This window comes from Actinoallomurus acanthiterrae (genome assembly GCF_054775715.1).
On the sequence record NZ_BAAHCO010000001.1, the window covers coordinates 10,933,454 to 11,047,584 of the forward strand.

108 protein-coding genes and 1 tRNA gene (2 of these 109 running past the window's edge) are annotated in these 114,131 nt (G+C 69.7%); 40 read left to right on the forward strand and 69 right to left on the reverse strand.

Going from position 1 to position 114,131, the window contains the following annotated elements; all coding sequences use genetic code 11:
• On the reverse strand, window positions 1–371 hold the 5' end (the start) of the coding sequence (gene mfd / locus ACYVF7_RS51525; RefSeq protein ID WP_460354398.1) for a transcription-repair coupling factor. The gene continues 3,214 nt to the left of window position 1, outside the view; only the first 371 of its 3,585 coding nucleotides appear in the window; it begins with the start codon at window positions 369–371; the stop codon falls past the left edge of the window.
• A 294-nt stretch (window positions 372–665) separates the two neighbouring features.
• Between mfd and ACYVF7_RS51530 the strand changes: the two genes are divergently transcribed.
• The 5 genes from ACYVF7_RS51530 to ACYVF7_RS51550 all read left to right on the forward strand — a co-directional run bounded on the left by ACYVF7_RS51530 (window position 666) and on the right by ACYVF7_RS51550 (window position 6,362).
• Window positions 666–1,370, forward strand: a complete 705-nt coding sequence (locus ACYVF7_RS51530) for a class I SAM-dependent methyltransferase (protein WP_460354400.1) — start codon at window positions 666–668, stop codon at window positions 1,368–1,370.
• Window positions 1,371–1,431: 61 nt separating this feature from the next.
• Window positions 1,432–2,979, forward strand: a complete 1,548-nt coding sequence (cysC, locus tag ACYVF7_RS51535; RefSeq protein WP_460354402.1) for an adenylyl-sulfate kinase — start codon at window positions 1,432–1,434, stop codon at window positions 2,977–2,979.
• Window positions 2,980–3,084: 105 nt separating this feature from the next.
• On the forward strand, window positions 3,085–4,107 hold the full coding sequence (locus ACYVF7_RS51540; protein ID WP_460354406.1) for a sulfite exporter TauE/SafE family protein: 1,023 nt from the start codon (window positions 3,085–3,087) through the stop codon (window positions 4,105–4,107).
• Between the two features lie 178 nt (window positions 4,108–4,285).
• Window positions 4,286–5,605 (forward strand): sensor histidine kinase, encoded by a 1,320-nt coding sequence (locus ACYVF7_RS51545; protein WP_460354409.1) that lies wholly within the window; start codon window positions 4,286–4,288, stop codon window positions 5,603–5,605.
• Window positions 5,606–5,678: 73 nt separating this feature from the next.
• Window positions 5,679–6,362 carry a response regulator transcription factor gene (locus tag ACYVF7_RS51550; protein ID WP_460354412.1) on the forward strand — a complete coding sequence of 228 codons (684 nt, stop codon included), beginning with the start codon at window positions 5,679–5,681 and terminating at the stop codon, window positions 6,360–6,362.
• Between the two features lie 392 nt (window positions 6,363–6,754).
• On the opposite strand, the gene ACYVF7_RS51555 is transcribed toward ACYVF7_RS51550, so the two are convergent.
• Window positions 6,755–7,618: a beta-1,6-N-acetylglucosaminyltransferase gene (locus tag ACYVF7_RS51555; protein WP_460354415.1), complete on the reverse strand. Its 864-nt coding sequence runs from the start codon at window positions 7,616–7,618 to the stop codon at window positions 6,755–6,757.
• A gap of 175 nt (window positions 7,619–7,793) precedes the next feature.
• Here ACYVF7_RS51555 and ACYVF7_RS51560 point away from each other — a divergent pair, with 175 nt between their 5' ends.
• The 3 genes from ACYVF7_RS51560 to ACYVF7_RS51570 are packed head-to-tail and all read left to right on the forward strand — an operon-like array spanning window position 7,794 to window position 10,176.
• Window positions 7,794–9,197: a hypothetical protein gene (locus tag ACYVF7_RS51560; protein ID WP_460354417.1), complete on the forward strand. Its 1,404-nt coding sequence runs from the start codon at window positions 7,794–7,796 to the stop codon at window positions 9,195–9,197.
• Window positions 9,194–9,643 (forward strand): PssD/Cps14F family polysaccharide biosynthesis glycosyltransferase, encoded by a 450-nt coding sequence (gene pssD / locus ACYVF7_RS51565; RefSeq protein WP_460354419.1) that lies wholly within the window; start codon window positions 9,194–9,196, stop codon window positions 9,641–9,643. The genes ACYVF7_RS51560 and pssD overlap by 4 nt, the downstream gene beginning before the upstream one ends.
• Window positions 9,640–10,176: a glycosyltransferase gene (locus tag ACYVF7_RS51570; protein ID WP_460354422.1), complete on the forward strand. Its 537-nt coding sequence runs from the start codon at window positions 9,640–9,642 to the stop codon at window positions 10,174–10,176. Before pssD ends, ACYVF7_RS51570 begins: the two co-directional genes overlap by 4 nt.
• A 2-nt stretch (window positions 10,177–10,178) precedes the next feature.
• Here ACYVF7_RS51570 and ACYVF7_RS51575 read toward each other — a convergent pair whose 3' ends face one another.
• From ACYVF7_RS51575 to ACYVF7_RS51590, 4 genes are all read right to left on the reverse strand, one after another.
• Complete coding sequence (locus ACYVF7_RS51575; protein ID WP_460354424.1) at window positions 10,179–11,270, reverse strand: glycoside hydrolase family 26 protein; 1,092 nt, start codon at window positions 11,268–11,270, stop codon at window positions 10,179–10,181.
• A 112-nt stretch (window positions 11,271–11,382) separates the two neighbouring features.
• The gene (locus ACYVF7_RS51580) at window positions 11,383–13,437 is read right to left on the reverse strand and encodes a fibrinogen-like YCDxxxxGGGW domain-containing protein (RefSeq protein WP_460354427.1); all 2,055 of its coding nucleotides are present in this window, start codon (window positions 13,435–13,437) and stop codon (window positions 11,383–11,385) included.
• A gap of 224 nt (window positions 13,438–13,661) precedes the next feature.
• Window positions 13,662–14,561, reverse strand: coding sequence for a sulfotransferase domain-containing protein (locus ACYVF7_RS51585; RefSeq protein ID WP_460354429.1), 900 nt, complete (start codon window positions 14,559–14,561; stop codon window positions 13,662–13,664).
• A gap of 1 nt (window position 14,562) precedes the next feature.
• Window positions 14,563–17,703, reverse strand: coding sequence for an O-antigen ligase family protein (locus ACYVF7_RS51590; RefSeq protein WP_460354432.1), 3,141 nt, complete (start codon window positions 17,701–17,703; stop codon window positions 14,563–14,565).
• A 172-nt stretch (window positions 17,704–17,875) separates the two neighbouring features.
• On the opposite strand from ACYVF7_RS51590, the gene ACYVF7_RS51595 reads away from it, so the two are divergent.
• On the forward strand, window positions 17,876–18,937 hold the full coding sequence (locus ACYVF7_RS51595; RefSeq protein ID WP_460354434.1) for a hypothetical protein: 1,062 nt from the start codon (window positions 17,876–17,878) through the stop codon (window positions 18,935–18,937).
• A 237-nt stretch (window positions 18,938–19,174) separates the two neighbouring features.
• Window positions 19,175–21,082, forward strand: coding sequence for a Wzz/FepE/Etk N-terminal domain-containing protein (locus tag ACYVF7_RS51600; protein WP_460354436.1), 1,908 nt, complete (start codon window positions 19,175–19,177; stop codon window positions 21,080–21,082).
• A 215-nt stretch (window positions 21,083–21,297) separates the two neighbouring features.
• Here ACYVF7_RS51600 and ACYVF7_RS51605 read toward each other — a convergent pair whose 3' ends face one another.
• A complete protein-coding gene (locus ACYVF7_RS51605) occupies window positions 21,298–22,194 on the reverse strand; it encodes a glycosyltransferase family 2 protein (protein WP_460354438.1) in 897 nt (298 codons plus the stop codon).
• Window positions 22,195–22,256: 62 nt separating this feature from the next.
• Between ACYVF7_RS51605 and ACYVF7_RS51610 the strand changes: the two genes are divergently transcribed.
• Complete coding sequence (locus ACYVF7_RS51610) at window positions 22,257–22,721, forward strand: PPOX class F420-dependent oxidoreductase (protein WP_460354440.1); 465 nt, start codon at window positions 22,257–22,259, stop codon at window positions 22,719–22,721.
• Between the two features lie 141 nt (window positions 22,722–22,862).
• On the opposite strand, the gene cysN is transcribed toward ACYVF7_RS51610, so the two are convergent.
• The 8 genes from cysN to glmU form a co-directional block, all read right to left on the reverse strand.
• Window positions 22,863–24,125, reverse strand: a complete 1,263-nt coding sequence (gene cysN, locus ACYVF7_RS51615; protein WP_460354442.1) for a sulfate adenylyltransferase subunit CysN — start codon at window positions 24,123–24,125, stop codon at window positions 22,863–22,865.
• The gene (gene cysD, locus ACYVF7_RS51620) at window positions 24,125–25,054 is read right to left on the reverse strand and encodes a sulfate adenylyltransferase subunit CysD (RefSeq protein ID WP_460354445.1); all 930 of its coding nucleotides are present in this window, start codon (window positions 25,052–25,054) and stop codon (window positions 24,125–24,127) included. Before cysD ends, cysN begins: the two co-directional genes overlap by 1 nt.
• Window positions 25,055–25,076: 22 nt before the next feature.
• Window positions 25,077–25,847 carry a 3'(2'),5'-bisphosphate nucleotidase CysQ gene (locus ACYVF7_RS51625; protein WP_460354448.1) on the reverse strand — a complete coding sequence of 257 codons (771 nt, stop codon included), beginning with the start codon at window positions 25,845–25,847 and terminating at the stop codon, window positions 25,077–25,079.
• 17 nt (window positions 25,848–25,864) lie between these two features.
• Window positions 25,865–27,343 carry a sugar transferase gene (locus ACYVF7_RS51630; protein WP_460354450.1) on the reverse strand — a complete coding sequence of 493 codons (1,479 nt, stop codon included), beginning with the start codon at window positions 27,341–27,343 and terminating at the stop codon, window positions 25,865–25,867.
• A gap of 263 nt (window positions 27,344–27,606) precedes the next feature.
• Entirely contained in the window at window positions 27,607–28,188 is a 582-nt protein-coding gene (gene pth / locus ACYVF7_RS51635) for an aminoacyl-tRNA hydrolase (protein ID WP_460354451.1), read from the reverse strand.
• Window positions 28,189–28,777: 589 nt separating this feature from the next.
• Window positions 28,778–29,413 carry a 50S ribosomal protein L25/general stress protein Ctc gene (locus ACYVF7_RS51640; protein WP_460354453.1) on the reverse strand — a complete coding sequence of 212 codons (636 nt, stop codon included), beginning with the start codon at window positions 29,411–29,413 and terminating at the stop codon, window positions 28,778–28,780.
• A 239-nt stretch (window positions 29,414–29,652) separates the two neighbouring features.
• Window positions 29,653–30,633, reverse strand: a complete 981-nt coding sequence (locus ACYVF7_RS51645) for a ribose-phosphate diphosphokinase (RefSeq protein ID WP_460354454.1) — start codon at window positions 30,631–30,633, stop codon at window positions 29,653–29,655.
• Window positions 30,634–30,646: 13 nt separating this feature from the next.
• A complete protein-coding gene (gene glmU / locus ACYVF7_RS51650) occupies window positions 30,647–32,095 on the reverse strand; it encodes a bifunctional UDP-N-acetylglucosamine diphosphorylase/glucosamine-1-phosphate N-acetyltransferase GlmU (RefSeq protein ID WP_460354457.1) in 1,449 nt (482 codons plus the stop codon).
• A gap of 657 nt (window positions 32,096–32,752) precedes the next feature.
• Between glmU and ACYVF7_RS51655 the strand changes: the two genes are divergently transcribed.
• Together ACYVF7_RS51655 and ACYVF7_RS51660 are read left to right on the forward strand one after the other, a co-directional pair.
• Window positions 32,753–33,694 carry an acyl-CoA desaturase gene (locus ACYVF7_RS51655; protein WP_460354460.1) on the forward strand — a complete coding sequence of 314 codons (942 nt, stop codon included), beginning with the start codon at window positions 32,753–32,755 and terminating at the stop codon, window positions 33,692–33,694.
• A 115-nt stretch (window positions 33,695–33,809) separates the two neighbouring features.
• Window positions 33,810–34,565 (forward strand): TetR/AcrR family transcriptional regulator, encoded by a 756-nt coding sequence (locus tag ACYVF7_RS51660; protein ID WP_460354461.1) that lies wholly within the window; start codon window positions 33,810–33,812, stop codon window positions 34,563–34,565.
• A 499-nt stretch (window positions 34,566–35,064) separates the two neighbouring features.
• Here the strand turns inward: ACYVF7_RS51660 and ACYVF7_RS51665 are convergent, their stop codons facing one another.
• Window positions 35,065–35,445 (reverse strand): VOC family protein, encoded by a 381-nt coding sequence (locus tag ACYVF7_RS51665; protein ID WP_460354464.1) that lies wholly within the window; start codon window positions 35,443–35,445, stop codon window positions 35,065–35,067.
• A gap of 140 nt (window positions 35,446–35,585) precedes the next feature.
• On the opposite strand from ACYVF7_RS51665, the gene ACYVF7_RS51670 reads away from it, so the two are divergent.
• A complete protein-coding gene (locus ACYVF7_RS51670) occupies window positions 35,586–36,086 on the forward strand; it encodes a MarR family winged helix-turn-helix transcriptional regulator (RefSeq protein ID WP_460354466.1) in 501 nt (166 codons plus the stop codon).
• A 91-nt stretch (window positions 36,087–36,177) separates the two neighbouring features.
• Complete coding sequence (locus ACYVF7_RS51675; RefSeq protein WP_460354468.1) at window positions 36,178–36,687, forward strand: hypothetical protein; 510 nt, start codon at window positions 36,178–36,180, stop codon at window positions 36,685–36,687.
• A 258-nt stretch (window positions 36,688–36,945) separates the two neighbouring features.
• Here ACYVF7_RS51675 and ACYVF7_RS51680 read toward each other — a convergent pair whose 3' ends face one another.
• From ACYVF7_RS51680 to ACYVF7_RS51725, 10 genes are all read right to left on the reverse strand, one after another.
• Complete coding sequence (locus ACYVF7_RS51680) at window positions 36,946–37,476, reverse strand: DUF488 domain-containing protein (protein ID WP_460354469.1); 531 nt, start codon at window positions 37,474–37,476, stop codon at window positions 36,946–36,948.
• Window positions 37,473–38,594: an amidase gene (locus tag ACYVF7_RS51685; RefSeq protein WP_460354471.1), complete on the reverse strand. Its 1,122-nt coding sequence runs from the start codon at window positions 38,592–38,594 to the stop codon at window positions 37,473–37,475. Before ACYVF7_RS51685 ends, ACYVF7_RS51680 begins: the two co-directional genes overlap by 4 nt.
• Before the next feature lie 184 nt (window positions 38,595–38,778).
• A complete protein-coding gene (locus ACYVF7_RS51690; protein WP_460354474.1) occupies window positions 38,779–39,891 on the reverse strand; it encodes an amidase in 1,113 nt (370 codons plus the stop codon).
• Between the two features lie 56 nt (window positions 39,892–39,947).
• On the reverse strand, window positions 39,948–41,681 hold the full coding sequence (locus tag ACYVF7_RS51695) for an ABC-F family ATP-binding cassette domain-containing protein (RefSeq protein WP_460354476.1): 1,734 nt from the start codon (window positions 41,679–41,681) through the stop codon (window positions 39,948–39,950).
• A gap of 121 nt (window positions 41,682–41,802) precedes the next feature.
• On the reverse strand, window positions 41,803–42,339 hold the full coding sequence (locus ACYVF7_RS51700; RefSeq protein WP_460354478.1) for a GNAT family N-acetyltransferase: 537 nt from the start codon (window positions 42,337–42,339) through the stop codon (window positions 41,803–41,805).
• Window positions 42,340–42,769: 430 nt separating this feature from the next.
• Window positions 42,770–43,315 (reverse strand): hypothetical protein, encoded by a 546-nt coding sequence (locus tag ACYVF7_RS51705; RefSeq protein ID WP_460354480.1) that lies wholly within the window; start codon window positions 43,313–43,315, stop codon window positions 42,770–42,772.
• A 484-nt stretch (window positions 43,316–43,799) separates the two neighbouring features.
• Window positions 43,800–45,098, reverse strand: a complete 1,299-nt coding sequence (locus ACYVF7_RS51710; protein ID WP_460354483.1) for a hypothetical protein — start codon at window positions 45,096–45,098, stop codon at window positions 43,800–43,802.
• Window positions 45,099–45,116: 18 nt separating this feature from the next.
• Window positions 45,117–45,296: a hypothetical protein gene (locus ACYVF7_RS51715; protein ID WP_460354484.1), complete on the reverse strand. Its 180-nt coding sequence runs from the start codon at window positions 45,294–45,296 to the stop codon at window positions 45,117–45,119.
• 120 nt (window positions 45,297–45,416) lie between these two features.
• The gene (locus ACYVF7_RS51720) at window positions 45,417–45,911 is read right to left on the reverse strand and encodes a hypothetical protein (protein WP_460354486.1); all 495 of its coding nucleotides are present in this window, start codon (window positions 45,909–45,911) and stop codon (window positions 45,417–45,419) included.
• A gap of 136 nt (window positions 45,912–46,047) precedes the next feature.
• Window positions 46,048–46,377, reverse strand: a complete 330-nt coding sequence (locus ACYVF7_RS51725) for a hypothetical protein (RefSeq protein ID WP_460354488.1) — start codon at window positions 46,375–46,377, stop codon at window positions 46,048–46,050.
• A gap of 365 nt (window positions 46,378–46,742) precedes the next feature.
• Between ACYVF7_RS51725 and ACYVF7_RS51730 the strand changes: the two genes are divergently transcribed.
• Genes ACYVF7_RS51730 through ACYVF7_RS51740 form a run of 3 tightly spaced genes read left to right on the forward strand, consistent with a single transcriptional unit; the run spans window position 46,743 to window position 47,377 of the window.
• On the forward strand, window positions 46,743–46,874 hold the full coding sequence (locus tag ACYVF7_RS51730; RefSeq protein ID WP_460354490.1) for a hypothetical protein: 132 nt from the start codon (window positions 46,743–46,745) through the stop codon (window positions 46,872–46,874).
• A gap of 19 nt (window positions 46,875–46,893) precedes the next feature.
• Window positions 46,894–47,190 carry a DUF5753 domain-containing protein gene (locus ACYVF7_RS51735; protein WP_460354492.1) on the forward strand — a complete coding sequence of 99 codons (297 nt, stop codon included), beginning with the start codon at window positions 46,894–46,896 and terminating at the stop codon, window positions 47,188–47,190.
• A 25-nt stretch (window positions 47,191–47,215) separates the two neighbouring features.
• Entirely contained in the window at window positions 47,216–47,377 is a 162-nt protein-coding gene (locus tag ACYVF7_RS51740) for a DUF397 domain-containing protein (protein WP_460354496.1), read from the forward strand.
• 81 nt (window positions 47,378–47,458) lie between these two features.
• Here ACYVF7_RS51740 and ACYVF7_RS51745 read toward each other — a convergent pair whose 3' ends face one another.
• From ACYVF7_RS51745 to ACYVF7_RS51765, 5 genes are all read right to left on the reverse strand, one after another.
• Window positions 47,459–47,965: a WD40 repeat domain-containing protein gene (locus tag ACYVF7_RS51745; RefSeq protein WP_460354498.1), complete on the reverse strand. Its 507-nt coding sequence runs from the start codon at window positions 47,963–47,965 to the stop codon at window positions 47,459–47,461.
• 1,404 nt (window positions 47,966–49,369) lie between these two features.
• A complete protein-coding gene (locus ACYVF7_RS51750) occupies window positions 49,370–49,696 on the reverse strand; it encodes a DUF6317 family protein (protein WP_460354500.1) in 327 nt (108 codons plus the stop codon).
• Window positions 49,697–50,005: 309 nt separating this feature from the next.
• On the reverse strand, window positions 50,006–50,425 hold the full coding sequence (locus ACYVF7_RS51755; RefSeq protein WP_460354503.1) for a hypothetical protein: 420 nt from the start codon (window positions 50,423–50,425) through the stop codon (window positions 50,006–50,008).
• 19 nt (window positions 50,426–50,444) lie between these two features.
• Entirely contained in the window at window positions 50,445–51,686 is a 1,242-nt protein-coding gene (locus ACYVF7_RS51760; protein WP_460354505.1) for a S8 family serine peptidase, read from the reverse strand.
• A complete protein-coding gene (locus ACYVF7_RS51765; RefSeq protein WP_460354508.1) occupies window positions 51,683–52,069 on the reverse strand; it encodes a hypothetical protein in 387 nt (128 codons plus the stop codon). The genes ACYVF7_RS51760 and ACYVF7_RS51765 overlap by 4 nt, the downstream gene beginning before the upstream one ends.
• Before the next feature lie 478 nt (window positions 52,070–52,547).
• Between ACYVF7_RS51765 and ACYVF7_RS51770 the strand changes: the two genes are divergently transcribed.
• The gene (locus tag ACYVF7_RS51770) at window positions 52,548–52,682 is read left to right on the forward strand and encodes a hypothetical protein (RefSeq protein ID WP_460354510.1); all 135 of its coding nucleotides are present in this window, start codon (window positions 52,548–52,550) and stop codon (window positions 52,680–52,682) included.
• A gap of 324 nt (window positions 52,683–53,006) precedes the next feature.
• On the opposite strand, the gene ACYVF7_RS51775 is transcribed toward ACYVF7_RS51770, so the two are convergent.
• From ACYVF7_RS51775 to ACYVF7_RS51820, 10 genes are all read right to left on the reverse strand, one after another.
• Window positions 53,007–53,486 (reverse strand): WXG100 family type VII secretion target, encoded by a 480-nt coding sequence (locus ACYVF7_RS51775; protein WP_460354512.1) that lies wholly within the window; start codon window positions 53,484–53,486, stop codon window positions 53,007–53,009.
• A 243-nt stretch (window positions 53,487–53,729) separates the two neighbouring features.
• Complete coding sequence (locus tag ACYVF7_RS51780; RefSeq protein ID WP_460358558.1) at window positions 53,730–54,617, reverse strand: 4-(cytidine 5'-diphospho)-2-C-methyl-D-erythritol kinase; 888 nt, start codon at window positions 54,615–54,617, stop codon at window positions 53,730–53,732.
• Between the two features lie 11 nt (window positions 54,618–54,628).
• Window positions 54,629–55,492, reverse strand: a complete 864-nt coding sequence (gene rsmA / locus ACYVF7_RS51785; protein WP_460354514.1) for a 16S rRNA (adenine(1518)-N(6)/adenine(1519)-N(6))-dimethyltransferase RsmA — start codon at window positions 55,490–55,492, stop codon at window positions 54,629–54,631.
• Window positions 55,493–55,547: 55 nt separating this feature from the next.
• A complete protein-coding gene (locus ACYVF7_RS51790; protein ID WP_460354516.1) occupies window positions 55,548–55,868 on the reverse strand; it encodes a plasmid mobilization protein in 321 nt (106 codons plus the stop codon).
• Between the two features lie 331 nt (window positions 55,869–56,199).
• Window positions 56,200–57,021, reverse strand: coding sequence for a TatD family hydrolase (locus tag ACYVF7_RS51795; protein ID WP_460354518.1), 822 nt, complete (start codon window positions 57,019–57,021; stop codon window positions 56,200–56,202).
• A gap of 55 nt (window positions 57,022–57,076) precedes the next feature.
• The gene (gene metG, locus ACYVF7_RS51800) at window positions 57,077–58,867 is read right to left on the reverse strand and encodes a methionine--tRNA ligase (protein ID WP_460354521.1); all 1,791 of its coding nucleotides are present in this window, start codon (window positions 58,865–58,867) and stop codon (window positions 57,077–57,079) included.
• A gap of 117 nt (window positions 58,868–58,984) precedes the next feature.
• Entirely contained in the window at window positions 58,985–60,169 is a 1,185-nt protein-coding gene (locus tag ACYVF7_RS51805) for a CU044_5270 family protein (RefSeq protein ID WP_460354523.1), read from the reverse strand.
• Window positions 60,166–60,720: an RNA polymerase sigma factor gene (locus tag ACYVF7_RS51810; RefSeq protein WP_460354526.1), complete on the reverse strand. Its 555-nt coding sequence runs from the start codon at window positions 60,718–60,720 to the stop codon at window positions 60,166–60,168. The genes ACYVF7_RS51805 and ACYVF7_RS51810 overlap by 4 nt, the downstream gene beginning before the upstream one ends.
• 82 nt (window positions 60,721–60,802) lie before the next feature.
• On the reverse strand, window positions 60,803–62,224 hold the full coding sequence (locus tag ACYVF7_RS51815; protein WP_460354528.1) for a hypothetical protein: 1,422 nt from the start codon (window positions 62,222–62,224) through the stop codon (window positions 60,803–60,805).
• Window positions 62,225–62,375: 151 nt separating this feature from the next.
• Window positions 62,376–63,743: a glycosyltransferase family 2 protein gene (locus tag ACYVF7_RS51820; protein ID WP_460354530.1), complete on the reverse strand. Its 1,368-nt coding sequence runs from the start codon at window positions 63,741–63,743 to the stop codon at window positions 62,376–62,378.
• Between the two features lie 304 nt (window positions 63,744–64,047).
• On the opposite strand from ACYVF7_RS51820, the gene ACYVF7_RS51825 reads away from it, so the two are divergent.
• Window positions 64,048–65,565, forward strand: a complete 1,518-nt coding sequence (locus ACYVF7_RS51825) for a hypothetical protein (protein ID WP_460354533.1) — start codon at window positions 64,048–64,050, stop codon at window positions 65,563–65,565.
• Between the two features lie 125 nt (window positions 65,566–65,690).
• Here the strand turns inward: ACYVF7_RS51825 and ACYVF7_RS51830 are convergent, their stop codons facing one another.
• Together ACYVF7_RS51830 and rsmI are read right to left on the reverse strand one after the other, a co-directional pair.
• A complete protein-coding gene (locus tag ACYVF7_RS51830; RefSeq protein WP_460354535.1) occupies window positions 65,691–65,990 on the reverse strand; it encodes a hypothetical protein in 300 nt (99 codons plus the stop codon).
• Window positions 65,991–66,106: 116 nt separating this feature from the next.
• Complete coding sequence (gene rsmI, locus ACYVF7_RS51835; protein ID WP_460354538.1) at window positions 66,107–66,955, reverse strand: 16S rRNA (cytidine(1402)-2'-O)-methyltransferase; 849 nt, start codon at window positions 66,953–66,955, stop codon at window positions 66,107–66,109.
• Between the two features lie 119 nt (window positions 66,956–67,074).
• Between rsmI and ACYVF7_RS51840 the strand changes: the two genes are divergently transcribed.
• Together ACYVF7_RS51840 and ACYVF7_RS51845 are read left to right on the forward strand one after the other, a co-directional pair.
• On the forward strand, window positions 67,075–68,634 hold the full coding sequence (locus ACYVF7_RS51840; RefSeq protein ID WP_460354540.1) for a dolichyl-phosphate-mannose--protein mannosyltransferase: 1,560 nt from the start codon (window positions 67,075–67,077) through the stop codon (window positions 68,632–68,634).
• The gene (locus tag ACYVF7_RS51845; RefSeq protein ID WP_460354543.1) at window positions 68,625–69,605 is read left to right on the forward strand and encodes a magnesium transporter CorA family protein; all 981 of its coding nucleotides are present in this window, start codon (window positions 68,625–68,627) and stop codon (window positions 69,603–69,605) included. Before ACYVF7_RS51840 ends, ACYVF7_RS51845 begins: the two co-directional genes overlap by 10 nt.
• 34 nt (window positions 69,606–69,639) lie before the next feature.
• On the opposite strand, the gene ACYVF7_RS51850 is transcribed toward ACYVF7_RS51845, so the two are convergent.
• On the reverse strand, window positions 69,640–70,098 hold the full coding sequence (locus tag ACYVF7_RS51850) for a DUF6069 family protein (RefSeq protein WP_460354546.1): 459 nt from the start codon (window positions 70,096–70,098) through the stop codon (window positions 69,640–69,642).
• A 210-nt stretch (window positions 70,099–70,308) separates the two neighbouring features.
• Between ACYVF7_RS51850 and ACYVF7_RS51855 the strand changes: the two genes are divergently transcribed.
• Both ACYVF7_RS51855 and ACYVF7_RS51860 read left to right on the forward strand, forming a co-directional pair.
• Window positions 70,309–70,671, forward strand: a complete 363-nt coding sequence (locus ACYVF7_RS51855) for a YciI family protein (RefSeq protein ID WP_460354548.1) — start codon at window positions 70,309–70,311, stop codon at window positions 70,669–70,671.
• Between the two features lie 16 nt (window positions 70,672–70,687).
• A complete protein-coding gene (locus ACYVF7_RS51860) occupies window positions 70,688–71,971 on the forward strand; it encodes an RNA polymerase sigma factor (protein WP_460354551.1) in 1,284 nt (427 codons plus the stop codon).
• 115 nt (window positions 71,972–72,086) lie between these two features.
• Here ACYVF7_RS51860 and ACYVF7_RS51865 read toward each other — a convergent pair whose 3' ends face one another.
• Together ACYVF7_RS51865 and ACYVF7_RS51870 are read right to left on the reverse strand one after the other, a co-directional pair.
• Window positions 72,087–72,668 carry a Uma2 family endonuclease gene (locus ACYVF7_RS51865; protein WP_460358559.1) on the reverse strand — a complete coding sequence of 194 codons (582 nt, stop codon included), beginning with the start codon at window positions 72,666–72,668 and terminating at the stop codon, window positions 72,087–72,089.
• An 18-nt stretch (window positions 72,669–72,686) separates the two neighbouring features.
• Window positions 72,687–73,628: a threonine/serine dehydratase gene (locus ACYVF7_RS51870; protein WP_460354553.1), complete on the reverse strand. Its 942-nt coding sequence runs from the start codon at window positions 73,626–73,628 to the stop codon at window positions 72,687–72,689.
• A 213-nt stretch (window positions 73,629–73,841) separates the two neighbouring features.
• Between ACYVF7_RS51870 and ACYVF7_RS51875 the strand changes: the two genes are divergently transcribed.
• Window positions 73,842–74,381: a luciferase domain-containing protein gene (locus ACYVF7_RS51875; protein ID WP_460354555.1), complete on the forward strand. Its 540-nt coding sequence runs from the start codon at window positions 73,842–73,844 to the stop codon at window positions 74,379–74,381.
• Here the strand turns inward: ACYVF7_RS51875 and ACYVF7_RS51880 are convergent.
• A complete protein-coding gene (locus tag ACYVF7_RS51880; RefSeq protein WP_460354558.1) occupies window positions 74,372–75,508 on the reverse strand; it encodes a glycosyltransferase in 1,137 nt (378 codons plus the stop codon). The genes ACYVF7_RS51875 and ACYVF7_RS51880 overlap by 10 nt on opposite strands.
• A complete protein-coding gene (locus tag ACYVF7_RS51885) occupies window positions 75,501–78,308 on the reverse strand; it encodes a bifunctional glycosyltransferase/CDP-glycerol:glycerophosphate glycerophosphotransferase (protein WP_460354560.1) in 2,808 nt (935 codons plus the stop codon). Before ACYVF7_RS51885 ends, ACYVF7_RS51880 begins: the two co-directional genes overlap by 8 nt.
• A gap of 91 nt (window positions 78,309–78,399) precedes the next feature.
• On the opposite strand from ACYVF7_RS51885, the gene ACYVF7_RS51890 reads away from it, so the two are divergent.
• Complete coding sequence (locus ACYVF7_RS51890) at window positions 78,400–79,089, forward strand: response regulator transcription factor (protein WP_460354562.1); 690 nt, start codon at window positions 78,400–78,402, stop codon at window positions 79,087–79,089.
• Between the two features lie 17 nt (window positions 79,090–79,106).
• On the opposite strand, the gene ACYVF7_RS51895 is transcribed toward ACYVF7_RS51890, so the two are convergent.
• The 9 genes from ACYVF7_RS51895 to ACYVF7_RS51935 all read right to left on the reverse strand — a co-directional run bounded on the left by ACYVF7_RS51895 (window position 79,107) and on the right by ACYVF7_RS51935 (window position 90,181).
• The gene (locus tag ACYVF7_RS51895) at window positions 79,107–80,378 is read right to left on the reverse strand and encodes a sensor histidine kinase (RefSeq protein ID WP_460354564.1); all 1,272 of its coding nucleotides are present in this window, start codon (window positions 80,376–80,378) and stop codon (window positions 79,107–79,109) included.
• A gap of 75 nt (window positions 80,379–80,453) precedes the next feature.
• A complete protein-coding gene (locus ACYVF7_RS51900; RefSeq protein WP_460354565.1) occupies window positions 80,454–81,986 on the reverse strand; it encodes an LCP family protein in 1,533 nt (510 codons plus the stop codon).
• A 117-nt stretch (window positions 81,987–82,103) separates the two neighbouring features.
• Complete coding sequence (locus tag ACYVF7_RS51905; protein WP_460354568.1) at window positions 82,104–83,621, reverse strand: LCP family protein; 1,518 nt, start codon at window positions 83,619–83,621, stop codon at window positions 82,104–82,106.
• A 255-nt stretch (window positions 83,622–83,876) separates the two neighbouring features.
• Window positions 83,877–86,213: an LCP family protein gene (locus ACYVF7_RS51910; RefSeq protein ID WP_460354569.1), complete on the reverse strand. Its 2,337-nt coding sequence runs from the start codon at window positions 86,211–86,213 to the stop codon at window positions 83,877–83,879.
• Between the two features lie 531 nt (window positions 86,214–86,744).
• Window positions 86,745–87,104 (reverse strand): hypothetical protein, encoded by a 360-nt coding sequence (locus ACYVF7_RS51915; RefSeq protein ID WP_460354571.1) that lies wholly within the window; start codon window positions 87,102–87,104, stop codon window positions 86,745–86,747.
• Window positions 87,105–87,262: 158 nt separating this feature from the next.
• The gene (locus ACYVF7_RS51920) at window positions 87,263–87,469 is read right to left on the reverse strand and encodes an EF-hand domain-containing protein (RefSeq protein WP_460354574.1); all 207 of its coding nucleotides are present in this window, start codon (window positions 87,467–87,469) and stop codon (window positions 87,263–87,265) included.
• 223 nt (window positions 87,470–87,692) lie between these two features.
• The gene (locus tag ACYVF7_RS51925) at window positions 87,693–88,514 is read right to left on the reverse strand and encodes a carbohydrate ABC transporter permease (RefSeq protein WP_460354577.1); all 822 of its coding nucleotides are present in this window, start codon (window positions 88,512–88,514) and stop codon (window positions 87,693–87,695) included.
• Complete coding sequence (locus ACYVF7_RS51930; protein ID WP_460354580.1) at window positions 88,511–89,341, reverse strand: carbohydrate ABC transporter permease; 831 nt, start codon at window positions 89,339–89,341, stop codon at window positions 88,511–88,513. Before ACYVF7_RS51930 ends, ACYVF7_RS51925 begins: the two co-directional genes overlap by 4 nt.
• Window positions 89,342–89,449: 108 nt before the next feature.
• The gene (locus ACYVF7_RS51935; protein ID WP_460354582.1) at window positions 89,450–90,181 is read right to left on the reverse strand and encodes an extracellular solute-binding protein; all 732 of its coding nucleotides are present in this window, start codon (window positions 90,179–90,181) and stop codon (window positions 89,450–89,452) included.
• A gap of 41 nt (window positions 90,182–90,222) precedes the next feature.
• Between ACYVF7_RS51935 and ACYVF7_RS51940 the strand changes: the two genes are divergently transcribed.
• Window positions 90,223–91,104: a BadF/BadG/BcrA/BcrD ATPase family protein gene (locus ACYVF7_RS51940; protein ID WP_460358562.1), complete on the forward strand. Its 882-nt coding sequence runs from the start codon at window positions 90,223–90,225 to the stop codon at window positions 91,102–91,104.
• Between the two features lie 27 nt (window positions 91,105–91,131).
• Window positions 91,132–93,216 carry an ATP-binding protein gene (locus tag ACYVF7_RS51945; protein ID WP_460354583.1) on the forward strand — a complete coding sequence of 695 codons (2,085 nt, stop codon included), beginning with the start codon at window positions 91,132–91,134 and terminating at the stop codon, window positions 93,214–93,216.
• A 286-nt stretch (window positions 93,217–93,502) separates the two neighbouring features.
• Here the strand turns inward: ACYVF7_RS51945 and ACYVF7_RS51950 are convergent.
• The 7 genes from ACYVF7_RS51950 to galU form a co-directional block, all read right to left on the reverse strand.
• Window positions 93,503–93,576: transfer RNA gene (locus tag ACYVF7_RS51950), tRNA-Ala, on the reverse strand.
• A gap of 74 nt (window positions 93,577–93,650) precedes the next feature.
• The gene (sepX, locus tag ACYVF7_RS51955) at window positions 93,651–94,259 is read right to left on the reverse strand and encodes a divisome protein SepX/GlpR (protein WP_460354586.1); all 609 of its coding nucleotides are present in this window, start codon (window positions 94,257–94,259) and stop codon (window positions 93,651–93,653) included.
• Window positions 94,260–94,523: 264 nt separating this feature from the next.
• Entirely contained in the window at window positions 94,524–95,138 is a 615-nt protein-coding gene (locus tag ACYVF7_RS51960; protein WP_460358565.1) for a GNAT family N-acetyltransferase, read from the reverse strand.
• 51 nt (window positions 95,139–95,189) lie between these two features.
• Window positions 95,190–95,678: a MogA/MoaB family molybdenum cofactor biosynthesis protein gene (locus ACYVF7_RS51965; RefSeq protein WP_460354587.1), complete on the reverse strand. Its 489-nt coding sequence runs from the start codon at window positions 95,676–95,678 to the stop codon at window positions 95,190–95,192.
• 49 nt (window positions 95,679–95,727) lie between these two features.
• Window positions 95,728–96,198: a cyclic pyranopterin monophosphate synthase MoaC gene (gene moaC, locus ACYVF7_RS51970; protein ID WP_460354590.1), complete on the reverse strand. Its 471-nt coding sequence runs from the start codon at window positions 96,196–96,198 to the stop codon at window positions 95,728–95,730.
• Entirely contained in the window at window positions 96,195–97,406 is a 1,212-nt protein-coding gene (gene glp / locus ACYVF7_RS51975) for a molybdotransferase-like divisome protein Glp (protein ID WP_460354593.1), read from the reverse strand. Before glp ends, moaC begins: the two co-directional genes overlap by 4 nt.
• Window positions 97,390–98,304, reverse strand: a complete 915-nt coding sequence (gene galU / locus ACYVF7_RS51980) for a UTP--glucose-1-phosphate uridylyltransferase GalU (RefSeq protein ID WP_460354595.1) — start codon at window positions 98,302–98,304, stop codon at window positions 97,390–97,392. Before galU ends, glp begins: the two co-directional genes overlap by 17 nt.
• A gap of 103 nt (window positions 98,305–98,407) precedes the next feature.
• Here galU and ACYVF7_RS51985 point away from each other — a divergent pair, with 103 nt between their 5' ends.
• The 4 genes from ACYVF7_RS51985 (at window position 98,408) to ACYVF7_RS52000 (ending at window position 102,088) form a co-directional block, all read left to right on the forward strand.
• Window positions 98,408–99,010, forward strand: a complete 603-nt coding sequence (locus ACYVF7_RS51985; protein WP_460354597.1) for a 5-formyltetrahydrofolate cyclo-ligase — start codon at window positions 98,408–98,410, stop codon at window positions 99,008–99,010.
• Window positions 99,007–99,984, forward strand: a complete 978-nt coding sequence (locus ACYVF7_RS51990; protein WP_460354599.1) for an NAD(P)-dependent oxidoreductase — start codon at window positions 99,007–99,009, stop codon at window positions 99,982–99,984. The genes ACYVF7_RS51985 and ACYVF7_RS51990 overlap by 4 nt, the downstream gene beginning before the upstream one ends.
• Window positions 99,985–100,162: 178 nt before the next feature.
• Window positions 100,163–101,644, forward strand: coding sequence for a potassium/proton antiporter (locus ACYVF7_RS51995; RefSeq protein ID WP_460354602.1), 1,482 nt, complete (start codon window positions 100,163–100,165; stop codon window positions 101,642–101,644).
• Between the two features lie 96 nt (window positions 101,645–101,740).
• Window positions 101,741–102,088 carry an FmdB family zinc ribbon protein gene (locus tag ACYVF7_RS52000; protein WP_460354605.1) on the forward strand — a complete coding sequence of 116 codons (348 nt, stop codon included), beginning with the start codon at window positions 101,741–101,743 and terminating at the stop codon, window positions 102,086–102,088.
• A 106-nt stretch (window positions 102,089–102,194) separates the two neighbouring features.
• On the opposite strand, the gene ACYVF7_RS52005 is transcribed toward ACYVF7_RS52000, so the two are convergent.
• Entirely contained in the window at window positions 102,195–104,288 is a 2,094-nt protein-coding gene (locus tag ACYVF7_RS52005) for an MMPL family transporter (RefSeq protein WP_460354608.1), read from the reverse strand.
• Window positions 104,289–104,474: 186 nt separating this feature from the next.
• Between ACYVF7_RS52005 and ACYVF7_RS52010 the strand changes: the two genes are divergently transcribed.
• The gene (locus ACYVF7_RS52010) at window positions 104,475–105,272 is read left to right on the forward strand and encodes an S-methyl-5'-thioadenosine phosphorylase (RefSeq protein ID WP_460354610.1); all 798 of its coding nucleotides are present in this window, start codon (window positions 104,475–104,477) and stop codon (window positions 105,270–105,272) included.
• 109 nt (window positions 105,273–105,381) lie between these two features.
• Window positions 105,382–105,963, forward strand: a complete 582-nt coding sequence (locus ACYVF7_RS52015; RefSeq protein WP_460354613.1) for an SAF domain-containing protein — start codon at window positions 105,382–105,384, stop codon at window positions 105,961–105,963.
• A 346-nt stretch (window positions 105,964–106,309) separates the two neighbouring features.
• Here the strand turns inward: ACYVF7_RS52015 and ACYVF7_RS52020 are convergent, their stop codons facing one another.
• The gene (locus ACYVF7_RS52020; protein ID WP_460354615.1) at window positions 106,310–107,368 is read right to left on the reverse strand and encodes a D-alanyl-D-alanine carboxypeptidase family protein; all 1,059 of its coding nucleotides are present in this window, start codon (window positions 107,366–107,368) and stop codon (window positions 106,310–106,312) included.
• Window positions 107,369–107,453: 85 nt separating this feature from the next.
• A complete protein-coding gene (locus tag ACYVF7_RS52025) occupies window positions 107,454–107,915 on the reverse strand; it encodes a hypothetical protein (protein WP_460354618.1) in 462 nt (153 codons plus the stop codon).
• A gap of 108 nt (window positions 107,916–108,023) precedes the next feature.
• Between ACYVF7_RS52025 and ACYVF7_RS52030 the strand changes: the two genes are divergently transcribed.
• The 3 genes from ACYVF7_RS52030 (at window position 108,024) to ACYVF7_RS52040 (ending at window position 111,639) form a co-directional block, all read left to right on the forward strand.
• Window positions 108,024–109,172: an ADP-ribosylglycohydrolase family protein gene (locus ACYVF7_RS52030; RefSeq protein WP_460354621.1), complete on the forward strand. Its 1,149-nt coding sequence runs from the start codon at window positions 108,024–108,026 to the stop codon at window positions 109,170–109,172.
• A gap of 599 nt (window positions 109,173–109,771) precedes the next feature.
• Window positions 109,772–110,845, forward strand: coding sequence for a Dyp-type peroxidase (locus ACYVF7_RS52035; RefSeq protein WP_460354623.1), 1,074 nt, complete (start codon window positions 109,772–109,774; stop codon window positions 110,843–110,845).
• Window positions 110,842–111,639 carry a family 1 encapsulin nanocompartment shell protein gene (locus tag ACYVF7_RS52040; RefSeq protein WP_460354624.1) on the forward strand — a complete coding sequence of 266 codons (798 nt, stop codon included), beginning with the start codon at window positions 110,842–110,844 and terminating at the stop codon, window positions 111,637–111,639. Before ACYVF7_RS52035 ends, ACYVF7_RS52040 begins: the two co-directional genes overlap by 4 nt.
• A gap of 64 nt (window positions 111,640–111,703) precedes the next feature.
• Here ACYVF7_RS52040 and ACYVF7_RS52045 read toward each other — a convergent pair whose 3' ends face one another.
• Complete coding sequence (locus ACYVF7_RS52045) at window positions 111,704–112,105, reverse strand: hypothetical protein (protein WP_460354627.1); 402 nt, start codon at window positions 112,103–112,105, stop codon at window positions 111,704–111,706.
• Window positions 112,106–112,287: 182 nt separating this feature from the next.
• Between ACYVF7_RS52045 and ACYVF7_RS52050 the strand changes: the two genes are divergently transcribed.
• Genes ACYVF7_RS52050 through ACYVF7_RS52060 form a run of 3 tightly spaced genes read left to right on the forward strand, consistent with a single transcriptional unit; the run spans window position 112,288 to window position 113,865 of the window.
• On the forward strand, window positions 112,288–112,887 hold the full coding sequence (locus ACYVF7_RS52050; protein ID WP_460354629.1) for a sulfite oxidase-like oxidoreductase: 600 nt from the start codon (window positions 112,288–112,290) through the stop codon (window positions 112,885–112,887).
• On the forward strand, window positions 112,857–113,600 hold the full coding sequence (locus ACYVF7_RS52055) for a ferredoxin reductase (protein ID WP_460354631.1): 744 nt from the start codon (window positions 112,857–112,859) through the stop codon (window positions 113,598–113,600). Before ACYVF7_RS52050 ends, ACYVF7_RS52055 begins: the two co-directional genes overlap by 31 nt.
• 1 nt (window position 113,601) lies before the next feature.
• On the forward strand, window positions 113,602–113,865 hold the full coding sequence (locus tag ACYVF7_RS52060; RefSeq protein ID WP_460354633.1) for a DUF6510 family protein: 264 nt from the start codon (window positions 113,602–113,604) through the stop codon (window positions 113,863–113,865).
• Between the two features lie 13 nt (window positions 113,866–113,878).
• On the opposite strand, the gene ACYVF7_RS52065 is transcribed toward ACYVF7_RS52060, so the two are convergent.
• Window positions 113,879–114,131: the 3' portion of a cytochrome P450 gene (locus ACYVF7_RS52065; protein ID WP_460354635.1), read on the reverse strand. 1,022 nt of this gene lie beyond the right edge of the window; the window shows 253 of its 1,275 coding nt (coding positions 1,023–1,275); the start codon falls outside the window, past its right edge; the stop codon is at window positions 113,879–113,881.

Sequence of the window (114,131 nt, forward strand, 5' to 3'; positions counted from 1 at the left end):
ACGACCTGCAGCGGACCGGCCGCCGGGTCCTCCGGGTCGCCGTGGGCGAGCCGCCGCAGCACGGCGAGCCGCTGGCCGACCGTGTCCGAACGCGGCGACAGGCGCTCGTGCGGCAGCGTCTCCCAGGCCGGGAACTGCGCGACGGCGACGGGGTCGAGCAGGCTCGTCAGGGCCGCGGTGAGATCCTCGGCCTCCCGGCCGGTCGCGGTGACCATCAGGACGGTGCGTCCACGCTCCCGGGCGAGCGCGGCGCCCAGGACCGGGCGCAGCGCGGGCGGCGCGACGAGGTCCAAGTGGGCGTCGGCGCTCCCCAGGGCACGGGCGAGTGCGGGATCGGCGGCGGCGACGTCGAGCAGTCCGGAAAGCGTCATGGGCTCATCAAGGGTGAGGCAGCGTGAAGGCCCGGAGAGTGATCTCACCCCGGGGTCCCCAGCCTACGCGCCACGCGTACCACACGCCGCCCGCGCCCCGTCCGAGCGGGTGTGAGCGGCGCGCGTCGTCTGGACTGAGGAGCGCCGGGAGCGCAGCGACCAGACGAGGGAGGACGGCGCGTGGGGCGCCGCGAACCGCGCTCGCGGAGCGAGTGCCATCGCGCGCCATCGGACACGACACGCACAATGCCGAATGTGGGCACGGAGAGCGAGCGGAGAGCTACGCTCCGGGGCGTGACCGAGCTGCGCACGCCGCCGACCTTCGACGGTGACCTCTTCCACGAACGCGTTCGCGAGTACGCCGAGGAGAGGCCCTTCGAGCGCCTGCACGTCCTCGACGCCGGGTGCGGACGGAAGGCCCCGCCCGAGCTGGGCGCCGTCGAGTGCCACGTCACCGGCGTCGACGTCGACCTGCCGGGCGTCCGCGCACGGGTGCGGGTCCGCCGTGACCTCGACGCCTGGCATCTGGGCGATCTGCGGACGGTGCCCATGCCGCCGCGCGTGTACGACGTCGTGCACGCCTCGTACCTGATCGAGCGGATCCCGCACGCCGAGCTGGTCCTCGACCGGATCGTCGCGGCGCTGAAGCCGGGCGGGCTGCTGCTCGTGCGGTTCCACGACCGCGACACCGCGTTCGGGCGGCTGGACCGGGTCGCGCCGCGGTGGCTGCGGTCCGTGCTCTGGCAGCGCGAGACCCCGCCGCAGGCGGTGTACGAACGGGTCGCGTCGCTGTCCGGGATGCGGGCGTACTGCCTCATGCGAGGCCTGATCATCACCGAAGAGCACACGTCCGCCGAGACGGTGACCAGGTCGGGGCTGGTCGCGACCATGCTGTGCCGGGCCCTGGCCGCCTTGTCCCGGAATCGCGTGACTTCGGCGTACAGCCAGGCGACGATGGTGATCCGCAAGCCGGAGAATCGCTACGCCCGCATCATCTGAGGTGACGCGGGCAGAGCGTAGAGTTCAATGGTCATCGGTCGAGAGACGATCGGAGCCTGCGTTGACGACGGAAGCCGGCGACCTACGCGACATGCCGAGCCTCACGCCCGGCCCGGCCGAGCTGGCCGACCTCGAACTGCTGCTGAACGGCGCGTTCCATCCGCTGACCGGTTTCCTCGGGGCGGTGGACGCGGCGACCGTGGCCGCCGCCGGGCGGCTGGCCGACGGCACGCCGTGGCCGGCGCCGGTCACGCTCGCGATCCCGGAGGACCTCGCCAAGGAGGAGCGGCTGGTCCTGGCCGACCCTGAGGGGGTGCCGGTGGCGGTCCTCCACGTGACGGAGACATGGAAGGACGCCGCCTCTCCGCCCGGGTTCCCGGAGGGTGATCCGCTCCGGACGTCGGCGACGACGTCGTGGCGGGCCGCCGGCCGGGTCGAGGCGCTGGGCGCTTCGGAGCACGGGCCGTTCCGCCGGCTGCGCCGGTCTCCGCACGAGGTGCGCGCCGAGCTGGCGGGAGCGACGACGCTGGCGATCGCGGCCCGCACGCCGCTGCACCGGCGGCACCTGGGCCAGTTGCGGCAGCTCGCCGAGAAGCTCGACGCGCGGCTGCTGCTGCTCCCGTTGATCGGCGAGGGGCACGACGACGCCCTCGTCCGTGCCGTGCTGGCCGTACGCCGGGAGCTGCCGGCCGACTCGCTCGTCGTCCCGGTGCCGTTGATCGAGCGGCCGGGCCGTGATCTGGCCCTCGCCGCTCACGTCGCCGCCGCGTACGGCGCCACGCACTTCTTCACGGCCGACTCCGAGGAGGCCGCCCCCGCCGGTGGCGCCGCGCTCGTGGTGGCGACCGGGGACCTGCCGATCGAGCTCGTCACGCCGGAGCCGTGGGCGTACGACGAGAGCGTCGAGGTGTGGCGGCCGCTGTCCAAGATCGAGGCCGACCACGCCCGGTCCGAGCCGACCGAGGCGGAGCTGGCCGCGCTGCTGGATCGCGGCGAGAAGATCCCCGAGTGGTTCACGCCGCCGGCGGTGGCGGAGGAGCTGCGCCGCGCGCACCCGCCGCGGCACGGGCGGGGCATCACCGTGTTCTTCACCGGGCTGTCCGGCTCGGGCAAGTCGACGATCGCGCGCGGGCTGGCGGACGCCCTCGTCGAGCGGGGCGGCCGCACGGTCACCCTCCTCGACGGCGACGTCGTGCGCCGGCTGCTGTCGGCCGGGCTGACGTTCTCCAAGGACGACCGCGACCTCAACATCCGCCGCATCGGGTACGTCGCCGCCGAGATCACCCGGCACGGCGGGGTCGCGATCTGCGCGCCGATCGCCCCGTACGCCGCGACGCGGGCGGAGGTGCGCCGCATGGTGAACGCCACGGGCGACTTCGTCCTCGTGCACGTGGCGACGCCCCTGGAGGAGTGCGAGCGCCGCGACCGCAAGGGCCTGTACGCGAAGGCGCGGGCCGGTCTCATCCCGGAGTTCACCGGGATCTCCGATCCGTACGAAGTGCCGGATGACGCCGAGCTCACTCTGGACACCACGGAGCTGACTCCGGAAGCGGCGGTGGAGCGGGTGCTCGACCTGCTGGTCGCCGGCGGCTGGGTGCGCTCAGAGTAAGAAACTAGTCACCGAGCGCACACCTCGCCCTTGCCTGGCGCGCGCTTGCCGTCACCGCATACTCTGAATGTCCGACTTTCCCGATTAAACGGGTAGGGCATACGGATGCACTTCGATTACCAGATGGCGCTCGGATCGTTCCTGGTGGCGATCGTCGTCGGGCTGACCGGCATGGGCGGCGGCGCCCTCATGACGCCGATGCTCACGGTCTTCTTCGGCGTGCCGCCCCTGACCGCAGTCTCCAGCGACCTCGTCGCCGCCGCCGTGATGAAGCCGGTAGGCAGCCTCGTCCACCTCCGCAAGGGCACGATCAACCTGCGTCTCGTCGCCTGGCTGTGCGCGGGCTCCGTGCCGACCGCGTTCTGCGGCGTGCTCCTCGCCCGGGCCCTCGGCCGCGGCAACAACGTCGAGAACGTCATCGAGATCGCGCTCGGGGTGGCCCTGCTCATCGCCGCCGCCGGCCTGACCATTCGCAGCTACCTGACGATGGCCGACCGCGGCCCCCGGCGCGCGGCGCGTCGCGCGGCGCCCGAGGAGGCCTCCGAGGCGGCCCCCTCGTCGATTTCCGTACGCCCGATCCCGACCATGCTGGTCGGAGCAGTGGGTGGCCTCGTGGTCGGCATGACCTCGGTCGGCTCCGGCTCGCTGATCATCGTGGCGCTGCTCGCCCTCTATCCCAAGCTCAGCGCGAACCGTCTCGTCGGCACCGACCTCCTCCAGGCCGTGCCCCTGGTCTGGGCGGCGGCCCTCGGCCACATCCTGTTCGGCGATTTCAAGCTGGCGGTCACCCTCGCGCTGCTGGTCGGCTCGATCCCCGGCGTCTTCCTCGGGTCCCTGGCGTCGTCCCGGGCACCGGGCGGCATCATCCGATGGGTGCTGGCGTTCGTCCTGCTGGCGTCGGCGCTGAAGATGTTCAACGTCGGCACCACCCCGATGGCGTGGGCGCTGGTCGCCGCGGTCGTCGGCGGTATCGCGGTCTGGTCGCTGCTGCGCACCTGGAACGGCCTGCGGCCGCTGCCGTTCCCGCGCGACGGCGCGGCGTCCGGCCGGGCGGTCCGGGCGGACCGCGAACCGGCACGTCCGTCCTCGGCCACCGACCTGTCCTCGGGCCGGTTGCGGTCCGGGTGACCGGATCCGGTCAGAGACGCCTCGCGAGGCGACACTCGAACCAGGGCGGCGCGGACGCATCCGCGCCGCCCTGACGCATCTCAGCGACGACGGCGGCACCGTGGACGGGCCCATCGGGGCCCTTTCATGCGCGCTCCGGTGCGCCGCGCCCCGGGGTGATCGTCCGTACGGTGGGGGCGTGGACCTGACGCGGGCACGCCATCGGATCACGGCGGTCCCGCCGTGGGCGAGGGAGCCGGCCCTGTGCGCGGTCGTCGCGGCGGCGACCGCCTACCGCATCGGCACGGCGACGCCGGACCCGGGCGGCCGCACCCCGGACACGGCGGCGTACGGCATCGGGCTGGCGATGGCGCTGACCCTGCTCCTGCGCGGCCGCCGGCCGGCCCTGACGATCGGCGTCGTCTCCCTACTCTGGTTGATCTACCACGTGGCGGACTATCCGGGCGGAGCGCCGGCCGTCCCGGTGTGGGTCGCCCTCTATTCGGCCGCCGCCGCCCCTCGCCGTTGGGCGGCCCTCTCCCTCGCGGGCTGGACGATCGTGTCCGACGCCCTCGCCCGGACCAAGCACAGCGGCGTCGGCCTGTTCGACGCCGCGCTGGACGGGTCGACGGTGGTGTTCGTCGCCGCGCTCCTGCTGGGCGACGCCGTGCGCAGCCGCCGTGCCCGGCGGGCCGAGTTCGAGGCGCGGCTGGCGCTCCTCGCCGCGCACCGGGACCAGGCCGCCGCCCAGCGCCTCGCCGAGGAGCGGATCCGCATCGCCCGCGAACTCCACGACGTGTCCGCCCACACCATCGCCGTCATCAACGTGCAGGCGAGCGTGGCCGCGGAACTGCTGACCGAGGCGCCCGCCCAGGCGCGGGAGGCGATCGAGGCGGTACGGCGCGCCGGCGGTGAGGCGCTGGCCGAGCTGCGGGCGACCGTCGGGGTCCTGCGGCAGCCCGGTGAGGACGACGTGGAGCCCCCCGCCCCCGGAATCGACCGGCTCGAGGACCTGGCGCGGGCGGTCGGCGCCGGCGGCCCCCGCGTCGAGGTGCGGGTCGAGGGCGAGCGCCGCCCGCTGTCGCGCCTGGTGGAGTTCACGGCCTACCGGATCGCGCAGGAGGCGCTCACGAACGCGCTGCGCCACGCCGACGCCGACCTGGTGGAGATCCTGGTCCGGTACGACGACGGGGGCCTCGCCCTCGAAGTGCGCGACGACGGCGGCCACGACGACCGCGCGACCGGAAGCACCCGGCCAGACCACGGCGACCGCACGGCCGGACTCGTCCCGCCAGGCCACGAAGACCGCGCGACCGGGCACGCCGAGCCTGGCGAACCCGCGACGCGGTGTGCCGGGCGAGACCACGAATGGCACGCCGAGCCGGGCCACGGCCTGCGCGGCATGGCCGAGCGGGCGGCCGGTCTGGGCGGCCGGTTCACCGCCGGCCCATTCCAGTGGCCCGACGGAAGAGGGGGCTTCCAGGTACGCGCCTGGCTACCGGACGAGGAGACGACGTGACCGCCCAGGTCCGTTCCGCCGGGGACGACATGACCGTTCAGGCGTCCGCCTGGCCGCCGGACGAGGAGACGACGTGACGATCCGGGTGCTGCTGGCCGATGACCAGACGCTGGTCCGGGCGGGCTTTCGCATCCTCCTGGAGCGAGCGGACGACATCGAGGTGGTCGCGGAGGCAGCCGACGGGGAGGAGGCGGTCGCACTGACCCACGCCCACCGCCCCGACGTGGTCCTCATGGACGTGCGGATGCCCGGCACCGACGGGCTGGCGGCGACCCGGAGGATCCTGGCCGACGAGCGCGCGCCGGACGTGAAGGTGATCGTCCTGACGACCTTCGACCTGGACCGATACGTCTTCAGCGCGCTGCACGCGGGCGCGAGCGGGTTCCTCCTCAAGGACATCGAACCGGAGACTCTGCGGCAGGCGGTGCGCACCGTGTTCGCCGGTGACGCGCTCCTCGCGCCCCAGGTCACCCGCCGATTGATCGCGTCGTTCGCGGGACGGGCGGGAGGGCCGGCGTTCGACCCGGACCTGTGGACCGCCCTCACCGACCGGGAACGCCAGGTCGTGTCGCTCGTGGCCGAGGGACTGACCAACCAGGAGATCGGGGTGCGGCTGACGATGAGCCCGGCGACCGCCAAGACCCACGTCAACCGGGCGATGGCGAAGCTGGGAGCACGGGATCGCGCCCAGCTCGTGGTGTTCGCCTACCGGGCGGGAATGGCGGGCTGGTTCCCGGGCGTACCACCCCAGAACTAGCCCTTCTACCGCGACCGCGATATCGGGGCGCGACGCCGAGCGGATGCCTGATTCGCCGGTGAGCCGGCGCCAGTGAACGAGTAATGATTCAGCCGCCGATGCTGATGGGCGGGGGCTCGACCGCCCGGTCGCCGCCGGCGACGAGCGGGGACCGGCGGGGTCGTTCGAATGTCCGGCCAACTTCTTCCCGGGACTCTTCCAGTCCGGCAAACCGGGGTTAATCATCCGTACCGGGAACGCCGTGCACCGTCGTCCGCCGACGGCCACCGGGTAGAGACGCGACGGATGCCCTGGGGCGTGGAGCGTCTCCGCGGTGGCACTGCCGGATCCGCCAGCGGGCCGTCAACATCTGGCACTGAGACGCCGAGCCGCCGAGACGGGGCCGGACGGCGTCAGGACGACGTGCGCTCGGCGGCGATCTGGTCGAGCAGGTCGGGGATCTCCGGATGCGCGGAGACGTCCACCTTGCGGGCGAAGAAGGCGTCGCTGGCCCGGATCTCGTCGAGGTGGTCCGCGGTGATCAGGTCGGGATGACTGGCGTCCGGACCCCAGCGGATGAACCGCTTGCTGTCGTCGGCGACGGACAGCGCCGGCCTCGCGTTGAGCGCCATGGAGCAGATGAACGTCTCGTCGGGGATCGGCGCGTACCGCAGGTAGCGCAGCAGGCGGTCGGCCAGGGGGTCGGCGAGCATGCCGTGCACGGCCGCCGCGGACAGGTTGAACCACATGTCGCCGACGTACAGCCCGACGCCGTCCCGATAGGGATGACGCCGCGCGAACGGCAGCGGCGCCGACCGGTGGGTGCGGGGCAGGCGTCGCTTGCGCAGGTAGCGTCTCCGGGTCACCGCCTGCCAGGGGTCGGTGTCCTCCGCCGGATCGGACGTCACGGCGAAGTGCCGCAGGTACGCGTCGTACGGCGAGGCGGCGAGCTCCTTCTCGATCGCGGTCATGGACCGGATCGGATGGTCCTGACCGGAGACGAGCAGCGCCCAGGAGAACTCCGGGATGTTGTCCGCCACCCAGCGCAGCGAGCGCCACTGCGCCTCGACGAGGGAGAGCCGCCCCCATCGGCAGGGCCGGGCGTCGGGGATGAGGGCGACGTCGGAGGAGGGACGGAGCGTCAGCGGCTCGCCGCTCGGGTCATGGTGGACGACCGCGACCGTGTCGGTGCCGGTGCGGATCCGGTCGACCAGCCGGGTGACCTGCGCCGGGTGCCGATGGGACAGCACGATCACGACCAGCGGTCCGCCGCCCATGCCCATCCCGCGCCCTTCACTGTGAATTCCGCTGCCGTTCCGTGACCGAGGGTACTGCCGTTCCGGAATTGCGGTGATGAGGCCGCTGATGAAACTACGATTACGGTAAAGTGCCGGGAAAGTTGAAGCAGGACACCGGGCACTTCCTGGTTGATCAAGCGCATCAGGGGGCGCTGTGCTCCGCGCACTTGTCGAACGGCTGTGGCTGCCCGAGCCGGAGTCCTCCGGGTGGCCGGTCCGTGTCACGTCGGGTGACGTCCCGGCAGGCCACCGCGTGGTCGAGCGGTACGCCGTGGTCCCCTCTCCGGAGCGGCCGCGGTTCCTCGTGCCGCTTGATGGCCGCGCGGTCGCGGCCGGGAGCCTCACCCACTACAACGGGCTGCGCTGGGCCCGCCTCCGCGTTCCGCGGACCATCCTCGGCGCCAGCTTCCGTACGGGGCTCGGGCCGCTCCTGCTGCGGCACCGGCTGCTCGTGTGCGTGCCCGAGGAGCTGCCCGCCGCCGAGTTGGGCGACTACCTCCTGAGCGCGCACCTCCAGCAGGTGCTCGGCGTGCCACGGCTCGCGCTGGGCGTGGGCGTCCGGCCGCTCGATCCCAACCTCAAGCCGACCCTTCAGCTCTTCGGCGCCGACGGCGCGCCCGTCGGGTACGCCAAGGTCGGCTGGAACCCCGCCACCCGGGAGATGACGCGGCGCGAGGCGGCCGCCATCGCCGCCGTCACCGACGAGGCCGGAGCTGCGGCGGGCGGCGTCCGGGTGCCGCGGCTGCTGCACCACGGTCGCTGGCGCGACTACGACCTCACCGTCACGGCGCCGCTGCCGCTCCGGATCCGCCGCTACCGGGCCGAGGATCAGCCGCCCGCCCTGCCGTACGAGGACGCCTTTCCCGACCGACCGATCCCGACCGGCCTCCCGGCCTCTCCCGACCAACCGGCCCCGACCGACCTCCCGGGCTCTCTCGACCGGCCGGCCCCGACCGGCCTCCCGGGTCCCTTCGCCGCCCGTACGGCGAAGCTGGCCGACGCGGGATTCTGGCGGGCGCTGCGGGCGGAGGCGGCCGTGCTGGCGGCGGACGCCGAGGAGCCGCGGCTCGCGGCGCTGATCGGCGCCCACTGCGACGAGCTCGAACGCGAGCACGGCGGCACTCCCCTGCTCGTCGGCCGCTGGCACGGCGACTGGGTGCCGTGGAACATGGGCCGCCACGCCGGGGACCTCTACGTCTTCGACTGGGAGCACAGCGCCGAGGAGGCCCCGGTCGGCTTCGACCTCCTGCACTGGAGGTTCCAGGTGGCGCTGGTGCTGCACGGCCGGACGCTGGCCGAGGCCGTCGCCGTCGTACGGGCGGCCGCCGCCGACGAGCTCTCCACGATCCCTCCCGACCAACCGACCCCGACCGACCTCCCGGTCCCCCCCGACCAACCGACCCCGACCGACCTCCCGGTCCCTCCCGACCATCGCCGGCTGCTCGCACGGCTCTATCTGCTGGAGATGTTCATGCGGACGTACCACCTCAAGCGGCTGGGCGGCGGGTGGAACCCCGCTCTCTACCCCGCGATGCTCGAGGTCCTGGAGGAGCGGTGAGAGTCCTCCTGGTGTGCTCGACCGGCGGGCACCTGACCCAGCTGTACCGTCTCCGACCCTGGTGGTCCGAGCACGAGCGGATGTGGGTGACGTTCGAGAAGGCCGACGCCAGTTCCCTCCTCGCGGACGAGCAGGTGACGTGGGCCCACCATCCGACGACCCGGAACATCCCCAACCTGTTGCGGAACCTGTGGCTCGCGATCCGGCTGCTCCCGCGCTACAAACCCGACGTGATCGTGAGCTCGGGTGCGGGCGTCGCCGTGCCGTTCTTCGTCCTGGGCCGGCTCATGCGCAGGCGCACCGTCTATCTCGAGGTTTACGACCGCATCGACTCGGGCACGCTCACCGGCCGCCTCTGCTATCCGATCGCCGACCTGTTCCTCCTGCAGTGGGAGGAGCAGCGGGCACGTTATCCGAAGGGGACCGTCGTGGGGCAGCTGCTGTGAACGGGACGGACAAGCCGCTGGTGTTCGTGACGGTCGGCACCGACCATCACCGGTTCGACCGGTTGATGGTCTGGATGGAGCAGTGGCTCGCCGCCAACGGTCACGCCCGGTGCGTCGTGCAGCACGGCCCAGCCGATCCCCCGGTGGGCGCGGAGTGCCACGAGTTCCTGCCGCACGCCGACATGCAGGCGCTGTTCCGGGAGGCGTCCGTCGTCGTCTGCCAGGGCGGCCCCGGCTCGATCACGGAGAGCCGGCAGGCGGGCAACCTGCCGATCGTGGTGCCGCGGATCGCGCGGCTGGACGAGGTCGTCGACGACCACCAGGTGCGGTTCTCCCGGCACGTCGCCGCGTTCGGCAAGGTCGCCCTCGCCGAGACCGCCGAGGATCTGCACGCCCACCTGGACCGCGCTCTCGCCGAGCCCGGGACGTACGCCGTGTCCGACGCGGCCGACGAGACCGCGCCCGCCGTCGCGCGCTTCGGCCGTCTGGTGGACGAGCTCGTCGCCGCACCCCGGAGCCGCCGCCGGCGTTAGCGTTACCCGCTGGAGGTGTTGAGGTACGGGTCGCGGCCGGTCTCGGCGTAGGAGTTCAGCATGCCCGGGCCGTTGTCGACCTTCAGGTTGCAGCCGGGCCCCGCGTCGAAGCGGACCAGACCGGCGATGTTGGGGTACTTCCGCTTCAGCACGCCGGGGATCTCGCGGTACCACTGCAGCGAGCGCTTCGGATCCGCCGGGTCGAACTGGGTGCCGTACTCGGGCAGGATGAACGGCTTCTTGCCCAGCCCGTTCTTCTGGAAGAACCGGTACGTCTGCCCGATCTTCTCGTCGAACGTCCGCCACTGCCCGCCGTGGCACTTGTAGAAGTTGTACGGGTCCCAGCCCACCCAGTCGGCGTACGCGTCGCCCGGGTAGGAGTGGAGGATCCGCTGGGCGTTGTCCCCGCTGAGCGCCCCGGTCACGACCCAGACCCAGACGACGTTCGTGACACCGGCCTTGGCGAAGACGTCGTGGACGTGCCGGGCCGCGGCGACGTACTCCGCCTCGTTGCCCTTCAGCTCGCCCTTGGTCATGTGCCGGTCCATCTCCGGGTCGAAGGACATGAAGACCTTCCGCCCGTACGCCTTCACCCGCTTGGCGACGGGCTGGATGACGGACCGGTCGTAGGTGCCGGCGGCGATGTCGCGCCACTTGTAGCTCTGCTGCTTCCCGTAGAGCTTGCTCTCCCAGGCGAAGAACAGCAGCCGGGAGCGGCCGAGCTCACGTTCGGAGTCGTCGGGGAAGACGCCCGGTCCCGGCTTGTTCGAGAAGTCATGGAAGCGCAGGACGATGTCGAACCGCCGGCCTGCCTTCCCCTCGATGTCGGTGACGGCCGAGGTGAGCGACGCGCCCTGAACCGAGTAGATGCCCCAGTACGCCCCGCACTTCGGCATCAGCTTGGCGTCGGCTCCACAGGATCCGCCGTTGACCCCGGCCCTGCCCTCCGCGAGGGTGAGGCCTCTCCCGCGAGACTTCGATCCGCCCTTGTCGTTGCCGCTGGCGGAGCCGCAGGCGGACAGGACGGCGCCCGCCCCGATCAGTGCCACCGCCGACAGCGCGACGCCGCGCCCGCGTCCTCTGGCGATTCTCATACGTCCAAGACCTCCCGTTCCGGCCGCCCCTAAGCGTGATCAGGGAATCACCCGGCGGGGTGATTCCCTGATCACGACGCGGAAGCGACCGAGCCCGGCCCGAATGATCGGGTCAGGGGCAGAATCGGCCGAATCCGCCGAGCCACTGGTAGGCGGAGCCGGTCCACGAACCGCTCTTCAGGTCACCACCGGCCCACATGCATCCATTGTTGTCCTTCACGAGCGCCCAGACGCCGTTTCCGGCCCGCGACGCGAAGATGGGGTTCCAGTTGGGCAGGTATTTGCCGGTCTGGGCGTTCCAGGCGCCGACCATGTTGAGGCGGTGCACGTTGGAGTAGCCGCCGACCTTCGGGTCCGGGTACGTCCAGCCGTCGGTGTAGTCGAAGTCGAAGCCGTGCGACCCGGCGTACAGGACACCGTTGATCTCGACGGTCGACTGGAAGTCACCGCCCGAGCGGGCGAGGTTCCCGCCGATCTTGTTGTTGAAGTCCCGGTCGTAGACCTGGATGTCGTGCTCTGACCCGCCCATCCAGACGCGGTCCCCGACCTCGAGGATCGTGTTGCGGTAGGGCTTGGTCGGGTCGGAGATGCTGGGGATCCACTTCGTGTCGCCGAGCCCGGAGATGTGGCCGCCGGGCGCCGCCGTGCTGACGATCGCGAAGTCGTTGATCGCGACGTCCTTCTGCTTGCCCATGTGCTTCATGCGGCCGCCGAAGTAGACGCGGTCGCCCTTCGAGCTGGCGTCGAGGGAGTACACGCCCGCGTCGAAGAACGGGTTCCAGGTGGTGTCCGGGGTGCCGTCCGTCACCTTGACGCGTGCCGCGCCGCCGACCCAGAACGGCGACTTGGCGATGGTCGTGCCGCCCTTGATGTGGTCGAACGTGCCGCCGATGTAGAGCCAGCCGTCCTGGATGTCCATGGCGCGGCCCCGCGGGGTGCCGCTGCTGCGGATCAGGCTGGCCTTCCACGTGGACACGGGGGCGCCGGTTTTGAGGTCGAGCGCGGCGACGCCGCCGGTGTTGGCGACGCCGTTCACGCTGGTGAAGTCGCCGGAGACGAACAGCTTGTCGCCGGCCCCCTTGACCGCCCAGACCATGCCGTTGAGCTTGGGCCGGAAGTCGGACTTCCACTCGCCGGTGCTGGTGTCGAAGGCCGCGAGGTAGGACTGCTCGACCTTCTGGCCGGCGGCCGGGCTGGCGCCCTTCTGGACGTACTGGAACTTGCCGCCGACGTAGAGCGTGCTGCCGACGACGCCGAGGGCGTGAACCTCGATGTTCTCCTCACCGGTGCCGCCGCCGACGACGCCCGTGACGCCCCAGGGGCTGGACGAGGTCTTGCCGCTGACCAGCTTCGGCGCGGCCGGGGCCGGTCCACCGGTCGCGGCCGTGATCTTCGGCCGGATGAAGACCTGGGTGAAGGGGATGGCCTGGCCCTTGGAAGAGGCCCGGTACAGGTAGCTGCTCGCGCTGGTCGACCCGCCGTCGAGGCTGCCGTACGCGAAGCCCTTCTTCCACGCGTTGTTGGTGTCCTTGACGGTGGACAGGTAGTTGTACGGGCGCAGCGAGCTGGTACTGCCGGTCTTGTCGGTGTATCCGCCGCTGTAGCTCGTGCCGTCGAAGGAGGCGGACTCCAGCGGCAGGCCGCCGTCGAAGGTCCAGGACCAGTCCGCCAGGTTCTTGTACTGCAGGTCGACGTCCTGCCAGGCGGTGCCGCTGGTGTTCTTCGCGCGGTGCAGCCGGACCTCGTCGATCGAGCCGCCGTTGAACAGCCCGTTGATGGTGTCGCCGGGGACGGTGGCGGGCGAGAAGGCGGCGGTGCCGGTGGGGGTGTTGCGCACGTTCGACGCGCTGCTCTGGCCGGCGTAGTGGAAGTTCCAGCTCTCCCGGCCGCGGCCGACGAGGACCCAGCCTCCGCCGTCGGTGGTCATGTCGCAGTAGAACTGCTGGGCGCTGGTCATCCGGGGTGTCTTCAGCCAGTACAGGCCGGTGGTGCTCTTCGGGTAGTCCTGCTTGATCGCCCAGCAGGACAGCGCGGCGGCGCTGGAGGACTTGCCGTCCGGCGCGCCCGCGCTGGCGAACTCGGGGACGAATACGACGCCGGCGGCCGCTACCAGCGCGGCCGCGCCGACGGCGAGGGACGCCTTGCGCGGTGGCAGACGAAATGCCATGAACTCTCCCGCGGTGTATGTGCGGCGAGCAGAGGGGCTCGGGGGGATTAGTAATTCTGCAGCACAGAGGGAGCTGGCGCAGGAACGTGGCAAAATTAGTGCAAGACGCACTCGCTGTCAACGAGTGTAACCATTCCGCTATTGCCGGTAATTAGCCGCAGAAATTTTGTCGGGCCGGTAAACCGGAAGCGACGGACGGACGTCGTCACGTCATCTCGCCCGCGTCACGCGGGCCAGGAATACTCCACGCCTAGGAGATCATAGAGCGCCCGGTTGTGCGGGCGGTAGAACTCCGTGAGCTCTTCCTTGGTGTCCGGGTTCATGGGCGGCGCCGGCAGGTGGTTGTGCCGTTCGGCGATCTTCAGCGGATGTGCAGGAAGTCCGAGGAATTCGGTCACCCGGTCGACCGCCGCCTGCTCGTTCCCGTAGAGATCCTCCGCCGGCATGATGAGGAACTGCTCGCGGGGAAAGACCGAGAACCAGTTCTCCAGCTGCGGCCGGTAGATCCCGCGGTCGCGGTAGGTGTAGAAGTCGTGCGCCCGGCTGTAGTATCTCGGGTCGGCGGCCATCTTCTCGCGCTCGCCGCACAGCCGCTCCGGCTCGGCTGCCAGGGCGTCCTCGAAGCTCAGGTCCTCGACGCCGTCGCCGACCCGCTCCCAGTAGTGCGAGTAGGCGCGCTTCACCGGGTCACGCAACGTAACAATGATCTTCACGTCCGGGGTGCGGGCGCGCACCCGCTCGGGGACCGGCGAGTAGTACATGTAGTACGGGCAGGCCTCCCCGGTGACGGGCCGGGTGCCCAGGCGTTCCTCGACCCGGTCGAGTTCCCGCTCGGTGGCGAAGTGCGAGCGGTACCAGGCGTCGCCCCTGCCGTAGTTGACGTAGTAGTAGCCGGGGCTCTTCACCCCGCGCGAGGCCGGATACATCGGCATGACCAGCGGGTGCTGGATGAGGTAGTTCCACAGTGAGGTGGTGCCGCCGCGCTTGGTGCCGATGATGAGGAAGTCCGGCAGGTGGCGCTGGTCGGCGGTCCGCACGGCGTACGCCCGCGTCATCGCGTTGGCCGTGTCCTTCATCCAGCGTGGCGAGCGGTCCTTCGCCCGCCCGACGAACCCGGTCGGCACGTCAGCCCTCCTCGTTCTCGTCGGCCCGTCCGCCGCGTCCGCGCGACCGCAGGGCCCCGACCATCACCTCGGCGTGCAGCACGTGCCGCAGCCGCCACAGCACGGCCCCGTACCCGCAGCCGGCCAGGACGACGTACGCCGCGAACACGGGCAGGCCGGTCCCGAAGAGCGCCCGCAGCGCGACGCCGAGACCGCCGAACCAGACCAGCGCCCAGAGCCCGACGGGGGCGAGCGTCCTCGTACGGAGCCGCAGGCCCATGAGGTAGCGCACCTGCACGACGGCCAGCCCGTTGTCCACGAGCATCGACAACCCCCACGCGACAGCGGCGCCGACGATCCCGAACGGCGGCACCAGCAGCAGGTGGAGCACCACCATCACGACCACGACGACGGCCTTGTCAAGGAGGTTCCACGAGCTCTTACCGCCCATGAGCAGGACGGTCTGCACGTTGCCCGTCGCCAGCACCAGCGCCATCGCGCAGGCGAGGATCGCCATCGCCGCGGCGCCGCCGCGGAAGTCCTGGCCGAAGAGCGTGAGCACGAACGGACCGAAGACCGCCAGGGCGAGGTAGAGCGGCCAGGAGGCGGCGACGACCCAGCCGGTGGCGACCGCGTTGAGGTCCTCGGCCTGCCGGGTCTCCCCCCGGGCGAGCAGACCGGCGATCTGCGGCGCCACGGCGAGCCGCGTGGCCGCCAGCACAAGGGTCCCCGTGGTGATGAACCGGCCCGCGGTGGCGTAGATGCCGGCGTCGTGGCTGGACACCATCGCGCTGACCAGCGGCACGCCGAGCCAGACGACGACGATCTCGAGCATGGCCGCGACGCCGCGCAGGCCCGAGAAGGTCCAGAACTCCCGTACGGCCGACGGGTCCTCGGGGCCGGGCGGAGCGTCCTCCGCCGGCGCGGCCGGAGGTGCCGCCTCGGCCCGCCGGACCAGCCGCCAGAGGATCATCACCGCCGCCACGAAGGTCAGCCCGATCGGCAGGGACCAGGCGACCATGACCGCGCCCGCGCCGTAGCCGAGGGCGGCGACGGCGATGACCAGCACCGGCCGGCTGAGCGGCGTGATGACGTTCGCCTGGACGGTGAACGCGGTGAGGCTGCCCAGGCCGCGGGTGCCCGACAGCGCGACGTTGCGGGCGGCCGACACGGACAGGACGGGTCCGCAGACCCGCAGCAGGAAGACGGCGTCGTCGTGGTGCGCGGCGTCGACGAGGAGCCCGGCCAGCCAGGGCGCGAGCGCGAACACCGCCAGCCCGGTGACGGCCCCGACGGCCAGGACGGGCACGAGCGCGGCGACGACCACACGGCGCAGGTCGCCGGCCCGGCCGAGGGCGCGCAGCCGCGCGGTGCTGCGCACCAGGCCGGTGTCGGCGCCCAGCTCGGTCACCTCGGTGAGGATCATGAAGAGGGCGACCACCGTGAAGAACACGCCGGTCTGCGCGGGGCCGAGCGCCCGGGCGACGACGACGGTCAGGACGAAGCCGCCGAGGGCCGCCACGCCCGAGCCGACCAGCCCGATGATCCCGCCGCGCGCGAACTCGCGGAAGTGCGAGCGCCGGGCACGTTCGGCGTGCTCGGCCGTCTCGGCCTGCGTGGTCACTCGTCGCTCTCCTCGCCCCGGCTCCGCCTCTCGGCCGCCTCGGCCCGCGTGGTCACTCGTCGCCGGCTCCGCCTCTCGGCCGCCCCGGTCCGCGTGGTCACTCGTCCTCCTCTTCGCCCTGGCTCCAGGTCGGCCCCGGCGTGTACCGGACCCAGCCGGACAGGCCACGGGGCTCGGGCGGCCCGGCGCGGACGCGAGCCGGGCGAGGCCGGTCACGCGCGACGGGACGGGCGTGGGATCCGGGCCGGCCGCCCGCTCCCGGAGCACGAGCGCCGCGGCGACGAAGATGACCACGAGCTGGGAGCCGTCCAGCCCGTAGTAAAAGACCATGAATGAGGCCATGACGGTGACGACGTGCAGCCAGATCAGCGCGCCCGGCGCGGCCCGCGTGCGCAGTGGCAGCGACCACAGCCAGGCGCAGAAGAGGATCAGCGCCACGAAGCCGAACGAGAACATGATGTTCCAGACCTGGCCCTGCGTGCCGACCGAGATGTTGAGGGTTTTGGAGGGTCGCGGCGCGCCGTACCCGATGAACGGCGACTGCAGAGTGCGCTCGAACGCCTCGCGGTAGATCGTCGTCCGCCCGGCGTTCGTGGAGCTGTACTGGGTGCGGCTGCCGACGCTCTGCCCCACCCCGAGGGCCGAGGCCGTCGCCAGGCCGATCCCCAGCAGGACCAGCACCGCCGCCAGCCACTTGACCTGGCCGCGGAAGCCGAACCGGACGGCCGCGTACACGACGCCGACACCGACCGCGAGGAACATGCCGCGGTTCAGGGTGCTGAAGGCGGGCACCAGCGAGGCGATCAGCAGGACCGTGACGGCGTTGCGACGCCACTGGACCGCCGCCGTCCGCATGTAGAGGATCGCGAACGGCACCAGCAGCGCGAAGTGGCTGCCCCAGGTGTTGGTGTACGCGAAGGGGGCGCTCGGCCGGTTGTACGCCTTCGGCGCTCCCCATGGCCGCTGGACCTCGGCGAACTTCGGGTGGACCAGCTGGCTCACGTAGTCGTTGCCCACGATCGACCCGGGCAGCAGGCTCTGCATGGGCGTGCTGATCGAGCCGTTCGGCAGCACGACGCCCAGGTAGCCGCCGGCCACGACCCAGATCCAGAACAGGACCATGAGGCCGACGAGCCGGGTGAGCGGCAGCGTGCGGCGCGCGGAGTTGTAGACGTACAGGAAGAAAAGTGTGGCCGCCGCGTAGTTCATGTACCGGAAGACGAATCCGATCATGCGTCCGGCGGAGTCGAGCTGGGTGGCCGAGAACGTCATCCAGAGGAGGAAGAGCAGCCACAGCCCGAAGCTCGGGGGCACTCGGATGCCGCGCCGCAGCAGGAGGATGCCGAGCATCGGCAGGGCCGCCAGGCTGGCGGCGAAGCCGCCGAGGCCCAGGACCCACCACACCGGGTAGCCGGCGAAGAAGACGACGAGCGGCCAGGTGGGAAGCTCCTGCCCCCATGAGGGCTTTTCGGGTGAGGAGGACGTCTCGGAGCCGGGCCGGGACGCCGGCCGCGTGCTCACGGTGCTGACGGCGACCACGAGAGGATCAGACCCGCCGAGGCGCGCCGACGACGTGCGTGATCGCCGGAACCGCCCCTTCGTACCCGTTCGACACCGACAGCTCCTTAGACTCGCAGGCGGCAGGAGTTTACCGGGGGCAGCCCCGAGCCTTACCTTCTCAGAGACTTAGTGGGGAGATCCGGGGATCAGCATGCCCATCCGCCTTCATCGCGTGCCGTCGGCGTTCCTGGCCGCGCTCTTCGCCTTCTGGCCGACCGCCGTCGGGGCGGCGCCGGGGCCCATCGACGCCCAGGTCGTCGAGGTCGTCACCGACCCGCGCATCACCCAGGCGAGCGGGCTGGCGACGAGCGAGAACGGCCGCGTCCTGTACTCCCACGAGGACTCGGGCCGCACCACGGACGTGTTCGGGCTCGGAGCCAAGGGCAAGGTGCAGTTCACGGTCCGCCTGCCCGCCGGTTCCAACCAGGACTGGGAGGACATGAACGCGGTCCGGCTCCGGAACGGCAAGCGGGCCATCTTCATGGGCGACATCGGGGACGCGCTGCTCAGCCGGCAGAAAGACCACAAGTCCGGCCGGCGTGACTACGAGGTGATCAGGTTCGCCGAGCCGTCGCCGGACACGACCGGCCAGGTCACGGCGACCGGCGTGGAGACCTACCGCCTGCGGTACGCCGACGGCGTTACGGGGCGCAACGCCGAGACGCTGCTGGTCCAGCCGGGCACCGGCCATATCTTCGTGGTGAACAAGACCGAGAACGCCCAGCAGCGCGCCGCGCTGTGGGCCGCGCCGGCGAGCCCGGACCCGCAGGGCGTCAACCTCCTGCGCGCGGTCATCCCGAACCTCCCGATCACCGGGGCGTCCGGCGGTGCCTTCTCCCCCACCGGCGACCGCGTGGTCATCCGCAACGACGACACCGCGTACCTCTGGTGGATCACCGGCGGTGACGTCGCCAAGTCCCTGACCGGGGACCCGATCGAGATCCTGCTGCCGCGGCAGAAGCAGGGCGAGGGCGTGACCTTCACGCCCGACGGCCACTCGTTGCTGGTCAACTCCGAGGGCGCCGGGCAGCCGATCTGGCGTGTGCCGCTGCCCAATTCGGCCGATGCCGCGCACGCCACCGCCCCGGCCGGGCAGGGCGCCGACACCAACGGCGGCGGGCAGAACGTCACGATGATCGCTTTGGTCATCGGCGGGGTGGCGGCGCTCACCGGAATCGGGCTCATCGTCTTCCACGTGCGCCGGCGTTCTTAGGACCCGGCAACTGACACGCCACGGAACTAGGCGATTACACCAAGTACCTATACAAAACCGATTTCGACCTGCGAGACCGCGCCGCGAAATGCCCCAGATCGGCGATCACCGACGTCGATTACCTGAACAATCATTCTGGACACGGAACGAGCCCTTACGAGCAGAGGTTTCCGTGATGTTCGGCAAGGTATCTTATGGCGGTCTCATAGACCTTCGGCGAAGGGGCCACGCAGTCAGATGGACGCCACGGCCACGGGGGGCTCACGCGAGCTCGCTGAGTATCTCGCAATGCTCAAACGCCGCTGGTGGGTCGTTGCCGCGGCCGCCGCGCTCGGCGTCGCACTGGCGGCGATGCTCGTCGTCGTCATGCCCAAGACCTACTCCGCCTTCACGGTCGTCAACGCCACCCCGACCACGCTGGACAGCGGCAGCCAGTCCGGTCGCCAGCAGGACATCAACCTGCAGACCGAGGCGCAGCGCGTGCGGTCGTACTCCGTTGCCGAGCGGGTGGCCAGGAGCCTCGGCTCGAAGGCCACCCCGAGCGAGCTGAGCGCGTCGGTGTCGGTGAACGTCCCGAACAACTCCACGGTCCTGTACATCACGGTGGAGGCGGCGACCGCGGACGGGGCCCGTAGCCGCGCCCACGCGTTCGCGCAGGCCTACCTGGACGACCGGCGGGACAGCGCCACCAACATCCTGATGAGCCAGATGTCCGCGCTGGAACGGCAGATCAACTCCCTTTCCAAGCAGCTTCGGACGATGTCCGACAAGGTGCAGAAGAACCTGGTCGTCGCCCAGATGCAGGCCATGAACAACAAGGCGTCCGACCTGCGGGTGCTCGCCGCCAACGTCAGCCCGGGCCAGATCATCACCGACGCCCGGCTGCCGTCGGCCCCCTCCGACCCCACTCTGGCGAAGTACCTGCCCAGCGGCCTGGTGGGCGGCCTGCTGCTGGGCGTGGTCCTGGCCATCCTGCTGGACCGCACGGACAAGCGGGTCCGTACGGCGCAGGACATCGAGCGGATCCTCGACCTGCCGGTCCTCGTGGACGTCCCGGCCAAGCGCGGCCGGGAGGGGCTGGGGCTGCTGCCGGCGCGCAGCCGGACCGGCCAGAGCTTCCACGAGCTGTCCCACGTCCTCACCGCCACGCTCGGCCACGGCAACCACGTGCTCCTCGTCACCGGGGCGGCCCCGGGCCGCGGCGGCAGCATCGTCGCCGCCAACCTCGCCGCCGCGCTCGCGCGCACCGGCTCCGACGTGCTGCTGATCTGCGCGGACCTGAATTCCTCGGTGGCCGGCGAGCTCCTCGGCCTCCCGGAGGGCCCAGGGCTGTCGGAGGTGCTGCTCGGCTGGGCCGAGGCCCGCGAGGTGATCCGCAAGAACCACGGCGCGCCCACCCTCAGCGCCATCACGGTCGGCGCGAACGGCGAACTGGCCGCCGAGCTCCTGCAGCGGGAGCAGATGACCAAGCTGGTCGGGTCGCTGCGGGACAAGTACCGGTTCACGGTCATCGAGGCCCCGTCCACCGAACTGGGCGCGGACGCCCAGGCGCTCGCGGACCTGGCCGACGCCGCGCTCATGGTGGTCGAGATCCCCCTCGCCCGCTACGCCCAGGTCCGCGACGGCGTGCGCCGCATCGACCGGATGGGCGCCGCGGTGATGGGCGCGGTCGTCCTCCCGGCCCAGGACGACAAGATGCCGACCGCGCCGCCGCGGCCATCGCTGCCGGCGCGGACCGCGCCGCCGTTGCGCGAGCGGCCGTCCGCTCCGCCGGCGGCGCCGAGCAAGTACCAGGCCATCGAGGAGCCGCCGACGGTCATGGACATGGTGGCCGTGTCCGACGAGGACAGCCCCCCGCGGAAGGGCCGGCGTCATCGCCCCGCGCCGCTGCCGCCCGCGTCCACCGAGGACTCCGTACGGACCAACGAGACCCCCCTTCCGCCCAGCCAGGACCGGCCCGTCGCGTCGGACCGATCCGCGGGTCAGGGCCGGTCGTCCGGCCGGTCACGGCCCGCCGGGCACGCGCGGTCCGCGGAGGCCGCCCCGCGCACCGACGGCGCCCGCCCCGCCGACTCGACGCGGCAGGCACCGGCGGACAACAGCGCGGACGAGACCGCGGCGCACCCCAAGGTCACCTGGACCTGATCACCTCTAGGGCCTATCTCGAAGGACAGCGGGACTTCGAGACAGACTCTGGCCCGGCCGGCGCGGGATCGCCCGGCCGGGTGACGCGAGCGTGGGCACCGTACGATGTGCCCCCGGCCGGCCGACGGCCACGACACACCGGAGCCCGGCGACGCGCCCACCCGGCGCGGACAGCGGCGCACGGGCCGTGCGGGTACGGGGACGGCTGCGGTCGGTCAGATGCCGCGGCCGCGGGCGTGCAGGGTCAGCAGGACCCGCTTTCCCGAGACCACGCCGGAGGCGACGGCGAGCGCGAACGGCACCCGGCGTTCCTTCCAGTTGGCGCGTACCGCCCGGCCGGCCCAGCGGACCGCCTCCCTGCGCCGGCCGATCGTGGCGCAGCCGAACGCGATCTGCCCGTACACCCGCCCGGCGGCGGCCGGGGAGCCGCCGATCTCCGGATACCGGTCGAGGAACCACCGCAGGGCCTCGACCTTCGTCTCCCAGGCCTGCGCGTAGTACGAGGTCTGGCCGAACAGCACGCGGACGTACGGACGGTCGACGTTGACGATCGGATGCCGCCGGGCAGCGCGCAAGGCCAGGTCCCAGTCCTCGCCCTGGCCGCCGGGGATCGTCTCGTCGACCATGCCGATGTCGATCAGCGCCTCGCGCCGCGCCACGTACGTCGAGGAGTGCACGCTCATCACCCGGTCGCCGACGAGGTCGTCGAAGCCGACGTGCTCGGCGCCGGCGAGCCGGGGCATCTCCCGGCCGTCGAACTCGACGAGGATGCCGCAGCTGCAGAGCACCGCCTCGGGCTCGGCCTGAAGGGCGGCGACCTGGGCCGCGAGCTTGCCGGGCAGCCACACGTCATCGTCGTCGCAGGAGGCCACGAGGTCGGTGTCGAGCGCGAGGATGCCGGTGTTGCGGCTGCCGGGGAGCCCCGGCGTACGGGTGTTGGCGAGCACCTCGACCCGGTCCCCCGCCAGGCTCTGGTCGGGCGTCGCCCGGTCGTACACGACGACGACGCGCACCGGTCCGTCGTACTCCTGGGCGAGCACCGACTCCACCGCGCGGCGCAGCAACTCGGGACGGTTGTGAGTGGGGATCACCACTCCGACGGAGGGCAGCACCCGGAAAGGGTACAGATTTAGTCTGTCGCGCAGTAACCGTTCCATCCGGAAAGGCGATTTCTGTGGCTCCGAGAATCGCGACCGCCGAGCGTGTCGACCGGGACGCCCTGCTGGAGTTCCTGCGCCCGCGGCATCACGGGCTGCTGGCGACCGTACGGTCGAGCGGCCGTCCCCAGATGTCCCCCGTCGCCTGTGGCGTCGACGGCGAGGGACGAATAGTGATCTCCACCTATCCCGAGCGGGTCAAGGCGCGGAACCTGCGCCGGGACGAGCGGGTGTCGATCTGTGTGCTGTCCGACGACTGGGACGGCCCGTACGTCCAGTTCGACGGGCGTGCCGAGGTGCTGGACATGCCCGAGGCGCTGGAGGGGCTCGTCGAGTACTACCGCTGCATCGCCGGTGAGCACCCCGACTGGGAGGAGTACCGGGAGGCGATGCGGCGACAGGGCAAGTCGCTCATCCGCATCCACATCGAGGAGTGGGGACCGATCGCGACCGGCGGCTTCCCACCCGGCCACCAGGCCTGAGGTGAGCCGATCGGCGGATTCCCGGTCGGCTCACTCACCGGGCCTGAGGTGAGCTCATCGCCGACGGCGGATTCCCGGCTGCTCATCCACCGGGCATGAGCGTACGGGCCCGGCTCCCCGCGGAGCCGGGCCCACCGCGTGCTAGCGGTTCTCCATGATCATGCCGGCGGCGACCGTGGCGTTGGTGGCCTCGTCGATGAGGATGAACCCGCCGGTGGCGCGGTTGCGGGCGTAGTCGTCGGCGAACAATGGCTGGGTGACGCGCAGGCTGATCCGGCCGATCTCGTTCAGCTGCAGCCGCTCGGCGTCCTCGTGGCGGTGCAGCGTGTTGACGTCGAGCCGGTAGTGCAGGTCCTTGACCATCGCCCTGGCCGTACGGGTGGTGTGCTTGATGACCAGCTTGCCGCGCGGCACGAGCGGTCGCTCGTCGGACATCCAGCAGACCATCGCGTCGACGTCCTGGGTGACCTGCGGCCGGTTGTGCGGCCGGCAGATCATGTCGCCCCGGGAGATGTCGATGTCGTCCTCCAGCAGGAGCGTCACCGACATCGGCGGGAACGCCTCCTCCACCGGCCCGGTGGCGGTGTCGATGCGCTTGATCCGCGTGGTCAGCCCGGACGGCAGGTGCATGACCTCGTCGCCCGGCTTGAGCACGCCGCCCGAGACCTGGCCCGCGTAGCCGCGGTAGTCGTGCAGCTCCGGGTCGGTGGACTTGTGCGGGCGGATGACGTACTGCACGGGGAACCGCACGTCGATGAGGTTGCGGTCGGAGGCGATGTGGACGTTCTCCAAGTGGTGCAGCAGCGACGGGCCGTCGTACCACGGCATGTTCGCCGACCGCTCGACGACGTTGTCACCGTGCAGAGCCGAGATCGGGATGAACGTCAGGTCGCCGACGGACAGCTTGGCCGCGAACGACGTGAACTCGTCCTTGATCCGCTCGAACGTCGCCTGGTCGTAGTCGACGAGGTCCATCTTGTTGACCGCCAGCACGAGGTGCGGCACCCGCAGCAGCGTGGCCAGGAACGCGTGCCGGCGCGACTGTTCGAGGATGCCCTTGCGCGCGTCGATCAGGACGATCGCCAGGTCGGCGGTCGAGGCGCCGGTCACCATGTTCCGGGTGTACTGGATGTGGCCCGGGGTGTCGGCGATGATGAACTTCCGCCGAGGAGTCGCGAAGTAGCGGTAGGCGACGTCGATCGTGATGCCCTGCTCGCGCTCGGCGCGCAGGCCGTCGGTCAGCAGGGCGAGGTTGGTGTAGTCCTCGCCCCGGTCCCGGCTGGTCCGCTCGACGGCCTCGAGCTGGTCCTCGAAGATCGACTTGGAGTCGAACAGCAGGCGTCCGATGAGAGTGGACTTGCCGTCGTCGACCGAACCGGCGGTGGCGAACCGCAGGATGTCCATTAGAAGTAGCCCTCCCGCTTGCGATCCTCCATGGCGGCCTCGCTGGTGCGGTCGTCGGCGCGGGTCTGGCCGCGCTCGGTGATCCGCGTGGCCGCGATCTCACCCATGACCTCGTCCAGGGTGACCGCCGTCGACTCGACGGCGCCCGTGCAGCTCATGTCGCCGACCGTGCGGTAGCGGACCATGGCCTCGAAGGCCGGCTCGTCGTCGCCCCGGTTGGAATAGGGGCTGTCGGCCAGCAGCATGCCGTCGCGTTCGAAGACGGTGCGGGTGTGCGCGAAGTAGATCGGCGGGATCTCCAGGCCCTCGACCCGGATGTAGTCCCAGATGTCCAGCTCGGTCCAGTTCGACAGCGGGAACACCCGGACGTGCTCACCCTGGCGGATCCGGGTGTTGTACAGACTCCACAGCTCGGGCCGCTGGTTCTTGGGATCCCATTGACCGAAGTCGTCACGGAAGGAGACGACGCGCTCCTTCGCACGGGCCTTCTCCTCGTCGCGGCGGGCGCCGCCGAAGGCCGCGTCGAAACGGTGCTCTTCGATGGCGTCCAGCAGCGTCGTGGTCTGCAGACGGTTCCGGCTGGCCCGCCGGCCCGTCTCCTCCACGACACGCCCCTTGTCGATGGACTCCTGCACGGAGGCGACCACCAGACGGACGCCGAGCTCGGCGACACGACGGTCCCGGTACTCGAGCACCTCCGGGAAGTTGTGCCCCGTGTCGACGTGCATGACGGGGAAGGGCACCGGCGCCGGCCAGAAGGCCTTCTCGGCGAGACGCAGCATGACGATGCTGTCCTTGCCGCCGGAGAAGAGCAGGACGGGCCGTTCGAACTCGGCCGCGACCTCCCGGATGATGTGGATCGATTCGGATTCCAGGACGTCCAGCTGAGACGTCCGGTAGTCACGGGCGTCAGCGGTAGTGCGCTGCATGTGGGGCCGCTCCCGAGTTCGCTTACAAGACCGCCCGGATGCCGGCGAGCAGCGTCGACGCCAGGTCCGGGTGACAGACCAGGATATCCGGGAGGAGAGTGTCCTCATTGTTATACGTCAGCGATGATCCGTCGATACGGGAGGCGTGCGCGCTCGCGGCGTGGGCGACCGCGACCGGCGCCGCGGAGTCCCATTCGTACTGCCCGCCGGCGTGTACGTAGGCGTCGACGTCGCCGAGGATCATCGCGGCGACCTTCGCACCGGCCGATCCGATGGTGACCAATTCCACTTCCGCGTCGAGTGCCTCGATCAGCTCGTCGAGGAACGCCGGCGGGCGGCTGCGGCTGGCGGTGAGCCGGATATGTGACGGATCGCTCAGCGGGCGCGACGGCGGCGGCTCCGCGGTGGAGAGGGTCCGTCCCTGGGCGGGCAGTGCCACGGCGCCGGCCGTGAGCCGCCCGGTCCCGTCCGCGCCCCGCTCCCAGAGGGCGACGTGGACGGCCCAGTCGGCCCGCCCCTCCTCGCCGTACTCACGGGTCCCGTCGAGCGGATCGACGATCCAGACGCGGTCGGCGTCGAGGCGGACGAGGTCGTCCTTGCCCTCTTCGCTGAGGATCGCGTCACCGGGGCGCTGCCGGGCGAGCGCCTCCGTCAGGTAGATGTGCGACTCCCGGTCACCGGTGTCGCGGAGGTTCTTGATGTCGGCGAAGCCGGACTCGGCGCGCAGGCGAAGCAGGAGCGCTCCCGCCTCGGTGGCCAGGTCCCGTGCGAGGGCGTGGTCGTCGTGGGTCACGTACTTCTCTCTACACGTCAGTAGGCCCCCGAGCCGTGCAACACGGCGGCCCAGGTCTTCCACAGGATCTGCAGATCGAGTGTCAAGGACCAATTCTCCACGTAACGCAGATCGAGGCGTACGGATTCCTCCCACGTCAGATCCGACCGGCCGCTCACCTGCCACAGACCTGTCAGACCCGGCCGTACGACGAGGCGGCGGCGTACGTCGTCGCCGTACTGGGCGACTTCCTCGGGGAGCGGCGGACGGGGGCCGACCAGCGACATGTCGCCCCAGATCACGTTGAACAGCTGCGGCAGCTCGTCGAGGGAGTAGCGGCGCAGCCAGGCCCCGATCCGGGTGATCCGCGGATCATTCTTGATCTTGAACAGGACCCCGTCGTGGTCGTTGAGCTTCAGCAGCTCGGCCTTGCGCCGCTCGGCGTCGACGACCATCGTGCGGAACTTAAGCACCGTGAACTCGCGGCCGTCCCGGCCGACCCTGGTCTGGCGGAAGAACGCCGGGCCGTGGCTCTCCAGCCGGATGGCGATCGCGATCGCGGCCAGCAGTGGCCACAGGACGATCAACGCCCCGCAGGCGACGGTGCGGTCGAACGCGCTCTTGGCGAGCCGGCGGACGCCGGTCAGCTCGGGGTGTTCGACATGCAGGAGCGGCAGCCCGGCGACCGGGCGGATGGAGGTACGCGGGCCGGCGACCTCCATGAGCGCGGGCGCGACGACGAGGTCGACGTCGTCCTTCTCCAGCTGCCAGGCGAGGCGGCGCAGGACCACGCCGTCCAGTTCCGGACAGGCCAGGACGGCGACGGTGTCCGCCTGCGCGGTCTCGACGACGCCGGCGATCCCGGCGAAGTCTCCGGCGACCCGGACGCCCTCGATCTCGTGGACGGCGTCGTCGCCGGAGGTGAGCATCGGGGGGAGACAGGCGGCGACGATCTCCATGCCGTGGTGGGTCTCGCGGCGCAGCTGCTTGACCAGGTCGGCCACTGCCGCCCGGTGGCCGGCGGCCACGACGCGGCGCATGCACTCGCCGGCCTTCCGCCGGTGGTGCAGCCGCTTGCGCAGCTGGTACCGCCCGGCCAGTCCGAGCATCGTCGAGAGCGGCAGCGCCACGATGACGTATCCGCGGGCGACGTCGATCTTGGTGGCGTACGCGCCGATCGCGACCGTCGCGGTCAGCGAGAATCCGGCCTGGATGATCCGGCGGAACTCCTCGGAGCCGACGCCGAACAGCCGCTGCTCGTACGCGCGTCCCACGCCGAGCACGCCCGTCCACAGGAAGGGCAGGACGAGACTCAGCCCGATGTACGGCGTACTCCAGGGGTCACCGAACGTGGGATAGCGGAATCGGGCGACGAACGCGATCAGGCCGGCGAACAGGGCAGCGAAGAAGTCGACGCAGAACGCCTGCCGTGCGTACCCGAACGCCCATGAGTCGGCCTGCGAACGACTGTTGTGGGCAGGCTGGGCCTCCGGCCACGCCTTTCCGACGACCGCCATCTCACCCCTCACCCGAATACCCCAGGACTCTGCTGGATCAGGACGCGTCGTGGACACCAAAGGTTCACACGTTTCGCCGTTTAACGCCCTCCGCGTCCTATCAGTGACGGTGAGTACCGAATTGCGGCCTTTCAGCCATCGGACGACTGAACGGCGCTGTATTCCGGATGCCCACCCTTGGCACGATAGAGACCCAGAGTGCACAGAGTGATGGAAACCACGCTTTGCGCGGCAGTCGACTACGCAGCGGTGCGAAAGACGTTCTATGCGGTGTGATAGACGTTCTGCGCGCGTTCGAGACCGTCGGTGAACAGCGCTTCCGCGGCGTCGGCGGCGCGTTCGGCGTTCAGGTCGAGTTCCTTGCGCTCGGTCGCGGAGAAGTCACGCAACACGAAAGCCGCGGCGTCCATGCGCCCCGGCGGGCGGCCGATGCCGAACCTCACCCGGAGATAGTCGGGGCCCCCGAGCGCCTTGGTGATCGAGCGCAGTCCGTTATGGCCATTGTCGCCACCACCGCGCTTCAGGCGCAGCGTGCCGTACGGAATGTCGAGTTCGTCGTGGACGACGACGACGCGCTCGAGCGGCACCTTGTAGAAGTCGCGCAGCGCCTTGACCGGGCCCCCGGACTCGTTCATGTACGACCGGGGCTTCGCGAGCACCACCCGGACGCCCACGAGGCGGCCCTCGACGACCTCGGCGCGCGCCTTGTGCGCCTTGAATCGCCCGCCCATCCGCGCCGCCAGCAGGTCGAGGACCATGAAGCCGACGTTGTGCCGGTTACCGGCGTACTGCGGTCCGGGGTTGCCGAGCCCGACGACGAGCCAGGGCTCGTTCCCACCGCTCATGGTCGCGCTCCCCTACTCACTCGCTTCGCGGGCGACTCGTTCCTCGCCGCCCACTCCGCTCGCTCGGCGGCTCGCCACCCGCTCATGGTCGCGCTCCCCTACTCACTCGCTTCGCGGGCGGCTCGTTCCTCGCCGCCCACTCCGCTCGCTCGGCGGCTCGCCACCCGCTCATGGTCGCGCTCCCCTACTCACTCGCTTCGCGGGCGGCTCGTTCCTCGCCGCCCACTCCGCTCGCTCGGCGGCTCGCCGCTCCGGTCCGCCATCACCGGCATACGTCAAAGCCCGCGCGCAACGGGCCGCCGGGCCTGTCCGACGCCCATTCCACACGGGCTCTGGGCGCCCCGGGAAGGGGCGCTCGCACACTCGTGAACGACGGCGCGGCGCAGGCCGCCGGGAACGGCCGCGAAGCCGTCCCATCGGCCCAGGCGGTGGCGCGGGCGCGCCCTACCGTGGGCGGACGCCCTCCGCCCGGACACGCCCGGTGCCTGGACGGACCTCCGGCACCCGAACACGTCGGGCGCCTGGAGAGACATCCGGCACCTGAGCGTGCTGGGCGCCTGGACGGGCGTCCGGCGCCTGGAGGGCGCTGTTACTCCTCGCCGCCCTGCTCGGCGGGCTCGGCCGGGGCGGCCTCGGCCACGGGGGCCTCGACCTCGCCGGTGGTCGCCGCCTCGATCTGCTCGGCCGTCGGCGCCGCCACCACGTGCAGCACCAGGGCCTCCTCGTCGGCGCCCAGGGTCGAGCCGGCCGGCAGCTTGAGGTCCTTGGCGAGGATCTGAGTGCCGATCTCCAGGCCCTCGACGTCGACCTCGACCGCACCGGGGAGGTGGGTCGCCTCGGCCTCGAGGGCGATCTGCACGAGCTGCTGGTCGAGCATGCCGCCCGGCGCGATCTCGCCGGTCACCTGCACCGGCACCTCAACGGTGACCTTCTCGCCGCGCTTCACGACGAGCAGGTCGACGTGCTCGAGGAAGCCCTTGAGCGGGTCGCGCTGGACGTCCTTCGGGAGCGCGAGCTCGACGCCGTCCCCGAGGCCCTCCACGCGCAGCAGCACGTTGGGGGTCTTGAGGGCGAGCATCAGCTCGTGGCCGGGCAGCGTGATGTGCTTCGGGTCGGTGCCGTGGCCGTACAGAACGGCGGGCACCTTGCCGGCCCTGCGAGCGCGCCGGGCGGGGCCCTTACCGAATTCGGTGCGGGGCTCGGCGGCAATGCGTACCTCGGACACGGCGAAAACTCCTCGCTGAAATGAAGCTTGTCAGTACAAAGTCGGCGCGCGTGGCGTCGAAGATCGTCGGTGCTCCTCACGGCCGGGCTCAAGGCGGGCGAGCCCTTCAACGCAGCGTCGGACGCACACGGTCTCCCAAGTTTAGCCGATCGGCGTTCCGGTTCGTGCCGAGGGTCGGATTCTCAGCCGTGCCCGCCGAAGAGGCCGGTCACCGAGCCGTCGCCGAACACCTCGGATCCTCAGCTGTGCCCGCCGAAGAGGCTGGTCACCGAGCCGTCGCTGAACACCTCGCTGATCGCCCGGGCCAGCAGCGGCGCGATCGACAGCACGGTCAGCTTGTCGAACCGCTTGTTGTCCGGGATCGGCAGGGTGTTGGTGAGAACGACCTCGGAGATCCGGGAGTTCTTGAGCCGGTCGACGGCGGGCCCGGACAGCACGCCGTGCGTGGCGGCCACCACGACGCGCTCGGCGCCCTCCTCGAACAGCGCGTCGGCCGCCTTCACGATCGTGCCGCCCGTGTCGATCATGTCGTCGACGACGACACAGGTGCGGCCGGCGACCTCACCGACGACGTCGAAGACCTTCACCTCGTTCGCGACCTCCGGGTCGCGCCGCTTGTGAATGATCGCCATCGGGCAGCCGCCTAGCTCGTCGCTCCAGCGCTCCGCGACGCGCACCCGCCCGGCGTCCGGGGCGACCACCGTCACCTGCGTGGCGTCGAGCTTGGACTTGATGTAGCTCGTGAGGATCGGCAGGGCGAACAGGTGGTCCACCGGGCCGTCGAAGAAGCCCTGGATCTGCGCGGTGTGCAGGTCGACGGCCATGAGCCGGTCCGCGCCGGCGGTCTTGAACAGGTCCGCCATCAGGCGCGCGGAGATCGGCTCGCGGCCGCGGTGCTTCTTGTCCTGCCGCGCGTAGCCGAAGAACGGCGCGACGACCGTGATCCGTTTGGCCGACGCCCGTTTGAGCGCGTCGACCATGATCAGCTGCTCCATGATCCACTGATTGATCGGGGCTGTGTGGCTCTGCAGCACGAACGCGTCGGAACCGCGCACCGACTCGTTGAACCGCACGAACGTCTCACCGTTGGCGAAGTCGTACGCCGACGTGGGCGTCGGCTCCACGCCGAGGGCCTCTGCCACCTCTTCGGCCAGTTCGGGGTATGCCCGGCCGGAGAAGAGCATCAGCTTCTTCTCGCCCGTCGCCTTCATCCCTGTCACCCGTACCGTCCCCTTACTCGCTGTCCTGGCCGTCCTGCTCGCCGGCGCGGCGCGCCGCTTCGGCCGAAGGGGTGCCGGCGCGCTTGCGCTCGACCCACCCCTCGACGTTGCGCTGGCGCGCCCGGGCGATCGCCATCGCACCCGGCGGCACGTCGTTCGTGATCACCGAACCGGCAGCGGTGTACGCGCCGTCGCCGATCGTCACCGGAGCGACGATCATGTTGTCGCTGCCGACCTTGACGTGGTCGCCGACGACGCTGCGGCTCTTGGTGACGCCGTCGTAGTTCACGAAGACGCAGGCGGCGCCGATGTTGGAGCCCTCGCCGATCTCCGCGTCGCCGACGTAGGTCAGGTGCGGGACCTTGCTGCCCTCGCCGACCACGGCGTTCTTGGTCTCGACGTACGTGCCGATCTTGACCTTGCGGGCCAGCCTGGTGCCCGGCCGCAGGTAGGCGAAGGGACCGACGCTCACCTCCGGGCCGATCTCGGCGGAGACGCACACGGCGTTGACCACCACGGCGTCCTCCCCGATCGAGGTGTCGGTGATCGTGGTGTTCGGGCCGATCCGCGCGCCCGCCGCCACGTGGGTGGCGCCGCGCAGCTGGGTGCCCGGCTCGATGAGCACGTCGGGCTCGAGCGTCGCCTGGACGTCGATCCACGTGGACATCGGGTCGACGATCGTCACGCCGGCGCGCATGTGCGCCTCGAGGATCCGGTCGTTCAGCTGGCGTCGCGCCTGGGCGAGCTGGACCCGGTCGTTGACGCCCTGGGTCTCGACCCAGTCGGCCGCCTTGTACGCGCCGGCCCGGTGGCCGTCCCCGCGGAGGATCCCGACGACGTCGGTGAGGTACTCCTCGCCGCTGGCGTTGTCGGTGGTGACCCGGCCCAGCGCGTCCGCCAGGAGCTTTCCGTCGAAGGCATACATGCCGACGTTGATCTCGTTGATGGCCCGCTGGTCGGGGCCCGCGTCCTTGTGCTCCACGATCGCGGTGACCTCGCCGCCGGGCCCCCGGACGATCCGGCCGTACCCCGTCGGGTCGGGGATGTCGGTGCTCAGCACCGTGACGGCGTTGCCCTCGGTCTCATGGGCCCGTACGAGCTCGGCCAGGGTCTCCCCGCGCAGCAGCGGGTGGTCGCCGTTGGTGACGACGACCGTGCCGGTCAGCGCGCCGACCGCCTCGAGGACGACCCGCACCGCGTGGCCGGTGCCGTTCTGCTGTTCCTGGGTCACGGCGACCGCGTCGGGGGCGATCTCCGCGAGGTGCTCGACGACCTTGTCCCGGCCGTGCCCGACGACGACCACGACCCGCTCGGGCCGCAGATCGCGGGCCGCGGCGAGGACGTGCCCGACCAGGCTGCGTCCGCCCAGTTCGTGCAGGACCTTCGGGGTCGTGCGGGACTTCATCCGGGTGCCCTCGCCCGCGGCGAGGACGATGACGGCTGCGGGGCGGCTCATGCTCACGCGCCCACCTCACCGGACGGCTCGGTGGTGCTGATGTGACATGGCATCGCCCGGTGGCTCGCTCCGCTCACTGGAGGAGGCTCCTCGGCGTCGCTGACAGGTTTCGAGTCGGGCCACGGACGCCTGGGGAGACCTCCGGTGAGGTGGCGGCCTGCGAACAGGCGGGGTCGCAGGGCCGTTACCCGGCCGACACCCGAAGGATACCGCCCGCGTCGGCGGCCCGCGCGCCCCGGTCCGGGCGGCGGGCGGGCGAACCCCAGGTCAGCGCGATGGCACGAGCCGGGGAGTGTGCTCCGGCGTCTGGACTCGAACCAGAAATAAAGGGACCAAAACCCTCCGTGATGCCGATTTCACCACGCCGGATCGCCGTGGCGGCATTCCTGCCGCCGCGCATGCCTAACGATAGCGGTTGCCCCGTCGGACGGCGCATCGGTTTCGATCACGAAGAGTCGCCGCGCTCGCACCCGGACCATCCCGGCGGATTCCCCACGTGAAAGATGTCCCCATGAGGAGCTAAACGGTGACTTGCCGACCGGCAACCCACGTGTGACTCGCGCGACATGTTTGCGGGAATACTGTCGGGTATCTACCTAACTTACGCCGCCGTAGGTTACGGTTGCGTAGCCGTAAGTTCCCCGATGGGCAGGAGGAAGCCGCATGACCGTAGCCCCGTCCGCGCCACCTCGATCGCAGGTCCGACCCGACCTCGAAGCGAAGCCCAAAGGCGTTTTCGAACGCGTCCTGCTGGCCGTCTTCATCGTCGTTCCGCTCCTCGCCGTCGTGGCGGCCGTGCCGTTCGCCTGGGGCTGGGGTCTCGGCTGGAGCGATGTGGCGATCACCGCCGTCATGTACACGATCTCCGGCATGGGGGTCACGGTCGGTTACCACCGCCTCTTCACCCACAAGTCGTTCAAGGCCAAGCGCGGCCTGCGCATCGTGCTGGCCCTCGCCGGCAGCCTCTCGATCGAGATGAGCGTGATCGACTGGGTGGCCACGCACCGCCGTCACCACAAGTACTCCGACAAGGAGGGCGACCCGCACTCGCCGTGGCGCTTCGGCGGCGACTGGAAGGCGCTCAGCAAGGGCCTGGTCTGGGCGCACATGGGCTGGCTGTTCGACGCCGGCCGCACCTCCCCGGCGAAGTTCTGCCCCGACCTGGTGGCCGACAAGGACATCCGCCGCATCAGCAAGGCGTTCCCCGGCTTCGTCGCCGCCACCATGCTGATCCCGGCGCTGCTCGGCGGGCTCATCACCATGTCCTGGTGGGGCGCGCTGACCGCCTTCTTCTGGGGCTCGCTGGTCCGCGTCGCCCTGCTGCACCACGTCACCTGGTCCATCAACTCGATCTGCCACGTGATGGGCGACGAGGCGTTCGACTCACGGGACAAGGCCCGTAACGTCTGGTGGCTGGCGATCCCGTCCTTCGGCGAGTCCTGGCACAACCTGCACCACGCGGACCCGACCTGCGCCCGGCACGGCGTGCTCAAAGGCCAGATCGACATCAGCGCCCGGACCATCTGGATCTTCGAAAAGTTCGGCTGGGTATCCGACGTTCGTTGGCCGAACGCCGAACGGCTCGCCGCAAAGCGGATATCGTAAGCGAAACTAATCAGTCTCACACGGCGCCGCCTGCGGTCGGGAGTCCAGGGCCGCCAGGGAAGAGCAGGCAGTGAGCGTAGCCAACGATTCGGCCGCTACCGCAACAATTGAGGACGTGAGCGAACCCCCACGGTCGCGCCGGAAGCGTATGACCGGAAAAGAACGACGGGAGCAACTGCTCGACATCGGCCGGACACTCTTCGCCGAACGCGGATTCGACGGCACCTCCATAGAGGAGATCGCCAGCGTGGCGGGAGTGTCCAAGCCGGTGGTCTACGAGCACTTCGGCGGCAAGGAGGGGCTCTACGCAGTCGTCGTCGACCGCGAGATGGAGCGCCTGCTCGACCTGATCACCAAGGCGCTGGTCGGCGGGCACCCCCGACAGAAGATCGAACGCGCCGCGCTCGCCCTCCTCGAGTACATCGAGGACAGCAGCAAGGGCTTCCGCATCCTCGTCCGCGACTCGCACGCCGCCTCGGCCACGGGGACGTTCGCCAGCCTGCTCAGCGACATCGCCAACCAGGTCGAGCACATCCTCGGGGACGAGTTCAAGGAGAAGGGCTTCGACCCGAAGGCGGCCCCGCTGTACGCCCAGGCCCTCATCGGGATGGTCGCCATGACCGGCACCTACTGGCTGGACGTGCGCAAGCCCAAGCGCGAGGAGGTCGCCGCCCACCTGGTGAACCTCGCGTGGAACGGGCTGTCCGGCCTCGAGCCGAAGCCGTACCTGACGACGGACCACAAGGCCCGCCAGAAGGACCTGAAGGCCCGGGCCAAGGAAGCGGCCAAGGAGGCCAAGGAGGCGGCCAAGGAGGCGAAGGAACACGCCCGGGCCGCCCGCCGGAACGGCGTGGAGCCCGGGACACTCTGACCGGGCGCCGCCCTCTCACTTCATGTAGTCGTTCTGTCACACCCGATCCCTATGGTCGTACCCGACCAAGCGACGATGACGGGCTCGCGCCCGTGCCGCGGATCCGTGCCCTCACCGGGCGGTGATCCGCCGTCGGCGGATCCAGGAGGTGGGCAGTGCGATATCGATCCGGTGGTTCCGATCGAGGCCGCGCCGGGCGAGGGCGCGCCGGCGGCGAGACCGGGCGCGCGGCGGCGGTCCGGCGAGCACGCGCCGCGGCCGACGCACAGGGCGACATCGGCGCGATGCGGCTCACCGAGAGCCTGGCGGGCGCCGTGCTGGCGCTCGACACCCAGCCGGCTTCGAAGACGCGGTGCGCAAGGCGGACCACGTGGAGGAGCTGCGGCGGATCCTCGGCATCCTGCTCGACGTCCTCGCCGACTGGGAGATGCTCGCCGACCGCGAGGCGCGCGGCCCGTGACACCGGCGCGGCGCCCAGAGGACCAGGCCCCCGGTTCGGTCAGACCGCCTCTTCGGGCTCGAGGAATTCCAGGCGGTTGCCGACGGGATCCTCGACGTAGAAGCGCCGGTATCCGGGCAGCAGGCCGTCGCGGACGACGCTGTGGCCCGCGGCTCGGAGCCGGGCGGCCAGGGCCTCCAGGTCGCGGACGAGGATCCCGGGATGGGCCTTTCGCGCGGGCCGGAAGCCGGCCTCGGCCCCGATGTGGATCTCGATGCCCGGCGCCCGGAACCACGCTCCTCCCCGCGCGGCCAGTTCCACCGGTTTGGGCACCTCGGTCAGCCCGAGCGTTCCGGCGTAGAACTCCCGCATCCGCCCTTCCGTGCCCGAAGGCGCCGCGAGCTGCACGTGGTGAACTCCGATCAGGAGGCTCAACGTCATCTCCCTCCCACCCGTGGCCCCTGGGGCGTGTCCGGCGGATCTCTGCCACCAGGAGGACACCGGTGAGGCTGGTCTCTTGATGTCAAGACGGATGATCTGACGTGGATATCTCGACGTCAAGACAGGTAAGGTGATCCGTTGTGGAGGACGAGGTAGACCGGCTGATCGAGGCCTGGCACGCGGAGCGCCCGGACCTCGACGTCGAGCCGCTGCACGTCCTCAGCCGGGTCTCCCGGCTCGCCCGGCACCTCGACCGCGCCCGCCGGGCGGTCTTCGCCGCGCACGGCATGGAGTCGTGGGAGTTCGACGTGCTGACCGCGCTACGCCGCGCCGGCGCGCCGTACGAACTGAGTCCCGGCCGGCTGCTCCGCGCCACCCTGGTCACCTCCGGCACGATGACCAACCGGATCGACCGGCTGGAGTCCGCGGGCCTCGTCCGCCGCAGCCCCGACCCACAGGACAAGCGCGGCGTCCTCGTCCGGCTGACGGACGCCGGCCGCACGCGGGTCGACGCCGCGTTCGCCGACCTCGTGGACCGCGAACGCGAGCTCCTGGGCTCCCTCAGCCCCGGCGACCGCAACACGCTCGCGAGCCTCCTGCGCTCGCTCCTGGTCCCCTTCGACACCGACCCGGCCGCCTGACCCGGTCTCCGGTCGATCTCCGCACCGCCTTTGTTCGCCCAAGGCGTGGATTGGCCCGATCCGGCCACGGCCTCCAGCAATCGAACTCCAGTTGATCTTGAGTCGTCACACCCGGACGTCCATCAAGATCAACAAGGAGAAGATGATGCGACGCTTCATCGCTGTGGCGATCACCGCCGCGGCCGTGGCCGTTCCCGTCGCCGCCGTCGGCGGCAGCGCGGAGGCGGCCACCCGTCACCACATGAAGATCGTCGGGCCGAACGCCTCCAGCGCGTCACCCAAGTGGCACTTCGCCGACGGCGACGGCGGGTCGGGGACCTACCTGGTCATCAAGGCCGGCGCCTACACCACCGTCAAGGACAAGCTGAAGGCCGTCAAGGGCGAGGTCCTGTGCCTGCAGCACAAGGCCACCAAGAAGGGCAAGCCCGCCCAGCGGCACTGGAAGCAGCTCACGTGCCAGAAGGTCGGGAAGAACGGCAACGTGACGTTCAAGCTGAAGTTCCCGCCGGACCGGGACTGGTACTACCGCGTCCACCACGCCGCGTCGAAGCACTACACCGCCGTGAACAGCAAGACGATCTACCCGGACTACAAGGGATAGCCGGAGTCGGTCGCCGTACGCGACCGACTCCCGACCCTGACCGGGGATGATCGGTCAACGGGGCCGGTTGCCGTTTCGGCGACCGGCCCTCGTCTTCGGTGCCTTCGTCGTTCGGTGCCTTCGTCGTTCGGCGCCTTCGACGTTCGATCCCCTCGTCGCTCGGTCCCCGCGACGTTCGATCCCCGCGACGTTCGATCCCCGCGACGTTCGATCCCCTCGTCGCTCGGTGCTCGGTGCTCGGTGCTCGGTGCGTTCGACTCAGATGAGCGGCTCCTGGCCGCCGTCGTAGACGAGGAGCCCGTCGTCGCGGATCCGGGCGCCCGGTGCCGGAGTGTGCGGGACGAGCCGACCGTCGTGCATGAGGTGATCGACCGGCACGCCCCTGACCATCACGAGGTGGTCGGCGATCAACCGCCGATGGCAGCGCCACCAGACGCTCTCACTGCACATCACGGCCTGCCGCCGGTCCTCCCGCAGCAGTTCGTCGATCGCCGCGCCGAACTCCGCGCCGCGCATGTGGGCGGCGTACCCGCGGAACATCTCCTCCCGCCAGAAGACGTCGGGAGAGTCGGCGGGCGACCGCCGGAAGCCGCCGAGTCGCTTGTCCCACCGGTAGTCGATCCCGTGCTCCGGCAGCCATCGCTCCAGCTCGTGCCGCGCCACGTGCGGGTTGCGCCGGCTCCCGGGCGCCGTACGCACGTCGACGAGCAACGCGACGCCCGCGTCCGTCAGGAGCTCGGCGATCCGGTCCTGCGACGCGGTGCCGTGCCCGAACGTGAGCAACGTCATCGGCGCAGGGCCGCCTCGATCACCGCTCCGATGGCCGGCAGCCGCTCCTCTCCCCCCACCGGTCCGATGAGCTGCAGCGAGGCGGGCAGCTCCCCATCCCCGGCCACCGGCACGGGAAGCGTCAGTACGGGATGACCGGACAGGCTGAACGGCAGCGTGAGCTCGGTCAGGTCCACCTCGCGCTCGGCACCGATCAGAGGTGGTCGCTGCGAGATCGTCGGCAGGGCGAGCACCGCGTAGCGTTCGAGGAGCTTGTCGAAGAGGTCCCGCGTCGCCGCCCGGGTGGTGTACGCCTCGTCGAGCATTCCGTCGGTGATCCGTTCGCCGCGCTCGATGCGCTTCCGGATGCGGACACTCATGCGGTCCGGGTAGGCCAGCAGGCCCCGGTGCGCACGATGACCTTCGCCCAGGATCAGCGCGTTGCCGGCCGACAGGGCGTCGGCCCAGGCGTCCATGGGCTCGTCGGTGAACGCCAGGTCCGCCGCGCGCAGCGCCGCGTCGACCGCGGCGTCGATCGCCGGATCGACCGCGACGCCGTCCGGACGCAACCGCCCGACGACGGCTCCGGCCTCGTACGGCCTCGGTGTGAAACCCGGCTCGATCAGCCCCATGCCGAGCGCGACCGCCGCGACGTCACGGCCTAGAGGCCCGACCGTGTCGAGCGACGGTGCGAGCGAGAACACCCCCTCCAGCGAAACCCGGCCGTGCGTCGTCTTCAAGCCGGTGACTCCGCAGCAGGCCGCCGGGACCCGGACGGACCCGGCCGTGTCGGTGCCGAGCGCGACATCGGCCTCGCCGATCGCGACCGCCACCGCCGAGCCACTGGACGAGCCGCCCGGCACCCGTCGCGGATCGAGCGGGTTCACCGGAGTGCCCGTCCAGGGGTTGATGCCGTCGATGGCCCGGCACAGCTCGGTGAGATTCGTCTTGCCGACGATCCGGGCGCCCTGCCCGCGGGCGGCGGCAACGCACACGGCGTCCGCTCCGGCCGGCGCGGCACGGTCCGCGATGACGGGACAGGCCGCGGTCGTCGGCAGCCCCGCGACGTCGATCGCGTCCTTGACGGCGAGCCGGGGACCGTCTCCGGGCGCCTCCGTCCGGAGCAGCCACGTCGTCATGGTCGGCCTCGTGTGCTCGCCATTACCAAGGTCACGGAATCATCTTGCCCTTCCCACCACCGAACCGACAGTCCTCCCGCGCCCCGGCCCTCTCAATCGAGCGACCAGGTCCCCGCGTCCACGGCCGGGCGTCCCTGCAGCCGGGCCAACGACCGGACGGGCCAACGACCGGACGGGCTAACGGTCAGCCGAGTGCGGCCTCCAGAGCGGCGGCCGCGCCGCACAGCAGTTCCTCGCCTCCCGCCGGTCCGACGAGTTGCACGGCGGCCGGCAGATGGGACCCGGGCAGTGGCACCGGGAGCGCGAACACCGGCAGCCCGGCGACGTTGAACGGTGCGGTCAGCAGGCACAACAGGAGATCGTCGTCTCCGGCCGGGGGCGGCGGCGCCACGGTCGGCAGGACCGGCAACGCGAGGACCGCGTGCCGCTCGAACAGGACGTCGAGCTCCGCCCGGATCGCCGTGCGGGTCGCCTCGGCCCACTCCCGTTTGCCCTCCGCGTCGGCACCCAGACCGTTCAGCCTCCGGTACATCCGTTCGCTGAGCCGGCTCGCGTCCTCCAGAAGGTGACCGTTCTGGCGATAGGCCTCCTCACCGACGAACACGCCGTTGGCCAGGACGGCGTCCGCGAAGTGCGCACAGGTCTCGTCCACCACCGTGAACGCCTGACGCAGCGCCGCGTCCACCGCCGCGTCGATCGCCGGTTCGGCCACCCCGGGAATCCGCAGCCGGCCGACGGTCATGCCCGGGTCGTACGGGGTCGGGGCGAAGCCGGGTTCGATCAGCCCCATGCCCAGCGTGACCCCGGCGACGTCCCTGGCCATCGGGCCGACCGTGTCGAGGGAGGGCGAGAGCGGATAGACGCCGTCGAGGGACACTCGGCCGTACGTCGTCTTCAGCGACGCGATGCCACAGCAGGCGGCGGGGATCCGCACCGACCCGGCGGTGTCCGTGCCGAACGCGACGTCCGCCTCTCCGGTGGCGACGGCCACGGCCGAGCCGCTGGACGATCCGCCGGGGACACGGGCCGGGTCGAGGGGGTTGACCGGGGTTCCGAACCACGGGTTCACGCCGTCCGCGCCGAGGCAGAACTCGGTGAGGTTCGCCTTGCCGACGATCCGCGCGCCCTGGGCGCGTGCGGTCGCCACGACCCTGGCGTCGGCCGCCGCCGGCTCGGCGCGGTCGGCGACGGCGCGGCTGCCCGCGGTCGTCGGCGATCCCTCGACGTCGATGGCGTCCTTGACCGCCAGCCGCGGCCCGTCACCCGTACCGTCCAAGCGCGTGATCCATGTCGACATGGAAAAGGATCATCGCCGCATCGGCCGGTGCTGAACAACCCCCGTACGGTCCCGGCCTACGTCTCGTCGGCGAGGACGAGCCACTGCTCCTCGTTCTCCTCGCGCTCGGCGCGAACGCTCTTCAGCTCCGCGTCGAGTTCGAGCAGTTTCTCGTGGTCGGTGGCGTGGGTGGCCATCAGCTCGTGCAGCTCCGCCTCACGGGCACCGAGCTTCTCGATCCGGCGTTCGAGCCGGTCGAGCTCCTTCTTCGCCTGCCAGGAGTTCTTGGCCGGCTTCGGCTCGGCGTCCCGTACGGGCGGGGGCTCCGGCGCCGAACGGCTGCGCCGGTCGAGGTACTCGTCGACCCCACCGGGCAGCAGCGCCAGCCGGCCGTCGCCCAGCAGCGCGAGGACGTGGTCACTGACCCGCTCCAGGAAGTACCGGTCGTGGCTGACCAGCATCAACGATCCCGGCCATCCGTCGAGCAGGTCCTCCAGCTCGGTCAGCGTCTCGATGTCCAGGTCGTTGGTGGGCTCGTCCAGCAGGAGGACGTTCGGCTCGGCCATGAGCAGCCGCAGCAACTGCAGGCGCCGCCGCTCCCCACCGGACAGGTCACCCACCGGCGTCCACTGCGCGTCGCCGCGGAACCCGAAGCGCTCCAGCATCTGACCGGCGGAGAACTCCTTCTTCCCCAGCGTGATCCGGCGCTTGATCTCCTCGACCGTCTCCAGGACACGGCGGCCCGGGTCGAGCTCGCCCAGCTCCTGCGACAGGTGCGCGAGCTGCACGGTCTTCCCCCGGATGACCCGCCCGGCGACCGGCGCGACCGTGCCCTCCAGCAGCCGCAGCAGCGTGGTCTTCCCACTGCCGTTGACGCCGACGATCCCGACCCGGTCCCCCGGGCCGAGCTGCCACGTCAGGTGCTCGAAGATCGCCCGATCGCCGACGCGCACGGTCACGTCCTCGACGTCGTACACGGTCTTGCCGAGCCGCGCCGTCGCGAACCGCACGAGCTCCACGGTGTCACGGGCCGGCGGCTCGTTCGCGATCAGCGCGTTCGCCGCGTCGACGCGGAACTTCGGCTTCGACGTACGGGCCTGCGGCCCCCGGCGAAGCCAGGCCAGCTCCTTGCGGAGGAGGTTCTGCCGCTTCTCCTCGGTCGACGCGGCGATGCGGGCCCGCTCGGCCTTCGCCAGAACGTACGCGGAGTAGCCGCCCTCGTACCGGTGTACCTGCCCGTCGGCCACCTCCCACGTACGCTCGGTCACCGCGTCCAGGAACCACCGGTCGTGGGTGACGACGATCAGCGTACGATCCTTCAGGTGCCCGGCGAGCCAGGCGATCGCCTCGATGTCGAGGTGGTTGGTGGGCTCGTCCAGGATCAGCAGGTCGGTCTCGGGGACGAGCAGCCGGGCCAGCGCCACCCGCCGGCGTTCCCCACCGGACATGGGCGCGATCGGGGCGTCCAGCGAGACCCCTGGCAGCAACCCGGCCAAGATGTCGCGCGCACGGGCGTCGCCCGCCCACTCGTGCTCAGCCTGATCGCCGAACACCACCGAGCGAACGGTCGCCCCGTCGGGAAACTCATCGCGCTGGGTCAGGAACCCCAGCCGCAGCCCCCGAGTATGCGTGACCCGCCCGCTGTCGGGCTCGATGCGGCCGGCCAGCAGAGAGACGAGCGTGCTCTTGCCGTCGCCGTTACGGCCGACGACGCCGATCCGGTCACCGGCGGCCACGCCGAGGGAGACATCGTCGAGCAGGGGGGACGGCCCGTACGCCTTGCTCAGGCCTTCAACATTGATCAGATTCACGACGTCCTCAAGCGTAGTGGCATCCGCCACCGACCGCCCCGCTCGCGAAACGCTCACGTACGAGATGAGACGCGGAGTGTGATCGACGCGTCGTCAGGGGAAGCGGCCATGGGCCGGCTCGTCACGAAACCTCATCCAGCGACTTCACCAGGAAGCGGGTCGGATCGGCGGCCTGCCGGATGCCCCCGTCCGTCTCGACGTAGTCGTACCGGTCGAGGTAGAGGCAGCCGGTCTCCTGATATCCCAGCCGCAGGTACAACGCAGCCGCGGCATGGTTGTCGTCGTTCACGCCGAGCCCGATCATGCGGTGACCGCGTTCGCGAACGCGGACCTCGGCCGCGCGTATCAACGCCGTCCCGATCCCTCGTGATCGCAGCTCGGGAGGCCACACACCAAGCCCGCCGAGCTCCGGACAGTCCGGATACCGTCGCCGGACCTCGGCCGCTCCACAGCCGTCCCACAGAATCGCTCCCGACCCGACCGGCACGTCGTCCAACCAGGCCACCAGGTAGGTGCTCCAGCCCTGCTCCTGACGGACGAACCGCCGTGCATGGAACCGATTCCGCCCCGGCGAGGGCATGTACCGTTCGAGCAGCTCGACATCCCGCTCCCGGCAGACAGCGATCACCACCGGCCCGATCGAAGCCCCGTCGGCCATCCGTTTCACCTCTGATTCGCGCTCTCCGCCCGCAGTCTGCCTTGCGACACATGGCACCCGTTGATCGTTGGCGTCTGCCGAGTCGTGAGGCACACCGATCGCCACGCGACCACCGAGGCTCAACCAGCGCACACAAACCGGTTCCCGATCTCCACCCACCTGCGAGAACGCGCCTGCTAGGCAGGCGTTTGCGTGCTTACGCGTTCGTCTGCGATAAGCGAGCAGCCGATGGTTTGAAGAGGACGAATTCGGCGAGGCCGGTCGTGGTGGGGTGGATGGTGACGCGGGCGAGTCCTTCGGCGATCCAGAAGTGGCCGGAGAGCCCAGGGCGCCAGCATCGCGGCCGATCGTGAGGGCGTTACGCGGGGTCGAGCGCAGCTACTCCGGAACTTTGAATGCTTGCTTTACAGAACGATAGTTCAGTCACGATTCAATAAAGACGCTCTTTAATGGCCCGGATAAGCTTCATAGAGTATCGGCGAGTCTCAGCTTCCCCGAGATCATTCCCCTTTACCTCGTTCCCTTTAACAACTCCAGATGAATAATCCGCCCCTTCAAAGAATATCGAAACTAGGATGTTGCGGAAGCGAGCGCAGACATAACTGCCGCCAATATCATACGTCCTGCCCGAGAGATCTCGATCGGGATGTACGGCAGCCCACTCCTTCACAGAGAGAGTATAAGCTTCGTCACCCACACCGGCGAGTGTTTTTGCTGCACCATCTTCGACAACATGCGACTCCGCTACAGTGCGCTTGCTTGCCACATTGCTTCGCCAGACCAAGAGATTAGCGTGCGCAACAGTCGGGTCCGGACTACGACGCACCGTGAGGCGCAAGTAGCGGCCGAAATTAGGGTTGAAAGACACCCAAATAAATGTTTGCCCGTCTCCCGGGTTCCTGTCGGTATCGTCTCCAGTAAAGACCTCTCCCGAGCGAATGTCGTTAGTGATGATTGAGGCAATCGCCCTAGGCACATTCGGTAGCGTGCGAACCAGACCCGATGCGTCGAGGACAGCCTTGTCCGACAGCTTGTCGACAGGTGCCGCCCACAGCGACCGTGTCGGTTGCGGTCGGGGATGAGACGAGTCTTTCCCGACGGAGACCCAGACTGCTGCACCCACGACAACCGCGCCGACCACAAGCGTGGACGCAGACCGATTGAACCACCGGACTGTCTTTTGGTCGGGCTGGCCATCCTGAAAACTCTCACCCACTGGCCCCGAATGCTCTCGGTCGTCGCACGGTGGCTCGAAATCAGGTACCCCACTACGCGAAGCATTAATTTTTGGGCTCCATCTCGATCAGCTAAAACCATTGCTAGAGAAGTTCGCGTCCGTTCACTACCAGGCCCATATCTCAGACTGTTGTTCCTATTGAAGAATTAGCAACGAAGACCACGCTGCTGACCGGGACCGCCGCGTACGGGCCGGGAGGTTCCCGGAAGTGGCTGATTCCTTGTCAGGATTGTTTCCAACGGCTCGAGTCGTCGTACGGTGCCGCGCCAGCCTCGCTCGGGAACGACTGCGGCCGGTGCGTGCCATCTCCGAGGTTGGGGGCCGTGTCGCTCGCCTTCTGGTCGATCTTCAGGATCTCGCCGGCGTCCGCGTTCGCCTGCTGCCATTTCGCGAAGAAGGCGTTCGCCATCGCGGTCAGCGCGTCGACGAGAGCCGCGAGCGGCTCTTGGGTCGAGCCCTTGGTGAAACCGGCGGCGGCGTCCTTGTAGGCCCTGAGCGCCGTGATGAGGTTGCCGACCTTCGCGTTACCGGCCTGGGCGTAGGCGTTCTGCAGACTGTTGACCGCGTTGGCCGCCTTGATACCCTCGCTACCCACCCACGCCGCCTGCTCCTTCAGCGTGTCGAAGTACTTGATGCATCGGTCAGCGTGGAAGCCGTACGCCTCGGCACCCGGCCCCTGCCAGCAGCTCTTCAACCCGTTCGTTTGAGTTGTCATCTCTGCGCTGAGTTCCCCGTACTCGTTACTGAGCGCGTTGAACAGCTCCGCGCGGTTTTGGATGGCGCCGGGGAGGGCGAAGCGTACATCCTGGATGAAGTCGTCCAGCGGCATCTTACTCGTCGCGGCGCCATTGGACCTGACAATGTTTTGGGCGTCCCGGATGTAGTGCTCGTTGGCATCCAGGAATGTTTCAAGGGCCGCCCGTCCCGGCGTATTACCGAGCACCATCAACGCCCGGTCCGCCAGCACAATGTGTCCCTGTTCCTTGGTGAATGGATGATCGAAGTCGTGGTCCGCGCTGGCGAACATGATGCGACTTTTTGGATCGTTGGGGTCCACGTTCGAACCTGGGTCGCCTGAGGGTACCACATAGGGCAGATCAGGAGCGTTTGTGTAATTCGGTCCATGTGAGATGTGTCCGGGTGCTGTCGATATGGACCCTTGACCTTTCTCGGCCGCCTGGATCCACGGGAGAAGGAAGCTATTCTCCTTGGACAGCAGCCTCTCAGCGGAAAGCGCGGTGCTGATTTCCGTATGAGAATAGTTCGCCGCCACCTTGGACAGTTTCGATCCCGATTCGCTCTGGAGGTCGCGCGCCGTCTGAGCTTCCCGTACACGTGCGGACGTGGCGCTTTCCCAGTCCTGTGCCCACCGCCGAGACCACTGCATCTGTCCCCAAGTGGAATCCGGAACGTCCGCGGCGAACCTGGCGAAGCGCCGTATTCCGTCGCAGATCAGGCTGTCGTCATAACGATACGACGCATGGCTGACGAGAGCCTGTACCTGGACCGAAAGCGTTACCACGTTGGAGTCCCTCCGCGCCTACACGCTGCTGGCATTCTGAATGTCGTCATAGTCAGGACCGAAGATCTGTTCGCGGAGTTTCCGTCCCTGGGCTCGGTAAGCGCGATACGCCCCGTTCAAAACGGCCTGGAGTTCCGCTGTGAGTTGCTGCTCGTCGAGCTGGCGCAGCGTGTCGCGCTGCAATTCCACAGTGACCACGCCGGTGCGACTCCGGCGCAGCGTCGCCCATCGCCCTGGCGACCTGACAGTGAGCGAAAGTTCGTCAAGGGCCCACTCATACCTGTCACGCATTGAATCCATATTTCATCCCTCCGCCGATCAGGACATGCGGGCGACCGCGTCCACGACCGCCTGCGCGGCGCTTTCGAGCAGTCGGCGCTCCTGCCCGGCATCCCTATCCGCCGACCGCTCCCCACTGACCCCCACGACGATCGCCAGGCCGCCCTGTACGACCGCCCGGCCGGCGAGCGGCATGGTCGGGTCGTAGCAGCTTGCGGCAACCGGAGGATCACCTCGGACGTCCACCCGATCGCCGAGGCATATGTTGTTGTAAAACTTGCTCTTAATAAGATTTCCGAGGTATTTCGCCTGCGGCGTTCCGTCGAGTGAGGGCACGGTCATGCGAGTGAGCAGGACTTCCGCGGTTCCGTTGCCGCCATCCGGAAGATGGCCGAACGCGGTGGGACAGTTGAGGTCGAAGCGAGGTTGACGGTCGGACGCACCGGATGGCTGCTCCGTCGAGTACCTCTTGATGTCCTGTACGGTGAAGGCAGTGTGCGGAATATGCTGGACGACGTCGACACATGTCGGCAATGCGGCCCGCTGACTTGTCTTTGGAGAGGGCTTTGGGCGGTCTGGCGAGCCGGATCCGCGGCATCCGACCAACCCGGCCCCCAGCAGCGCGATACCAGCAACTAGCCGCAGAGCGCGAATCACCATATCGCGACGCCTATTCCTCGATGAACAGGCGTCGGCGTTCACCCGCGTCGCCGCCCCGGCGCGGACGCTCCACCAATGATCCGGCCGCCGACTCCGGTTCGGGAACCTTGGCCGCCTTGCGCCAGGCCTTCATCGCCACCTGTTGGTAGCCGACCATTGCCACCCTGATGGCGGCATTCACCTGCTGCTCGAAGGAACGTTCGCTGTGCCGGGCATGTGCGCCGGGAGCGATTTCCACCTTGATATTGGCGGGCATTCCGGACACGATGATGGCGAGTGACTTGTCCGGCGACGACGCGCGAATCTTTGTTCGGCGCATGATGTCCAGCATCTCACCCACGTGAGCCCCCATGCCCATAAAGAGAACGTCGCATGTGAACGACGTAACGACCCGGACGTGAGCCTCCGGCCGAATGTGTCCGTAACTTCCCCTGAACGCTCGCGAACTTAACAAGCTCGATACACAAAGTCAAGAGATGTGACGATAGATGCATACCGGCATGAATGGGTCCGGAGCCCAAAAACCCGCCATACCACGCAGGCTTACAACGCACGGGGCTGAACGACACTCATGAAGGCGACGCGCCAACCGCTTATCGCGCTGTCGCTGCGGCTTGATGAAACGAGTGTCTTCCCAGTCGAAATTTCACGAACTGAACCCGGTGCCGGAAAGGCCGACGATCGGACCGATCAGCCGACGGAAGGTTGGTCGAAGAGGACGAATTCGGCGCGTACGGTCTTGCCGGTCGTGGTCGGGTGGATGGTGACTCGGGCGAGTTCTTCGGCGATCCAGAGGCCGAAGTGACCGACCTCGCCAGGGAGGTCTCGGACGAGTAAGGTCGGCGGACCAGAGACGATGCGCAACCAGCTTGAACATCTCTGCGAGCTGAGCAGGCTGCCGAACGTCAAGATCCAAGTGCTGCCGTACGCGGCAGGTGCCCATCCCGCCCTCACCGGCGACTTCGTCCTGCTCGTGTTCCGGGCAAGCGACGACCTCGGCATGGTGTATCTGGGGGCAGCAACAACTGGCCTCGTGCTCCAAAGGGAACACGAGGTCCGCCGGTACAGTCGGACATACGGGACGTTGCAGGCGATGGCGCTGTCTCCAGCTGAATCAGCGGCTCTGATCGCCTCGGCGGCGAAGGACCTATAGCTGGGATCCCCCAAGGAGGCGCTGGATGAGCCTGCAAGCCGACTCCCCCGCCTGGCGGAAGAGCTCCCACAGCGACGCCAACGGAAATTGCGTGGAGCTAAAAGTAGAATGGAACGAGTTCAGCCGCAGTCAGCCGCAAGGTAGCGAGCATGTCCCAGACCATGCGCCTCCACCGTCCCCACACTAGGTTGCCGGGCAGACCTGTGTTCTTCTGAGAGGTCCGTACCTGCTCGCCTCAGCGCCGTCGGCGCAGCCGATACAGCAGAACTTACGGACCGCTCGAGACGGCTACCAGGGTGCCGCCCTGCGAAAAGGCGACCTGCCAGCCGCTTGTATAGCCGTCACCGCGCCTCGATGTGGCGAACACCGCTCCGGTCGACATGTCTACGAACTGGATGCCGCCCCAGGAGGCTGCCACGATCGTATGGCCGTCAGGACTGACGCCGGCCGTGCTCAGCCCGGACATGCCCGCGATCCGTAGGCTCGTGACGCGTTCGCCGACGGCGATGTCCCAAACCTCGTCGCGTTCGTCGATGGCCAGCGGGCGGCTAGCAGGGTCAAAATTCAGCGCCACGACCCGGTTACCGCTGTCTCCCTGCCGAGAGCGGATGGCGTAGGTCCTTTTCCGGGTGCGGGTCGCAACATCCCAGAGTTGCATGGTGAAGTAGTTCGGCTCGCCTCCGCCGCAGGCCAGAGTCTTGCCGTCGGGACTGAACGCGGCAAGGTCGGTGCGCTCGGCGATGTGCAGCGTTGCGAGTTTGTAACGCTCAGGCATGTTTTACAGCCAGAGCCGATTCCCGCCGCTGGTGACGGCCAAGAGGCGCCCGTCGGGGCCAGAGTCTTAGCTGTCGCCCGCACCCAAAGCCAGGGCGAAAAGCGACACCTCTGCCGCGCTAATCCGCACCACCGCTTACAGGGACGGTCGCATCGCGACGAGAATTTCACAGCGCTTATCAGCCAACTGGGCCATCCATCTCATTTTTGCGTAGACCGACACTCCTATTAATGCGACCCTGAACAAAAATCAACGGGCCAGAAAATAGCCCCAGCACGAATACGAATGGCCACCACAGCACGGAAATAACCAGCACCAACGATACGGCAGACAGCAAGAGTCCCATAACGCGGCGATAGCCGACCGGCGCACTTGACGATCCGACGAGTTTAGGCCATCGCCTCACGTTCGTCAGCATCAGACACCCACCGATCCCAGTGATGAGTGCACCCAAAACGTAGATTACGTCAAGAACGATTCGCATGACACCAATATCCGTTCACTACCATAGCCATCCCACAACACCACCGACTACCGTACCCACCCCTTGGCCGATTCCTGCACCAGCGGCCGCACCAGCAGGAACGGTCACCTCAGCGAATGGTCCACCAAGCAGGCCTACGGTACCCCCGATCAACAAGCCAGTTCCGGTCCCGATAGTCCCACCTATACCCCCGCCGGCAACCGCGTTTTTTGCCGAATGCGATTTCGAGTGTGCATGCAACGCGCCGTCTGCTGCACGATAGTCAGATTGCAGCCCTCCAATGTCAGAGTTTAGTTTCGCCACCTGATCCGACGTCAGCAGGCCATTTGGGTCCTGAGACATGGGTTTTGAGTATTTTGTTATTCCGGCGATAAGGGCCTTATAATGTGGAGCTAGTTGGGCGGCCGCGGACTTTCGGGCTGCTCTAGCCTGGTTTCTTCCCCTATCTACACTCTTCACGAAGTCCCGGAAAAACTTTGACATCGCCGAGGTGTTGGTATTAGGCCCGGTAATCGGTGTAATTCGACCTGTATTATCAATCTTGATATAGCCTGCCTGCACCCCTTGGGAAGCCTGTCGTTCGAGGATCGACTGAATAGTTGCCAGCCGTACGGCTAGTTGATCCACTACACCGGCCACCGCGACCGCTACTCCCGAGTGCCATCTGGCATCACTCGCGTCCAGCCCAAAACTCGCCTTGAAAGAATTCGCAGCCTGCCCAGCCCACACCTCTCCAGTTAGCCTGTTGACTGTTCCGTCCAGACGGCTTACCACTTGCCCACTTTTGGATGGATATTCATACAAGGTGCACGCGAGATTGGACAAGCCGTTAATGTCGCCACCGATCCAGTTGTAGGAGATACTCGGCAGCTGAGATGGACCGGACACGACGACCCCTATCGATGATGCGCGAGAATGCACTAATTGACAGGTGCTTGAGAATTCACCAGGTCCGTCATTATTCCAAGCTCGGTAGTCGTCTTCGCTTCGACTTCTAGATACTTGTCGTGAACGTTCTGCAACTTCCATGAATGGGAACTCATCGCCTCGGCTAGGACAGTGTGCATCTCCCCTAGCGCCTGAAGAGTGACCCCGAGCATTTTATCGATGACGTTATCGCCTCCCTGAGGGCATGCGGGCCCCGCTTCAGGCATCAGCGCCTTATATGCACGCCCCTGTGCAGCGAACTCTTTAGAAGCTGTGACCAGGTCTGCATAGAAGACCTTATATCCTTTAGGCTCACTCATGGTGCTCCTTCTGCCACGCTTCGACATCGACTACCGTCAACTGCGCTACACCGTCTTGAAGAATCGGATTTGTTGTGACATCTATTTTGGATGACGCCACTTGGATCAACAAATGCGCTTACGGCCCGAGCGAGGACTGTATGCATCTCATATAGCGCCTACATGTCACATTTAGCATCTTATTGATCACACCGTCGCCACCCTGTTGGCAAACCGGCTTGTACGGCATAAGGTTAGCGTAATCGTCATCTTGTCTAGAGAATTCTGCAGAAGCCTTCGCTAGGTCTTCGAAGACGAGTTCGTATCCTCTCATTGATTATCCCTCCGCCATGCATCCAGCCGATTAGCAGTCCATCGCTCCGCGTCTTCTTGCACCACTGGATTGACTATGACGCGAACCTGAGCTGCCGATACTTGAATCAAAAGCTCTAGCACTGGAATCTTTTCATAAGGCTGGAATTCTCCAAGCTGAGCGACCAGCAAGTCCGGATCAGTAAAGACAGGTAGTGCACCAGTATCGTCGGCAAGTTGGCGCAGCTCAAATTCAACCTGGCGCGGTCCATCCCCTTGAACACGGACACTCGGCGTAGTGGGCACGTACACCCAAGCAACGCCCTCGGTTAGCTTCTTCCGCGCTTCATAGGCTGCACGCTCCGAGAGGTCGCCCACCTGTGGGCCAGTCGAGGTTCCAGAGGAGACCGCAGGAGAGTCATGTCCTGAAACGCTCATTCGCATCCTTCATCGGTTGTCACTCACGAGAATCATTACCCGGACCCCATGGCGTGGTGCTTGATCTGCTTAGAATGCGACGTGGACGTCTCCGGATCGCGACGATCCCGCCTACTAGCAAAACAACGACAATAGTTCCAGCGATTGCAATCGCGGTTACTCCGATTCGATCGCCTTTGTGCGACGAACGGCCTGACCTTGCCGTGGAAGGCCCCTCAGCGGCCGACCGAGATGCCTGCCACTTCTCGAGCGCCTCGTACACAGGGTTTGGTGCGTTGGATGGAACAGGATAGCGATCGGGGTTCATCGCGGCGGTGATCTGGATGGCGCCGTACCCCGTTTGGTCGTTCCATTTTGAAGACCCCAGCGGGTGGGCCGTCGTGATCAGTCTCTGAACTACGGTCCGCGCCGGCATTTCTGGGTTACGCGATCGGATGAGGGCGATGGCGCCCGACGTCAGCGCCGTGGCCATGCTTGTTCCCCAGCTCTTAGCGAAGTATCGCCCGTCCTTGCCGATGGTTCCCCCGACTCCCGGAGCGGCTACAGCGACATACGACTGCCTCTCCGTATTGGCCCACGGCTGCAGAGTCTTGTCGATCGCCCCTACGGCCAGGACTCCTGCGCATGAAGCAGGAAGGTTCGGATAGTTTGTCCCATCCCCGTTGTTGCCTGCAGATGCAACGACGACGACGTCGTGTTGGATCGCGTAGGAGACAGCGTCCTGGAGATCTGGATCACAGTGGCCGGCTAGATTTGCCGAGTTTGCCCCCTGAGAAATGCTTATTACTTTAGCACCGCGATCCACACCATATCTGATGCCATTCGCATAGTCTTCGTACTGATTTACCTGATCACCAGCCTGTAGTGCGACGTGAACGGGTAGTATTTTGGCCCCTGGTGCAATACCCGCATAATTCGCGACCCCTCCACCACGAGCAGCAATGAGCGCCGCCATGGCAGTGCCGTGCCCATAGTCCTCTTCATCGAGGTCTTGCCGGCCATCGGTTTTGTGTCCTGTTGTGTCACTACCCGGAAGAACCGCTCCAGCCAACTCTGGGAGCTTAGCGTTCACGCCGGTGTCAAGAACAGCGACGGTGACGCCGGCGCCGGTCGTCACCGGCCACACGTCGCTCTGGATACCCCACGCGGAGAACCACCATTCTTCATGGCGTGGTTGAGGTAGCGCACTGGCCGCCGCAGTCGGCATTACCGCCGAAGCGACGGCGATGAGACCTGCGGCGAAACGCCAAACAATCTTCACGCATCTTCCTCGAAAGGCCAGCGGGGTTCCTGAGTACTGGTCCCCGTTCCGCTCTGATCAAGGCTCGCCTCTTGCTCCAGTCGCTCAATCTTTGCGCGAAGCCTGGCGATCTCCTCCTGCGGATCTTCGCCGCTATCCTCGAGATCTAGCTCCTTGAGAAGCTCTGCGAGATCATCGCTATCACTGGATAGATCGAGCTGAACATCTTCTGCCGACGCGTCACTCTCGCTTGAGGAATCGTTTTTGGTGGCTCCGTCACCGATGAGCTGGGGACCTGCCTCGATGCCGTCGTTCCACACATCCTCGTCTTCCACAAGCCATGTCGCGCGTTCGCGTTCGCGCTCACCGCGATCGGCTCCCGCACCGACCGCAGGACCCATCATCCCGGCTCGGCTGGCAGCGCTCGCCTCTGCGGCTTGAGCCTCTTGGGTCGCAGCCGCCGCAGCACCGCCTGCGCCCCAGCGGCTAGTCAATGGGTTAATGCTTCCAACACCACCTGGTGGCATTGCGCCGCCCAGGCCTGACGTAGGCGATCCGCCACCTACTCCGGGAATACCGGGGTCATTCAGTAGAGGACCTGCTCCACCGCCGGATCCTCCGATCCCTGGGCTAGATGGTGTCGGCGTCCAGCCCGCGAGGTTCGTATTCGAGCCACCGGTCCCTGGCAACTGGCCACCACCGCCAGGGACATGTCCAGAGGAACCAGTTCCGCCACCACCGAATCCTGGCACGTGGCCACCGCTACCCGATGCTCCACCCGCACCAGGACCTCCTGCCGGGTCTCCTCCGGGGCCTCCACCTGTTGGTCCGGCCCCAGCGTCCGGAGAATAGCCGCCGTGAGATCCTCCGGGCGGGAGGGTAGTGCTGACCTCAGAGGGCATCGCTGTCCATGCCTGGGCGATGCGCTCGTTCGCGCCGGCCATCCAGCTCCGGGCTTCGGCCAGGTTCTTGGACGGCGACGCGTACGACCTCTTCTGGTACCAGTCGAGGTTCTGACCGTGGTTCTTGAGCGCCGTTCCGAATTCATTGGCGGCCTGGTCGAGGGCCGCTGAGGAAGCCCAGATCTCCCGCAGCGCCGACTGCGCGGCGGCGGCGTCTTCTCCTCCCCAAGCTTCATGAAGGATGTCGCGGACAGTGACCATGTCACCAGCGAACTTCCCGTGCGCCGAAGCGAACGTCTGGTAATCCTTTCCAGCCTTCTTGATGTAGCCGGGAGCTGTCTGCCTCAGAAGCTTGTCGATGTCTGCTGGATCGTTGTATCCGCCAGGCGTTCCGGAAGGAGCGCCGGCGCGCATGGGCAACGACTCGGAGTCGGCCACGTCAGTTTCTCCCGTCCGGGTTCAACGAATTGGGCACCGTCGGCTCCTGCTTGGACGGCGCCGAGGACGGGTCGTGGCCGCCCAGGTCGGCCGAGGGCTGCACGCTCAGATGCTTGTCCACCGCGGCAATCCGCCGCTCGAGGTCCACCTCGTTGGCGTCGTACACGTTCGCCGCACGATGCAGCTTCTTGATCGTGCTCATCAGGGCGTGCAGGACCCGGCTGTGCTGCTCGGCGAGGGACTGGTGGCCAGCCGCGACACTCGGCTGGAACGACAGGGCGGCATCCCACTGGCCGAACGCCACCGGCTCGGGGGGTTTCAGCTGCTCAGTCGCCGCGAGAAGATCTTCAAGGTGACCCTCAAGTCGCTTGGCGGCCACCCTGATCTGACCGGTGTTCACCCTCAGCTTGCCCGGGTCGTCGATGCCCGGCCAACTGTTGTACATCTGGAACGGAACGGAATTCGCGTTCACCGGTGGCAACAGCCATCGCCTCCTCGTGCGAGCACCCCCGTGCGCCGCACTATCTCAGCAGGGACACCGACGCTCGTAATGATGCGTCATCGCGTCGGCCCCTGCACACCCCGTCAGATCGCAAAAACGTCCTAAACTTTACGGATTCTGACAGGTGACGTCCAGGCTACTTGCCGTGTGCTTTGCCAAGCCGTGACCCCGCCAGCGGGGGACTGACCGTTTCGCGACTTGTGCCCCCGCCGATACGCCGATTCAGAGCAAAGTGACACCCGGGACCGGGCCGACGGCCGGGCGTACGGCGGCGAACCGGCCCGACTCGTTCAGGGCTGCGGCCAGTTCTGCCGAGTGGTCCAGAGAGGCGGCGAGGAAGGCGCACGTAGGGCCGGAACCTGACACGAGGGAGCCCACAGCGCCCGCGTCACGGCCGGCCGCCAGCGCCTCGCCCAACGACGGGCGCAGGCTCAGCGCCGCCGGCTGCAGGTCGTTGTGCAGGGCACGGCCGAGTGCTGCAGCGTCGCCGGTCTTCAGGGCGGCCATCAGGTCATCCGACACCCGCGGCCACACGCTCTCCTGCTCCCCCGCCGCGCGCAGCCGATCGCACTCGCCGTACACCGCGGGCGTGGACAGGCCGCCGTCGGCGTACCCGAACACCCAGTGGAACTCCCCCAACACCTCCACAGGCGTCAACCGCTCTCCCCGGCCGAGCCCGACAGCGGTGCCGCCCAGCAACGCGAACGGGACGTCGCTGCCGAGCCGAGCGCCGAGTTCGAGCAGCGTCTCCCGGTCCAGCCGAGCCTGCCACAACACGTCGCAGGCCAGCAGGGCCGCCGCCGCGTCGGCGCTGCCGCCGGCCATGCCGCCGGCGACGGGGATGTCCTTGCGGATGTGCAGGGCGACGTCCGGGCGCCGGCCGAGGTGCTCGGCGAGTAGGGTCGCGGCGCGGGCGGCGAGGTTGTCGGGGCCGGTGGGTACCCCTGCCGGGCCCTCGACGGTGACACTGAGCGCGTCGGCCGGGGAAACGGTCACCTCGTCGAACAGTGAGACGGCGTGGAAGACGTTGACTAGGTCGTGGTAGCCGTCGTCGCGGACGGGGCCGACGCTCAACTGGAGGTTCACCTTGGCGGGCACGCGCACGGTCACAGTGGTCACGGTCAACCGATCGTAGGCGACGGGGGCCGGTGTTCGGCGATGCGGGTGAAGGCCTCGACGTCGAGGGCCTCGCCGCGGGCGCCCGGGTCGACGCCGGCGGCGCGCAGGGCGGCCTCCGCCGCGGCGGCCGAACCGGCCCAGCCGGCCAGGGCCGCGCGGAGGGTCTTGCGGCGCTGCGCGAACGCGGCGTCGATCGCGGCGAAGACCTCCTTGCGTGAGGCCGAGGTGGACGGCGGCTCGCGGCGGGTGAAGGCGACGAGTCCGGAGTCGACGTTCGGTGCCGGCCAGAAGACCGCGCGGCCGACGTTCCCGGCGCGGCGGGCGTGCGCGTACCAGGCCATCTTCACCGACGGCACGCCGTACACCTTGCCGCCCGGTCCCGCGGTGAGCCGGTCGGCGACCTCGGCCTGCACCATGACGAGCCCGTGCCGGATCGACGGGAACGCCCCGAGCAGGTGCAGGACGACGGGCACCGCGACGTTGTACGGGAGGTTGGCGACGAGCGCGGTGGGCGGCGGGCCGGGCAGTTCGGCGACTCGCAGGGCGTCGGCGGGGACGACGTCGAGGCGGTCGGTGAGGTCGGGGGCGCGTTCGGCGACGGTCGCGGGCAGTCGCTGGGCCAGCGCCGGGTCGACCTCGACGGCCACGACGCGGCTCGCGGCCGGCAGCAGCGCCAGGGTCAGGGAGCCGAGGCCCGGCCCGACCTCCAGGACCACGTCCTCCGGCGCGACCTCGGCGTCGCGGACGATGCGGCGCACGGTGTTCGCGTCGATCACGAAGTTCTGGCCGAGGGTCTTTGTCGGGCGCAGCCCAAGCCCGCTCGCCAGTTCGCGTACGTCGGTCGGCCCGAGAAGTCGTTCACCCACACGCACAGTCTCCCGTACGTTCAAGAGTCCGAGTGCTCGGGCCGTCCCCGCGGGGTTACGCGTGCAGCGCCTTCAGCGCATCGAGCACGAATCGACGCGCTTGGGCCATGTCCTTGCGCGCTCGATCGATGTCGAGCACTTCAGCCCCTGGTGCCGTCAGCGCGGCGCGACGGATGAACGACGAGAGACTCAGGCCCGCCGCGTCGGCCGCCTGCTGGATCCGCTCGATCTCCGTGGAGTTGAAGCGGACTGAGACGACGCTGTCCAGCTTCCGGGAGATCTTGGCATCCACCTGCTCGCCCCACATTTCCGGGTCGTCTCGGTGCTCGTAGTAGAAATCGGCCGCCTCAGCGTCCGACATCTCCCGTTCGCTCACTGTCATACCTCCCAAGCCGTCACCGGCCGCGCGGACTGACGGTTGGAGTCGTACACGAAGGGCACAGCCAGCTTCCGGCCCCCGTCAGTGACTCCAACGGCGACATAATCCGCCGCGCGGCCACGCCTGTTCCGCCGGATCACCGGCATGTTCGCGAACACCTACTCGACCTCAACTCTGGTAGCACGCCTCAGCGCGTGGTCGAGATTTCCGTGGTCCCACTCGATCGCCTCGATGACGAGCACGGCTCGCACCCTTCATGTCATACATCTTAGGCGCCGAATGTATGACCGTCGAGCGTGATCGTTCAGCTACTTTAGGTATTTGCCCCTCACCAGGGGCCGAAGACGCGTTCGCCGTTGGTGGCGATGGCGGTGCACAGCTCGGCGAGGTCGACGTTCTTGACCTCGGCGAGGCAGCGGACGGTGAGCGGGACGAGGTACGGGGCGTTCGGCTTGCCCCGGTGCGGGACCGGTGTGAGGTACGGCGCGTCGGTCTCCACGAGGAGCAGGTCCAGCGGTGCCACGGCCGCCGCCTCGCGCAGGTCGGCGGCGTTCTTGAACGTGATGTTGCCGGCGAAGCTCATGTGGTAGCCGTGGTCGGCGCAGACCTTGGCCATCTCCCGGTCGCCGGAGAAGCAGTGGAAGACGACCTTCTCCGGCGGGCCCTCCTCCGCCAGGATGCGCAGGACGTCGTCGTGCGCGTCGCGGTCGTGGATGACGAGGGCCTTGCCGCTGCGCTTGGCGATGTCGATGTGGGCGCGGAAGGACCGCTGCTGGTCCTCGACCGCGGCCCAGTCGCGGTAGTAGTCGAGCCCGGTCTCGCCGACGGCGCGGACGTAGGGCAGGGCGGCGAGCTTGGCGATGTCGGCGAGGACGTCGGCGGTGGCGTCACCCGCGTCGTTCGGGTGGATCGCCACCGCCGCGTACACGTCGTCGTACGTCGCGGCCGCGTCGGCGGCGTGCTGCGACGAGGCCAGGTCGTAGCCCACGGTCACGGCCCGCCGGATGCCGACCGAGTGGGCGGCGGCGAGCACCTCCGTGATCGGCACCTCGAGGATGTCGAGGTGACAGTGGCTGTCGAACACCTCGACCGGCAACGGCTCGGGCAGCGGCGGGAAGGCCGCTCCCCGGAACCCGTTGGACGTCTCCATCTCCGCCCCCATAGTGAGCACCCTGCCCAGTGACGCGACGTCTATGAACGATGTGTCAGGACTGCTCGAGCCGCGCGAGCTCCTCGTCCACGACCGAGGAGTCCAGCTTCGCGAACAGCGGCTTGGGCGGCGCCAGCGGCGTGCCGGCCGTGATCGGGCGCGACTCCCAGCGGGCCTCGGTGTCGTACGACCCGGTCAGGACCGGGTAGTCCGGGCCGCCCTCCTCGGAGACCTCGCGGATCTCCGGGGCGCCGCTCCACTCGCCCTGCCCGCCGAGCATCCGGTGGACCTTCTCCGAGGACGCCGGCAGGAACGGCGTGAGCAGCGACTTGGCGTCGTCGACGAGCTGCAGCGCGACGTGCAGGATCGTCTTCATCCGCTCCGGGTCGTCGTTCTTCAGCTTCCACGGCGCCTGCTCGGACAGGTACTTGTTCGCCTCCGCGACGGTGCGCATCGTCTCGTTCGCGGCGTTCTTGAACCGCGAACGCGCCAGCTCCGCGCCGACCGCGTCGAACGCCTTGCGCGACCTCTCCAGGAGGTCCCGGTCGAGGTCGGTGAGCTCGCCGGCCGCCGGAATCTCGCCGATGTTCTTGGCCGCGAACGAGAGCGATCGGTTTACCAGGTTGCCCCAGGTGGCGACCAGCTCGTCGTTGTTGCGGCGGACGAACTCCGACCAGGTGAAGTCGGTGTCCTGGTTCTCCGGGCCGGCGACCGCGATGTAGTAGCGCAGCGCGTCGACGTCGTACCGCTCCAGGAAGTCACGGACGTAGATCACGACCTGGCGCGAGGAGGAGAACTTCTTGCCCTCCATGGTCAGGAACTCCGAGGAGACCACCTCGGTGGGCAGGTTGAGCTTGCCGAGGGAGCCGGGCGTGCCGCCCTTGTCGCCTTCTCCGTTGTAGCCGAGCAGCATGGCCGGCCAGATCTCGGAGTGGAAGACGATGTTGTCCTTGCCCATGAAGTAGTACGCCTCGGCGTCCGGGCTCTGCCACCAGGCGCGCCAGGCGTCCGGGTCGCCGCTGCGCCGGGCCCACTCCACGGACGCCGACAGGTAGCCGATGACCGCGTCGAACCAGACGTACAGCCGCTTGTCGGGCCGGTCGACCCAGCCCGGCAGCGGCACGGGCACGCCCCAGTCGAGGTCCCGGCTGATCGGCCGGGGCTGCATGTCGTCGAGGAGGTTGCGGGTGAACTTGTAGACGTTCGGCCGCCAGAGCCCCTCTTTGCCCTGCAGCCACGAGCCCAGCGTCTCGGAGAACGCCGGCAGGTCGAGGAAGAAGTGCTCGGTCTCGACGAACTTCGGCGTCTCGCCGTTGATGCGGCTCCGCGGGTTGATCAGGTCGATCGGGTCGAGCTGGTTGCCGCAGTTGTCACACTGGTCGCCGCGCGCCCCGTCGTACCCGCAGATCGGGCAGGTGCCCTCGATGTAGCGGTCGGGCAGGGTGCGGCCCGTGGACGGGGAGATCGCGCCCATCGTCTTCTTCTTGAAGACGTAGCCGTTGTCGTAGAGGCCCTTGAAGATCTCCTGGGCGACGGCGTAGTGGTTGCGCGTCGTCGTCCGGGTGAACAGGTCGTACGACATGCCGAGGCCGTGGAGATCCTGGGCGATCACCCGGTTGTAGCGGTCGGCCAGCTCACGGGCTGACACGCCCTCCTTGTCGGCCTGCACCTGGATCGGCGTGCCGTGCTCGTCGGTGCCGCTGACCATCAGGACCTTGTTGCCCGCCATCCGCTGGTAGCGGCTGAACATGTCGGCGGGCAGCGCGAAGCCGGAGACGTGCCCGATGTGGCGGGGCCCGTTGGCGTACGGCCAGGCGGGCGCGGTCAGGATGTGACGGCTGGACATGTGCTAAGCCTACGGGGCACTCGCCGATGACTCATTCCGATATGGACTTTCTCGCCTGCGGGCCGAGGGCGTGCGACGCCGGCCCTCGACCGGCGCCGCACGCCCCTCCTCCGCGTGTCAGCCGCGGGCCGGCGTGCCGAGCTGGTTCGTCCACCCGGACGCGGTCAGCAGCGTGATGCTCGAGGGGGTGTGCTCGACGGCGCCCCCGACGATGTCGTACCTCTCCGACCCCAGGATCTCCGCCGTCTTCTGATCGATGATCACGTGGACCTCGACCTGCCGAGGCTTTTTGTACGGGTACAAGATCACGCGCCGCTCGGCCAGGGCGACCCCGGGGCGGCCCAGCCGGTCGCGGATCTTGCCGACCATGCGGATGCCCGGCTGGGCGGCGAACAGCTTGTACGCGGCCGCGCGGGTGGCGGGCGTGACCGGGGCGTTGATGATGTTCTCCGCCATCTCACAGATGTAGGCGGACAGCTCGGTCCGCTGGGTCTTCGGCTGCCTGTTCCAGTCCTTCTGGATCAGCGCCTTGAGCCCGTCGGGCGTGGTCGGCAGCTTCGGCAGGTCCGCCGCCGACGTACCCTTCGGTCCCCCGAGTTCCAGGAACGGGTCCTCCCTGAGATGGTTGTCGGACGAGTACGGCTTCATGTCCGTGAGCGAGGGCGAGCCGGCCCGCTTCCACGCCGCCCTGTCGGCAGGCGAGGCGAAGCTGGTCGTGATGTCCTTGTCCACCCCGCGGGTGGTGTCGCCCTGCCGGTACGGAACCCAGTTCTCCCACGTGATGCTCACATAGGCCTGGAACGGGTAGTAGGGACCCGACCTCAGCATTCCGTTCGCGCTGACGCCCTTCGGCTTCGGCCCGTTGCCGGGCTGCCTGGCCCGGTCGAGCGTCTGGATCCGGGTGTACCAGAAGCGGCCGTGGGTCACCGCCGGTTCCTTGGCGACGGTCTCGGCGGCGGTCAGCAGCACGGTCTTCGCATCGAACGTCTCGGGCGAGGACCCGCCGTGCCCCGGCTTCGCCGCGTGACCGGACATCACGCCCGGTACGACCGCGGCGCCGAGCGCCACGACCGCGGCGGCCGCGCCGGCGAGGAGGAGCACCGGCCGCCGGTTCCGCGCGGGGAGGGCGTGGCGGTCGCTCCGCACCGACTGCCGGGCGGTGGCCATGACGCGGCTCAGGTCGATGTCCCGGCGCCGCCGGTAACCGTCCTCGGCCATGGCGTCCACGTGGGAGCGAAGGGTGTCGATCGGGTCGGCGGTGCGGTTCATGGCGGCTCCTGCGGTCTCGCGCGAACGTCTCATCGGGCTTCCTCGTTGATCAGCGCCATCCGGCCGGGGGCGGCCGGGCGGCCTCGGGAGGACGCGGCGGAGGCCGCCTTGGCCAGCCGCTTGCGCGCGCGGTGCAGCCGCACCGTGAACGTCGCGGCCGTGCAGCCGAGGACCCGGGCGGCCTGGCGGGGCGTGAGGCCGTACCAGGACGCCAGCACGAGGGCCTCGACGTCCTTCTCGCCCAGCTCGGTCAGCAGCGCCTTCGCGGCGTCGCGCTCCACGACCTGCTCGGCCACGTCCAGGCCGGTCAGGTCCTGGTCGCCGGCCGCCTCCGCGAGCCGGTCGGTGAGCACCTGCCGCCGGCGTACGACGTCGTACTGCTTGAAGAGCAGGTTCCGCGCCACTCCGAGCAGCCAGGGCAGCGGTGACTCGGGCAGGTCGTCGAGCCGCCGCCACGCGATCAGGAACACCTCGCTGACGACGTCCTCGGCCGCGCCATGTTCGGCGCGCAGCAGTACGTAGCCCAGTACGTTCCGGTAGTACCGGTCGTACAGGGCGGTGAATCTCTCGGCGGGGTCGTTCACTCCTGCCGTCCTTCGCGTCGGTTCAGGTCGGTCGCGAAGTAGTCCCGTACGGCGGGCGGCGGATTACAGGCCGGTGAGCCGATCAGTGGGATCGCACGCCGATGACAGCGCGCTTTGGCAGGCCCCGGCGGTGGTATCCCGTCCGCAGGTCCGCCGCGGCGAGCGCGGCCGCCATGCAGGCGACCGGAACCACCGGCAGGACGTACCGGTGATCGAAGTCGAGGACCGCGACCGGGAGCACCAGCAGGGCCGTCGCGACGGTCCAGGGCAGCAGCGCGCGCCGCCGCGCTCCGAGCGCGCCAAGGGCCAGGATCGCTGCGAGGACGGGACCGCGGAGGTAGGCGGGGTACTGGTACGCGCGGAGGAAGCCGGCGTAGGGCTCCACCGACCGGTAGTCGCCGACGTCGGCGTCGTAGGAGGCGAGAGCCTTCCTGGCGTCCGGAAGGTCCGGCAGCGGCCACCGGCCCCTCGCGAAGCCGAAAGCGGGGGTGACCCGTTTCGGATGCCGGGCCGGGGTCCAGTGGAACGCCAGCGACACGTCCCCTGCGACGTCGGCCGCGTAGTCGAGCGGCTGTGCGGCGATCGCCCGCAGCGCGAAGGAGCGCGCGAGGTTGTTCGCCGCCGCCGGCCCGCCGGGGAAGTGGTTGATGGGCGAGTCGGCGGCCCAGACGTACTCTCCTGCCGCGTCCTGGCGGGCGCCGGCCGGGCAGAGCCGGGCCTCTTCGGCGGGCGGGCGGATCTGGCGGCAGTTCGCGAACGTCATGGTCCGGGCCCACAGCGCGACGCCGTCGCCGCCCGCCAGCGTGAACCGGCCGTAGACGGAGGCGTACCAGCTCGCGTACAGGGCGATGGGCAGGGCGCCGGCGGCCGCCGTCGCCAGGACGGGCCGCCATCCGATCCGGCGGACGGCGAGGTGGGCCAGGACCAGCAGGAACAGGGGCAGCGCGATCGTCCGGGTCAGCGTGGCCAGCGCGAGCAGGGCACCCGCCGCGACGCCGGCGCGGGTGGTCGGTCCTGGCGACCACATCAGGACCGTGATCGCGGCGACGACGAGGAAGATGAACAGCGCGTCGGACAGTACCGCGTGTTCGAGCTGCAGGAACGACGCGTCGAACAGCTGCGGGACGGCGGCCCCGGCCGCGGCCCCGGCGGGGAGCCCGTGGCGCCGCAGCACCGCGTACACCAGCATGCCGGTGGCCAGGCCGAGGGCGTGCTGTACGCCCACGACGAGGGTGACGCTGTGGAACGGCCGCAGCAGCATGAGGAAGAACGGGTAGCCGCTGGGCTGGAATCCCGAGGAGGGCTTGGGATGCGCGGCCAGGGCCAGGTACGCGTAGGAGTCCCCGTAGTAGACGCGCGCCGGACGGTAGCCGAGCATCGTGGTGATCCGCAGGCCGGCTGCGAGGGTGAGCAGCGCCGCGAAGAATTCGTGTCCGCTGAGCGGCCGCCGAGGTGCCGGCGGGTCGTACCGCCGCGGCGGCGCGGGGGTGCGCAGGTTCGTCACGGAAGGATGTCCCTAGATGATCAACGAGATTGATCATTAGAGACGCTGAACATTCCCAAAAGGTTGAGTGAACGCCGAATCTCGCGCGAGTATCCATTTTCACCGCGAAAAAGGCCCCGGCGGATCGCCGGGGCCTTCTTTTGGACGTGGGTCAGGCGGGCTTGTCGGCCTTGTCCTCGCCGCTCGCGCCGGCCTCGGCGGTCACGGTCTCGGCGTCGTCTGCGGCCTCCGGGGCGCCCGCCTCGTCGGCGATGGCGCTCGCGTCGTCCCGCTGCTCCGTCGCGGGCTCGGCGTCCTGGCTCTCGCTCCGGACCTTGTGCGCCGCGGCGTCGACCACGTCGGCGGCCTCGTCCGCCGGGTCGGTCACCGGCGGGTGCGACCGGCGGCGGATGTCGAGGATGCTGACGAACAGCGACGCGAAGATCATCTGGAAGCTCATGATGAGCGCGGTGGCGGCGGGCACGACGATGCGCAGCGAGTGCCGGGGATCGAGCTGCCCGAAGCTGTGCACCTGCCAGTGGAACAGCGAGGCGATCAGCCCGACGAGACCGGCGAGCGCGAGCAGCCCACCGACGACGAGGCCGCGTTCGAGGCTCCAGGAGTCGATGATGCGCTGCACCCGTTTGTCATGGGGAAGGAAGCCTTCCTCCATGGCATAGACCTTGGTCAGCAGCGCGAAGATCACCGCTTGGAAGCCGATCACCAGCGCCGCCGAGGCGCCGACGAGGGTGTCGACGTCGAAGGCGACCTCGCCGAACCGGATCGGCCCGGCGGACAGGGCGACCCCCGCCACGAGACCGAGCACCATCATGATCAGGCCGGGGATCAGGAACAGCCAGCGCGGGCTGTAGAGCGCCAGGAAGCGCAGGTGGCGCCAGCCGTCGCGCCAGGTGCTGAGGTGCGGCGGCCGCGACCGGCCGTCGGGCGACAGCGTGGTCGGGACCTCGCGGATGTCGTACTTGGCGAGGGTGGAGCGGACCACCATCTCGCTGGCGAACTCCATGCCACCGGTCTGCAGCTCCAGCCGCAGGATCGAGTCGCGCCGGAAACCCCGCAGCCCGCAGTGGAAGTCACCGATCTTGCTGCGGAAGAACAGCCGGCCGATGAAGCTCAGCACCGGGTTGCCCAGGTACTTGTGCAGCGGGGGCATGGCGCCGGGGGCGATGCCGCCCTTGAACCGGTTGCCCATGACGAGGTCCGCGCCGTCCCGCAGCTGCTCCAGGAACGGCATGAGGCCGGTGAAGTCGTAGGAGTCGTCGGCGTCGCCCATCACGACATAGGTGCCGCGCGCGGCACGGATGCCGCCCATCAGGGCGTTGCCGTACCCCTTGCTGGAAACGGGCACGACACGGGCGCCCGCGTCGCGGGCGAGTTGCCGGCTGCCATCAGTACTGCCGTTGTCGGCGATGATGACCTCGCCGTCGACACCATGCTCTTCGAAGAAGCCGAGGGCCTTACGAACACAGGTCTCGACCGTCTCCGCCTCGTTCAAGCACGGCATCACTACGGAGAGTTCCACGTCGTGTCCTCCATCACCCCGCAGCACTGGCTTGGGGGTTTTTCGACTAACCTCGTCGTGTTCCGACAAGTGGCGCGTGTTATCCATGATGCCTGCAGACGAGCGACCTCGTGTTGCAAAGTCGCAACCTTTAACTCCACATGGAGAGCTGGTGCGACGGCAGGCTGGGGATATCAGGATAGGGGCTGTGGGGTCCAGGAAGGTCGGTCCGGACTTGACGAACGCCGGAGAGCGGGGCGGGGCTTCCGTGGTGACCGGTGGGCGATCCGACGAGGAATCGCAGGTCACAACGGTTGATGAGCAGGTGACAGAAGAGGCGCCGGTCGTTCGCGGATCGGGGCTGTGGGCGCTCATGCGCCGGCACAAGATTTTTACAGCGGTGCTCGCGATGGGCGCGCTGCTCCGGTTGATCGCCACGCTGGGATACCGGCCGGCGTCCTGGTTCAACGACTCTTTCGATTATCTTCATGTTGCGATCAGCCCGTATCCACATGCGATCCGGCCGGACGGCTACTCCGGCATGCTGTGGATCATGAAGCCGTTCCACAGCTTCATGCTCGTCGCGACGGTCCAGCACCTCATGGGTCTGGCCTCCGCGGTGATGATCTACGCGGTGCTGCGCAAAAGGTTCGGGCTGCCGGGGTGGGGGGCGAGCCTGGCGACGGCGCCGTTGCTGTTCGACGGCTACCAGATCCAGCTCGAGCACCTGATCCTGTCCGACACGCTGTTCGGCTTCCTGCTCGTGTCGATCGTCACACTGCTGCTGTGGCACGGCCGGGACCTGACGTGGAAGGTCGGCGCCCTCGCGGGGCTGCTGCTGGGGCTGGCCACGCTGACGCGTACGGTCGGCACGCCCGTGCTGGCCGCCGTGGTGGTCTACTTCCTGGTCCGGCGGGTCAAGTGGCGGGTGATCGCGGCCACCGTCGCGGTCTGCGCGCTGCCGCTGGCCGCCTACGCCGGATGGTTCTGGTCGTACTACGGCAAGCCGGGCATGACCATGAGCAGCGGCGTGTTCCTCTACGCACGGGTCTCGGCGTTCGCGGACTGCAACAAGATCAAACCGCCGGTGACCGAGTACGCCCTGTGCAAGAACAACAAGACCTCGCACACGCCGCTGGTCTTCTCCCAAGATGCCATCTGGGACCGTAACTCGCCGTTCCACCGCATTCCGGCGGCGCGGTTCACCGATTATCAGAACCAGCTCGCCAGCGACTTCGCCAAGCGCGCGATCATGGCGCAGCCTCTCGACTATCTGAAAGTCGTCGGAAAGGACTTTCTTTTCACGTTCCGCTGGAAGCGGACCGTCTTCCCGGACCGCGCGACGTACGAGATGTATCAGTTCGGTACTAAATCCGCCGCCCTGCCGACGTGGCGGATGAGCAGGGACCGCACGGCCGCCTCGGAGGCGCGTACCTACGAGCAGGGCGACGCCCGCACCGACATCGTCGACCCGTACGCCAGGATCATCCGGACCTACCAGCGGCACGTCCACCTGCCCGGCACGCTGGTGGGCGGCATCCTCATCGTCGGCCTGGCCGGGCTGATCCCGATGTGGCGGCGGTGGGGCGGCGCCGCGTTCCTGCCCTGGATCACAGCGACCGGCCTGCTGCTCGTGCCGCCGGCCACCGCCGAGTTCGACTACCGGTACGTCCTGCCGACCGTGCCGCTGGCCTGCATCGCCGCGGCGATCACCTTCTCCGCCGAGCCCCGCCGGAAGCTGGCCCGGATCGTCCCCCGCCGCGGCGGCTCGTCGGACGGGGCCGAGACTCCCGACACGCCGGACACGGACTCCCCCTCATCCGGCGAGGTTGTACCGGCGTAGGGCCCGCCTCAGAGCCTTGAGACAGGCGCTGAGGCGTGTCCCGCGCCCTGCCGCGTACCCGGCGGCGGGGTGACGGCGGCGGCACAGGGCCGCCGCGCGCCAGGACGGGACACGCCCCCGGTCGATCAGTAGGCGTGGAGCCGGCGGAGCTTGAAGATCATCTCCAGCTCTCCGTGGCGCTGGGGCGGGACGGCCTGGCTCCGCGGCCGGCCCGGCGGGAGGATCTTGACGTCGTACGACCCGCAGGACGGGCAGAACAGCTCCGCCCACGGGGAGGTGCAGCGATGGCCGTTGCGGTGGTAGTAGACGACCTCGCCGCCGTGCCCGTCGGCGCAGTGTCCGACCTCGAATTCGACGTGCCATTCGTCCAAGCACGCCAGGCACTCGTACGTCCACGTCTCAGGTGAGATCATGGATTCGTGCATCTGCGTCACCCCCGGGGGAATCGGCGTACGCGCTGAAATACGCACCCGACTCATTTTTGCCCACCAAGTGGCGCTTTGCGCACGGCCGACTACCCAAAAAGAACGTCAAATAACGGTCAATGATCCGCTTTTTGGGCTACGACGGCGTCATAGAGCTCTCGCTTGGGCACCCCGTGTTCCCGCGCCACGTCACCGATCGCCTGCTTACGCTGCGCCCCGTCGCCCACCCGGCGCTCCACCTCCACCGCGAGCTCGGCGAGGTCGACCTGACCCGTCCGCTCCGGCGCTCCCGCGACGACCAGCGTGATCTCCCCACGCACCCCGTCGGCCGCCCATTCCGCCAGCTCGCCCAGCGGTCCCCGGCGCACCTCCTCATACGTCTTCGTCAGCTCCCGGCACACCGCGCCCCGCCGGTCGGACCCGAGGGCGGCGGCCATCGCCGCCAGCGTCGCGGCGAGCCGGTGCGGCGCCTCGAAGAACACCATCGTGCGCGCTTCGCCGGCGAGGCCTCGCAGCCGCGCGGCCCGCTCCCCCGCCTTGCGGGGCAGGAACCCCTCGAAGCAGAACCGGTCACTGGGCAGCCCCGAGATGACCAGCGCCGTCGTGACCGCGGACGGCCCGGGAAGGACGGTGACCGGCACCTCGGCCTCGACCGCCGCCGTGACGAGGCGGTAGCCGGGATCGGAGACCCCCGGCAGCCCCGCGTCGGTCACGACGAGCACGTCGTGCCCGGCCCGCAGCTCGTCGAGGAGCTCGACGGCGCGGGCCCGCTCGTTGACGTCGTAGTACGACACGATCCGGCCGGTCAGGGAGACGTCCAGATCGGCGGCCAGCCGGCGCAGCCGCCGGGTGTCCTCCGCGGCGATGATGTCGGCGTCCGCGAGGGCCATGCGCAGCCGCGCCGACGCGTCCTCCACTCGTCCGATCGGTGCGGCGGCCAGCGTCAGCGTCCCTGTGTTCTCCACCTCTCCATCTTCGAGCACAGCCGGGCGTAAGGCGGTCCTCGGTCGGCTCCAGAACGCTCCATGACCGTGAAGTGCGCGAATACTACGGCTGACGCCCGTACGATGTCGGGGTGGTGGCGATGACAGGAATCGAACCCGAAGCCCAGCCCGAGCCGCGCAGGAGACCACCTTCACTGCGCCAGTGGCTCACGCCCGGGATGCCCGGCAACAAGCTGCTCGGGTGGCTGGGCCCGCTGGCCGTGACCATATTCGCGGGCGTCCTGCGATTCTGGAATCTCGGCAAGCCCAGAGCCGTGATCTTCGACGAGACGTACTACGCGAAGGACGCGTACGCGCTGTTGAAGTTCGGGTACGAGCACAACACGGTCAAGGACGCCGACAAGCTCCTGCTCCAGGACCCACAGAATCTCCACATCTTCTCCCCTGGCGGCAGCTTCATCGCGCACCCGCCCGCCGGGAAGTGGATCATCGCCGTCGGCGAGTGGCTGTTCGGCATGACGCCGTTCGGCTGGCGCTTCTCGGCCGCGCTGATCGGCACCCTGTCGGTGCTGATCCTCGCGCGGGTCGCACGGCGGATGACGCGGTCGACGCTGCTCGGCATGGCCGCCGGGCTGTTGCTCGCGCTGGACGGCATGCACCTGGTCACGAGCCGCACGGCGATCCTCGACGTCTTCGTGATGTTCTGGATCCTGGCCGGGTTCGCGTGCATCGTCATCGACCGGGACGTCTCCCGGGCCCGGCTCGCCCGGAAGATCGCCGAACGCGGTGACGACGACGGCTTCGGCCCGTTCGTCATGCACTGGTGGTTGATCCCGGCGGGGCTCTGCCTCGGCACGGCCACCGCGACGAAATGGACCGGCCTGTACTACATCGCGGCGTTCGGCGCCCTGACGCTCGTCTGGTCGGTCGGCGCCCGGCGGGCCGCGGGGGTCCAGCGCCCGTACGCCGGGGCGCTCGCCCTGGAGGCCGTGCCCGCGTTCCTGTCCATGGTCGTGCTGAGCGTCATCACGTATGTCGCCTGGTGGAGCGGCTGGATCTTCAACGCCGGCGGCTGGGGCCGCGGCCGCGTCGCGTCCAACCCGGTGACCGCGTTCTTCCAGGCGATGCCCCGGCTGTGGGACTACCACAAGCAGATGTGGCACTTCCACACCACGCTCACGGTCAAACACGACTACCAGTCCTGGCCGTGGAACTGGCTGGTCCTCAAGCGACCGGTGGCCTTCTACTACACCCAGCCGTCCGGCTGCGGCGCCCCCACGTGCTCCCGCGAGGTGCTCGACATCGGCACCCCGGCCATCTGGTGGGTGTCCATCATCACGATGCTCGTGCTGGCCGCCTGGTGGCTGGTGCACCGCGACTGGCGGGCCGGCGTCACGCTGCTCGGGTTCGTGGCCGGCTGGGTGCCCTGGTTCTACTACGGTCTGAACCACCGCACGATGTTCCTGTTCTACGCCACGCCGATGCTGCCGTTCATGGTGCTGTCCATCGTGCTGGTGATGGGGCTGATCATCGGCCCGGCCACCGCCCTGCCGGCACGCCGGGTGTTCGGCTCCGCGATCACCGGCGCGTACGTCCTCACCGTGCTGGCCAACTTCTACTATCTCTACCCCGTGCTGGTGGGCCAGATCGTGAGCTACGACTCCTGGCACGCCCGCATGTGGTTCAGATCATGGATCTGAAGCCGCGGACGAGGGTCTGGCGTGATGGACGGCTGGAGGCGGAGGACTTTCCCGCCGACCGGATCAGCGACTACCTCGCCGAGCCGGACACGGTCGTCTGGATGGACCTGTGCGCGCCGGACACCGAGGGCCTCGGCCTCATCACCGAGGAGCTCGGCCTGTCCCCGCTCGCCGTCGAGGACGCCGTCAGCCACCACGAGCGGCCCAAGCTCGACCGGTACGACGGCCACCTGTTCCTGAACGCCTACTCCGTCGACCTCTCCGCCGACGGCACGAAGCTGGACAAGCAGGAGATCTCCGCGTTCATCACGAAGCGCGCGCTGGTGACCGTACGCGCCGACGCGGGCTTCGACCTCGACGGGCTCCTGCAGCGGTGGGACGGCTCGCCGGACCTCGCCCAGTACGGCGTGGCCTACCTCCTGCACGGGCTGCTCGACCTGATCGTCGACGGGCACTTCGCGGCGGTGCAGGCGCTCGACGAGCAGATCGACGGCCTCGAGGAGGAGCTCTTCACCGGGCGCATGTCCGACACCGGCACGCAGCAGCGCAGCTACCAACTGCGCAAGACCCTCGCCCTCATGCGCCGGGTCGTCCTGCCGATGCGGGAGGTCGTCAACAGCCTGCTCCGGCGCGACCTGGAGATCGTCCCCGCGCCGATGACGCCGTACTACCAGGACGTCTACGACCACGTCCTGCGCGCCACCGACTGGACCGACAGCCTGCGCGACGTCGTGACGAGCCTGCAGGAGACCCGCATCGCCATGCAGGGCAACTACCTCAACCTCGTGATGAAGAAGCTCACCGGCTGGGCCGCCGTCATCGCCGTCCCCACCGCCATCACCGGCTTCTACGGGGAGAACGTCCCGTACCCAGGGTTCGGCAAGCACTGGGGCTTCGTGTCGAGCATCGTCATCCTCCTCGTCACCGGCGTGTCCCTCTACCTCGTCTTCCGCAAACGCGACTGGCTCTGAGCGGCCCCGCGCCCGGACATCGGCACCGCGCTCGTCACCGCACTCGCGACAGTCGCCTCGCGACCGCCGGGATGATGATCGCGCCGGCGACCAGGTGCGCGGCGGCGAGGGTGAGCTTGGTCGAGAGCGCCGTGTCCGCCGCCGTGAGCGGCGGGGCGAGGGAGAGGGCGAGCAGCGGCAGCGTCGCACGAAGGTAGGTGCGCCTGGGGTTCTTCGCGAACCGGGCCATGAGGATGACGGCGAACGTGAACCAGAACGTGACGACCATCGTCCCCATCGCGAACATGCCGACGGTGATCGGCGTCGCGTGGTGCGAGCCGAGGCCGGCGGCCCTCATCGGCACGCCGGCGGCTCGGGCGGCCAGTCCCCAAATCTCGACGGCGACACTGGCGGCGAGACCGGACAGGTAGCCGACCTGCCAGACGGGGCGGCGCGCCAGGAATGACGCGGACGACGCGGCGAACGTGCGCGTGGAGGCGGGCGTGGTGGACATGACGTTCCTCCTGGGTTCTGCGGGTGGTGCCTTCTCAGGAGGAACGGGGCCCATCCGGGTTTCTCGACACGGGCCCGGCGGATCGGTAGGAAGAAGTCCTGCGGGGGCATGTCGAGAACGTGGAGGCGGCTTCGTTCCTCCGGTGAGAGCGTGGCCGGGCGTGCCGACGGCCGCCCGCCGGGCTGTGATCCATCGGAGAGAGGAACCGCGATGAAGTACCTGCTCATGATCTACGGCAACCAGGAGAAGTGGTCCAGCATCCCGGCGGAGGACTTTCCGCGCGAGATCGCCAAGCAGGACGCCTACAACAAGAAGTACACGGCGACCGGGGAACTGCTCGGCGGGTACGGGCTAGCCGATGCCGCCGCCGCGAAGCTGGTGACGCGCAAGGACGGGGTCCCGGCCGTCAGCGACGGTCCCTACCTGGAGACGAAGGAGTACATGGCCTCCTTCTACCTCGTCGACGTCGAGAGTGAGGAGCGGGCCTACGAGCTCGCCGCGGCGATGCCGTGGGCGGACCAGAACCCGACAGAGGTCTGGCCGATCCTGCACGAGTCCGCGAACGACGCCTGAGGTCAGGGCCGAACCGGTGACGGACGGAGTCCAGCGGCGCGTCGAGGACCTGCTGCGCGAACTGGCGCCGCAGGTTCTCGGCACGCTCACCAGCCGCTACGGCCGGTTCGGCGCCTGTGAGGACGCCACCCAGGAGGCGCTGCTCAAGGCCGTGCGGCACTGGTCCCGGGACGGGATCCCGCAGAGCCCGCGCGGCTGGCTGCTGACGGTCGCGTCCCGCGTCCTGATCGACGAGTCTCGCAGCGAGAGTTCGCGACGCCGGCGGGAGGACGCGATCTTCGCCGCGACGCCGCAGTCCGAGCTGCTCGCCCGTCCGGCGGACTCGATGGCGGACCCCGACGAGGCGGCGGCCGGCGAGGATTCGCTGAAACTGCTGTTCCTGTGCTGCCACCCGTCGCTGTCCGCGCCCAGCCAGATCGCTCTGACGCTGCGCGCCGTGGGCGGACTGACGACGGCGCAGATCGCCGCGGCCTTCCTCGTCCCCGAGGCGACGATGGCGCAGCGCATCAGCCGCGCGAAGGCGACGATCAAATCCGGTGGGATCCGGTTCGAGATGCCGCAGGGCGAGGCCCGCGAACGCCTGGGCGCGGTGCGGCACGTCCTCTACCTGATCTTCAATGAGGGGTACACCGCCTCCTCGGGCGAGGACCTGACCGCGCCGAGCCTGTCGGACGAGGCCATCCGACTCACACGCCTGCTGCGCCGGCTGCTGCCCGAGGACGGAGAGACGGCCGGCCTCCTGGCCCTGATGCTGCTGACCGACGCCCGGCGCCCCGCCCGCACACGGCCCGACGGCGCCCTGGTCCCGCTGGCCGAGCAGGACCGGACACGCTGGACGCGGGCCGCGATCGCCGAGGGCGTCGCGCTGATCTCGGAGGTGCTGCCCCGCGGCGCGGTCGGGCCTTACCAGCTGCAGGCGGCGATCGCGGCGGTGCACGACGAGGCGCCCACGATGGACGACACCGACTGGCCGCAGATCCTCGGCCTGTACGACCTGCTGGAGAAGGCCGCCCCGAATCCGATGACGACGCTGAACCGGGCCGTCGCGGTCGCGATGGTGCACGGACCGAGGGCAGGGCTGGAGCTGGTCGCCTCCCTGGAGTCCGACGGCCGGATGGCGCGCAACCATCGGCTCCTGGCCACCCGCGCACATCTCAGGGAACTCGCCGGCGATCACGACGGCGCCGCGTCCGACTACCTGGACGCCGCGCGCCGAACGGCCAGCATCCCCGAACGGCGGTATCTCGCCGGCCGCGCCCTCGCCCAGCCGGACACCCCGTCGGATCTCAAGGGCCTGTGATCGGGGCTCACTCCACGGTGGCCGGAGTTCCACGTTCTGCGAAATCCGCGGGATCGGTGTTGGCACCTCAGCAGATCACGGCGAGGCGCTCACCTGGGCCGGCGGCAGGCACCTGTCAAAGCCGGTCGGTCTCGGTGAGGTCGATGTCGATGTCGAACGGCACCGTTAGTTTGAGCCGGTCGTGGTGGATCCCGGTCAGCGCGTACGTCTTCGTCGCAGGGTCGAGTTCGTATACGTAAACCGTCAGCCGCCATCCGGTGTGCTCCACGCGCCAGAAATGCGGAATGCCCGCTTCGGCGTAAAGCTGTGGCTTCCGTTCCCGATCCCGCTCGGCGGAGTCCCGAGACACCACCTCGGCGACGAGTACGACGTGTTCCGGTCGATAAGTGGTCTGATCCAGACCGGTCTCACCCTCAGTACGGACCACCAGAACGTCGGGCTCCGGCCGCTGCCGACGGCCGATGGTGATCGTCATATCCTGACGCACTCGCAGGTCGGGTGGGGCGAGTCGGCGCAGTCCCGTCACCAGAAGAGAGACCGTCAGCATATGGACATTGGTCTGGGGCCCGTCCAGGACTAGACGGCCATCGATCAGTTCTGTATGGGGATGCAGATCTGGGATTGAGTCAAGGTCCTCCGCCGTGAAACATCCCTCAGGAGGCAGCTGATACAGATCCCTACTCGGCCTTTCCACCATGCTCACGCTACAAGGATTTCACTCTGTGGTGTTCAGAGTTCCACGTTCCGTTAGGTCGGATGGGTCGGTGTTGGCGCCGCAGCAGATGACCGCGAGGCGCTCGCCTGGGGCGGGGCGGTAGGCGCCGGTCAGGAGGGCGGCGTACGCGGCGGCGGTGCCGTGTTCGAGGACGAGGTGGTAGCGGCGCCACAGGTCGCGGCGGGCCGCGATCACGTCCTCGTCGCTCACCAGGAGGGACGTCACCCCGGTGCGGCGGGCGACGGCGAAGGCGAGCTCGCCGATGCGGCGGGCGCCGAGAGAGTCGGCCGCCACGCCCGAGACCTCGACGTCGACCGGCTCGCCGGCCGCCAGCGCGGCGTTCAGGGAGGCGCAGCCGTACGGTTCGACGGCGATGACGCGGGACCGGCCCTCCAGGGCGGCGGCGATCCCGGCCATGAGCCCGCCGCCTCCGACCGCGACGAGGACCGTGTCGACGCCGCCGGTCTGCTCCTCCAGTTCGAGCGCGAGGGTGCCCTGGCCGGCGCAGATCTCCGGCTGGTCGTACGCGTGGCAGAACAGCGCGCCGGTGTCGGCGACGCGCTTGGTGGCGGCGTCGTACGCCTCGGCGTACTCGCGGCCCACCTGGACGACGGCGGCGCCGAGCGCCCTGAGCCCGGCCACCTTGACGGCGGGCGCGGTCTCGGGGACGTAGACCTCGGCGGGGACGCCGAGCTCGCGGGCGGCGTACGCGACGGCCAGCCCGGCGTTGCCGCCGGAGGCCGCGACCACGCCCGCGTCCGGCAGGCCGCCCCGCTCGGCCGCGGCGAGGATGCGGTTGAACGCCCCGCGTGCCTTGAACGAGCCGGTGTGCTGGAGCTGCTCCAGCTTCAGCCACCGGTCGCCGTCCGTGAGGACCGGTGTCGTGCGTACCCGGGAGCCGATCCGGGCCCTGGCCGCTTCGACGTCGCTACGAGAGATCACCCGTCCACCGTACGACCCTGCTGGAAGGCCGAGAGAGGCGATCCTTCCCTTCCCCGGGAAAGGGCCGCCGAGCGTCACGACGGCGGCGGGAAGGTGAAGAGAACGGTAAAACGCTAGATAACGATTGAGGCGCGAGCCCTTATGGGAACAGGGGTGACACGGGATCCTGGGACCGTGACAGGCCCTCCGAAAAGCCGGAGCACAGCCGAACGAGTGGCCGCACAACTGACGGCGTGGCCGGGGTTGGACTCTGGTCGACCATCGTGCGGCGTCGGCCGGGGATTCGCGTTCCACGGCACCCAGATTCTTCATCTGCACACCGGTGACGAGGCGGATCTGCGGCTTACGCGGCCGTTCATCGACCGGCTCGACCAGGTGCTCACCGAATCCGGTCAGATCGTCATCCGGCCGGGCGACGACTGGGTGACCGTACGCCTCGACACCGACACCGCGGGCTCGCTGCTGATCAGCCTGGTGAGTCTGGCGATCCAGGCCCTGGAGGAGCAACGGTCGGCGCCCGCCCGGCCGTGCACCCGGGAGCGAGCGCGGCGCGGCGAGCGGAGTGGGCGGCTGAGCGGCGTCTTTGGGCGCGCCTCCGGCACGACGGAGGCCGCCCGCGAAGCGGGTGAGGAGGGTGAGCGCCCCGACGGCACGGAGCGCCCGAAGAGCACCGGGCGGACCTTAGCGGCCGGCGCGAGGGAAAGCCCCCTGCCCCGGCCGCTTCGCCGGCTGCGTCCGCTCCGTCAGCGGTAGACGAGGGAGAACAGGCGCTCCCAGCGGTCGACGACCACGTCGGCCGAGAACCGCTGCACCGACTGCCGGCCCGCCTCGCCCATCTTGGCGCGCAGGTCCGGGTCGTCCATGAGGCGTTCGAGCCCTTCGGCGAACTCCATGACGTTGCCCGGGGTGACGAGGATGCCGTCGACCTCGTGCGTGATGAGCTCGCGGACGCCGGGGGCGCTGTCGAACGCGACGACGGGCAGTCCGTACGCCATGGCCTCCAGGATGCCCATCGGGAAGCCCTCGCTCCGCGACGGCAGCGCGTAGATCGAGGCGTTGGTCAGGGCGCCCTGGATGTCGGAGGTCGTGCCGGGCATCTCGACGGCGACGCCGAGTTCGTCGGCCGTGCGGCGCAGCGCCTCCTCCTCCGGTCCGGAGCCGTACAGCCGCAGCCGCCACGTCGGCGGCCGGTTCGGCGAGGGACTGGTCCGCGCGCGCTCGGTGATCTTGGCCCAGGACTCCAGGAGCATGTCCTGGCCCTTCTCGAAGGACAGCCGGCCGAGGCCCACGATGACGGGCACGGTGAGGTCCGGAAAGGCCGTGGGCGTGACGTGCAGCGGGTTGGGCATCGTGTCGGCGTTGGACAGCCCGGCGCGGGCCCAGGAGTCGGCGTCCTCGGTGGTGAGGACCAGCAGGCGGTCGACGTCGGCGAAGTAGCGCTGCACCCGGGGGAAGCGGGAGGAGCCCTTCGTCGCGGCGTACGACTCGTGGCTCATGCCGATGACCGGCATTCCGGCGGTGTCGGCGAGGGCGACCCACTCCATGGCCCAGACCTGTGCGGCGATGACGATCCCGCCGGGCCGCGCGGTGCGGAACAGGGCCGTGAGCTTCGCGGCGCCCTGGCGCTGGGCGGCGACGCGCCGCAGCTCGCGGATGCGGCCGCCCTTGCGGGGCGGCGGCGGGGTCTCGTGCAGGGTGTGCAGCTCGTACGGCAGGTCGCGACCGTAGTCGTGGACCTCCTCGGCGTGCGTGACGCCGATGATGTGCACCCGGTGGCCGCGTTCGGTGAACAGCCGGCCGACGTGGTGGGCCCAGCGCTGGAGGCCGCCGAGCTCCTCGTGGTTGTTGCAGACGATGAAGATGTCGCGCGATTCAGCCATTGCCGTTTCCCGTGAAGAAGCGCTCGACGACCTGCTTGGCGGCCGTTCCCTGGTCGTATTCGCCGAACTTCTCGACGAAGGCGTGGCGCTGTTTGGCGTACGTGTCGCGGTCGAGGTCGCGCAGCGCCGCGAACAGCTCGTCGGGCTCGGCGACAACGGGGCCGGGCGCGTGCTCCTTGAGGTCGAAGTACGCGCCGCGGGTGCGGGCGTAGTCGTCGAGGTCCGGCGCGAAGAACACCATCGGCCGGTCGAGCAGCGCGTAGTCGAACATGATCGACGAGTAGTCCGTGACCAGCGTGTCCGTGAGCAGCAGCAGCGAGGTGACGTCGTCGACGTCCATGACGTTGCGGACGGTGCCGCTCAGGCTGGGCGGCACGACGACGGTGTTGAGGTAGTGCGGCCGGACGAGGAGGATGTGGGTCTCGCCGAGCTCGTGGGCGAAGCGCTCGAGGTCGAACGGCATCTCCAGGCGCTTCTCGGGCCTGCCCCGCTCGTCGGTGCGGAAGGTCGGGGCGTACAGCACGACCTTGCGCCCGTCGGTGAGCTTGAGCTTCTTGCGCAGCGCGGTGGGGTCCTCGCGGTTGACGAGGGGGGGATAGCCGCTGCGGATGAGCTCGGCGCGGACCCCGAGGCCCTTGACGAGGGTCTGGGCGTCCTGCTCTGTGCGGACCAGGAAGTGGTCGAAGCGGTCGACCATCTCCTGCAGGCGGGCCCGCTGCGCCCGGGTGCCGCGCTTGGTCTCCGGCGCGTCGACGCCCATGAGCTTGTACGCCGAGCCGTGCCAGGTCTGGATGTAGGTGGTCTGCGGGCGTTTGGCGGCCTCACGTGGGAAGCCTTGGTTGTCGACCCAGTAGCGGGCCCGGGCCAGGGCGAGGTAGTACGACCAGGAGCCGCGGCGCACGAGTTTGGCGTCCTTCGGGTAGCCGCTCGGGCTGCCGGCGTACGACCAGATCGCGGTGTACTTCGCGCCGGACCGGCGCAGCTCCTCGTAGATGTACTTCGGGCTGTCGGAGTACTGCTTGCCGAGGTGGCTCTCGAAGACGATGGTGTCCCGGCGGACCGGCAGGCGGACCAGGAACTTGTTGTAGACCGACATCTTGGTGCTGCGGCGGGTGAAGACGTCGCGCAGCGACTTCTCGCTCCGCAGCAGCCCGACCCACCAGCGCCGCCCGCGCCCGCTGGAGGTGAACCCGCGCAGGGCGGCGAGGAACGCGCGGGCGACCCGTCCGTGGGCGACGAGCCGGAACGACATCTCGCCGGACTCCGGGACGTACGCCTCCAGGTGGTCGCCGGCCAGCCGCGTCAGGCGCGGCCGTACGGGAAGGGCGATGTCGTCCATGGCGTGGTCGGCGAAGAGCCGGATGATGAGCTCGTCGTCGCCGACCGACAGCCGCAGCCGCAGGCCCCAGCTCTGGTCGACGAAGCCGAGCGGCCGGATGTCGCGCTGGGGCCGGACGTCGGCGTCCCAGTGGATGCGGCCGCCGGTGTGGGTGACCGTCGCGGGCACGGAGAAGAAGCGGCCCTTGCGGCTGCGGTCGCGGATCTCCAGGCGCGCCGTGAGCTTCGCGTCGGCGGCGATCCGGCCGAGCGGGTTCACGATGTCGCCGGTCAGCCGGTACGTCGCGCCGGTGCGCTCGATGCCGGAGAGGGAGCCGCCGGGGTTGAGGCTCTTGAGCGGCAGGGAGTGGATGCCGAGGTCGGTGACGTCGAGGACCTGGCGGCCGTCCTCGGTGTCGAGGTGGTCGGCCGACCAGTAGATACGGCCGTCGTGCTCGACGAGCGGGGCGGTCAGCCGGGGCTTGGCGCCCTTGCGGGGCACGTAGTCGGCCGCCGAGACGGCGCCCTCGATGTCCCCGTTAATGATCATGAAGCCGATGATGGCCTGCAGCTCGTGGGCCTCCTCGAACGCGCGGGGGTCGAGGGTGCTCATGTAGTCGCGGGCCAGGTCGACGAACGCCTCGCGGTACTCCGTGCTGCGGCTGCGCAGGCCGCGGATGTACAGCAGCAGGTCGTGGTTGAGGAACTTGATGTCCTTGCGGAGCTTCAGGTCGTCGGCGCCGTACCGCGCGTACACCGCGTCGATGCGCTTGAAGATCTCCAGCCGGTCGGCGAAATTACGGACCTCCGCGCGCTGGTTGGTGATCGAGAGCGTGACGGCGTTCTCGTAGGTCATCCAGTTGTAGACCCGGTGCGGGATGATCGCGATCATCCGCGCGCCGAGGTACGCCTGCGTGCTGAACAGCAGGTCCTCGTAGTGCAGCCGCTCGACGAAGCGAAGCCCCTCGCGGTCGAGGAAGTCCCGCCGGTACAGCTTGTTCGTGGACAGCGTGTCGTACAGCAGCTCCGGCCGCTCCCGCACCGAGGCGTAGACGGCGCGGTCGCGGTACACCCCGCGGTACCAGGCGCGCTCCTCGCCCTTGTCGGGGAACACCCGCCAGCAGCACCCCGACACCAGCTCGGCGCCGGTCTGCTCCGCCGTGGCGACCATGTTGCGGCAGGCGTGCGGGTCGAGGGTGTCGTCGCTGTCGAGGAACATCAGGTACGTGCCGCGCGACACCTCGATGCCGTCGTTGCGCGGCTGGCCGCAGCCTCCGGAGTTGTCCTTCCGATGCACGACCCGGACCCGGTGCGGGTTCGCCGCCACCAGCGAATCGGCGACCTGCGCGGTCGCATCGGTGCTGGCGTCATTGACGATCACGCACTCGACGTCGCGATGCGATTGGTCGAGCACGGACCGCACGGCGGTTGGCAGGCGATCGGCGTCGTTGTAGACGATCACGATCACACTGACGTCTGTCATGCTGCAGAACCTCTCGGCTGCTTTCGGGTGAAACGAACACTTCTTTGCGTCAACCCTCGATCATCTTGGAGGGTTCCTTAGGATCAGGGGTGTGACGCGGGAACGCATCCTGGTGGTGGAGGACGACGCCATCATCGGATCTGAATTGTTGAAGGCCTTGTCCGCCAGTGGGTATGAGGCGGGTCTTGCCACGTCGGGCGCGGTGGCGTTGGCGGACGTGCGCGCGCATCCGCCGGATCTTATCTTGCTCGATCTCGGCCTGCCGGACATCGAGGGCGTGGAGCTGTGCCGGCGGCTCCGGGCGGAGCTCCCTCTCGCCGTCATCGTCGTGCTGACGGCGCGGACCGAGGAGTTCGAGGTGGTCGTCGCCTTGGACGCCGGGGCCGACGACTACCTGACGAAGCCGTTCCGCCTGACCGAGCTCGTGGCGCGGATCCGCGCCCACCTGCGCCGCCGGGCCGCCGAACCGGGCGACCGGGTGATCACGGTGGGCCGGCTGCGCCTGGACCTGCCGGCGCGCCGGGTGCAGATCGACGACAGCGAGGTGCCGCTGCGCCCGAAGGAGTTCGACCTGCTGGCCGCGCTCGTGACCCGGGCCGGCGAGGTCGTGAGCCGCGAGCAGCTCATGGACGAGGTCTGGGACGAGAACTGGTTCGGCCCGACCAAGACCCTCGACGTGCACGTGTCGACGTTGCGCCGCAAGCTCGGCCCGTACGGGCAGATCACGACGCTGCGCGGGCGCGGGTACCGGTACGAGCGCGACGCGGTGGCGGAGGTGTGAGTGACAGGGCATAGGGATCAACCGGCGCCACGATAGTCGCTCGTAGGCAAAAGCAGGCTGAAGGTCGGGGGTGACGGGCGCCGCAGGACCAGGCGCCCGCCCTCGGCCTCGGCGAGCGAACGCGCCAGCGCGAGCCCGATGCCGTGCCCGTCCGAGGGACCGCGGAAGACGTCATAGCCGTCGGGGACCCCCGGGCCCTCGTCGCTGACCTCGATCGCGAGGCCCTGGCCGACGTCGACCGCGGCGACGGTGATGGGCGGCTTGCCGTGGGTGACGGCGTTGTCGACGAGGACGCTCAGGATCTGGCGTACGGCCGACAGCGACGCCCGCACCTCGGGCAGGCCGTCCTCGATCCGCACCGTGACCGCCGTCCGGGCGCGGACCTCTTCCAGCAGCGTCGAGACGTCGAGCGCTCCGCGGTCGGTCGAGCTGCCCCGCGACAGGCGGACGAGATCGCCGATGATCTCCTGCAGGTGCTCGCCGCGTTCCAGGGCGGTGCGGATGACCGCGCGCGGATCGCCCCCGTTCAGCCCGGACTCCAGGCCCAGGAGGAGGCCCGTCAGCGGGGTGCGCAGCTGGTGGGACACGTGCGCGCTGAACGCGCGCTCGCGCTCAAGCAGGTCGCCGAGGCGCCGGGCGGTCGCCTCCAGCGCGCGGCTCGCGGCGTCCGCCTCGCGGACGCCGACGGATCGCGCGCGGATGCTGAAGTCGCCGCTGCCGAGCGCCTGAGCGTCGCGGGTGAGGTGTTCGAGCGGCGCGGCGAGCCGGCCCGCCTGCCGCCGCGCCACCACGGCGGCGAGCCCGATGACGAGGATCGCGAGCGCGACCATGAGCAGCCAGGCCTTCTCGGCGCGCCTGGTGATGTGCTTGTACGGCGTCGCGACCCGGATCACCGCCACGATGGTCTCGTCGGAGGGGACCGGGGCGGAGACGGCCAGCAGGCCGTGCTCCACGGCCTCGTGCACCCGCCCGTCCCCCGCGGCGCCCGCGACCGGCGAGTTCCGTGGCCCGTGGAGGGCGATCCGGTTGCCGTTGAGGTCGTAGATGCCCACGCTGAGGTGCCGTGACGTGCCGGTGGGCAGCGGCACCGGCTTCGGATGCTTCGCGATGTTGTCGGGCACCGCCGCGGAGATCCGGGTCGCGTCGCGTTCGAGCGACACGATCGCCTCGTCCCGGTACAACCGCTGCAGCGCGATCGCCAGCGGGATCGCGAACAGCACGACCGCGAGGGCGGCCACGCCGACGATCGCCCCGAGCACGCGCCGACGCAGCGGAGGGATACGGGTCATCAGCACATTGTGCCTCCCAGACCGCTATGCCCCGGACCGCCGCCGGGCGGCCGGGGCTCCGCGGCGAGGGGCGGGTCAGCCGCAGGCGTTCTTCAGCGAGACCGATCCACTGGACCCGCTGGAGGCCTTGGGGCTCGCCGTCACGCCCGCCCTTACCGTCTTCTTCTTGTGCTTCTTGACGGTCGCGGTCGGGCTCGCGCTTGGCTTGTTCGGGTTCTCACTGTCGGCGATGGCCTTGGCCGCCACCCGGCGCATCACCTGGATGATGGTCGCGTCCGCCCGCCGGTCGGTGTGGAAGCCGGGGATCTTGTCCGGGTTGTAGGTGAGGCTGGTGATGTCGGCGCCGTGCTTGACGGTGCCGGACAGCTTCACCAGGGCGGGGAGCAGCGCGGACGGGATGTTGGTGTAGATCGTGTTGGTCGCGGCCTCGGCGAGCTTCTCGAAGTGGGTGACGACCTTCTGTGGGTTGGCCTGTTCCGCGATGTCCTTGAGCAGGCACTTCTGCCGGTCCATCCGGTGGAAGTCGTCGTCGGCGTGCCGGCTGCGGCCGTACCACAGCGCGTGCTCACCGTCGAGGTGACGCTTGCCAGGGCGGAGGTAGCCGGTCGGCGGGGTGCCCTTTTGATCATCACCACCGATCGGCAGACCGGGCAGATTCGGGTTTGCCGGTTTCTGGACGTATACATCGATGCCGCCCATGGCATTCACGATGTCCTTGAACCCGCCGAGGTTGACCAGCACGTAGTAGTTGATCTTCAGGCCCAGCAGGTTCCCGATCACGTCTTCGAGGAGGTGGGGACCACGCTGGCCGCTCTTGTAGCCCGGCTCCAGGTCGGGGTGGTGCTCGCCGTAGAGGTAGAGCTCGTTGAGGAGCCCGCGGTCCCGGCCCACTATGCCGGGACCGGGCTCGCCTTGGTAGCCGTTCGGGAACCGCGACCGCAGCCGGGGCGGCATGTCCATCCCGTACAGCCCCCGCGGGATGCTCAACATGACGGTGTTGCCGGTCTTGGTGTCGATGCTGGCGACCGTCATGCTGTCGGTGCGGATACCCTTGCGGTCCTTGCCGCCATCACCGCCCAGCAGCAGCACGTTGACCCGCGGCATGTTCTTCCACGGGTTGGCCGCGTCGACCGGCTGACCGGAGTGGTCGTCACCAGGAAAGATCTTCGAGAGGGTGTCCCGCAGCACGTACGTCGCGTTGGCGGCGTACACGAACGGGGTGCAGATCAACACCGACAGCACCACGACCAGCGTCGTCGACGCGATGCTCATCGCCGTCGGCAACCCCGGCGGCCGCACCACCTGGTACGACCGGATCACGATCAAGGCCCACACCAGCGCCAGCGCGATGATCGCCGCGGTGATGACGTTCAGCCACAAATCCTGGACCACGAGCTGTTTCATCGTGTCCTGGAACGCCAGCACCAGCGTCGCCGAACCGGCCACGAGTATCGCGAGCAGCCCCATCAGAGTGAATCCGACGGCCCTGCGGCCCGCCGCCACGTGAGCGACACCCCACACGACCGCGGACGCGAGCGTCAGCGCCAGCGCCCGCCACAGACCGGCGATCGGTATGGGCCGATGCCCCGCCGCCTGACGACCTGCCATGCACTCTCCTGATCCTCAGGTCGCGGACGCCGCTGATCGCGACGCCCGCTCCGCGTGTTCCGCCCGGCGGACCGGCCTTCGATGCCGGTCGGCCGGACGTCCGCGGTGAGGAGCGGCTCAGCCGCAGACGTTCTTCAGCGAGACCGCGCCGCCCGAGCCCGGAGAGGCGGTCGCCGACCCACTGGGTGAGACGCTCGGCGACTTCTTTTTGTTCTTCTTCTTCGCAGTCGCGCTGTCGGCCGGAGTGGGCGCCGTCTTCTGCGGATTGTCGCTTTCGGCGATCGCCTTGGCCGCCGCCGCCCGCATGATCTGGACGTTCGGCTCGTAGACGTGGAAGCCGGGAATCTTGGCCGGGTTGTACGGGAGGCTGTGGATGTCGGCGCCGTCCTTGACCTTTCCGGACAGCTTCACAAGCGCCGGCAGCAGCGCGGACGGGATGTTGGTGGAGATCGTGTTGGTCGCGGCCTTGGCCAGCTGCTGGAAGTGCGTGACGACCTTCTGGGCGTCAGCCTGCTGGCCGATGTCCTTCAGCAGGCACTTCTGCCGGTCCATCCGGTGGAAGTCGTCGTCGGCGTCACGGGACCGGCCGTACCACAGGGCCTGCTCGCCGTTCAGGTGGTGGGTGCCCTTGGGAAGGTAGCCCGTCGGCGGCTTGGTCTGGCGGCCATTGACGATCTCACCGCCGATCGGAAGCCGCTTTTCGATGTGGACCTTTACACCACCGATGGCGTCCACGATGTCCTTGAATCCGCCCAGGTTGACCAGCACGTAGTAGTGGATCTTCAGCCCGGTGAGGTAACTGATCACGTCTTCGGTCAGGTGCGGACCGCGCTGCCCCTTCTTGTATCCGGGCTCGAGCTGGGGGTTCCGCTCGCCCTGGATGTACAGCTCGTTGAGCAGGCCCTCGCTGCCCGGATGCTGCGGGTTCAGCGCGTCCCCGGTGTAGCCGTACGGCCATTTGGACCGCAGCCGGGGTGGCAGCTGGAACTTCTGCAGGCTGCGGGGCAGGCTCAGCAGGACCGTGTCCCCGGTCTTGGTGTTGATGCTGGCGACCGTCATGCTGTCGGTGCGGATGCCGGTGCGGTCCTTGCCAGCGTCACCGCCCAGCAGCAGGACGTTGACCCGCGGCATGTTCTTCCACGGATTGGCCGCGTCGACCTTCTGACCCGAGTTGTCGTCGCCGGGGAAGATCTTCGACAGCGTGTCCCGCAGCACATAGGTGGTGTTCGCCGCGTACACGAAGGGCGTGCAGATCAACACCGACATCACCACGACCAGCGTCGTCGACGCGATGCGCATCGCCGTCGGCAGCCCCGGCGGGCGCACCACCTGGTACGACCGGATGATGACGGACGCCCACGCCAGCGCCAGCGCCAGGATCGCCACGGTGAGGACGTTCAGCCAGACGCCCTGCACGGCGATCTGCTTCAGCTTCTCCTGGAACGCCAGCGCCGCCGTCGCGCTCCCGCCCACCAGGAGCGCCAGCACACCCATCAAGGTGAAGCCCGCGGCCCGGCGGCCCGCCGAGACGTGGGCCACACCCCACACGACCGCGGAGGCGAGCGTCAGCCCCAATGCTCGCCACAGACCGGCGACCGGAATCGGCTCACGCCCCCAACCCTGACGCCGTGCCATGAAGTCTCCTGATCCTCTGCTCGCGAGCGCAGCTCACTGCGGCCGCGTCTCCATCCGGGACGTGCGGCCCCACCGATCGGTTTGCAAAGTGATTGAATATACGCGGTAAGTGACCATTGGCGTTGACTGCTGGATCCTACCCGACGCATGACCCCCACCTGCCCCGATAGCAAGGTAAGGCACACGGCCCTGCTTATCGTGGCAATCGGTAAAAGTTCACGAAAACCGCGCGAATGGCCTCTATATGCGCAACCTCTAACCTCCGCAGGCGGCCGTCAGCGACACCGCTTTGTCCTTGGTCCGGGCGCTGGGCGACGCACCTGCGGACGGCTGGTCACCGGCGCTCGGAGTCGCCGAGTCGCCCGGAGCCGCACTGCCGGAGGCGGCCGGAGACGCGGTCGGCTCCGACGACGGACCACTGGACGCGCCCGGTGCCGCGGAGGCACCGGCGGGCTGTGCCGACGCGGACGCCTCGGGATTCGTGGTCTCCTCACTGGCCGCGATCGCGTTCGTTGCCGCACGCCGCATGACGCCGACGTCCGGCCGGACGACGTGGAACTCCGGCGGCACGAACATCAGGCTCCTGATCTGCGCGCCGTGCTTCACCGTGCTCGACAGCTTGATGAGGGCGGGCAGCAGCTCGGCGGGGATGTTCGCCGAGATCGTCTTCTTCGCGGCGGCGGCGAGCTGCTGGAACCGCGTCAGCACCCGCTGCGGGTCGGCCTGCTCGGCGATCGCCTTCATCAGGCACTTCTGGCGGCCCATGCGGACGAAGTCGCTGCTCGCGGTACGCGAACGCCCGTACCAGAGCGCCTCCTTGCCGCCCAGTTCGCGGTCGCCGGCCTTGAGGACCCCGGTCGGCGCGCTGCCGTCCTCCGGGCCGCCGAAGGGGATGTCCTGGGCGATGTGCACCTTGACCCCGCCGATCGCGTCGACGATGTCGGCGAAGCCGAACAGGTTCACGAGGATGTAGTAGTCGATCGGCTGGCCGATGAGGTACGAGATCTCCTCCCGGACCAGTTCCGGCCCCCGGCGTCCCTTGTCGAAGCCGGGTACGAGCGAGGGGTCGTCCTCGGCGTCCTGGAACAGCTCGTTCAGCAGCCCTTCGTCACCCGGCGCGCCGACGCCGGTGAACCCGTCGGGCCAGCGGGAGCGCAGCCGCGGGATCATCGGGAAGTGCTGGAGGTTCCGGGGCAGGCTGAACAGCACCGTGTTCCCGGTCTTGGTGTCGACGCTCGCGACCGTCATGCTGTCCGTACGGACGCCGACGCGGTCGCCGGCCCCGTCGCCGCCGAGAAGCAGGATGTTGACCCGCGGCTTGTCCTTCCACGGGTCGTCCATGTTGACGGGCGGCTGCGGCCGCGCCTCGTCGCCATGGAAGATCGTGCCGATCGTGTCCCGCAGGGTGTACGTGCTGCGCGCGGCCCAGACGAGCGGCGAGCACACGCCGACGGCGAGCACGACGACCAGCGTGCCGGCGAGAACCCGCGCGGTCCGGGCCATGCCCCGGGGCCGTACGACCTGGTACGAGCGGACGACGATGCCGGCCCAGACGAGCGCGAGGGCCAGGATGCCGCCGGTGATGCCGGCCAGCCAGTCCCGCTGGACCGCGATCTGCTTGAGATCCCGCTGGTAGAGCAGGCCGACGACGACTCCCCCGCCGACGAGGACCGCGAACAGCCCCATGAGGAGGAATCCGGCGACACGGCGCCCGGCCCAGATGTGCGCCACGCCCCAGACCACGGCCGAGGCGACCGTCAGCCCCAGCGCGGACCCGAGCCCCCGGCGGGACCTCCCGCCGACGGCCGCGTCCCCGTCCGCCGGGCCGGTGTCGGGGAGCTCCGGCTCGGCGCCGTCATCGGCTCCCCCATCGGCGTCAGAGTCCGGACCGGCCTCCGCCGAAGCCGCGTCCTCACCGGCCGCGGGACCACCGTCGGCGACGGCGGCGTCCGGCCCGCCATCGGCCGCCAAAGCACCCGCGACCGCGTCGTCGGCGTCGGCGTCGGCGTCGGCGTCGGCAGGAGCGTCCCCGGCGTTCGCGGCCACGTCGTCATCCACAGAAGCGCCATCGCCGTCCGCGACCGCGTCGTCCTCGGCCGCACCTTCGCCGGGCGGCTCGCCGCTGTCAGTCGTGCTCGCAGCCGGCTCACCGCCACCGGCGGCGGCCGGGGCTGGCTTCTCGTCGGCCGCATCGGGGGCGCCCGCGCCGTCGCCGGCGACCGTGTCGAAAGTCTCATCGGCCGGGGCCGCGACCCGCGCGCCGTTACCAGCAGCCGCGGCCGCCGGGGGGCGCTTCGGCGCCGCCGCGGCCATCACGACGGAGACGCCGTCACCGGCGAGCGCGCCGCGCCGGCCGTCGGCGCCGACCTGCCCGCGTTTCGCCGTCGCCCCGGTCTCTACGGGGGCGGCCCCTGCCGTGGCGTCGGTCTCGGCAGCGGACCCTCCACCGGAACCACCTGCGGCGGAGCCGTCCTCCTCGTCCCGGCCCGAGGCGTCGCCGTCGGCGTCCTCGGCCGTGGCGTCACCCTCGGTGTCACCGGTGGCGGTGTCCTCCCCGCCGTCGGAGACGGCATCGACCGCGCGTTGTCCCATATGCACTCCTGTGTCCCAGCCTGACAGCCTAGATCCTTTACTAAGGGAGACCCGCTGGGCACCCGCTCGGTTCGCCGTACGGCCGAAGGAACACGAACGGCCGTACGACTGCGGTGTGGCGCGGTCGCCGTTTCAGCAACGAACAACACCGCCAAAGAATCCCTTAATGCCCGAAATATCCCGAATAATGCAACTAAGGACCTCGTCGGGGGGTTGCGGGTCGTTGCGACGAGAGCCCAAGGATCCCAGCGCCGAAGACCTCCGGCGAGCGTCGTGGGATGGCGGCGGGTCAGTGTCGCGCCAAGAGTTCGGTCCAGAGCGCGTCGACGAAAACGCGGAAAAGGAACGTACGGCCGAGCCGGGAGGCCGAGGTGAGGGACGCCCGGCGGAGCGACGCGGCGTCGCGAGGTCCATGGCGACGATCGGCCGATCCCGCACGGCGGGAATCGGGCCGTCGGCGCCCCCGAAGCCGAGCGGGGCGGGCCGATCCTGCGCCGTCCGGTGCGCGGGATCGATGTCAGGTCATGCCGCTCAGCAGTGCTTGACCAGGTTGACGTCGGAGAAGTCGGGGCCGTTCACCCGGAAGACGTGATTGCTCTTCTTGTGCGCCGGCGCCGTGAAGCAGGCGAACTGCTCGATCGTCCCGTGGCTGGTCTGCTTGTCGCCGGCGATGTGCATGGCGTGCGAGCAGTGGTTGTTGTAGTACACGGTCACCGTCACGTTGCCGCGCGCGTAGGAGTAGTTGAGCGTCTGCTGTGAACCCCCGCCGCAGGGGAAGCTCCCGCGGACCGTCTCCGCCTGGTACGTGCCCGCGTTCGCGGGCAGGGCGAGCCCGCCGACGACGGTGGCTGCGGTCGCCGCGATCAGAGCGGCCTTGACGCGTACGTTCATCCGACCTCCTTCAAGATCGTCCTTGACACGCGGCATGGTAACGATCTCAGGGGTGAAGGAGGCACGGTCTTACCTGCCGTTAAACCCCAGCTCCGATGACCGCTGGCGATCGCCGGCTTGGGAAAGGTGCCGCGATCGCCAACGGTCAGTACGCGGAATCAGGCATTCCAGGCCTTGGTGAACTCCGCGAGGTTGATGCGCCCGTCTCCGTCGCCATCGGCATGGGCGAAGATCGAGTTGATCTCGTCACCGCTGACCGCCTCGTGGCGGCGGGTCATGGCGAGTTTGAACTCCATCGCGGTGATGTATCCATCGCCGTCGTAATCGATCTCCTTGAAGGTCCGTGCGACCTCGTCGTCCGCCACCCTGAGCACCTCCTGTGAGCCGTACGCCCTCGGTATCGGCAGCGGACACGTTACGGCCGGGCCCGCCTTCACGTGAAGCGGTCCGTCCCGTGGCGCGGGTCCGGGCTCAGCTCCTGATCCGCTCCTCGAACCCGAATCAGGATCTTCGGCGGGGAGCCACGCCGACGGTCCGGTTACGGCGCCGACCCGGCGGCACGCGAAGCGACGGACGTCTCATGCACCGTCAGCCTTTGACCGCCCCCTGGGTGATGCCGTTGATGAAGCTGCGCTGGAATGTCAGGTAGACCAGGACGATCGGGGCGATGACGATCAGGCTGGCCGCCGCCAGCAAGGGGATGTCCGTCGAGTACTGACCGACGAAGAATCCCAGGCCCGTCGGCGCGGTCCGCCGGTCCGGGTTCTGCATCATGACCAGGACCAGGAGGAACTGGTTCCACGACCACATGAAGTACAGGACCGACAACGTGGTGATCGCCGGCCGGGAGATCGGCAGCAGCACACGCACCAGGACGACGAGGTCCCTGGCGCCGTCGATGCGCGCGGCCTCGACGAGTTCGCCGGGGACGCTCGAGAAGTGCGCCTGCATCCAGTAGACGCCGAACGGCATGAACAGCGCCGCCTCGGCCAGGATGATGCCGAGGTAGGAGTTGGTGAGGCCGACTTCGCGCAGGTTGAAGTAGAGCGCCACCACCACGAGCTCCACCGGGAGCGTGAGCCCGAGCACGAACCCGACCGACAGCGTCCGATTGCCCCAGACCTTGAGGATCGTCAGCCCGTACGCGGCGAGCGTGGCCAGTGCCACCGAGAGCGGCACCACGCAGACCGCGATCAAGACGCTGGAACGCATCAGGTCGGTGAAGTGGCCCCGCTCCCAGGCGAGCGTGAAGGTGCGCCACGACCAGTGCTCCGGGATGCTCAGCCCGCTGACCTGCGAACCTGGGGGGTGCAGGGCGGCCAGGACGATGCCGAAGAACGGCAGGAGCACCATGACCGCGAGCACGATGAGGATTCCGTACCTGACACCGGCACCGCCGCGTGTTCTCATCCCTTCTCCCTCGTGACGTACCGGATGGTGCTGACGACGGCGACCACGATCACGGTCAGCACGACGGCCAGCGCGCCGGCGCCGCCGATGTCGCCTTCGTTGAAGGCCAGCCGGTAGACCAGCAGGGCGGGCACGTTGGTCTGCCCGGCCGGGCCGCCGTTCGTGGTGACGAAGATGAGGTCGAAGCTCGCCAGGGCCGCGATCGTGGTGATGACCCCGGCGATCGTGATCTCCTTCCGCAGGCCGGGCAGGGTGACGTGGCGGAACTGCTGAACCGGCCCGGCACCGTCGAGGGCGGCCGCCTCGTAGAGAAACGGGTCGATCTTCTGTGCTCCGGCGAGGAGGAGCATCATGCACAGCCCGCTCATCGTCCAGGTCCCGATGAGTCCGAGCGCGACCAGCGCGAGGTGGTAGTCGCCCAGCCAGGCCCGGGTGAGCGAGTGCAGCCCCACCAGGTCGAGGATCTGGTTGACGAGGCCGGAATCGCTGTACATCCACCGCCAGGTCACGCCGACGGCGACGAGCGGCAGGACCTGCGGGAGGAAGAAGACGACCCGGAAGAACGTCATCCCCCGGCGTATCTTCCCCATGAGCAGGGCCGTCATGAGCAGCCCGACGGCGATCGGGATGACCGAGAAGAAGACGATCAACACCAGGCTGTGCAGGATGGCCTCGTAGAGCGCTGGATCCTGGAAGATCTTGACGTAGTTGCCCAGGCCCGCCGAGGTCGCGGGCAGGACACCGTCCCACTTCAGCAGGGACAGGCGCAGCGTGTTCAGCGCGGGCCAGATGGCGAACCCGAGGTACACCGCGAGCGCGGGCAGCACGTAGAACCAGCCACGTACCCGCCGGCTCCGGGGGGGGCACGGCCGCCGGCGGGCCCGTCCCCGCCGAGGGCCGGTGTGGCCCGCGGCGCGGAGACGGGTGTGGTCACGTCATGAACCATGGTGCTCGTCCCAGGACTTCTGCAGGGATCGCAGGAAGGCCTCGCCGGTCATCTTGCCGGTCATCAGGCCCTGGACGCCCGGGGTCAGCTTGTCGATCATGCCGGGAGACGCGAAGTCGGGGAACGGGACGATCCCGTTGCTCTGCGCCACCGGCGCGAAGTTGTCCGCGATCTGCCGACTCAGCCCCTTCGTGCCCAGTTCGGCCTTGGTGTCGACCGGCATGAACCCGCCATCGAACTGGATCTTCGCGGCCTCCGGCGAGTTCAGGTAGTCCAGGAACGCGGCGGCGACGTTGGGGTGCCTGGTCTTCGACGAGATGGCGTACGCGACGCTCGCCCCCGAGGCGACCTTCGCCGGTCCGCCCGACGCCGAGGGCATGAGGAAGAATCCGACGTCGTCCCCCATCGCGGACTCCAGAGCGGAGGCGGCCCAGTTTCCGGTCACCAGGAACGCGCTGTTGCCCTTGGCGAAGTTCGCCCGCGCGTCGTTGTCGGCCGTGGCGCTCGCCGACGGGGGGATGTACCCCTTGCGCACCCAGTCGGTCAGCGTCTGGGTGGCCTTCTTCGCGCCCTGGTTCTCGATCGTGGCGCCCGGCTGCCCGTACACCCAGGACCGGTAGGCGCCGACGTCGGGGGTGACGTTGAGCAGCGCGTTCCAGAGTTGGAACCCGCCGACCTCGAGCGCACCGACGCTCCGGGGAGGACACGGCCCCGGTCCCACGCGACCGAGGCCGGGTAGATCTCGATCGGCTCGCCGGGCGGATCGCCGGGGTCATCGAGCACGCGGCACCCGATCTGAAGATCGACCGGTTCACCGGGATGGCGATCGGCATCACCGGAATGCCGGGCCTGGTCAGGGACCCGGGCACGCTCTGGCATGCCCTTCGGGAGCGGTTCGACCTGGGGACGCTCGTCGTCGCCGGTGACGCGGTGACAACGCACGTCGGCGCCCTCGGCTTCCGGCCGGGTGTCGTCATCGCCGCCGGCACCGGTGTCATCACGCTCGGCACCGACCTGGACGGCATCTGGAACCAGTCCGACGGATGGGGCCATCTACTCGGCGACCACGGCGGCGGCTCCTGGATCGGCATGCAGGGCCTGCACGCCGCGCTACGCGCGCACGACGGCCGGGTCGGCGGGTCGGAGGCGTTGCTCGAACACCTGACGGCCCGCTTCGGGCACCCGCTCGACCTGGTGACGCTCGTCTACGAGTCAGACTCGGCGGCCCAGCTCCTCGCGTCGTTCGCATTGCCCGTCGCGGCGGCGGCCCGCGCGGGGGACCCGGTCGCCCGGCGGATCTGGAAGGAGGCCGGGCGGCAACTCGGCGAGACGGCTGCGGCCGCCGCGTCCGGACTCGAACCCGTCTTCTCCTGGGGGGGACGGATCTTCGACGCCGCCGACCTCCTGCTGGAGTCGTTCGAGAGCTCCGTCCGCTCCCTGCTCCCCGACGCCCGTTTCACCCCGCCCCGCGGCAACTCGGCCATCGGCGCGCTCGCCCTCGCTCAGGCCGCCGCGAACGGTTCGGTACGTCCCCGCTCCCCTTACCTGTATCTCTTCACCGCCCGATCGCCGGCACCGGACGCAGAGTCCATCCAGACGGAGACGGTCAGGGCGACCTGTCGTGCTCCCGGAGATGGGGATTAGATTGACTGCTGGGGGGAGGGGGCTGCCATGGCCGGTTCCCACTCGGCGCGCCCGGCGGGGAACCTCCCCGCCGATCTGACCAGCTTCGTGGGCCGCGGCCGCGAGATCAGTCTGGTGAAGCGGCTCGTCCGGCGGCATCGGCTGGTGACCGTGACCGGTGGACCAGGGGTCGGCAAGACCCGGCTGGCGCAGCGGGTGGCGCGGCAGTCGGCGAGTTCGTTCGCCGACGGTGTACGGCTGGTGGAGCTGGCCGCGCTGAAGGACGCGCGGTTCCTGACCCAGACCGTCGGGGACGCGGTCGGCGTGCCGGGTGAGTCGGGTTGTGCCGCGCGGGACGTCCTGACGCGGTTCCTGGTGGAGAAGGATCTTCTGCTGGTGCTGGACAACTGCGAGCACCTGGTGGACTCCTGCGCGCTCCTGGTGACCGAGTTGCTGCAGGCCGCTCCCGGGTTGCGGATCCTGGCGACCAGCCGGCAGGCGCTGCACGCGGCCGGGGAGTGGCTGGTGGAGTTGCCGCCGTTGCCGGTTCCGCAGGAAGAGCAGGGCGCGGCGGGACGCGACGACGCGGTGCGGTTGTTCGCCGAGCGCGCGGCCGCCGCGCTCCCGGGCTTCGCCGTCACCGCGGCGAGCCGTACGGAGGTCGCCGAGATCTGCCGGCGCCTGGACGGCATCCCCCTGGCGATCGAACTGGCCGCCGTACGGGTGCGGGCCATGCCCGTCGAGGCGATCCTGGCCCGGCTCGGAGAACACTCGTTGCAGGCCCTGGGCGCCGGGGCGCAGATGGCGACGCCACGGCTCCAGACGATGCAGGCGGCGATCGACTGGAGCTTCCACCTGTGTTCGAAGGCGGAGCAGCGATTGTGGACGCGGGCATCGGTGTTCAGCGGCGGCTTCGACATCGGCGACGCCGAGCAGGTCTGTTCCGGCGACGGGATCGAAGACGTGGACGTGTTCACGCTTCTGGCCGGCCTGGTCGACAAGTCCGTGCTGGTCTCTTCGCCGGCCGGGCAGGTCGCCAGGTACCGGATGCTGGAGCCGATCCGTGAGTACGGCGCCCAGCGCCTGACTCCTTCCGGTGAGGCCAGGGCCGTACGGACGCGTCACCGGGATCACTTCGCGGAGGTGGCCCGGCAGTCGGAACACCTGTTCCTGAGCTCAGCGGAACTAGCGGGGTTCGACCGGCTGGGAGCCGACTACTCCAACGTGCGGTCCGCACTGGAGTTCTGCGTCAGCGAGCCCGGTCAGGCGGGCGACGGGCTGCGCGTCGCCTGCTCCCTGTGGCATTACTGGACCACGGCGGTCCGCCATCGGGAGGGGCGATACTGGCTCGACCGGACCCTGTCCCTCAACCCCGAGCCGAGCCCGGCACGGGCCAAGGCCCTCTGGGTGAACGCCTGGCTGGCTCTCCTGCTGGCCGAATGGGATGCTGCGCAGTCCCTGATCGACCAGTCCCTCGCCTTGGCCGAACGCCTGGGCGACGACTCCGCGTGGGCCCATGCCACCATGCTCCGCGGCATGCACACGTTCTTCTGCGACGATCTGCACTGTGCGGTGACCTTCTTCGAGGACGCCCTCACCCGCCTGCGGGTGCTCGACGACCGCGTGGGCGTGTGGATGACCCTGCGCTTCCTGACGTACGGCACCGCGCTCCTCGGCGAGGCCGACCGTTCCCGGGTCTTCGGCGAGCAGTGCCTGGAGATGGCGGACCGGGCCGGCGCACCGGTGACGTACGCCCGGTCCCTAGGGCTGTGCGGTGTCGCCAACTGGTTGATCGGCGACCGCGAGCGGGCGACCTGGCTGGCCCGGGAAAGGCTCCGGGTCTCCCCCCACATCGACGGGTGGGGCATCGCCCACTGCCTGGAAGTCCTCGCCTGGGACGCCGGCACCCGTCATGATTTCGAAGCCGCCGCCCGGCTGCTCGGTTGCGCCCACGCGATCTGGCGGTTCACCGCGGCGCCCCTGACCCAGCGGCACCTGGCCGCCGACCACCGGCTCTGCGAGGAGCGCACCCGGGCGGCGCTGGGCGGGGACGCATACGCCAAGCTCTTCGACGAGGGCGTCAGGCTCCCCATCGACCGAGCCCTCACCTACGCCGTCGCCGACGACCCGTGACCAGCGAACGCCGGGGGCGCGGGACAGTGGGCCACCGGCACGTCACCGCCTGAGTGCGGACACGGTCAGGCGGGCTGCCACAGCTCGACCCGATTGCCCGCAGGATCGGTGACCGACGTGCCGCCGCCGAGGGCGCAACACAAGATCAAAAAAGCCCAACCCGCAGGGGGTGTGGGGGCGAAGCCCCCACACCGGGGGTTCCAGGGGGTCGCCCCCTGGACAGAAATGACGAAGGACCAGAGGGGAAGCGGCTCTGCCGCGACCACACTGGTCCCAGGTCCGAAGGTGGAGCTGAGGGGATTTGAACCCCTGACCCCCTCGATGCGAACGAGGTGCGCTACCGGACTGCGCTACAGCCCCAAGGACGAGGTAAGGCTAGCAAACATTGGGCACTGCTCGCGCATCGGTTACCTGGTGTTGCCGATCACACCGGATCAGTCGCCGACGGCGCGCTGGTCGGTGTACTGGTCGTAGACCTCTTCCTGCGGCCGCTCGGGCATGGTGATGACCTCGGCGGTGCGCTGGGCCTCGCGGGCGAGGCGGGCCTGCTCCTCTGCCTCCTCCGCGCGGCGGCGTTCGGCTTCCATCGCGCGAAGGCGGGCGAGGTGGCGGGCGCGGCGGCGTTCGGCGTCCACCTTGAACGCGATGCGCAGCAGCGTCAGGTGGCCGACCAGCAGGACGGCCGGGGGCGCGATGAACCACCACGGCGTGACGCCGGCGACGACGGTGGCGACGGCGGTGAGCACCAGCAGGAGGAGGCCGACGGTGCGGCGTCGGCGGCGGGCGATGACGGCGGCGCGGCTCGCTCGTCTGCGGGCGGCCTGGCGGGCCTGCGGGGCCGGGACGGGCTGGTCCTCGGGCAGGGCCTCGGGTGGGGCCTCGTCAACGTTGTCGGCGACCTCGGCGGGCGACTCCGCCAGGGTGTCGGTGTCCTCGTCGAAGCGGCGCTGCCGGGTGCGGGAACCGTCACGGCGGAGCCACATGGGGACCAGGACGATGCCCCACACGGCTACGATCGCGAGATAGAGGAGTGCGCTGCTCATCAGCCCTCCTCGTAGACGCGTCCAGGCCGCAGGCTGACCTCGCAGACGCGCTCGCTCACGTCCCGCACGCTAAGACCCACCGTCAGTGGTTGACGAGCATTAGGGGCGGTGTGTCGCGAGATCGGATCGTTCCTGAAACTTTCCTGACCGAAAGTTTCCGAACGACATGATCACGACGTGCGGCACCTGGCTCAATGGTCTCCGGAGTACGCCCGCGTGAACATCACATTCCGGCATCCGCGGCGTCACCGCGCGATCAAGGCGTCAGCGGGGGAACGCCTGGCGGGTGCTGGCGCGCCAGCGGGCCATCAGGCCGCCGGGGATGTCCTCGGTCGTCAGCGCGTAGCAGATGTGGTCGCGCCAGGCCCCGTCGATGTGCAGGTGGCGCCGGCGGACGCCCTCCTCACGGAAGCCGAGTTTGTCGACGACCCGACGGCTGGCGGTGTTCTCGGGACGGATGTTGGCCTCGACTCGGTGCAGGCCGACGTTGAAGAAGGCGTGATCGACGGCGAGGGCGACGGCGGTCGGCATGACGCCGCGGCCGGCGACGGCCTTGTCGACCCAGTAACCGATCTGCGCCGAGCGGGCGGAGCCCCAGACGATGGCGCCGATGGTGAGCTGCCCGGCGAACGCCCCGTCGTAGGTGACGACCCAGGGCAGCGCGAGGCCGTGCCGCGCCTCGCGGCGCATCGTCTGCACCATGCTGAGGTAGGGGCCGAGGCCGCTGCGGAACAGCGGGGTCTCGGGGTTGGTGGGCTCCCAGGGCCGCAGCCATTCGGCGTTGCGGATCCGCACCTCTCGCCAGGTCGACGCGTCGCGCAGCCGCAAGGGCCGCAGCCCGACCGGCCCCTCGTTCAGGTTGGCCGGCCAACCCCGCATGCGTTCCACACTCCCATGATTCCCCGGGGACGGGCCTGACGCCATCCTCGTTCAGGGTGTGCGTGGATGGTCGCCGCCGCCGATCTGGTCCACGGCGTGTCCCAGCACCTCGCCGAGCACGGCCATGCCGTCGCGCACCCCACCTGTCGAACCGGGCAGGTTGACGATCAGGGTACGTCCGGCGACGCCCGCGAGGCCACGGGAGAGGATCGCGGACGGGACCTTCTCGCGGCCCGTGAGCCGGATGGCCTCGGCGATGCCGGGAATCTCGCGCTCGATGACGCGCCGGGTCATCTCGGGCGTACGGTCGGTCGGGGTGAGGCCCGTGCCGCCGCTGGTGACGACGGCGTCGTAGCCCTGGGCGACGGCGTCGCGCAGGACCTTCTCCACCGGCTCGCCGTCGGGGACGACGACGGGTCCGTCGACCTCGCAGCCCAGGTCCCGCAGCAGCCCGACGAGGACGGGCCCGGAGCGGTCCTCGTAGACGCCGGCGGACGCGCGGTTCGACACGGTCACCGCCAGCGCCCTGATCGCCGTCACCGCCGCCTCCGGACGTCGGCCTTCTCGACCGCCAGCGCCCTGATCGCCGTCACGGCCGCCGCCAGAGGCCGGTCTTGCCGCCGGTCTTCTCCTCGACGCGGACGTCGGTGATCACAGCGGCGGGGTCGACCGCCTTGACCATGTCGATGAGGGCGAGGCCGGCGACGGACACGCAGGTCAGCGCCTCCATCTCCACGCCCGTACGGTCGGCGGTGCGCACCTGCGCGGAGATCGCCACGCCGTCGTCCTGGACGGTCAGGTCGACCGTGACGCCGTGGATGGCGATCGGGTGGCAGAGCGGGACGAGGTCGGGAGTGCGCTTGGCCGCCTGGATGCCCGCGATGCGGGCGACGGCGAGGGCGTCGCCCTTGGGGACGTTCCCGGCGCGCAGGGCGGCGACGCACTCCGCGGACAGCCGGACGAAGCCGGTGGCCGTGGCCGTACGCGCCGAGACCTCCTTGGCGGAGACGTCGACCATGCGGGCGGCCCCGGACTCGTCGAGATGGGAGAAACCGGTCATGGCAGCTCCAGCACGTCGACGTTGTCCCCTGCCTGGAGGTCGGTGACGTCCTCGGGCACGACGATCAGCGCGTTCGAGGACGCCAGCGCGGACACCTGGTGGGAGCCCTGCGCCTCCGCCGGGACCACCCGGTGATTCCCGTCCTCGTCGGTGGAGAGCTCCGCGCGCAGGTAGTGCCGCAGGCCCTCCGGCGAGCTGATCGGCGAAGCGAGGTGGGCCCGTACGGTCCTCGGCGGCGCGGGCGGCAGGCCCTGCAGCGCGCGCAGCGCCGGCCGGACGAACACCTGGAAGGAGACGTACGCGCTGACCGGGTTGCCGGGCAGGGTGAAAACGGGGACGCGGTCGTCGAGCAGGCCGAAGCCCTGCGGCTTGCCGGGCCGCATCGCGACCTTCTCGAACCGCATGGTCCCCAGCCCCGACAGCACCTCCTTGACGACGTCGCGGGCGCCCATGCTGACCCCGCCCGAGGTGATGATCAGGTCGGCGTAGGCGAGCTGCTCCTCGATCCTGGCGAGCACCTCGCGCGGGTCGTCTCCGACGGTGCCCTGCCGGAAGCCCACGCCGCCCGCCTCGGTGACGGCGGCGGTCAGCGCGAAGCTGTTGGACTCCCAGATCTGGCCGGGCCCGACCGGGCGGCCGGGCTCGATCAGCTCGCTGCCGGTGGACAGCACGGCGACGCGGGGCCGGGGGCGTACGAGGACGCGGGCCCGGCCGATGGCGGCGAGCATGCCGATCTGCGCGGGCCCGAGCCGGGTGCCTTCCGGGAGGACGGTCTGCCCGGCGGTGACGTCCTCGCCGGCGCGCCGGATGTAGTGGCCGGCCGTGGCGGACCGCCGGATCGTCACCTTGGCGGTGCCGCCGTCGGTCCACTCGACCGGGACGATGGCGTCCGCGCCCCCGGGCAGGGGCGCTCCGGTCATGATCCGGGCGCACAGGCCCGGGCCGATGCCGTACGCGCCCTGGTCGCCGGCGGCGATGTCGCCGACGACCGACAGGGTCACGGGTGATGTCTCGGCCGCGGACGCGACGTCCGAGGCCAGCACCGCGTAGCCGTCCATGGCGGAGTTGTCGAACGGCGGCAGGTCGACGGGTGCGGTGACGGGCTCGGCGAGGACGCCGCCGTATGACTCCGGCAGGGCCAGCTCCAGGGGCGGAAGCTCCCGTATCGCCCCCAGGATGTCCGCCAGATGTTCATCTACCTGTTTCATCGTGTTTCGCCACGAACTCGCGCAGCCACGGCAGGAACTCGTCGGCCAGCTCGGGCCGGTCCGCCGCGAACTGCACCACGGTGCGCAGGTAGTCGAGTTTGTTGCCGGTGTCGTAACGCCGGCCGCGGAACAGCACGCCGTGCACCGGGCCGCCCTCGGAGCGGTCCCGCTGGGCGAGCGTCAGCAGCGCGTCGGTGAGCTGGATCTCGCCGCCCCGGCCGGGCGGGGTCTTCTCCAGCACGTCGAAGATCGCCGGGTCGCAGACGTAGCGGCCGATGATGATCCACCGGCTGGGGGCCTCCCCCGGCACCGGCTTCTCGACGAGGTCGGTCACACGGACGACGTCGTTCTCGTCGGTCGGCTCGATCGCGGCGCAGCCGTACAGCGACACCTGCTCGGGCTCGACCTCCATCAGCGCCACCACGCTGCCGCCGTGCCTCTCCCGTACCTCCAGCATGCGCTGCAGGAGCGGGTCGCGCTCGTCGATCAGGTCGTCGCCGAGCAGCACGGCGAAGGGCTCGTGCCCGACGTGCCGCTGGGCGCAGTGGACGGCGTGCCCGAGTCCCTTGGGCTCGCCCTGGCGCACGTAGTGCACGTCCGCGAGCTCGCTGGACTCCCGCACGGTGGCGAGCCGCTCGGGGTCGTCCTTGGCGCGCAGGGCCTCCTCCAGCTCGTACGCGCGGTCGAAGTGATCCTCGATCGGCCGCTTCCCACGGCCCGTGATCAGCAGGATGTCGTCGAGCCCGGCGGCGACGGCCTCCTCGACGACGTACTGGATCGCCGGCTTGTCGACGATCGGGAGCATCTCCTTGGGCGTCGCCTTGGTGGCGGGCAGGAACCGCGTGCCAAGGCCGGCAGCGGGAACGACCGCCTTGGTGACGGATACGTGGTCGGCCATGACAAGACCCTAACCGTCGATCGGGCCGGTTCAGCGGACGGTCCCCCCGTGCGGCGCTCATCTTCACGGAGATCTCACTCTGATTTCACGGGACAATGGAGACGTGCGCGACACGACCGAGGACAAGACGGCCCTGCGTTCGGATCTGCTGGCGGCCCGCGCCCGCCTCACACCCGACGAACGCACCGCCGCCGGGCGGCTGTTGCGCGACAACGTTCTGACGCTGCCGGAGGCGGAGATGGCCGGCACCGTCGCCGCGTACGTCTCGGTCGGCACCGAGCCGGCCACACAGAGCCTGCTGTTCGCGCTGTGGAAGCGCGGGACGTACGTCCTCGTCCCCCGGCTGCTGCCGGACGGTGACCTCGACTGGGCCTCCTACGAGGGCCCCGAGTCCCTGGAGCCGGGGCGTTTCGGCCTGCTGGAGCCCACCGAGCCCGCACGGGGCCCGGAGGCGATCCGCAGCGCCGACCTGGTGATCGTGCCCGCGCTGGCGGTGACGTCGACGGGTGTGCGCCTCGGACGCGGCGGCGGCTCGTACGACCGGGCGCTGGCCCGCGTCGCCGAGGGCATCCTCACGATCGCGCCGGTGTACGACACCGAGCTGGTCGACGCCCTTCCCGCCGAGCCGCACGACCGGCCGGTACGGGCGGCGGTCACGCCATCGGGCGGCCTCGTCCGGTTCACCGCGACGGGGGCAGGCGCATGAGCGACCGTTTCAAGCTGCTCGCGCTCCCGCCCCTCGGCGCCGACCTGATCCACCATGTCTTCGACCCGCTCGGCGCCGACGTCACCGTGCCCGCCGAGCGGAGCCGCGAGGCCCTGCACTCGCTGCTGGCCGACGCGGAGCTGGTCGTCGGCGACTTCACCGGCGAGCTCGCGATCGACGCCGCCGCCGTGGCGGCCGCACCACACCTGGCGTTCGTGCAGATGCCGTCCGTCGGAGTCGACTCGCTCGACGTCGACGCGCTGACCGCCGCCGGGGTTCCCGTGGCCAACACCGCCGGGGCGAACGCCCGGTCCGTGGCCGAGTGGGCCCTGAGCGCCGCGCTGAACCTGTCCCGGCAGCTCTCGTGGGCGGACCGGCGCATGCGTGAGGGCGGCTGGCCGCAGCTGGAGGCCGCCGCGCGCGGCTCGGACGAGCTGGCGAATCGCCGCGTCGGCGTGCTCGGCATGGGCGCGATCGGCGCGGAGGCGGCGCGGCTGTTCGAGGCGCTCGGCTGCCAGGTCGCGTACTGGTCGCGGCGACGCCGGGACACCGGCGTCTACAAGGAGATCGACGACCTGCTGGCCGGCTCCGACATCCTCGTCGTCTGTCTGCCGCGCACTCCGGAGACCGTCGGCCTGCTCGACTCCCGGCGGCTCGCGCTGCTGCCGGCGGGCGCCTTCCTGGTCAACGTGGCGCGGGGCGGCATCGCGCCGGACGCCGACGTGCTCGCCGCGCTGGAGAGCGGCCGGCTGGCCGGGGCGGCACTCGACGTCTACGACGACGAGCCGCTGCCCGCCGATCACCCGTTCCGGCGGCACGAGAACGTCCTGCTGTCCCCGCACGCCGCGGGCTCGACCAGACAGTCGCAGCTGAACATCATCACGGCCGTGATCGACAACATCCGGGCGGCCGTCGAGGGCCGCCCGGTGGCGAACGTCGTCAACGGCCTCGACTCACTCATCCGCCACCGTTAGGACCCGCGTCCCGGGGCCATCCGGCCCTGCGGGCCTACGGCGAACACGCGAACACACGTCAGTGGTCGCGCAATCCCGCGCGACCGCGTTCCGGGAACGTCCCCGGTCTCCGTACCGGAAGACGCCCCGTCCACCACCTGTGACCGGTTGTGAGAAGGTCCTGATCAAGGGGGTGTCGGTGAAACTCGACCTGTGGCTGCTGCTCGGCTCGGTCGTGGTCATTGCGGCGATCGTGGCGGTACGCCTGGCGCACCGGAGCGGGCTGCCGAGTCTGCTCCTGTACCTCGCGCTCGGCCTGCTGCTCGGCGAAGCGGGATTCGGCATCCGCTTCGACAACATGGCCGTCGCCGAGACCCTGGGCCTGGCGGCCCTGGTCCTGATCCTGGCCGAAGGCGGGCTCACCACCCGCTGGTCGGCCGTACGGCAGGGCGTGCCGGCCGCGCTCTCGCTGTCGATCGCCGGCACGGCGGTCAGCATCGTGGTGGTCGCGGCGGCGGCGCACTGGCTCGTGGGCATCGAGTGGCGGCTGGCGTTCCTGCTGGGGGCGGTGCTCGCCCCGACCGACGCCGCGGCGGTCTTCTCCGTGCTGCGGCGGCTGCCGCTGCCCGAACGCGTGACCGGGGTGCTCGAGGCCGAGTCGGGCTTCAACGACGCGCCGGTCGTCATCCTCGTCGTCGCCCTGAGCGCCCACCACGCGCCGACGCCGCTGCTCATGGTGGCCGAACTGGTCTACGAGCTGGCCGCCGGGGCGGTGATCGGCCTGGTGGTCGGCCGGTTCGGCGCGTACGCCCTGCGCCGGGCGGCGCTGCCCGCGTCGGGCCTGTACCCGATCGCGGTGCTGTCGCTGACCGTCGGCGCGTACGGCGCGGCGTCGATGGCGCACGCCAGCGGGTTCCTCGCGACGTACATTTCGGCCCTGGTGCTCGGCAACAGCCCGCTGCCGCACCGCCCCGCCACCCGGGGGTTCGCCGAGGGGCTGGCGTGGCTGGCCCAGATCGGGCTGTTCATCATGCTCGGCATTCTCGACTCGCCGCGGGAGCTGCCCGCGCAGATCGGCGCGGCCTTGATCTGCGGCTTCGCGCTGGTGCTGGTGGCCCGGCCGCTGTCGGTGCTGGTCTCCACACCGTTCTTCGGGATCGGCTGGCGCGAGAAGGCGTTCCTGTCGTGGGCGGGGCTGCGCGGCGCGGTGCCGATCGTGCTGGCCACCATCCCGGCGTCGGCCGGGCTGCCCGGGGCGCGGGCGCTGTTCGCGCAGGTGTTCATCATCGTGGTGGTCTTCACCCTGCTGCAGGGGCCGACGCTCGCGTCGCTGGCGCGGGTCCTGAAGGTGACCATCCCCGACCGCGCCCGGGAGATCGACATCGAGGCCGCTCCGCTGGAGGAGCTGCACGCCGACCTGCTGGAGATCCGTATCCCGCCGGACTCCCACCTCAACGGCGTGGAGATCTTCGAGCTGCGCCTACCCGAGGGAGCGGTGATCACCCTCGTCGTACGGGAGGGCCAGAGCTTCGTGCCGGGCCCGGACACGGCCCTGCACGCGGGCGACGAGTTGCTGGTCGTGGCCACGAGCGCCGCCCGCCCGGCGGCCGAACGCCGGTTGCGCGCCGTCAGCAGGCGCGGGAAGCTGGCGGGCTGGTACGGCGAGCGCGGCGAACAGTGAGCATGGGGCACCGGGAATGATTCGACGCCCGGTAGCATTAGCAGTCACTGAGCGAGAGTGCCAGTCTTGAGGGCTGTGTACAGCTAGGAGGAACTCGTGCCGACGTATCAGTACGCGTGCACCGAATGCGGTGAGCCTCTGGAGGTCGTGCAGAAGTTCAGCGACGACGCGCTGACCGAGTGCCCCGCATGCGGCGGGCGTCTGCGCAAGGTGTTCTCCGCGGCCGCGATCGTGTTCAAGGGCTCGGGCTTCTACCGCACCGACAGCCGCAGCGGTGCGACCACTTCGTCCAGTTCGACGAAGAAGGAGCCCGCCAAGACCGAGGCGAAGAAGGAGTCGACGTCCTCCTCCGAGTCTTCGAGCTCCTCGAGTTCGTCGAGTTCGTCGAGTTCTTCGGGTTCGTCTGGTTCTTCGGGTTCTTCGTCCGGCGAGAAGGTCGCCTGACCTCGGCGCTCCGAGTGTGAAGGACGTGCGCGACGGGCCCCCGCGGGTCGTGCCGCTCAGTGACCTCCGGTCACCTCCGCGACCCGCGAGGGCCCGTCCGGCCTGATCAGCGCCCGGCCCGCGACAGCGGCCGTTCATCCGACGCGAGCGGCCGGTCCCCCGCCGCGCGGCCCGGCCACCAGACGCGCCGGCCCATCTGGTACGCCAGCGCCGGGACCACCAGGGACCGGATCAGCAGGCTGTCGAGCAGCACGCCGAAGGCCACCGCGAAGGCCATCTCCACCGTTCCGGTCACCGGCAGGGTCGCCAGTGCCGCGAACGTCGCTGCCAGCACCACCCCGGCCGACGTGATCACACCGCCGGTCACCGTGAGCCCGCGCAGCACGCCGCGCCGCGTGCCCAGCCGCTGCGACTCCTCGCGCACCCGCGTCATGAGGAAGATGTTGTAGTCGACGCCGAGGGCGACCAGGAAGAGGAAGATCTGCAGCGGGAACCCCGAGTCGGCGCCCTCGAAGCCGAACACGTGCGTGAACACCAGCCCGCAGACCCCGAGCGCCGCCGCGAACGACAGCACGACGGTCGCCATCAGCAGCAGCGGCGCGACGACGGCCCGCAGCAGCAGGGCCAGGATCACGAACACGACGGCGAGGATGATCGGGATGATCACCTTGTTGTCGTGCGCGGCAGCGCGCTGGGTGTCGAGGTTGACGGCGGTGGTCCCGCCGACCTTGGCGCCCAGGGGCCGTACGGCGGCGCGTAGCCGGTCGACCGTGTCGCGCGCCGTCTGGGTGTCCGCCGCGCTGGACAGCGTCGCCTCGTACTGCTCGTAGCCCCCGAGAGTGACCGGCGCGCTCACGTCGGACACCCCGGGCGTACGGGCGATCGCGGCCCTGAGGCCGGGATCACCCGGGCCGATCACGACCGCCGGGCTGCCGGCCCCGGCCGGGAAGTGCCGCGCCATCACCCGCTCGCCCACCACCGAGTCGGGCGTCCCGACGAACTGGCCGGCGTTGGACACCGGGCCGGTCTTCAGCGACAGCATGCCGAACGCCAGCGCCGCGAGCACCAGCACGCCGCCCACCGCGATCACGCGCGGCCGGGCGCTGACGAACCCCGCGACGCGGGCCCAGACGCCGTGCTCCTTCTCCAGCGCGTCGGGCTCGGCGACGTACCGGACCCCGTACCGGGGAACCGCCGGCCAGAACACGCGGCGCGGCAGGGTCGTGAGCAGGGCGGGCAGCAGCGTGGTCATGGCGACGAGCGCGCAGACGACGCCGACCGCCGCGACCGGGCCGAGGCCGCTGGTGGAGTTGAGCTCGGCGACCAGCAGGCACAGCGTGGCGAGCGTGACCGTGGCGGCGCTGGCCAGGACGGCGGGTCCCGCGCGGCGCAGCGCGAGCCGCATCGCCTCGTGCCGGTCCTCGTGCCGGTGCAGTTCCTCCCGGTAGCGGGCGATGAGCAGGAGCGCGTAGTCCGTGCCCACGCCGAAGACCAGCACCGCCAGGATCCCGGTGCTCTGGCTGTTGACGGTGAGCCCCGCCTCGGCCAGCAGGTACACCAGCCCCTGCGACAGCATGTACGCCGAGCCGACCGCGAACAGCGGGACGATCCACAGGAACGGGCTGCGGTACGTCAGCAGCAGCATGACGATCACCACGCCCAGCGTGACGAACAGCAGCGTGCCGTCGATCTCCTTGAAGACTCCGATCAGGTCCGACATCGTGCCGGCCGGGCCGGTCACCCGGACGTCGAGCCCGGCGGGCGGGCCGCGCTCGACCACCTTCCGGACCTCGTCGATGGCGGTGAGGACGGCGTCACCGTCCCCCTGGATCGGGACGAGCAACTGCATCGCCTCGCCGTCCCGTGACGTGACCGGGCCGGTCACCGGCCCGACGTGCGGCACGCCCGTCAACCGCTCGGCCGCCGACCGCACGGACGCCACGTCCTGCGCGGTGACGCCGCCGCGCCGGTCGTACGCCACGACGGTGAGCATCCCGTCCTCATGGTGCAGCTTCTTCTGCAGCTTGATGACCTGGGTGGCCTCGGCGCCGCCGGGCAGGTAGGCGTCGGCGCTGTTCTTCGTGGCCCCCTGCAGCCTGCCTCCGAGGGCGCCGCCGACCATCAGCAGGATGAGCCAGGCGGCGAGGACGACCCACTTGGTACGGCGGCCGGCGGGGAGTCCGGCCAGTCGACTGGACATGGTTCACCTTCCCTGAAACGCGACATGTCGTCTCTGTTTGAGAGAAGATATTACGCGTATGCTCGATCCGACAAGACATATCGCGAGTTCGATATGAGTCGCGGCGGGACCCGGTCGCCTGGGGTTGTCCACAGGCTGTGGGGGCGCTCTCGCGGGGCGGTGCGGCGGGCGGCTAGGGTCCGGCTCATGCATGCAGAGATCGGCGTGATCGGCGGGTCCGGCTTCTACTCCTTCCTCGACGACGTCGAGGAGATTCAGGTGGACACCCCCTACGGACCGCCCAGCGACTCCATCGCCCTGGCCACGGTGGCCGGCCGCCGGGTGGCGTTCCTGCCGCGGCACGGGCGCGACCACCGCTTCCCGCCGCACAAGATCCCCTACCGGGCCAACCTGTGGGCCCTGCGCTCCCTCGGCGTCCGCCAGGTCGTGGCCCCGAGCGCGGTGGGCTCCCTCGTCCCGGACTACGGCCCCGGCACGCTCGCCGTCCCCGACCAGCTCGTCGACCGCACCAGCGGCCGCGCGCAGACCTACTACGACGACGGCGCCGTCCACGTCGCCTTCGCCGACCCGTACTGCCCGCGCGGGCGTCGCACGGTGGTGGAGGCCGCCCAGGGCATGGGCTGGCAGCCGGTCGAAGGCGGCACCCTGGCCATCATCGAGGGGCCGCGCTTCTCGACACGGGCCGAGTCCCGGTGGTTCGCCGCGCAGGGCTGGACCCTCGTCGGCATGACCGGCCACCCCGAGGCCGTCCTCGCCCGCGAGCTGGCCCTCTGCTACATCCCGGCCTGCCTGGTCACCGACCTCGACGCCGGCGTCGAGGAGGGAGCGGGCGTGACCCACGAGGAGGTGCTCCGCGTCTTCGCGCAGAACGTCGACCGCCTGCGCGGCCTCGTCGTCGACATCGTCGGCGCGCTGTCCGCCGAGCGTGACTGCCCCTGCCCGCACGCCCTCGACGGCCTCAAGCTCCCCTTCGACCTGCCATGACCAGGGGGTGCGGCCGAGCCGGTGGTGTCACCCGAGCCGGCGGGCATCACGCGGCTCCCGCAGCCGAGATCTTCGCTCCCCCATCCGAGACGAGCGCGCGGGGACGGCGATGAGAACGCTGCTGAGCCGGCATCGGCGCCTCATCGCCGCGGGGCTCGCGGCCGGTGCGGCGGCGCTCGGCCTGGCCGCCGCCCGCCCCCACCCGCGCGGCGTCGCGGTCCTCGTGGCCGCCCGCGACCTGCCGGCCGGCGCGACGCTGAGCGCCACCGACGTCGGCGTGCGCACCCTGCCCGCCCGCGCCGTGCCCGACGGCGCGGTCCGCCGGGCGGCCGGGCGCACCCTCACCGGGCCGATCCGCCGAGGCGAGCCGCTGACCGACGTACGGCTGCGCGGCGGCACTCTCCTGGACGACGCCGCCCCTGGCACGGTCGCCATGCCGGTGCGGCTCGCCGACGCCGCCGTCGTACGGCTGCTGCACGCCGGCGACCACGTCGACCTCCTGGCCGCCCGCACCGAAGGCCCGCTGCCGGCGCGCACGGTCGCGGCCGGAGTCCCGGTGGTCGCCGTGCCCCGGCCCGGCCCCGATCCCGACGAGGGAGCCCTCATCGTGCTGCGCACCGGCCGCGCCCAGGCGGCGGCCATCGCCCGCGCCGCCGTCGACTCCCGCCTGTCGGTCTCGATCGTCGGCTAGGGGTTTTGACTCACATTTCGTGGCGGTCGCGGTAACGGTCGCCCAGGCCCCGGGCAAGGCTGCATGTGTTCCCGAAGGCCTTTGCTCTGCTTACGCCGAGTAGGCGGTGGACCGTGCCAGATGTGTACTCAGGGTAAGCAGAGCAAAGGGCCGTGGGAGGCGGGGCGGTGGGCGGACGGGTTCGCCTGGTCCGGAGCCGTTCACTCACGAAAATCGAGCCAGAACCGGCTAGGGCGCGTCTCAAAGCCCCCCGTCCGTAGCGAGCGAGGCACCACTGCTGACGCGGTCCTCCCCCACGGCCCGGCGACTGGTCCGGCCGTCGCGGCATCACCGCTGCCGTGCCGCCTCAGTCGCTGGAGTCGGGGGTGTCCTCCTTGGTGTACTCCCAGTGCCACGGCTCGAAGGGGCTGCTGTAGGCCCATGCCGGGTGGAAGAACTCGTACGTCTTCGAATTCGCCTGGAGCCAGTTGAACTGCGCGGAGCCCTGGCTCTGCACGCCGCCGCACAGGTCGACCGCGGTGCCCCAGCCGTGGTTGCTGTGCCCCGGCACTGCCGCCATGCCGGGCCGGTTGGCATAGATGCGCTGCTGCTCGGCCAGCGGCCGGTAGGAGTCGGTGAGGCACATCTGCGTGCCGAAATGCGCCTTGTAGGCGGTGTTCAGCTTGTAGAAGGCCAGCGCGGCGTCCGCGCGGAGGCTCCGGCCGGCCTGGGGCAGCGGGCAGAGGTAGCGCGAGGGGATCAGGCCGTTGGGGAACTTCCGCGCCTCGGGGACGAGGCTCTTCTGGCAGGTGAGCTGCAGCCGGGTGTTGGGATCGAGCTTCTTGAGCGCGGCGGTCAGCTGGGCGGTGATGCGGGAGGAGCGGTCCTTGAGGCCGCTCATCTCCTGCGCGAGCTTCGCCTCCTGAACCGCGTTCTTCGACTGAAGATCCTGCGCCGACGCGGTCAGTTGCTCGCGTTGCTTCTGCAGGCGGCCGGCCTTGTCGATGAGGGACTTCTGGTCGTTGGTGAGCATCGTCAGGTCGGTCGCGGCGGCCAGCGCACCGTCGGGGTCGCTGCCGCCGATCAGCCCCGGCACCCCGATGATGCCCGGCTGCTTGTACGCGCTGGCGGCCAGCTGGGCCAGCGGCTCACGGATCTTGTTCAGTTCGGCGTTGGCGGTACCGAGGCCGGCGAGCGTCGTCTTGAGCTTGGCCTCGGAGGCGTTCAGCTCATTCTTCTGCTCCTGCCAGGCTTTGGTGGCCTTGGACAGCTCGTTCTTGGCCTTTTCGGCCTGCTGACGCAGGGCTTTGACGCTGTCGGCCGATGGCGATTGGGCCGCCGACGACTGATCCGCAGCGCCCGTAATCAGCAAGAGCACGACCGCCGTGATCGCCGCCATCAGCGCCGCTGACCGAGTGCTTGGCACGCGGAGATCCTCCGGGGGACTGGGGAAAGTGCGGCGGATCGACGGTACTACAGGTGACGAGGTGCTCCATGCTTTGCCGGAGACCTCAGGGGCGTCCGTGACCGCCGCGCCGATGTTTGCACAGCTCCCACATCCAGGGCCATTTCTTCAGCTCCGGCGGGCAGCGGGTGGAGGGCGGGCCCGTGGTGGGGGCCGGCCGGGAACGCGGGCTCTGCGTCGCGCGCGGGGCCCCCGGGTCGGGCTTCGAGGCGGGCCGTTCGCTGCGGGAGGCCACGAACTCGCCCCACGTGCGCTGCGCCCGGTCGATCTCGCTCGGGTCGCTCTGCCGCGCCGACGGCGCCGCGGCGGCCGCACGAGGCGGGGGCCGGTCGCCCTTCCCGCCTCCGTGGAGGACGACGAGGCCGCCGATGAGGAGGGCGGGCACGGCGATGAGAACGGCGATCAGCGTCACGCCGCGGCGGAACGGCAGCAGCTCGAACCGCCCCCACACACGGCTGATGATGGTCGTCCGCGGAGTGTCCGTTGCGTCCTCGTATACGCCATCCACGGGGAGTCAGGGTAGCGAGAAAAAGCCCGCTGAGTACTCGTATCCGAAGGACCCGTACCGCCCGATTCATGGTTATTCCCTGGCAGACTCATCGGAGTGGGCGATCGCATGACATTTCCCGATCCGGACCGAATGCTGGGATGCCTGCTGGGAGGTGCCATCGGCGACGCGCTCGGCGCGCCGATCGAGGGCCGGCCGATCGCGGAGATCCGGGCGACGTACGGCGAGGCGGGGCTGACCGAGTACGGCGACGCCCGGGTGCGGGCGGGCGCCATCACGGACGACACGCAGATGACGCTGTTCACCGCCGAGGCGCTCATCCAGGCGTCGATCCGGGAGCGCGCCAAGGGCATCGGCGGCGCCGCCCCCGGTCTGCTGCAGGCGGCGTACCTGCGGTGGCTCCGCACCCAGGGCGAGGAGATCCCCGAGCAGGACGTGTACGCCGGAAGCTGGCTGTTCGCCCAGCCGGAGATGCACCAGCGGCGCGGTCCGGGCCGGACCTGCCGGTCCGCCCTGCACACGGTCGCCGCCCGGCAGCGCCCCTACGTCCCCGTGGGGACCGTCGAGGAGCCGATCAACGACTCGAAGGGCTGCGGCGGGGTCATGCGGGCGGCGCCGGCGGGCTTCCCCTTCTCTCCGCGCGTACCGGCGGGCGCCGCCGAATGCCGCCGGGCCGCGTTCGCGATGGGCGTCAGGTCGGCGGCTCTGACCCACGGCCATCCCAGCGGGTACCTTCCGGCCGGCGTGCTGGCCGCGTCCGTCTGGGGCCTGGTGCGCGGCGCCGACCTCGCGGACGCGCTCGACGCCGCCCGTACGGAGCTGGAGACCTACGAGAGCCATGAGGAGACCTCGGCGTCGCTGGACGCGGCGGTCGCGCTGGCCCGGGAGGGTGACGCGCTCACGCCGGAGCGGTTGGAGACGCTCGGCGGCGGGTGGACCGGCGAGGAGGCACTGGCCATCGGGGTGTGCGCCGCACTGACCGTACGCGACAGCGAGCCCGTCGACGTCGTGCGCCGGGCGCTGCGGCTCGCGGTGAACCATTCCGGCGACAGCGACTCGACCGGGTCGATCTGCGGCAACCTGCTGGGCGCGCGGTACGGCACGGCCGCACTGCCCGGCCACTGGCAGTCCGGCGTCGAGCTGCGGCCGATCATCATTCGGATCGCCGCCGACGCCGCCCTGGAGTTCGGTCCCAACCCGCCGGCCGACCCGGAGACCGGTGACGTGCCGATGAACTGGCACGTCCGCGACATCTAGGGACTGATCGGGTTCTTGTCGCACGGGATCCCTGACGGAAGTACGCAGCGGGTCCGCGACGGCTTGGGGGAAGGCTTGCCAGGGGGGCTCGTCACAGGCGGCTGCCCGCCGGCCGGTGGCCGTGTCGACGTGGGCTTGGGCCGTGTCGGTGTCGTCCGGACGACCGGTTTCCGGTGCGTCTCCTTCGCGGCCGGTATGGCCCGCGGTGATTCCGACGCGGACGGCGCCGACACGGACGGCTCGAACGGGTTGGACGGCGCGGTCAGCATGGACGCCATGGCGGACGGCATCGTGCCCGCCGTACCGTCCTTCGCTTCGTGGCCATGCTGGAAGAGAACGGTCGCACCCGCGATGACCAGGCCCAGAGCGGCGATGGACCCACCGCCGAACGCGACCCAGCGCAACGCCGATGCCGGCGCGCGCCGCGCGCCGGCCATGCGCGCTTTGCGCGCTTCATCCCGATGTCGACCACTCACGCGAGCAGAGTAGCGATCTTGGACCGCCTAAAAGCTCGAATCGGCGAATGCGCACCCCGCGCGCACCGGGGGACATTCCACCATGACAGGCTTGCCCCGATCCCCACGAGGAAGGGTCGTGCGATGGCCGAGACGACGCAGGGCCGGGTCCCACAGCCGGTGCTGAGCCCGCTGACCACCGCGGCGGTCTTCCTCGTGGTCACGATCGACCCCGGCGGCGAGCCCATCGCCCGCGAGCTGCTGGCCGACCTTTCGGGGCTGACGCGGTCGGTCGGCTTCCGGGTGCCGGACGGCAGAGTGAGCTGTGTCGCCGGTATCGGGTCGGATGCCTGGGACCGGCTCTTCGGCGGGCCGCGCCCGGCCGAGCTGCATCCCTTCCGCGAGTTGTCCGGCGCCGTGCACCACGCCGTGGCCACACCCGGCGACCTGCTCTTCCACGTCCGCGCCGGCCGGCTCGACCTGTGCTTCGAGCTGGCCTCCCTGATCATGAACCGCCTGCGCGGGGCCGTGACGGTGGAGGACGAGGTGCAGGGGTTCATGTTCTTCGACGTGCGCGACCTGCTCGGCTTCGTCGACGGCACCGAGAACCCGGTGGGCCCTGCGGCGAGCGCGGCGGTCCTGATCGGGGACGAGGATCCGGAGTTCGCCGGCGGAAGCTACGTGATCGTGCAGAAGTACCTGCACGACATGGACGCGTGGAACGCCCTGCCGGTGGACGCCCAGGAGCGGATCATCGGCCGCACGAAGCTGGAGAACGTCGAGCTGGACGACGCGGTCAAGCCGTCGAACTCCCACGTCGCGCTGACCACGATCACCGACCCGGACGGCACCGAGCGCCAGATCCTGCGCGACAACATGCCCTTCGGCAACGTCGGCCGCGGGGAGTTCGGCACCTACTTCATCGGCTACGCCCGCACGCCTGCCGTGACCGAGAAGATGCTCGAGAACATGTTCATCGGCGATCCCCCGGGCAACCACGACCGGATCCTCGACTTCTCGACGCCGCTGACCGGAACGCTGTTCTTCGTACCGAGCGCCGACCTCCTCGACGACCCGCCTCCCGCCGAGCCCGCCGCCACGACGGACGTCGTCGGGGCGGACGCGGGCGCGGCGTCCGACACGACCCCCGGCAAGCCGGAGACCACGCCCGACGGTTCCCTGGGGATCGGCGGCCTGAACAGGAGCAGGATCCGTTGAACAATCTGCATCGTGAACTCGCGCCCATCTCCGCCGCCGCCTGGGCCGACCTGGAGGCCGAGGCCCGGCGGACGTTCGAGCGCCACGTGGCCGGCCGCCGCGTCGTCGACGTCCCGGAACCGGGCGGCGTCGAGCTGTCTGCGGTCGCGACCGGGCACCTGGACCGGGTCGCCGCCCCAGGTGACGGCATCGTCGCGCACACGCGCCGGTCCCAGCCGATCGTCGAGCTCCGCGTGCCGTTCACCGTGGACCGGCGTCAGGTCGACGACGTCGAACGCGGGGCCAAGGACGCCGACTGGCAGCCGGTGAAGGACGCGGCCCGGCGGATCGCGTTCGCCGAGGACCGCGCGATCTTCGAGGGGTACGCCGAGGGCGGCATCGCGGGCATCCGCGCGAGCGCCTCGAACCCGGTGCTGTCCCTGCCGTCCGACGTGCGCGAGTACCCCGACGCGGTCAGCCGGGCCATGAGCGCGCTACGGCTCGCGGGGGTCGGCGACCCGTACGCGCTGGTGCTGAGCGCCGACGCGTACACCGCCGTCAACGAGACCACCGACCACGGCTACCCGATCCACGAGCACATCGCCCGGGTGCTGGACGGCGAGATCGTCTGGGCGCCCGCGATCGACGGCGCGTTCCTGCTGTCCACGCGCGGCGGCGACTTCGAGCTGAGTCTCGGCCAGGACCTGTCGATCGGCTACCTCAGCCACGACGCGGACACCGTGCAGCTGTATTTCCAAGAGACCTTTACCTTCCTCGCCCACACCGCCGAGGCGGCCGTCGCCCTAACCGCGTAGGCGGCGCGGTTCCACGGCCGGCGGCGGGGGGAAGGGACTCGAGCCGTCTCCCCGTCGTCCGCGCTCAGTCTCCCTGGTCCTGACCGATGCGCGTCTTGCACTTCCGCGGCGATTTGCGCAGCCCGGGCGGGCAGTCGCGGCCGGGTGGCGACGCGGAGGCGGTGGTCGGCGTCCCGCCGATGCGCGCCGGGGACGCGCTCGCCGAGGGCCGCGTCGACTCCGTCCGGACGGCCGTGGCCGGGGTCTGCTCGCGCAGCGAGGACCTGACGTGCGGCGAGACTCTGGAAGGGGACGTCGCGGACGGCGCCACCTCGGCCGCCCCTCCGTTCGGCCCCCCGCTGAAGATGGTGGTCATTCCGCCGATGACCAAGGCGAACGCGGCGATGATCCCGCCGACGAGCACCATCCGTCGGCGCGGGGCACCCGCCGTCAGTGCGCTCAGTCGCCGGACGGCGACCGCGCGCATTTCGCCCCTTTTGTCCCGATGTCGACCACTCACGCGAGCAGAGTAGCGGTGTTCAATGACTTATACGGTCGTTAGAGCGAGGATGACCGGCAATGGACGAACGAGGCGGCGGTGACCGGCATAGGCCGTCGAACAGAACGGGTACGACACCCTGAAAGCGAACGAACGAAAGGAGTCGGGTGATGGGGATCGTGTCGCCGGGGTTCCACGGCCGGCGGCGGAGCGAGGGCGTCAAGCTGCCTCCCGGCCAGTACCTCACCGAGGACTTCCCCGTTCTGTCGGCCGGTCCCACCCCGCGGATCCGGACCGAGGACTGGGAGTTCACCGTCACCACCGAGACCGGCCAGGAGCACCGCTGGACCTGGCAGGAGCTGATGGCACTGCCCAGCGAGACGCCCACGGTGGACATCCACTGCGTCACCAAGTGGTCGAAGCTCGGCACCACCTGGGAAGGCGTGTCCCTCGACACCCTGCTGGAGGACGTCGACACCGCCGCCGACTACGCCCTCATCCACTCGTACGGCGGCTACACCACGAACCTGCCGCTGGAGGATCTTCTCGACGGCCAGGCGTGGATCGCGTACCGCTTCGACGGCGAGGACCTGGCGCCCGAGCACGGCGGCCCGGCCCGGCTGGTGGTGCCGCACCTCTACTTCTGGAAGTCCGCCAAGTGGGTGCGCGGCATCACGCTGATGGACGAGGACGAGCCGGGCTTCTGGGAGACCGCCGGCTACCACGACTATGGGGACCCATGGCGCGAGCAGCGATACCAGGGCGACTGAGCTGGCGGGTCGCCCGGCTCGCCGAGGCGCGGGCGGAGACGGAGACGGCCCGCACGCTGGTCTTCGACACCCCCGGGTGGCCGGGCCACCTGGCCGGTCAGCACGTCGACGTGCGGCTCACCGCCGACGACGGCTACACGGCCCAGCGCAGCTACTCCCTCGCCGCGCCCGCCGACGGCGACCGCGTCGAGCTGACCGTCCAGGACGTCCCCGACGGCGAGGTCTCCTCCTACCTCACCGAGGGCCTGTCCGTCGGCGACCCGGTGGAGATCCGCGGGCCCGTCGGCGGATGGTTCGTCTGGCGGCCCGCCGACACCGCGCCGGTGCTGCTCGTGGCGGGCGGCTCGGGCATCGTGCCGCTGATGGCGATGGTCCGGGCCCGCCGCCAGGCGGGCAGCCGTACGCCCTTCCGCCTCGTCTACTCGGTACGGACGCCCGCCGACCGGTACTACGCGGCCGAGCTGCGCCGCCCCGACCCCGGCCTCGACGTCGCGTACGTCTACACCCGGGAGGTGCCGGAGGGCTGGTCCCGGCCGCCCGGGCGGCTCACCGTCGCCGACCTGAACTCCGGCGGATGGCCCGCCGACTTCGCGCCGGACTGCTTCGTCTGCGGGCCCACCGGGTTCGTCGAGACCGCCGCCGACATCCTCCTTTCCCTCGGCCACGACGCGCGCAAGATCAAGACCGAGCGATTCGGCCCGACTGGAGGCTGACGTGATCGACGACTACGAGGACGGCAACGCGCTCGCCGGCCCGCTGAGTGAGATCTTCACCTTCGACGTCACCACGGCGGACACCCGGTGCGCGGGCTGCGGCCGTACGGGCCCGGTCGCGGACCTGCGGGTCTACACCCACGCGCCGGGGCTGGTCGCCCGCTGCCCCGGCTGCGAGGAGGTGGTCCTGCGCATGGTCCGCACGCCGACCGCGGCCTGGCTCGACCTGCGCGGCAGCGTCGCCCTGCGGATCCCGCTGGACTGACCCCGCCCGGCCGTCAGGTGCCGACGGGGATCGTCGGGGAGAACCTCACCGGCAGCGAGGTCAGTCCGCGGACCCGGAAGGACGGCCGCCATTCGAGCTCGTCCGGCGGCACCGCCAGGCGTACGTCCGGTAGGCGGTCCAGGAGGACCTCCACGGAGGTCTGCGCGATGACCTGGCCGAGTTCCGGCGCCGGGTAGGGGCAGCTGTGGTCGCCGTGGCCGAAGGAGAAGTGGGCGTGGTTGCTCTCCGCGCCGGTGTCGAGGTCC

What these genes read in the sequence shown, in the direction of transcription:
- ACYVF7_RS51630 (WP_460354450.1), bottom strand. Translation starts at nt 27,343, where the DNA reads ATGGCGGTCGTCGGAAAGGCGTGGCCGGAGGCCCAGCCTGCCCACAAC.
- ACYVF7_RS51880 (WP_460354558.1), bottom strand. Translation starts at nt 75,508, where the DNA reads ATGGCTGAATCGCGCGACATCTTCATCGTCTGCAACAACCACGAGGAG.
- sepX (WP_460354586.1), bottom strand. Translation starts at nt 94,259, where the DNA reads ATGAGCAGCGCACTCCTCTATCTCGCGATCGTAGCCGTGTGGGGCATC.
- metG (WP_460354521.1), bottom strand. Translation starts at nt 58,867, where the DNA reads ATGTCCAGCCGTCACATCCTGACCGCGCCCGCCTGGCCGTACGCCAAC.
- ACYVF7_RS51765 (WP_460354508.1), bottom strand. Translation starts at nt 52,069, where the DNA reads ATGATGGGTCCTGCGGTCGGTGCGGGAGCCGATCGCGGTGAGCGCGAA.
- ACYVF7_RS51685 (WP_460354471.1), bottom strand. Translation starts at nt 38,594, where the DNA reads ATGACGACGTGGCTGCTCCGGACGGAGGCGCCCGGAGACGGTCCCCGG.
- ACYVF7_RS52015 (WP_460354613.1), top strand. Translation starts at nt 105,382, where the DNA reads ATGAGAACGCTGCTGAGCCGGCATCGGCGCCTCATCGCCGCGGGGCTC.
- ACYVF7_RS51575 (WP_460354424.1), bottom strand. Translation starts at nt 11,270, where the DNA reads ATGAGAATCGCCAGAGGACGCGGGCGCGGCGTCGCGCTGTCGGCGGTG.
- ACYVF7_RS51600 (WP_460354436.1), top strand. Translation starts at nt 19,175, where the DNA reads ATGGACGCCACGGCCACGGGGGGCTCACGCGAGCTCGCTGAGTATCTC.
- ACYVF7_RS51945 (WP_460354583.1), top strand. Translation starts at nt 91,132, where the DNA reads ATGGCCGGTTCCCACTCGGCGCGCCCGGCGGGGAACCTCCCCGCCGAT.
- ACYVF7_RS51680 (WP_460354469.1), bottom strand. Translation starts at nt 37,476, where the DNA reads ATGACGTTGCTCACGTTCGGGCACGGCACCGCGTCGCAGGACCGGATC.
- ACYVF7_RS51910 (WP_460354569.1), bottom strand. Translation starts at nt 86,213, where the DNA reads ATGGGACAACGCGCGGTCGATGCCGTCTCCGACGGCGGGGAGGACACC.
- ACYVF7_RS51540 (WP_460354406.1), top strand. Translation starts at nt 3,085, where the DNA reads ATGCACTTCGATTACCAGATGGCGCTCGGATCGTTCCTGGTGGCGATC.
- ACYVF7_RS51865 (WP_460358559.1), bottom strand. Translation starts at nt 72,668, where the DNA reads ATGGTGGAAAGGCCGAGTAGGGATCTGTATCAGCTGCCTCCTGAGGGA.
- pth (WP_460354451.1), bottom strand. Translation starts at nt 28,188, where the DNA reads ATGAGCGGTGGGAACGAGCCCTGGCTCGTCGTCGGGCTCGGCAACCCC.
- ACYVF7_RS51895 (WP_460354564.1), bottom strand. Translation starts at nt 80,378, where the DNA reads ATGACCCGTATCCCTCCGCTGCGTCGGCGCGTGCTCGGGGCGATCGTC.
- ACYVF7_RS51555 (WP_460354415.1), bottom strand. Translation starts at nt 7,618, where the DNA reads ATGGGCGGCGGACCGCTGGTCGTGATCGTGCTGTCCCATCGGCACCCG.
- cysD (WP_460354445.1), bottom strand. Translation starts at nt 25,054, where the DNA reads ATGCAGCGCACTACCGCTGACGCCCGTGACTACCGGACGTCTCAGCTG.
- ACYVF7_RS51830 (WP_460354535.1), bottom strand. Translation starts at nt 65,990, where the DNA reads ATGCACGAATCCATGATCTCACCTGAGACGTGGACGTACGAGTGCCTG.
- ACYVF7_RS51850 (WP_460354546.1), bottom strand. Translation starts at nt 70,098, where the DNA reads ATGTCCACCACGCCCGCCTCCACGCGCACGTTCGCCGCGTCGTCCGCG.
- ACYVF7_RS52050 (WP_460354629.1), top strand. Translation starts at nt 112,288, where the DNA reads ATGGGGATCGTGTCGCCGGGGTTCCACGGCCGGCGGCGGAGCGAGGGC.
- cysN (WP_460354442.1), bottom strand. Translation starts at nt 24,125, where the DNA reads ATGGACATCCTGCGGTTCGCCACCGCCGGTTCGGTCGACGACGGCAAG.
- ACYVF7_RS51700 (WP_460354478.1), bottom strand. Translation starts at nt 42,339, where the DNA reads ATGGCCGACGGGGCTTCGATCGGGCCGGTGGTGATCGCTGTCTGCCGG.
- ACYVF7_RS51690 (WP_460354474.1), bottom strand. Translation starts at nt 39,891, where the DNA reads ATGTCGACATGGATCACGCGCTTGGACGGTACGGGTGACGGGCCGCGG.
- ACYVF7_RS52005 (WP_460354608.1), bottom strand. Translation starts at nt 104,288, where the DNA reads ATGTCCAGTCGACTGGCCGGACTCCCCGCCGGCCGCCGTACCAAGTGG.
- ACYVF7_RS52055 (WP_460354631.1), top strand. Translation starts at nt 112,857, where the DNA reads ATGGCGCGAGCAGCGATACCAGGGCGACTGAGCTGGCGGGTCGCCCGG.
- ACYVF7_RS51735 (WP_460354492.1), top strand. Translation starts at nt 46,894, where the DNA reads ATGCGCAACCAGCTTGAACATCTCTGCGAGCTGAGCAGGCTGCCGAAC.
- ACYVF7_RS51755 (WP_460354503.1), bottom strand. Translation starts at nt 50,425, where the DNA reads ATGAGCGTTTCAGGACATGACTCTCCTGCGGTCTCCTCTGGAACCTCG.
- moaC (WP_460354590.1), bottom strand. Translation starts at nt 96,198, where the DNA reads ATGACCGGTTTCTCCCATCTCGACGAGTCCGGGGCCGCCCGCATGGTC.
- ACYVF7_RS51750 (WP_460354500.1), bottom strand. Translation starts at nt 49,696, where the DNA reads ATGAGTGAGCCTAAAGGATATAAGGTCTTCTATGCAGACCTGGTCACA.
- ACYVF7_RS51745 (WP_460354498.1), bottom strand. Translation starts at nt 47,965, where the DNA reads ATGCCTGAGCGTTACAAACTCGCAACGCTGCACATCGCCGAGCGCACC.
- ACYVF7_RS51805 (WP_460354523.1), bottom strand. Translation starts at nt 60,169, where the DNA reads ATGAGACGTTCGCGCGAGACCGCAGGAGCCGCCATGAACCGCACCGCC.
- ACYVF7_RS52045 (WP_460354627.1), bottom strand. Translation starts at nt 112,105, where the DNA reads ATGCGCGCGGTCGCCGTCCGGCGACTGAGCGCACTGACGGCGGGTGCC.
- ACYVF7_RS52030 (WP_460354621.1), top strand. Translation starts at nt 108,024, where the DNA reads ATGACATTTCCCGATCCGGACCGAATGCTGGGATGCCTGCTGGGAGGT.
- ACYVF7_RS51845 (WP_460354543.1), top strand. Translation starts at nt 68,625, where the DNA reads ATGGATCTGAAGCCGCGGACGAGGGTCTGGCGTGATGGACGGCTGGAG.
- ACYVF7_RS51960 (WP_460358565.1), bottom strand. Translation starts at nt 95,138, where the DNA reads ATGCGGGGTTGGCCGGCCAACCTGAACGAGGGGCCGGTCGGGCTGCGG.
- ACYVF7_RS51905 (WP_460354568.1), bottom strand. Translation starts at nt 83,621, where the DNA reads ATGGCACGGCGTCAGGGTTGGGGGCGTGAGCCGATTCCGGTCGCCGGT.
- ACYVF7_RS52010 (WP_460354610.1), top strand. Translation starts at nt 104,475, where the DNA reads ATGCATGCAGAGATCGGCGTGATCGGCGGGTCCGGCTTCTACTCCTTC.
- ACYVF7_RS51915 (WP_460354571.1), bottom strand. Translation starts at nt 87,104, where the DNA reads ATGAACGTACGCGTCAAGGCCGCTCTGATCGCGGCGACCGCAGCCACC.
- ACYVF7_RS51900 (WP_460354565.1), bottom strand. Translation starts at nt 81,986, where the DNA reads ATGGCAGGTCGTCAGGCGGCGGGGCATCGGCCCATACCGATCGCCGGT.
- ACYVF7_RS51885 (WP_460354560.1), bottom strand. Translation starts at nt 78,308, where the DNA reads ATGACAGACGTCAGTGTGATCGTGATCGTCTACAACGACGCCGATCGC.
- ACYVF7_RS51795 (WP_460354518.1), bottom strand. Translation starts at nt 57,021, where the DNA reads ATGGAGACGTCCAACGGGTTCCGGGGAGCGGCCTTCCCGCCGCTGCCC.
- ACYVF7_RS51990 (WP_460354599.1), top strand. Translation starts at nt 99,007, where the DNA reads ATGAGCGACCGTTTCAAGCTGCTCGCGCTCCCGCCCCTCGGCGCCGAC.
- galU (WP_460354595.1), bottom strand. Translation starts at nt 98,304, where the DNA reads ATGGCCGACCACGTATCCGTCACCAAGGCGGTCGTTCCCGCTGCCGGC.
- ACYVF7_RS52035 (WP_460354623.1), top strand. Translation starts at nt 109,772, where the DNA reads ATGGCCGAGACGACGCAGGGCCGGGTCCCACAGCCGGTGCTGAGCCCG.
- ACYVF7_RS51665 (WP_460354464.1), bottom strand. Translation starts at nt 35,445, where the DNA reads ATGACGTTGAGCCTCCTGATCGGAGTTCACCACGTGCAGCTCGCGGCG.
- ACYVF7_RS51840 (WP_460354540.1), top strand. Translation starts at nt 67,075, where the DNA reads ATGACAGGAATCGAACCCGAAGCCCAGCCCGAGCCGCGCAGGAGACCA.
- ACYVF7_RS51740 (WP_460354496.1), top strand. Translation starts at nt 47,216, where the DNA reads ATGAGCCTGCAAGCCGACTCCCCCGCCTGGCGGAAGAGCTCCCACAGC.
- ACYVF7_RS51595 (WP_460354434.1), top strand. Translation starts at nt 17,876, where the DNA reads ATGCCCATCCGCCTTCATCGCGTGCCGTCGGCGTTCCTGGCCGCGCTC.
- ACYVF7_RS51580 (WP_460354427.1), bottom strand. Translation starts at nt 13,437, where the DNA reads ATGGCATTTCGTCTGCCACCGCGCAAGGCGTCCCTCGCCGTCGGCGCG.
- ACYVF7_RS51925 (WP_460354577.1), bottom strand. Translation starts at nt 88,514, where the DNA reads ATGAGAACACGCGGCGGTGCCGGTGTCAGGTACGGAATCCTCATCGTG.
- glp (WP_460354593.1), bottom strand. Translation starts at nt 97,406, where the DNA reads ATGAAACAGGTAGATGAACATCTGGCGGACATCCTGGGGGCGATACGG.
- ACYVF7_RS51655 (WP_460354460.1), top strand. Translation starts at nt 32,753, where the DNA reads ATGACCGTAGCCCCGTCCGCGCCACCTCGATCGCAGGTCCGACCCGAC.
- ACYVF7_RS51855 (WP_460354548.1), top strand. Translation starts at nt 70,309, where the DNA reads ATGAAGTACCTGCTCATGATCTACGGCAACCAGGAGAAGTGGTCCAGC.